The 109,542-nt window shown below is 74.6% G+C and carries 119 protein-coding genes and 1 tRNA gene (2 of these 120 running past the window's edge); 67 read left to right on the top strand and 53 right to left on the bottom strand.

Translation table 11 applies throughout. The features are described from left to right. From efeO to KPF22_RS25855, 3 genes are all read right to left on the bottom strand, one after another. Positions 1-935, bottom strand: the 5' portion of a protein-coding gene (gene efeO / locus KPF22_RS25865) for an iron uptake system protein EfeO (protein WP_224403526.1). 214 nt of this gene lie to the left of the window's left edge; 935 of the gene's 1,149 nt are visible here — the first part of the coding sequence; the start codon lies at positions 933-935; its stop codon lies beyond the left edge, outside the window. 44 nt (positions 936-979) lie between these two features. After that, positions 980-1,804, bottom strand: coding sequence for an iron uptake transporter permease EfeU (gene efeU / locus KPF22_RS25860; RefSeq protein WP_208818797.1), 825 nt, complete (start codon positions 1,802-1,804; stop codon positions 980-982). 133 nt (positions 1,805-1,937) lie between these two features. Continuing rightward, positions 1,938-2,348, bottom strand: a complete 411-nt coding sequence (locus KPF22_RS25855; RefSeq protein WP_043279643.1) for a tetratricopeptide repeat protein — start codon at positions 2,346-2,348, stop codon at positions 1,938-1,940. 153 nt (positions 2,349-2,501) lie between these two features. Between KPF22_RS25855 and eno the strand changes: the two genes are divergently transcribed. From eno to KPF22_RS25840, 3 genes are all read left to right on the top strand, one after another. Beyond that, positions 2,502-3,797, top strand: coding sequence for a phosphopyruvate hydratase (gene eno / locus KPF22_RS25850; protein WP_208818798.1), 1,296 nt, complete (start codon positions 2,502-2,504; stop codon positions 3,795-3,797). A 170-nt stretch (positions 3,798-3,967) separates the two neighbouring features. After that, positions 3,968-4,567: a septum formation initiator family protein gene (locus KPF22_RS25845; protein WP_224403525.1), complete on the top strand. Its 600-nt coding sequence runs from the start codon at positions 3,968-3,970 to the stop codon at positions 4,565-4,567. Positions 4,568-4,571: 4 nt separating this feature from the next. Continuing rightward, on the top strand, positions 4,572-5,096 hold the full coding sequence (locus KPF22_RS25840) for a DUF501 domain-containing protein (protein WP_062400304.1): 525 nt from the start codon (positions 4,572-4,574) through the stop codon (positions 5,094-5,096). Here KPF22_RS25840 and KPF22_RS25835 read toward each other — a convergent pair. Further along, the gene (locus tag KPF22_RS25835; RefSeq protein ID WP_224403524.1) at positions 5,093-6,736 is read right to left on the bottom strand and encodes an acyl-CoA dehydrogenase family protein; all 1,644 of its coding nucleotides are present in this window, start codon (positions 6,734-6,736) and stop codon (positions 5,093-5,095) included. The two genes, KPF22_RS25840 and KPF22_RS25835, sit on opposite strands and share 4 nt — an antisense overlap. Before the next feature lie 86 nt (positions 6,737-6,822). Here KPF22_RS25835 and KPF22_RS25830 point away from each other — a divergent pair, with 86 nt between their 5' ends. Further along, entirely contained in the window at positions 6,823-7,776 is a 954-nt protein-coding gene (locus KPF22_RS25830) for a Ppx/GppA phosphatase family protein (protein WP_208818800.1), read from the top strand. Continuing rightward, positions 7,773-8,489: a uracil-DNA glycosylase gene (locus tag KPF22_RS25825; protein WP_208818801.1), complete on the top strand. Its 717-nt coding sequence runs from the start codon at positions 7,773-7,775 to the stop codon at positions 8,487-8,489. Before KPF22_RS25830 ends, KPF22_RS25825 begins: the two co-directional genes overlap by 4 nt. A gap of 206 nt (positions 8,490-8,695) precedes the next feature. Here KPF22_RS25825 and KPF22_RS25820 read toward each other — a convergent pair whose 3' ends face one another. Next, on the bottom strand, positions 8,696-9,514 hold the full coding sequence (locus tag KPF22_RS25820) for a class I SAM-dependent methyltransferase (protein ID WP_224403523.1): 819 nt from the start codon (positions 9,512-9,514) through the stop codon (positions 8,696-8,698). Positions 9,515-9,547: 33 nt separating this feature from the next. Here KPF22_RS25820 and KPF22_RS25815 point away from each other — a divergent pair. Continuing rightward, positions 9,548-9,621 (top strand) — tRNA-Leu (locus KPF22_RS25815). 687 nt (positions 9,622-10,308) lie between these two features. Beyond that, the gene (locus tag KPF22_RS25805; protein WP_208818803.1) at positions 10,309-10,608 is read left to right on the top strand and encodes a DUF1905 domain-containing protein; all 300 of its coding nucleotides are present in this window, start codon (positions 10,309-10,311) and stop codon (positions 10,606-10,608) included. 223 nt (positions 10,609-10,831) lie between these two features. Here the strand turns inward: KPF22_RS25805 and KPF22_RS25800 are convergent, their stop codons facing one another. Continuing rightward, positions 10,832-12,175: a PP2C family protein-serine/threonine phosphatase gene (locus KPF22_RS25800; protein ID WP_208818804.1), complete on the bottom strand. Its 1,344-nt coding sequence runs from the start codon at positions 12,173-12,175 to the stop codon at positions 10,832-10,834. A 393-nt stretch (positions 12,176-12,568) separates the two neighbouring features. Between KPF22_RS25800 and KPF22_RS25795 the strand changes: the two genes are divergently transcribed. Together KPF22_RS25795 and KPF22_RS25790 are read left to right on the top strand one after the other, a co-directional pair. Beyond that, complete coding sequence (locus KPF22_RS25795; RefSeq protein ID WP_224403522.1) at positions 12,569-13,207, top strand: dihydrofolate reductase family protein; 639 nt, start codon at positions 12,569-12,571, stop codon at positions 13,205-13,207. Between the two features lie 5 nt (positions 13,208-13,212). Then, positions 13,213-13,767, top strand: coding sequence for a dihydrofolate reductase family protein (locus KPF22_RS25790; RefSeq protein ID WP_208818806.1), 555 nt, complete (start codon positions 13,213-13,215; stop codon positions 13,765-13,767). Positions 13,768-14,054: 287 nt separating this feature from the next. On the opposite strand, the gene KPF22_RS25785 is transcribed toward KPF22_RS25790, so the two are convergent. The 3 genes from KPF22_RS25785 to KPF22_RS25775 all read right to left on the bottom strand — a co-directional run bounded on the left by KPF22_RS25785 (position 14,055) and on the right by KPF22_RS25775 (position 15,929). Continuing rightward, entirely contained in the window at positions 14,055-14,588 is a 534-nt protein-coding gene (locus KPF22_RS25785) for a putative immunity protein (RefSeq protein ID WP_224403521.1), read from the bottom strand. Between the two features lie 238 nt (positions 14,589-14,826). Continuing rightward, a complete protein-coding gene (locus KPF22_RS25780) occupies positions 14,827-15,321 on the bottom strand; it encodes a hypothetical protein (RefSeq protein ID WP_224403520.1) in 495 nt (164 codons plus the stop codon). Between the two features lie 8 nt (positions 15,322-15,329). After that, entirely contained in the window at positions 15,330-15,929 is a 600-nt protein-coding gene (locus KPF22_RS25775; protein ID WP_224403519.1) for a TetR family transcriptional regulator, read from the bottom strand. Positions 15,930-16,014: 85 nt separating this feature from the next. Between KPF22_RS25775 and KPF22_RS25770 the strand changes: the two genes are divergently transcribed. Further along, a complete protein-coding gene (locus tag KPF22_RS25770) occupies positions 16,015-16,218 on the top strand; it encodes a hypothetical protein (protein ID WP_224403518.1) in 204 nt (67 codons plus the stop codon). Positions 16,219-16,223: 5 nt separating this feature from the next. Here KPF22_RS25770 and KPF22_RS25765 read toward each other — a convergent pair whose 3' ends face one another. Beyond that, positions 16,224-16,577: a VOC family protein gene (locus KPF22_RS25765; RefSeq protein WP_224403517.1), complete on the bottom strand. Its 354-nt coding sequence runs from the start codon at positions 16,575-16,577 to the stop codon at positions 16,224-16,226. A 29-nt stretch (positions 16,578-16,606) separates the two neighbouring features. Between KPF22_RS25765 and KPF22_RS25760 the strand changes: the two genes are divergently transcribed. Beyond that, on the top strand, positions 16,607-16,963 hold the full coding sequence (locus tag KPF22_RS25760) for a GrpB family protein (protein ID WP_224403516.1): 357 nt from the start codon (positions 16,607-16,609) through the stop codon (positions 16,961-16,963). A gap of 9 nt (positions 16,964-16,972) precedes the next feature. Here KPF22_RS25760 and prcB read toward each other — a convergent pair whose 3' ends face one another. Next, positions 16,973-17,764, bottom strand: coding sequence for a proteasome subunit beta (prcB, locus tag KPF22_RS25755; RefSeq protein ID WP_224403515.1), 792 nt, complete (start codon positions 17,762-17,764; stop codon positions 16,973-16,975). A gap of 102 nt (positions 17,765-17,866) precedes the next feature. On the opposite strand from prcB, the gene KPF22_RS25750 reads away from it, so the two are divergent. Next, the gene (locus KPF22_RS25750; protein WP_224403514.1) at positions 17,867-18,916 is read left to right on the top strand and encodes a nitronate monooxygenase family protein; all 1,050 of its coding nucleotides are present in this window, start codon (positions 17,867-17,869) and stop codon (positions 18,914-18,916) included. Positions 18,917-18,923: 7 nt separating this feature from the next. Here the strand turns inward: KPF22_RS25750 and KPF22_RS25745 are convergent, their stop codons facing one another. Next, on the bottom strand, positions 18,924-19,127 hold the full coding sequence (locus KPF22_RS25745; protein WP_373324078.1) for a DUF397 domain-containing protein: 204 nt from the start codon (positions 19,125-19,127) through the stop codon (positions 18,924-18,926). Between the two features lie 215 nt (positions 19,128-19,342). Here KPF22_RS25745 and KPF22_RS25740 point away from each other — a divergent pair, with 215 nt between their 5' ends. Further along, positions 19,343-19,639, top strand: a complete 297-nt coding sequence (locus KPF22_RS25740; RefSeq protein ID WP_224403513.1) for a hypothetical protein — start codon at positions 19,343-19,345, stop codon at positions 19,637-19,639. A 26-nt stretch (positions 19,640-19,665) separates the two neighbouring features. Here the strand turns inward: KPF22_RS25740 and KPF22_RS25735 are convergent, their stop codons facing one another. Then, positions 19,666-19,890 carry a hypothetical protein gene (locus KPF22_RS25735; protein ID WP_062400338.1) on the bottom strand — a complete coding sequence of 75 codons (225 nt, stop codon included), beginning with the start codon at positions 19,888-19,890 and terminating at the stop codon, positions 19,666-19,668. Between the two features lie 188 nt (positions 19,891-20,078). Here KPF22_RS25735 and KPF22_RS25730 point away from each other — a divergent pair, with 188 nt between their 5' ends. The 3 genes from KPF22_RS25730 to KPF22_RS25720 all read left to right on the top strand — a co-directional run bounded on the left by KPF22_RS25730 (position 20,079) and on the right by KPF22_RS25720 (position 21,935). Continuing rightward, on the top strand, positions 20,079-20,372 hold the full coding sequence (locus tag KPF22_RS25730; protein WP_224403512.1) for a hypothetical protein: 294 nt from the start codon (positions 20,079-20,081) through the stop codon (positions 20,370-20,372). Between the two features lie 156 nt (positions 20,373-20,528). Continuing rightward, positions 20,529-21,344, top strand: coding sequence for a Bax inhibitor-1/YccA family protein (locus tag KPF22_RS25725; RefSeq protein ID WP_224403511.1), 816 nt, complete (start codon positions 20,529-20,531; stop codon positions 21,342-21,344). Between the two features lie 147 nt (positions 21,345-21,491). After that, a complete protein-coding gene (locus KPF22_RS25720) occupies positions 21,492-21,935 on the top strand; it encodes a hypothetical protein (RefSeq protein WP_208818816.1) in 444 nt (147 codons plus the stop codon). A 64-nt stretch (positions 21,936-21,999) separates the two neighbouring features. Here KPF22_RS25720 and KPF22_RS25715 read toward each other — a convergent pair whose 3' ends face one another. Next, a complete protein-coding gene (locus tag KPF22_RS25715) occupies positions 22,000-23,220 on the bottom strand; it encodes an acetyl-CoA C-acetyltransferase (RefSeq protein ID WP_224403510.1) in 1,221 nt (406 codons plus the stop codon). A gap of 112 nt (positions 23,221-23,332) precedes the next feature. Here KPF22_RS25715 and KPF22_RS25710 point away from each other — a divergent pair, with 112 nt between their 5' ends. The 3 genes from KPF22_RS25710 to KPF22_RS25700 are packed head-to-tail and all read left to right on the top strand — an operon-like array spanning position 23,333 to position 26,368. After that, positions 23,333-23,794 (top strand): pyridoxamine 5'-phosphate oxidase family protein, encoded by a 462-nt coding sequence (locus KPF22_RS25710; protein ID WP_208818818.1) that lies wholly within the window; start codon positions 23,333-23,335, stop codon positions 23,792-23,794. 19 nt (positions 23,795-23,813) lie between these two features. Beyond that, complete coding sequence (locus tag KPF22_RS25705; protein WP_208818819.1) at positions 23,814-25,184, top strand: cystathionine beta-synthase; 1,371 nt, start codon at positions 23,814-23,816, stop codon at positions 25,182-25,184. A 38-nt stretch (positions 25,185-25,222) separates the two neighbouring features. Further along, entirely contained in the window at positions 25,223-26,368 is a 1,146-nt protein-coding gene (locus tag KPF22_RS25700) for a cystathionine gamma-synthase (protein ID WP_208818820.1), read from the top strand. A 14-nt stretch (positions 26,369-26,382) separates the two neighbouring features. Here KPF22_RS25700 and KPF22_RS25695 read toward each other — a convergent pair whose 3' ends face one another. After that, positions 26,383-26,610: a hypothetical protein gene (locus tag KPF22_RS25695; protein ID WP_073577681.1), complete on the bottom strand. Its 228-nt coding sequence runs from the start codon at positions 26,608-26,610 to the stop codon at positions 26,383-26,385. Between the two features lie 91 nt (positions 26,611-26,701). Here KPF22_RS25695 and ilvA point away from each other — a divergent pair, with 91 nt between their 5' ends. Continuing rightward, complete coding sequence (gene ilvA, locus KPF22_RS25690) at positions 26,702-27,925, top strand: threonine ammonia-lyase (protein WP_224403509.1); 1,224 nt, start codon at positions 26,702-26,704, stop codon at positions 27,923-27,925. Positions 27,926-28,036: 111 nt separating this feature from the next. On the opposite strand, the gene greA is transcribed toward ilvA, so the two are convergent. Continuing rightward, positions 28,037-28,525 (bottom strand): transcription elongation factor GreA, encoded by a 489-nt coding sequence (greA, locus tag KPF22_RS25685; RefSeq protein ID WP_174525543.1) that lies wholly within the window; start codon positions 28,523-28,525, stop codon positions 28,037-28,039. Positions 28,526-28,998: 473 nt separating this feature from the next. Here greA and mca point away from each other — a divergent pair, with 473 nt between their 5' ends. Both mca and KPF22_RS25675 read left to right on the top strand, forming a co-directional pair. Beyond that, complete coding sequence (gene mca, locus KPF22_RS25680) at positions 28,999-29,949, top strand: mycothiol conjugate amidase Mca (protein WP_373324079.1); 951 nt, start codon at positions 28,999-29,001, stop codon at positions 29,947-29,949. A 92-nt stretch (positions 29,950-30,041) separates the two neighbouring features. Next, a complete protein-coding gene (locus KPF22_RS25675; RefSeq protein ID WP_083658998.1) occupies positions 30,042-30,353 on the top strand; it encodes a hypothetical protein in 312 nt (103 codons plus the stop codon). A gap of 25 nt (positions 30,354-30,378) precedes the next feature. Here the strand turns inward: KPF22_RS25675 and KPF22_RS25670 are convergent, their stop codons facing one another. Further along, on the bottom strand, positions 30,379-31,041 hold the full coding sequence (locus KPF22_RS25670; protein ID WP_208818821.1) for a hemolysin III family protein: 663 nt from the start codon (positions 31,039-31,041) through the stop codon (positions 30,379-30,381). A gap of 80 nt (positions 31,042-31,121) precedes the next feature. Between KPF22_RS25670 and KPF22_RS25665 the strand changes: the two genes are divergently transcribed. Beyond that, a complete protein-coding gene (locus KPF22_RS25665) occupies positions 31,122-31,892 on the top strand; it encodes an isoprenyl transferase (RefSeq protein ID WP_208818822.1) in 771 nt (256 codons plus the stop codon). Positions 31,893-32,026: 134 nt separating this feature from the next. Here the strand turns inward: KPF22_RS25665 and KPF22_RS25660 are convergent, their stop codons facing one another. Both KPF22_RS25660 and KPF22_RS25655 read right to left on the bottom strand, forming a co-directional pair. Then, positions 32,027-32,458 (bottom strand): hypothetical protein, encoded by a 432-nt coding sequence (locus KPF22_RS25660; RefSeq protein ID WP_062400354.1) that lies wholly within the window; start codon positions 32,456-32,458, stop codon positions 32,027-32,029. A gap of 953 nt (positions 32,459-33,411) precedes the next feature. Beyond that, positions 33,412-33,801 (bottom strand): hypothetical protein, encoded by a 390-nt coding sequence (locus KPF22_RS25655; RefSeq protein ID WP_208818823.1) that lies wholly within the window; start codon positions 33,799-33,801, stop codon positions 33,412-33,414. A gap of 310 nt (positions 33,802-34,111) precedes the next feature. On the opposite strand from KPF22_RS25655, the gene KPF22_RS25650 reads away from it, so the two are divergent. Both KPF22_RS25650 and KPF22_RS25645 read left to right on the top strand, forming a co-directional pair. Continuing rightward, a complete protein-coding gene (locus KPF22_RS25650; protein WP_224403508.1) occupies positions 34,112-35,365 on the top strand; it encodes a DUF885 domain-containing protein in 1,254 nt (417 codons plus the stop codon). A gap of 454 nt (positions 35,366-35,819) precedes the next feature. Beyond that, on the top strand, positions 35,820-37,100 hold the full coding sequence (locus KPF22_RS25645; protein ID WP_062400360.1) for a PhoH family protein: 1,281 nt from the start codon (positions 35,820-35,822) through the stop codon (positions 37,098-37,100). Between the two features lie 48 nt (positions 37,101-37,148). On the opposite strand, the gene KPF22_RS25640 is transcribed toward KPF22_RS25645, so the two are convergent. Both KPF22_RS25640 and KPF22_RS25635 read right to left on the bottom strand, forming a co-directional pair. Then, a complete protein-coding gene (locus KPF22_RS25640) occupies positions 37,149-37,973 on the bottom strand; it encodes a class II aldolase/adducin family protein (RefSeq protein WP_208818825.1) in 825 nt (274 codons plus the stop codon). A 43-nt stretch (positions 37,974-38,016) separates the two neighbouring features. Then, positions 38,017-39,462, bottom strand: a complete 1,446-nt coding sequence (locus KPF22_RS25635; protein WP_208818826.1) for a GuaB1 family IMP dehydrogenase-related protein — start codon at positions 39,460-39,462, stop codon at positions 38,017-38,019. Between the two features lie 92 nt (positions 39,463-39,554). On the opposite strand from KPF22_RS25635, the gene KPF22_RS25630 reads away from it, so the two are divergent. Then, the gene (locus KPF22_RS25630; protein ID WP_224403507.1) at positions 39,555-40,331 is read left to right on the top strand and encodes a UTRA domain-containing protein; all 777 of its coding nucleotides are present in this window, start codon (positions 39,555-39,557) and stop codon (positions 40,329-40,331) included. Here the strand turns inward: KPF22_RS25630 and KPF22_RS25625 are convergent. The 4 genes from KPF22_RS25625 to glpX all read right to left on the bottom strand — a co-directional run bounded on the left by KPF22_RS25625 (position 40,262) and on the right by glpX (position 45,706). Continuing rightward, on the bottom strand, positions 40,262-41,791 hold the full coding sequence (locus tag KPF22_RS25625; RefSeq protein ID WP_208818828.1) for an ATP-dependent DNA ligase: 1,530 nt from the start codon (positions 41,789-41,791) through the stop codon (positions 40,262-40,264). The two genes, KPF22_RS25630 and KPF22_RS25625, sit on opposite strands and share 70 nt — an antisense overlap. Before the next feature lie 45 nt (positions 41,792-41,836). Further along, complete coding sequence (locus tag KPF22_RS25620; RefSeq protein WP_224403506.1) at positions 41,837-43,126, bottom strand: EAL domain-containing protein; 1,290 nt, start codon at positions 43,124-43,126, stop codon at positions 41,837-41,839. A 138-nt stretch (positions 43,127-43,264) separates the two neighbouring features. Then, positions 43,265-44,665 (bottom strand): class II fumarate hydratase, encoded by a 1,401-nt coding sequence (locus KPF22_RS25615; RefSeq protein ID WP_208818830.1) that lies wholly within the window; start codon positions 44,663-44,665, stop codon positions 43,265-43,267. A 54-nt stretch (positions 44,666-44,719) separates the two neighbouring features. After that, positions 44,720-45,706 carry a class II fructose-bisphosphatase gene (gene glpX, locus KPF22_RS25610; RefSeq protein WP_178374467.1) on the bottom strand — a complete coding sequence of 329 codons (987 nt, stop codon included), beginning with the start codon at positions 45,704-45,706 and terminating at the stop codon, positions 44,720-44,722. Between the two features lie 217 nt (positions 45,707-45,923). Here glpX and KPF22_RS25605 point away from each other — a divergent pair, with 217 nt between their 5' ends. Beyond that, positions 45,924-46,769: a DUF4245 domain-containing protein gene (locus KPF22_RS25605; protein ID WP_224403505.1), complete on the top strand. Its 846-nt coding sequence runs from the start codon at positions 45,924-45,926 to the stop codon at positions 46,767-46,769. A gap of 75 nt (positions 46,770-46,844) precedes the next feature. Here the strand turns inward: KPF22_RS25605 and KPF22_RS25600 are convergent, their stop codons facing one another. The 4 genes from KPF22_RS25600 to KPF22_RS25585 form a co-directional block, all read right to left on the bottom strand. Beyond that, complete coding sequence (locus tag KPF22_RS25600; protein WP_224403504.1) at positions 46,845-47,693, bottom strand: alpha/beta hydrolase; 849 nt, start codon at positions 47,691-47,693, stop codon at positions 46,845-46,847. A 228-nt stretch (positions 47,694-47,921) separates the two neighbouring features. Beyond that, a complete protein-coding gene (locus KPF22_RS25595) occupies positions 47,922-48,146 on the bottom strand; it encodes an exodeoxyribonuclease VII small subunit (protein ID WP_178374371.1) in 225 nt (74 codons plus the stop codon). Next, a complete protein-coding gene (gene xseA / locus KPF22_RS25590; RefSeq protein ID WP_224403503.1) occupies positions 48,146-49,381 on the bottom strand; it encodes an exodeoxyribonuclease VII large subunit in 1,236 nt (411 codons plus the stop codon). Before xseA ends, KPF22_RS25595 begins: the two co-directional genes overlap by 1 nt. Next, positions 49,378-49,992 carry a lipid droplet-associated protein gene (locus KPF22_RS25585; RefSeq protein ID WP_208818833.1) on the bottom strand — a complete coding sequence of 205 codons (615 nt, stop codon included), beginning with the start codon at positions 49,990-49,992 and terminating at the stop codon, positions 49,378-49,380. The genes xseA and KPF22_RS25585 overlap by 4 nt, the downstream gene beginning before the upstream one ends. 113 nt (positions 49,993-50,105) lie before the next feature. On the opposite strand from KPF22_RS25585, the gene KPF22_RS25580 reads away from it, so the two are divergent. After that, a complete protein-coding gene (locus KPF22_RS25580) occupies positions 50,106-51,083 on the top strand; it encodes a 4-hydroxy-3-methylbut-2-enyl diphosphate reductase (protein WP_224403502.1) in 978 nt (325 codons plus the stop codon). Between the two features lie 70 nt (positions 51,084-51,153). On the opposite strand, the gene KPF22_RS25575 is transcribed toward KPF22_RS25580, so the two are convergent. The 3 genes from KPF22_RS25575 to KPF22_RS25565 form a co-directional block, all read right to left on the bottom strand. Continuing rightward, positions 51,154-51,702 (bottom strand): L,D-transpeptidase, encoded by a 549-nt coding sequence (locus KPF22_RS25575; protein WP_208818835.1) that lies wholly within the window; start codon positions 51,700-51,702, stop codon positions 51,154-51,156. Positions 51,703-51,893: 191 nt separating this feature from the next. Next, complete coding sequence (locus KPF22_RS25570; RefSeq protein ID WP_224403501.1) at positions 51,894-52,640, bottom strand: DUF6542 domain-containing protein; 747 nt, start codon at positions 52,638-52,640, stop codon at positions 51,894-51,896. Positions 52,641-52,716: 76 nt separating this feature from the next. Beyond that, a complete protein-coding gene (locus KPF22_RS25565) occupies positions 52,717-54,312 on the bottom strand; it encodes a DNA recombination protein RmuC (RefSeq protein ID WP_224403500.1) in 1,596 nt (531 codons plus the stop codon). 253 nt (positions 54,313-54,565) lie between these two features. On the opposite strand from KPF22_RS25565, the gene KPF22_RS25560 reads away from it, so the two are divergent. After that, complete coding sequence (locus tag KPF22_RS25560; protein WP_224403499.1) at positions 54,566-55,102, top strand: hypothetical protein; 537 nt, start codon at positions 54,566-54,568, stop codon at positions 55,100-55,102. Between the two features lie 71 nt (positions 55,103-55,173). On the opposite strand, the gene KPF22_RS25555 is transcribed toward KPF22_RS25560, so the two are convergent. From KPF22_RS25555 to KPF22_RS25545, 3 genes are all read right to left on the bottom strand, one after another. Then, entirely contained in the window at positions 55,174-55,671 is a 498-nt protein-coding gene (locus tag KPF22_RS25555) for a methylated-DNA--[protein]-cysteine S-methyltransferase (RefSeq protein WP_208818839.1), read from the bottom strand. After that, a complete protein-coding gene (locus KPF22_RS25550) occupies positions 55,668-57,161 on the bottom strand; it encodes an AlkA N-terminal domain-containing protein (RefSeq protein WP_224403498.1) in 1,494 nt (497 codons plus the stop codon). Before KPF22_RS25550 ends, KPF22_RS25555 begins: the two co-directional genes overlap by 4 nt. A 69-nt stretch (positions 57,162-57,230) precedes the next feature. Continuing rightward, positions 57,231-57,662, bottom strand: coding sequence for a hypothetical protein (locus tag KPF22_RS25545; protein ID WP_224403497.1), 432 nt, complete (start codon positions 57,660-57,662; stop codon positions 57,231-57,233). Positions 57,663-57,842: 180 nt separating this feature from the next. On the opposite strand from KPF22_RS25545, the gene KPF22_RS25540 reads away from it, so the two are divergent. From KPF22_RS25540 to KPF22_RS25520, 5 genes are all read left to right on the top strand, one after another. Next, positions 57,843-59,357 (top strand): cell wall metabolism sensor histidine kinase WalK, encoded by a 1,515-nt coding sequence (locus tag KPF22_RS25540; protein WP_224403496.1) that lies wholly within the window; start codon positions 57,843-57,845, stop codon positions 59,355-59,357. Further along, positions 59,354-60,025: a response regulator transcription factor gene (locus tag KPF22_RS25535; protein ID WP_208826886.1), complete on the top strand. Its 672-nt coding sequence runs from the start codon at positions 59,354-59,356 to the stop codon at positions 60,023-60,025. The genes KPF22_RS25540 and KPF22_RS25535 overlap by 4 nt, the downstream gene beginning before the upstream one ends. Before the next feature lie 25 nt (positions 60,026-60,050). After that, entirely contained in the window at positions 60,051-61,124 is a 1,074-nt protein-coding gene (ychF, locus tag KPF22_RS25530; protein WP_208826888.1) for a redox-regulated ATPase YchF, read from the top strand. Between the two features lie 143 nt (positions 61,125-61,267). After that, on the top strand, positions 61,268-61,717 hold the full coding sequence (locus KPF22_RS25525) for a hypothetical protein (RefSeq protein ID WP_224403495.1): 450 nt from the start codon (positions 61,268-61,270) through the stop codon (positions 61,715-61,717). Between the two features lie 302 nt (positions 61,718-62,019). Beyond that, complete coding sequence (locus KPF22_RS25520; protein WP_208819359.1) at positions 62,020-62,457, top strand: BLUF domain-containing protein; 438 nt, start codon at positions 62,020-62,022, stop codon at positions 62,455-62,457. 6 nt (positions 62,458-62,463) lie between these two features. On the opposite strand, the gene KPF22_RS25515 is transcribed toward KPF22_RS25520, so the two are convergent. After that, positions 62,464-62,925 carry a nuclear transport factor 2 family protein gene (locus tag KPF22_RS25515; protein ID WP_062400406.1) on the bottom strand — a complete coding sequence of 154 codons (462 nt, stop codon included), beginning with the start codon at positions 62,923-62,925 and terminating at the stop codon, positions 62,464-62,466. A 90-nt stretch (positions 62,926-63,015) separates the two neighbouring features. Between KPF22_RS25515 and KPF22_RS25510 the strand changes: the two genes are divergently transcribed. Then, complete coding sequence (locus KPF22_RS25510; protein ID WP_062400408.1) at positions 63,016-63,576, top strand: TetR/AcrR family transcriptional regulator; 561 nt, start codon at positions 63,016-63,018, stop codon at positions 63,574-63,576. 7 nt (positions 63,577-63,583) lie between these two features. Here KPF22_RS25510 and KPF22_RS25505 read toward each other — a convergent pair whose 3' ends face one another. The 3 genes from KPF22_RS25505 to KPF22_RS25495 all read right to left on the bottom strand — a co-directional run bounded on the left by KPF22_RS25505 (position 63,584) and on the right by KPF22_RS25495 (position 66,007). Continuing rightward, entirely contained in the window at positions 63,584-64,417 is an 834-nt protein-coding gene (locus KPF22_RS25505) for a MarR family transcriptional regulator (RefSeq protein WP_224403494.1), read from the bottom strand. A 236-nt stretch (positions 64,418-64,653) separates the two neighbouring features. Then, complete coding sequence (locus tag KPF22_RS25500; RefSeq protein WP_224403493.1) at positions 64,654-65,526, bottom strand: chromosome condensation regulator; 873 nt, start codon at positions 65,524-65,526, stop codon at positions 64,654-64,656. 22 nt (positions 65,527-65,548) lie between these two features. After that, positions 65,549-66,007 carry a GNAT family N-acetyltransferase gene (locus KPF22_RS25495; RefSeq protein WP_224403492.1) on the bottom strand — a complete coding sequence of 153 codons (459 nt, stop codon included), beginning with the start codon at positions 66,005-66,007 and terminating at the stop codon, positions 65,549-65,551. Positions 66,008-66,664: 657 nt separating this feature from the next. Between KPF22_RS25495 and KPF22_RS25490 the strand changes: the two genes are divergently transcribed. After that, entirely contained in the window at positions 66,665-67,294 is a 630-nt protein-coding gene (locus KPF22_RS25490; protein WP_208819354.1) for a hypothetical protein, read from the top strand. Between the two features lie 88 nt (positions 67,295-67,382). Here KPF22_RS25490 and KPF22_RS25485 read toward each other — a convergent pair whose 3' ends face one another. The 3 genes from KPF22_RS25485 to KPF22_RS25475 all read right to left on the bottom strand — a co-directional run bounded on the left by KPF22_RS25485 (position 67,383) and on the right by KPF22_RS25475 (position 68,805). After that, positions 67,383-67,940, bottom strand: a complete 558-nt coding sequence (locus KPF22_RS25485; RefSeq protein WP_208819352.1) for a TetR/AcrR family transcriptional regulator — start codon at positions 67,938-67,940, stop codon at positions 67,383-67,385. A gap of 61 nt (positions 67,941-68,001) precedes the next feature. Beyond that, complete coding sequence (locus KPF22_RS25480; protein ID WP_224403491.1) at positions 68,002-68,601, bottom strand: thermonuclease family protein; 600 nt, start codon at positions 68,599-68,601, stop codon at positions 68,002-68,004. Between the two features lie 48 nt (positions 68,602-68,649). Next, positions 68,650-68,805 carry a hypothetical protein gene (locus KPF22_RS25475; RefSeq protein ID WP_168172178.1) on the bottom strand — a complete coding sequence of 52 codons (156 nt, stop codon included), beginning with the start codon at positions 68,803-68,805 and terminating at the stop codon, positions 68,650-68,652. A 140-nt stretch (positions 68,806-68,945) separates the two neighbouring features. Here KPF22_RS25475 and KPF22_RS25470 point away from each other — a divergent pair, with 140 nt between their 5' ends. The 3 genes from KPF22_RS25470 to KPF22_RS25460 are packed head-to-tail and all read left to right on the top strand — an operon-like array spanning position 68,946 to position 70,386. After that, on the top strand, positions 68,946-69,437 hold the full coding sequence (locus KPF22_RS25470) for a GNAT family N-acetyltransferase (RefSeq protein WP_224403490.1): 492 nt from the start codon (positions 68,946-68,948) through the stop codon (positions 69,435-69,437). Further along, a complete protein-coding gene (locus tag KPF22_RS25465; protein WP_208819346.1) occupies positions 69,431-69,919 on the top strand; it encodes a GNAT family N-acetyltransferase in 489 nt (162 codons plus the stop codon). The genes KPF22_RS25470 and KPF22_RS25465 overlap by 7 nt, the downstream gene beginning before the upstream one ends. 47 nt (positions 69,920-69,966) lie before the next feature. Continuing rightward, positions 69,967-70,386: a hypothetical protein gene (locus KPF22_RS25460; RefSeq protein ID WP_083474545.1), complete on the top strand. Its 420-nt coding sequence runs from the start codon at positions 69,967-69,969 to the stop codon at positions 70,384-70,386. An 11-nt stretch (positions 70,387-70,397) separates the two neighbouring features. On the opposite strand, the gene KPF22_RS25455 is transcribed toward KPF22_RS25460, so the two are convergent. Next, positions 70,398-71,468 carry a 3-deoxy-7-phosphoheptulonate synthase gene (locus KPF22_RS25455; RefSeq protein WP_208819342.1) on the bottom strand — a complete coding sequence of 357 codons (1,071 nt, stop codon included), beginning with the start codon at positions 71,466-71,468 and terminating at the stop codon, positions 70,398-70,400. A gap of 200 nt (positions 71,469-71,668) precedes the next feature. On the opposite strand from KPF22_RS25455, the gene KPF22_RS25450 reads away from it, so the two are divergent. Then, positions 71,669-72,466: a carbon-nitrogen hydrolase family protein gene (locus KPF22_RS25450; protein WP_224403489.1), complete on the top strand. Its 798-nt coding sequence runs from the start codon at positions 71,669-71,671 to the stop codon at positions 72,464-72,466. A 44-nt stretch (positions 72,467-72,510) separates the two neighbouring features. Here KPF22_RS25450 and KPF22_RS25445 read toward each other — a convergent pair whose 3' ends face one another. The 3 genes from KPF22_RS25445 to KPF22_RS25435 form a co-directional block, all read right to left on the bottom strand. Then, complete coding sequence (locus tag KPF22_RS25445; RefSeq protein ID WP_062400425.1) at positions 72,511-72,810, bottom strand: 4a-hydroxytetrahydrobiopterin dehydratase; 300 nt, start codon at positions 72,808-72,810, stop codon at positions 72,511-72,513. A 105-nt stretch (positions 72,811-72,915) separates the two neighbouring features. Further along, a complete protein-coding gene (locus tag KPF22_RS25440; protein WP_224403488.1) occupies positions 72,916-73,845 on the bottom strand; it encodes an ABC transporter permease in 930 nt (309 codons plus the stop codon). After that, on the bottom strand, positions 73,842-74,837 hold the full coding sequence (locus tag KPF22_RS25435; RefSeq protein WP_374107531.1) for an ABC transporter ATP-binding protein: 996 nt from the start codon (positions 74,835-74,837) through the stop codon (positions 73,842-73,844). The genes KPF22_RS25440 and KPF22_RS25435 overlap by 4 nt, the downstream gene beginning before the upstream one ends. Positions 74,838-74,932: 95 nt before the next feature. On the opposite strand from KPF22_RS25435, the gene KPF22_RS32785 reads away from it, so the two are divergent. Both KPF22_RS32785 and KPF22_RS25425 read left to right on the top strand, forming a co-directional pair. Then, the gene (locus tag KPF22_RS32785) at positions 74,933-75,760 is read left to right on the top strand and encodes an NUDIX domain-containing protein (RefSeq protein WP_307799088.1); all 828 of its coding nucleotides are present in this window, start codon (positions 74,933-74,935) and stop codon (positions 75,758-75,760) included. Between the two features lie 78 nt (positions 75,761-75,838). Then, positions 75,839-76,831, top strand: coding sequence for a hypothetical protein (locus KPF22_RS25425; RefSeq protein ID WP_224403487.1), 993 nt, complete (start codon positions 75,839-75,841; stop codon positions 76,829-76,831). A 255-nt stretch (positions 76,832-77,086) separates the two neighbouring features. Here the strand turns inward: KPF22_RS25425 and KPF22_RS25420 are convergent, their stop codons facing one another. Further along, positions 77,087-77,236 carry a hypothetical protein gene (locus tag KPF22_RS25420; RefSeq protein ID WP_208819333.1) on the bottom strand — a complete coding sequence of 50 codons (150 nt, stop codon included), beginning with the start codon at positions 77,234-77,236 and terminating at the stop codon, positions 77,087-77,089. Positions 77,237-77,360: 124 nt separating this feature from the next. Between KPF22_RS25420 and typA the strand changes: the two genes are divergently transcribed. The 10 genes from typA to KPF22_RS25365 all read left to right on the top strand — a co-directional run bounded on the left by typA (position 77,361) and on the right by KPF22_RS25365 (position 90,633). Then, on the top strand, positions 77,361-79,256 hold the full coding sequence (gene typA, locus KPF22_RS25415) for a translational GTPase TypA (RefSeq protein ID WP_208819368.1): 1,896 nt from the start codon (positions 77,361-77,363) through the stop codon (positions 79,254-79,256). Between the two features lie 152 nt (positions 79,257-79,408). Beyond that, on the top strand, positions 79,409-81,268 hold the full coding sequence (locus KPF22_RS25410) for an ABC transporter family substrate-binding protein (RefSeq protein WP_208819331.1): 1,860 nt from the start codon (positions 79,409-79,411) through the stop codon (positions 81,266-81,268). Between the two features lie 319 nt (positions 81,269-81,587). Beyond that, positions 81,588-83,291 carry an ABC transporter substrate-binding protein gene (locus tag KPF22_RS25405; protein ID WP_208819328.1) on the top strand — a complete coding sequence of 568 codons (1,704 nt, stop codon included), beginning with the start codon at positions 81,588-81,590 and terminating at the stop codon, positions 83,289-83,291. Positions 83,292-83,377: 86 nt separating this feature from the next. Further along, a complete protein-coding gene (locus tag KPF22_RS25400; RefSeq protein WP_062400435.1) occupies positions 83,378-84,310 on the top strand; it encodes an ABC transporter permease in 933 nt (310 codons plus the stop codon). Positions 84,311-84,331: 21 nt separating this feature from the next. Next, positions 84,332-85,306: an ABC transporter permease gene (locus KPF22_RS25395; protein ID WP_062400437.1), complete on the top strand. Its 975-nt coding sequence runs from the start codon at positions 84,332-84,334 to the stop codon at positions 85,304-85,306. A gap of 3 nt (positions 85,307-85,309) precedes the next feature. Further along, positions 85,310-87,388 carry an ABC transporter ATP-binding protein gene (locus tag KPF22_RS32780; RefSeq protein ID WP_308010469.1) on the top strand — a complete coding sequence of 693 codons (2,079 nt, stop codon included), beginning with the start codon at positions 85,310-85,312 and terminating at the stop codon, positions 87,386-87,388. Between the two features lie 67 nt (positions 87,389-87,455). Next, positions 87,456-88,571, top strand: coding sequence for a tRNA (adenosine(37)-N6)-threonylcarbamoyltransferase complex transferase subunit TsaD (gene tsaD / locus KPF22_RS25380; RefSeq protein WP_224403486.1), 1,116 nt, complete (start codon positions 87,456-87,458; stop codon positions 88,569-88,571). Between the two features lie 9 nt (positions 88,572-88,580). Next, positions 88,581-89,468: an N-acetyl-1-D-myo-inositol-2-amino-2-deoxy-alpha-D-glucopyranoside deacetylase gene (mshB, locus tag KPF22_RS25375; protein WP_208819323.1), complete on the top strand. Its 888-nt coding sequence runs from the start codon at positions 88,581-88,583 to the stop codon at positions 89,466-89,468. After that, positions 89,465-89,857 (top strand): hypothetical protein, encoded by a 393-nt coding sequence (locus KPF22_RS25370; RefSeq protein WP_208819322.1) that lies wholly within the window; start codon positions 89,465-89,467, stop codon positions 89,855-89,857. The genes mshB and KPF22_RS25370 overlap by 4 nt, the downstream gene beginning before the upstream one ends. Continuing rightward, the gene (locus KPF22_RS25365; protein ID WP_062400446.1) at positions 89,854-90,633 is read left to right on the top strand and encodes a hypothetical protein; all 780 of its coding nucleotides are present in this window, start codon (positions 89,854-89,856) and stop codon (positions 90,631-90,633) included. Before KPF22_RS25370 ends, KPF22_RS25365 begins: the two co-directional genes overlap by 4 nt. 16 nt (positions 90,634-90,649) lie before the next feature. On the opposite strand, the gene KPF22_RS33335 is transcribed toward KPF22_RS25365, so the two are convergent. Further along, complete coding sequence (locus KPF22_RS33335; protein ID WP_224403485.1) at positions 90,650-91,648, bottom strand: GNAT family N-acetyltransferase; 999 nt, start codon at positions 91,646-91,648, stop codon at positions 90,650-90,652. Positions 91,649-91,764: 116 nt separating this feature from the next. Between KPF22_RS33335 and fdxA the strand changes: the two genes are divergently transcribed. The 3 genes from fdxA to KPF22_RS25345 all read left to right on the top strand — a co-directional run bounded on the left by fdxA (position 91,765) and on the right by KPF22_RS25345 (position 94,565). Continuing rightward, positions 91,765-92,091, top strand: coding sequence for a ferredoxin (fdxA, locus tag KPF22_RS25355; protein WP_020626080.1), 327 nt, complete (start codon positions 91,765-91,767; stop codon positions 92,089-92,091). After that, positions 92,088-93,191: a succinyldiaminopimelate transaminase gene (gene dapC, locus KPF22_RS25350; protein WP_224403484.1), complete on the top strand. Its 1,104-nt coding sequence runs from the start codon at positions 92,088-92,090 to the stop codon at positions 93,189-93,191. Before fdxA ends, dapC begins: the two co-directional genes overlap by 4 nt. Positions 93,192-93,296: 105 nt before the next feature. Next, complete coding sequence (locus tag KPF22_RS25345; RefSeq protein WP_208819317.1) at positions 93,297-94,565, top strand: CynX/NimT family MFS transporter; 1,269 nt, start codon at positions 93,297-93,299, stop codon at positions 94,563-94,565. A gap of 12 nt (positions 94,566-94,577) precedes the next feature. Here KPF22_RS25345 and KPF22_RS25340 read toward each other — a convergent pair whose 3' ends face one another. The 3 genes from KPF22_RS25340 to KPF22_RS25330 form a co-directional block, all read right to left on the bottom strand. Then, positions 94,578-95,546 (bottom strand): CHAD domain-containing protein, encoded by a 969-nt coding sequence (locus KPF22_RS25340; protein ID WP_208819315.1) that lies wholly within the window; start codon positions 95,544-95,546, stop codon positions 94,578-94,580. A 63-nt stretch (positions 95,547-95,609) separates the two neighbouring features. Further along, positions 95,610-96,545 (bottom strand): 2,3,4,5-tetrahydropyridine-2,6-dicarboxylate N-succinyltransferase, encoded by a 936-nt coding sequence (gene dapD / locus KPF22_RS25335; RefSeq protein ID WP_208819313.1) that lies wholly within the window; start codon positions 96,543-96,545, stop codon positions 95,610-95,612. 11 nt (positions 96,546-96,556) lie between these two features. Further along, entirely contained in the window at positions 96,557-97,261 is a 705-nt protein-coding gene (locus KPF22_RS25330; protein WP_224403483.1) for a helix-turn-helix transcriptional regulator, read from the bottom strand. A 472-nt stretch (positions 97,262-97,733) separates the two neighbouring features. Here KPF22_RS25330 and dapE point away from each other — a divergent pair, with 472 nt between their 5' ends. The 8 genes from dapE (at position 97,734) to KPF22_RS25290 (ending at position 103,206) form a co-directional block, all read left to right on the top strand. Then, entirely contained in the window at positions 97,734-98,807 is a 1,074-nt protein-coding gene (gene dapE, locus KPF22_RS25325) for a succinyl-diaminopimelate desuccinylase (RefSeq protein ID WP_224403976.1), read from the top strand. 92 nt (positions 98,808-98,899) lie between these two features. Beyond that, complete coding sequence (locus tag KPF22_RS25320; RefSeq protein ID WP_224403482.1) at positions 98,900-99,682, top strand: TIGR00730 family Rossman fold protein; 783 nt, start codon at positions 98,900-98,902, stop codon at positions 99,680-99,682. Beyond that, positions 99,682-100,278: a TIGR00730 family Rossman fold protein gene (locus KPF22_RS25315; protein ID WP_208819308.1), complete on the top strand. Its 597-nt coding sequence runs from the start codon at positions 99,682-99,684 to the stop codon at positions 100,276-100,278. The genes KPF22_RS25320 and KPF22_RS25315 overlap by 1 nt, the downstream gene beginning before the upstream one ends. Positions 100,279-100,282: 4 nt before the next feature. Then, positions 100,283-101,284, top strand: coding sequence for a glucosyl-3-phosphoglycerate synthase (locus KPF22_RS25310; RefSeq protein WP_208819306.1), 1,002 nt, complete (start codon positions 100,283-100,285; stop codon positions 101,282-101,284). Between the two features lie 35 nt (positions 101,285-101,319). Then, positions 101,320-101,682, top strand: a complete 363-nt coding sequence (locus KPF22_RS25305) for a DivIVA domain-containing protein (RefSeq protein ID WP_178374339.1) — start codon at positions 101,320-101,322, stop codon at positions 101,680-101,682. Continuing rightward, positions 101,657-102,244, top strand: a complete 588-nt coding sequence (locus tag KPF22_RS25300) for an SRPBCC family protein (protein ID WP_374107440.1) — start codon at positions 101,657-101,659, stop codon at positions 102,242-102,244. The genes KPF22_RS25305 and KPF22_RS25300 overlap by 26 nt, the downstream gene beginning before the upstream one ends. Next, positions 102,241-102,867, top strand: coding sequence for a DNA-3-methyladenine glycosylase I (locus KPF22_RS25295; RefSeq protein ID WP_224400905.1), 627 nt, complete (start codon positions 102,241-102,243; stop codon positions 102,865-102,867). Before KPF22_RS25300 ends, KPF22_RS25295 begins: the two co-directional genes overlap by 4 nt. A 171-nt stretch (positions 102,868-103,038) precedes the next feature. Beyond that, the gene (locus tag KPF22_RS25290) at positions 103,039-103,206 is read left to right on the top strand and encodes a DUF3117 domain-containing protein (RefSeq protein ID WP_010241564.1); all 168 of its coding nucleotides are present in this window, start codon (positions 103,039-103,041) and stop codon (positions 103,204-103,206) included. A gap of 80 nt (positions 103,207-103,286) precedes the next feature. Here KPF22_RS25290 and glgA read toward each other — a convergent pair whose 3' ends face one another. After that, complete coding sequence (gene glgA / locus KPF22_RS25285; RefSeq protein WP_224400904.1) at positions 103,287-104,450, bottom strand: glycogen synthase; 1,164 nt, start codon at positions 104,448-104,450, stop codon at positions 103,287-103,289. Positions 104,451-104,587: 137 nt separating this feature from the next. On the opposite strand from glgA, the gene glgC reads away from it, so the two are divergent. Further along, positions 104,588-105,823, top strand: a complete 1,236-nt coding sequence (gene glgC / locus KPF22_RS25280; protein ID WP_224400903.1) for a glucose-1-phosphate adenylyltransferase — start codon at positions 104,588-104,590, stop codon at positions 105,821-105,823. Positions 105,824-105,877: 54 nt separating this feature from the next. Here the strand turns inward: glgC and KPF22_RS25275 are convergent, their stop codons facing one another. Further along, positions 105,878-106,510, bottom strand: coding sequence for an O-methyltransferase (locus KPF22_RS25275; protein WP_062400469.1), 633 nt, complete (start codon positions 106,508-106,510; stop codon positions 105,878-105,880). Between the two features lie 167 nt (positions 106,511-106,677). On the opposite strand from KPF22_RS25275, the gene sigE reads away from it, so the two are divergent. The 3 genes from sigE to KPF22_RS25260 all read left to right on the top strand — a co-directional run. After that, complete coding sequence (gene sigE, locus KPF22_RS25270) at positions 106,678-107,319, top strand: RNA polymerase sigma factor SigE (RefSeq protein WP_062400471.1); 642 nt, start codon at positions 106,678-106,680, stop codon at positions 107,317-107,319. Further along, complete coding sequence (locus KPF22_RS25265) at positions 107,316-107,966, top strand: anti-sigma factor (protein WP_208819298.1); 651 nt, start codon at positions 107,316-107,318, stop codon at positions 107,964-107,966. The genes sigE and KPF22_RS25265 overlap by 4 nt, the downstream gene beginning before the upstream one ends. A 119-nt stretch (positions 107,967-108,085) precedes the next feature. Continuing rightward, positions 108,086-109,542, top strand: the 5' portion of a protein-coding gene (locus tag KPF22_RS25260; protein WP_208819296.1) for a S1C family serine protease. Its footprint extends 121 nt past the window's final position; only the first 1,457 of its 1,578 coding nucleotides appear in the window; the start codon lies at positions 108,086-108,088; its stop codon lies beyond the right edge, outside the window.

The raw sequence follows: 109,542 nt of genomic DNA, 5'->3' as shown, positions 1-109,542 counted from the left end.
GCGGCGACCGCGGCGCGGGAGCCCTCGACGTTCGCGGCGAAGTCCCACAGGTCGGTGTGGGAGTAGCGGTCCTCCTCGCCGGTGATCTTGCCGGTGGCGACCTCGTCGAGGAGCTCCTTCGCACCGTTCGCGAGCTGGACCGGGGTCAGCTCGACGGTCCGGGTGCGCGCGGCCAGGTCGGTGATGTCGGCGGTGAGCCGGTCGGCGATCGCGGCCGAGTCGGGCTGGAGGCCGGTGACCCACAGGTCCTTCTCCAGCCGGTGGTACCCGGTGAACCCGACGCCCGGGTCACGCTCGTCGTCCTCCCGGCCGTCGATCCTCGGGTCGATGTCGCCGAAGGACTCGGCGACGGGCTCGATGCGCTCCCAGTAGGTGCGCGCGACCGGGAACAGCGCCTTGGCCTTCTCGACCTCGCCGGCCTTGACCGCGTCGGCGAACTCCTGGGTCTTCGGGACGAGCGCGCCGACCTGGGAGTCGACGTAGCGCTTGTAGCCGGCGGTGGCCGCGGCCAGCTGGGCGTTCGCGTCGGTGGCACGCTGCGCCGAGCCGGTCACGGTGAACGGGGCGCGGATGCCGTCGCCGGACATGCCGGGCTTGCAGGCAGTGGTGTAGGTGCCGCCGTCGGGGACCTCGACGATCAGGTCGCGGGACAGCCCCGGGCCGATGTTCTCGACCTCGCCCATGATCCGGTCACCGGTGGCGTAGAGGTAGAACTCGGTGACCTTGCTGCCGGCGTTGGTGATCCGGAAGGTGACGTTGCCGGCCGGGGCCTGCGCGGTCGAGATCTCGCAGGCGGTGTCGGTGGCGTTCACGGTGATCGGGCCGCCGTCGCCCGCCCCCTGCGCCGTGGGGGCGGTCGAGGTGCAGCCGGCCAGCAGCGCGGCGGCGACGGTGAGCGACGCCAGGCCGGCGGCCGTGCGCGTGACGGGGGACATCGTGCGTTCTCCTAGAGGGGTCGACACCGTGGACGGTGCGGGGTTCAGGCGTCGGTGGTGGCGGGGGCGCGCCGGCGGGCGGGGCGCAGGAACAGCGCCAGGACCACCACGACGTAGAGCGACCAGACGACGGCCTCGAGCACGGTCGTCTGCGGTGAGAAGTTGAAGATCCCCTTGAGGAGCGTGCCGTACCAGGAGTCGGCGGGGATCACGTCACTGACGTCGAAGGCCAACGTGGTCAGCCCCGGCAGGATCCCGGCCTCCTGCAGGTCGTGCACGCCGTAGGCGAGGATCCCGGCGGCGACGAAGATCAGCAGGAAGCCGGTGACGGTGAAGAACCGGCCCAGGTCGATCTTCAGTGCGCCACGGTAGATCGCGTACGCCAGCGCGACGGCGATCGCGATGCCGATCAGGAACCCGACCAGCGGCCCGGCCGTCTCGCCCGCGGCCTGCGCGGCGGCGAAGAAGAAGATCGCGGTCTCCAGGCCCTCGCGGCCGACGGCGAGCGCCGCCATCACGACGACGGCCCACGGCCCCATCGACACGGCCCGGTCCAGGGCGCCCTCCAGCTCCCGGGACAGGGTCCGGCCGTGCGAGCGCATCCAGAAGATCATCCAGGTGACGAAGCCGACCGCGATGATCGAGAGCGAGCCGCCGAGCGCCTCCTGCGCGGAGAAGGTCAGTGCCTGCTGGGTCAGGGTCAGCCCGAGCGTGACGCCGACGCTGACGGCGACGGCGAGCGCGACGCCCGCCCACACCCTGGGCAGCTCGGAGCGACGCCCGGTGCGGACCAGGAACGCGACCAGGATCGCCACGACCAGCGCGGCCTCGAGCCCTTCGCGCAGCCCGATGAGCGCGTTCCCCAGCATGCGACCTCCTGCAGCGTGACCACGACGAGCAGTCACCAGGTGAGGGTGTGCTGCCGGGCGGGAAGGCTAACCTCACCCGATCGAGCGGGGAAGTGTCGCGCGGCATTCGCCCCGGAAGATCCGTTTTCGCACGTCAGGGACGGTCGGGTGCGAGCGCGATGCGGGCCCGCACCTCGCCCAGTGCCTCCTGGTACTCCGGGCGCGGATCCATCGCCGAGGCGATCTTCAGCTGCGTCTCGGCCTCGCCGAGCCTGCCCTGGCGCTGCAGCGTCTTGCCGAGTGCGAAGCGCGCGTAGTGGTCGGCCGGATCCATCTCGACGACCCGGACGAAGGCCGCCTCGGCCTTCCGCAGCTGTGCCGAGTCGAGGTAGGCGCGGCCGGCGAGCAGGTGCACCGAGGCGTCGCCGGGTTCGTCCGGACCGTGGGCGTCGAGGACCGGGCGGAGCGCGTCGAGTGCCTCGAGCGGACGGTGCCGCGAGAGCAGCCGGTCGGCACGGCGGAACGCCGCGACCGGGTCCTGGTGGTTCGCACGGGGACTGCTCATGGTCACCCTTACGTTAGGTGCGATCCGGGCGGGATGCGAGGTCTTGACAGACCGCCGGTGCGGAGCAGGGTGACGCAAGCGTCCCCCGCCGGGGGCCGACCGGTGACTACGCTGACGCACCGGACGACACCCGCGATCAGAACAGGAGTCACGGTGGCGGTCATCGAGCAGGTCGGGGCACGCGAGATCCTCGATTCCCGGGGCAACCCCACGGTGGAGGTCGAGGTCGCGCTGGACGACGGCACGCTGGCGCGTGCCGCGGTCCCGTCGGGCGCCTCGACCGGCGAACACGAGGCCGTCGAGCTGCGGGACGGCGACAAGAACCGCTACGGCGGCAAGGGCGTCGAGAAGGCCGTCGCGGCCGTCCTCGACGAGATCGGGCCGGAGCTCGTCGGCGTCGAGGCGGTGGACCAGCGACTGGTCGACCAGCGCCTCGTCGACCTCGACGGCACCCCGGACAAGTCGAAGTTCGGCGCGAACGCCCTGCTGGGCGTGTCGCTGGCCGTCGCGAAGGCCGGGGCGGAGTCCTCGGGCCTGGAGCTGTTCCGCTACGTCGGCGGCTCCAACGCGCACGTCCTGCCGGTCCCGATGATGAACATCCTCAACGGTGGCGCGCACGCCGACACCTCCGTCGACGTGCAGGAGTTCATGGTCGCCCCGATCGGTGCGGAGACCTTCCGCGAGGCGCTGCGCTGGGGCGCGGAGGTCTACCACGCGCTGAAGTCGGAGCTGAAGGACAAGGGCCTGTCGACCGGCCTCGGCGACGAGGGTGGTTTCGCCCCCGACGTCAAGGGCGGCACCCGCGGCGCGCTCGACCTGATCGCCGCCGCCGTGCAGCGGGCCGGCTACACCCTGGGTACCGACGTCGTGCTGGCGCTCGACGTCGCGGCGACCGAGTTCCACGACGCCGGCAAGTACTCCTTCGAGGGCAAGAAGATCACCGCGGACAAGCTGTCCGAGGTGTGGGCCGAGCTGGTCGACTCCTACCCGCTGGTGTCCATCGAGGACCCGCTGGACGAGAACGACTGGGACGGCTGGGTCGGCCTCACCGAGGCCATCGGCGACAAGGTGCAGCTCGTCGGCGACGACCTGTTCGTCACCAACCCGGAGCGGCTCGAGGACGGCATCGCCCGGGGCGCCGCGAACGCGCTGCTGGTGAAGGTCAACCAGATCGGCACCCTGTCCGAGACCCTCGATGCGGTGACGATGGCGCACAACGCGGGGTACCGCTGCATGATGAGCCACCGTTCCGGGGAGACCGAGGACGTCACCATCGCGGACCTCGCCGTCGCGACCGGCTGCGGCCAGATCAAGACCGGCGCCCCGGCGCGGTCCGAGCGGGTGGCGAAGTACAACCAGCTGCTGCGCATCGAGGAGCTGCTCGGTGACGCCGCCCGCTACAACGGCGAGCTGGCGTTCCCGCGCTACCAGGTGCCCGGCCAGGGCTGACGCTCCGGTCGTTCCCCCGTCGGTGACACCGGTGCCGCCCGGATCGTCTGCGGACGGTCCGGCGCGGCACCCCCACCGGTGCCCGATCGGGCGGCATGCTGGACGGGTCGCCACGGAGGGGCACGGGCGGCACCGACGGGTGAGGGAACCCGGGACGGACGGGAGGGTGCATGGCGGACCGTCGGGGACGTGGACGGGACGCTCGTGCGCGCACGACCGGCACGGGGCGTGGCCGTGCCGCGGCCAAGCCGCGGACCACGACCGCACGCTCGGCGCGGGCCCCCGCGTCGACGGGCGGCTCCGGTGCGCGGTCGCGGCCGGCCGGACCGCAGGGCGCCCGGCCCCGTCTGACCCGCGCCCGGTCCCGCGCCGGTGAGGTCGTCGCCCGCACGACCGGGCTGCTGGGCCTGTCGTCGACGAAGCGGGCCGCCATCCTGGCCATCGTGGTCTGCGCGCTCGCGCTGACCGTCGCGGTGCCGCTGCACAACTTCGTCGCCCAGCGCCAGGAGCTGGCCGACGTCTCCGACCGGCAGCAGGCGCTGGAGGCCGACGTCGCGCGGCTGTCCTCCGACCGCGCCCGGCTCTCGGACCCGGCCGAGGTCGAGGCCCAGGCCCGGTCCCGGCTCGGGATGGTCCAGCCGGGGGAGACGCCCTACGTCGTGCAGTTCCCGGCCCCGCCGGTGCCGGTCGTCGAGGACGGCCAGGCCGAGCCCGGCGTGCCCTGGTTCCACACCCTGTGGAACGACGTCACGGGCGACCCGCGACGATGACGGTGTGAGCAGCACTCGTTCCCGTCCGCCCGGTCTGGAGCCGGGCCCGGTCGCCCAGGCCGACCTCGACGCCGTCGCCGACCAGCTCGGTCGCGCCCCGCGCGGGGTCCTCGCGGTCGCCTACCGCTGCCCGTCCGGGCACCCGGCGGTCGTGCAGACCGCGCCGCGGCTGCCCGACGGCACCCCGTTCCCGACGCTGTACTACCTGACCTGCGCCCGGCTGGCGTCGCGGATCGGGACCCTCGAGGCCGAGGGCCGGATGCGGGAGATGGAGGAGCGGCTGGCCGTCGACGACGAGCTGGCCGCCGCCTACCGTCGCGCCCACGAGACCTACCTCGCCGAGCGCGACGCCATCGAGCCGCTCGCCACGCACCCGGACGTCACGGCCGGGGGGATGCCGGACCGGGTCAAGTGCCTGCACGTGCACGTCGCGCACGCCCTCGCCGCCGGGTCCGGGGTGAACCCGTTCGGCGACGAGGCCCTCGACGAGATCGGGGAGTGGTGGCGGTCCGGACCGCCCTGCCTCTAGATCCCCGGCGTCGCCCGCTCCAGCAGCACCCCGACGCTGTCCTTGCCCGGCCGGGTCCCGGCCGTGCGCAGCGGCCCGTCGGCGTCGAGCCGGGTCGCGAGGAAGACGTCCGCGACGGCCGTCGGGGCGTGACGCACCAGTAGCGACCCCTGCAGCGCCAGCGCGGCCAGCTCCGCGAGACGGCGGGCCCGGCGCTCCTCCGGCGCGGCCAGCTCGGCGCGCAGCGCGGTGACCGTCGCGTCCAGCCGCGGGTCGGCTCCCGCGGCGAGGTCGATCTCGGCGAGCAGCGCCTCGACGGCGTGCGGCTCGCGGGCGATGGCGCGCAGCGCGTCGAGCGCGGTGACGTTGCCCGAGCCCTCCCAGATCGAGTTCAGCGGCGCCTCCCGGTAGAGCCGGGGCAGGTCGGACTCCTCGACGTAGCCGTTGCCGCCTAGGCACTCCAGCGCCTCGGCGACGACGGTCGAGGTCCGCTTGCACACCAGGTACTTCGACACCGGCAGGGCCAGGCGCAGCAGCGCCGACTCACCCCGGTCGACGGCGCCGGCCAGCCGCAGCGCCAGGACGGTCGCGGCCTCGGTCTCGGCGGCGAGCTCGGCGAGGACCTCCCGCATCAGGGGCTGGTCGGCGAGCCGCGCCCCGAACGCGGACCGGTGCGCGACGTGGTGCGCGGCCTCGGTGACCGCGGCCCGCGCGGTCGCCGCGGAGCCCAGCACACAGTCCAGCCGGGTCATCGAGACCATCTCGATGATCGTCCGGACGCCGCGGCCCTCGTCGCCGACCCGCCAGCCGACCGCACCCGCGTACTCGATCTCCGACGACGCGTTGGACCGGTTGCCGAGCTTGTCCTTGAGCCGCTGCAGCCGGATCGCGTTGCGGGTGCCGTCGGGCAGCACCCGGGGCAGGACCAGGCAGGTCAGGCCGCCGGGGGCCTGGGCGAGGGTGAGGAACAGGTCGTTCATCGGGGCGCTGGTGAACCACTTGTGCCCGGTCAGGCGGTAGCTGCCGTCGGGCTGCGGGGTGGCGACGGTGGTGCCGGCGCGGACGTCGGAGCCGCCCTGCTTCTCGGTCATCGACATGCCCGCGAGCAGGCCGTCCTTGCCGGCCGGGACGGCGAGGCCGGGCACGTAGCGGCGGGCGGTCAGACCGGGTTCGTAGGCGGCGGCGAGCTCGGGCGCGTGCCGCAGCGCGGGCACCGACGCGTAGGTCATCGAGATCGGGCACAGGTGACCCTGCTCGACCTGCGAGGTGAGGTAGAAGCCCGCCGCGCGGGTGACGTGCGCGCCGGTCCCGGGCTGCTCCGCCCACGGAGCGGCGGCGAGGCCGTGTCCGACGCTGGTGCGCATCAGCGCGTGCCAGGACGGGTGGAACGTGACCTCGTCGACGCGGTGTCCCGTGCGGTCGTGCGTGCGCAGCTCCGGCTCGCAGGCGTTCGCGGAGCGGGCGTGCTCGCGGTGCTCCGCGGTCCCGACGGCCGCGGCCACCGACTCCAGCGCCGCCGCGTCCCCGCCCTCCCGCGCGAGCGCCTCGACGACGGCCGGGTCCGCGGAGAGCAGGTCGCCGTCCGAGCGCGGCGGGACCTGGTTGAGGACCTCGTGGGTGCCGAGGTCGGACACCGGGGCCGGGGTGTGCGTCGTCGCCATTACCGGAGGGTAACCCGGACGGGCGGCTCCACCGGCCGATCCCGACTACGGTGAGGTCCGACGGTCGCCGAGAGCAGGGAGTGCCGATGTCGCGGGTCGCCGCCATCGACTGCGGAACCAATTCGATCCGGCTGCTGGTCGCCGATGTCACCGAGGCGTTCGACGGGCAGAAGGAGCTGCGCGACCTGCACCGCGAGATGCGGATCGTGCGGCTGGGCAAGGGCGTCGACGCGACCGGCCGGCTCGACCCGGAGGCGCTGGAGCGGACCCGGGTGGCGCTGGTCGACTACGCCGTCGCCGCCCGCCGCAAGGGAGCCGAGCGGATCCGGATGGTCGCGACGTCGGCGACCCGGGACGCGTCGAACCGCGAGGACTTCTTCGCGATGGTCCGCGACACCCTGGGCGTCGAGGCGGAGGTCATCTCCGGCGACGAGGAGGCGCGCCTGTCGTTCGTCGGCGCCGTCGGCGACCTCGACCCCGACGACGGCCCGTTCGTGGTGACCGACGTCGGCGGCGGGTCCACCGAGGTCGTCGTGGGGGAGCTGCGCGACGGGGTCGCCGTGGTGACCGCGGCGAAGTCGGTCGACATGGGGTCGGTGCGGCTGACGGAGCGCTGCCTACCCTCGGACCCGCCGTCGGACGCCGAGATCGACTCCGCGCGTGCGGTCGCCGCCGAGGTGCTGGCCGAGGCGTTCGCGTCGGTGCCGCTCGAGACCGCGACGACCTGGGTCGGGGTGGCCGGGACGATCACCTCGCTGTCCGGGATCGCCCAGGAGCTGCCCGCCTACGACCGCGAGCAGGTGCACGGCTCGACGCTGACCCGCGAGGACCTGCACCGGGTCGCGGACCTGCTGATCCGGTCGTCGCGGGCGGAGCGGGAGAAACACGGTTCGCTGCACCCGGGCCGCGTCGACGTCATCGGTGCCGGGGCGCTGGTCGTGCAGGCTCTGGCCGACGAGCTGCATGCGCGCGCCGGGATCGACCGGGTCGTCGTCTCCGAGCACGACATCCTCGACGGGATCGCGCGATCGATCGCATGAACCTGGCGGTCCTGGACCAGCGGATCTCCGAGTGCCGGGCCTGTCCGCGGCTGGTCGAGTGGCGCGAGCAGGTGGCCCGGGAGAAGCGGGCCGCGTTCCGCGACGAGACCTACTGGGGACGCCCGGTGCCCGGCTTCGGCCCGCCCGACGCGCGGATGCTGATCGTCGGGCTGGCTCCCGCCGCGCACGGCGCCAACCGGACCGGGCGCATGTTCACCGGCGACCGCAGCGGCGACGTGCTCTACGCCGCGCTGCACGCCGTCGGACTGGCCTCGCAGCCGACCGCCTCGCACATCGGCGACGGCCTGGAGCTCCACGGGGTCCGGATCACCGCGCCCGTGCACTGCGCGCCGCCGGCGAACAAGCCGACCCCGGCCGAGCGCGACGCCTGCCGGAACTGGCTGGAGCAGGAGCTCGACCTGCTCGCGCCGACGGTCCGCGGGGTCATGGTGCTCGGCGGCTTCGGGTGGCAGGCGCTGCTGCCGGTGCTCGCCGGGGCGGGGTGGACGGTCCCGCGGCCGGCCCCGAAGTTCGGGCACGGGGCGTCGGTGACGCTGGCCCCGGCCCGGCCCGACCGGGAGCCGCTGGAGCTGTTCGGCTGCTACCACGTGAGCCAGCAGAACACCTTCACCGGCCGGCTGACCCCGGCCATGGTCGAGCAGGTCCTGTCGGACACCGCGCGGGCCGCGGGATTGTCGCCGATCCGACGATGAACGTCGTCGCCGCTGCTCGGGGGTCCCTTCCGGCGTGGCTCTGCTCTGCTCACCTCTACGCAACACCCTCCGCCGCGACGCCCCGGCCCGCCCGGTCGTCTCGCGTCCCCCGCGCCGCTGCCGCCGCCGAGACGCAGCTCAGCGGGGTTCCGGTACGGGTCGCCGCCCGCTGAGCTGCATCTCGGCGGGCGCCCCGGTCCCGGGGCTCAGCCGGTGGTGAAGCGGTGCAGGCGCATCGCGTCCTGCATGGCGGGGAGGTGTCCGACGACCGACAACAGCGGGCGCAGCCACACCCGCGGCTCACGCAGGGACACCTCGTCGTAGATCGAGATGTCGTCGCGCTCGGTCAGCGACGGGTGCCGGTGCGCGAACTCCGCGGGATTCCACGACCACCGGAACTCGGTACCGACGGCGCGGAACGTCGGCGTCCACCGCGAGGCACGCACCGTCCACGGGGCGACGGCGTCGAACGCCAGCGTCGCCGCGGGGGTTCCGGACACGACCCGGTCGACGGTCGCGTGCACGGCCTCGGCCGGGACGTACATGAACAGCCCCTCGGCGACGACGAGCGTCGGCAGCGTCGGGTCGACGGCGGACCACCAGTCGTCGTCCGTGACGGAGCCGGAGACCTGCTCGATGCTGTCGGGGAGGTCGTAGAGCCGCCGTCGGACCTCCATCACCTCGGGCTGGTCGACGTCGACCCAGCGGCACGTCGACGGCACCCCGACCCGCAACGGCCTGCTGTCCAGCCCGCAGCCCAGGTGCAGGACCTGCCCGGCGGGCTCGGTGGAGAGGAACTCCCGTGTCCAGCCGTCGAGGATCGCGGCGCGGCACACGATGGTCGAGACGTCGCCGGTGAACTGCCAGAGGCCGTGGACGTCGTGCTCGATGCGGTCCCAGACGGGCTCCGCCCACGGGTCGCCCAGGATCGGGCGGCGGGACCGGGCGTCCAGGCGTCGCATGTAGAGGGTCATCAGCAGGGTCGCCGCGGCGCCCCGGAGGTCGACCTTCTCGGTGCTCGGCATGAGTCCTTCCCGCCCTGGCTACGCTGTCGCGGCGCCCCCGTAGCCCAACGGCAGAGGCAGGCCCCTTAAAAGGGTCACCGGTGTGGGTTCGACTCCCACCGGGGGCACCCGTTCCGACCGCGAATCTACGCCCCTGACCAGCGTTTTCGCCCGTCGAGGCCAGGAGGCGACTGTCCGGCTGTGACCGGCGGGAACCGGTGCCCCCCGGGTGGCTGTGTCGACCACGTGTCGACGTTCCGGCCACGGCCGGGCTCCCCGAGGGCCTCGGCGATGCGCTGGCGGGCCGCGTCCTCCTGGCCGCACACACACGTGGCGTAGATCTGCAGCGGGACGGCGACGCGGTGCCCGGCCCACTCGGCGACCTGCGTCGACGGCGCCGCCCGCGTCGAGCCGTGCCCTGCCCGCACCGCTCCGCCGAACACCGCCGCCAGGACCAGCGGTGGGCGGGAGTGTGTCCGACAGGTCGGAGGTGTCGCTCCACCGCTCTCCCGGTGACGCAGGCCGGCGCCTTCCCGACGCCCGGGCGGAAGTGTCACCGACCTGGACGACAACTCGGCACGACGGAGAGCGAGGAATCTGTTCCAGGCCGACCTGGCGGCGCCGGGAATCCGATGGCGGATCTGAGCCGGCGAGCCGGTCGGCCCGGCGGACCGACCGTCCGCGGCGCCGGCCGCAGGGGTGGTGCCTGCGGTGTCGCCACGGCTTCGCCGTCGATGATTCCCCGGCCCCGTGCCGGTCTCCCTCGTTGTCCAGGTCGGCAGACCCGTGGACGGCCGTCCGACAAGGAGAACCCGATGAGCGATCCCGTCGCCCCCCACGCCCTCGACCACACGTTCACCGCCACGCTCGAGAAGAGCGACGCACCGGGCGGGTGGGTCTACCTGCGCACCGACTGGTCGGCCGAGTTCTTCGGCACCCGCGGGCCGGTCAAGGTCCGGGGTACGATCGACGGCCACCCGTTCCGGAGTTCCTTCATGGCGCTCGGCGACGGGACGCACAAGCTGCCCGTGACCGCTGCGGTGCGGACGACGATCGGCAAGCAGACCGGGGACACCGTCACCGTCCATCTCGTCGAGCGCCTGGGCCGTCACTGATCTCCGTCCTCGCCACCGTCGGTGCCGTGGTGGCGGCGTTCGTGCCCAGCAGCGTCTCCGACGCCGTACCCGGTTCCCGGCCGGCGCGCCTCTGCCCGGCCCTGCCGCGCGGCGGGCGCGACCGTGGTCGTGGAGCTGGTCCGCGACCTCGTTCTCGCCGTCGTTCTCGGCGTGCTCGTCGCGATCGGCCACCGAGCGCCCGGCAGGGTCACGGGCTCCACCCTCATCCGGGCGGATCCGCGTGGAAGTGCACGGCGAAGGCGACGACGTCGTCGTGGGTGTTCTCGGGCAGCGACTCCATCGCCGCGGTGACGACGGCCTCCGGTCCGTCGTCGCGGACACCGTCGAGGAGCGTGACCAGAGCCCGGGTCGTCTCGTCGATGTCGGAACCGGGTCGCTCGACCAGTCCGTCGCTGTAGAGGAACAGCGTCGATCCCGGTTCCACGACCAGCTCGTGGTCGGTGCGCGGGAGCCCGTCGGTGATCGCGAAACCGAACAGGGCGTCGTGTTCGGCCAGGAGCTCGGTCCGGCCGTCGGGCCGCAGCAGGAGGGGGGCGGGGTGCCCCGCGTTGGTCCAGCGCACCACCCACGGGGCACCCGGCGGGCGGTGCATGTGGGCCACCACCGCGGTGCCCGCGGCGCCCGGGCCGATCCCCCGGTTGGCGGCTTCGAAGGCGCCGAAGACCGCCGTCGGAGGCCCCGCCGAGTGGTCCCACGCCGCTTGGCGCAGCATCCACCGGACCTGCCCCATGAGCGTGACCGCAGGGAGGTCGTGCCCGATCACATCACCGACCGAGACGGCCACCGCCTGACCGTCCCGGTCGCGGGCACCGCGAAGCGCGACCGCGTCGTACCAGTCGCCCCCCACGTTCAGGCGCGAGTCCGCGGGCCGGTAGCGGGCTGCCATCGACAACCCGTCGATGGTGGGCAGGACGGTCAGCATGGCCGCCTGCAGCTCGCGGACGACCTGTTGCTGCCACTGCTCGACCAGGTCGCGGCGCCCGGCCTCGATACCGGCGTCGTACCGGGCCAGCCGCAGCCGGAGCTCGGCCGAACAGGAGCGGGCGATGTCGTGCAGCGTGGCGAGGTCGTCGTCGGACCAGTCGCGCGGTCGCCCGTCGATCGCGCACAGCGAGCCGAGGACCCTGCCCCGTTCGTCGGTCAGGGGGACACCCGCATAGGCGACGACGCCGAGATCCGGGATCGCGAGGTTGTCCCACACGAGCGGATGCGCGCGGGCGTCGCGGATCACCAGCGGCTGCGCCGACGCGACGACGTGCTGGCAGAACGAATGCGTCAGCGGCGTCGCCCGCTCGGCGGCAGCAGGCTCCGGCAGGCCGACCATCCCCGGGAAGACCTGTCGGTCGACCTGGACCAGCGACACCAGCGCCGTCGGCACACCGAGCGCGCGGCGCACCCAGTCCGCGATGCGGTCCATCTCGGGGTCGGCCGCCGGACCGAGCCCGGTCCTGGCCAGTGCCAGCAGCCGCGCCCGGTCGCACACGGCCCGCTCGGCGTCCGGGTACCCGCCAGCCTGGGTCAGCCCGCCGACGACCGCCTCGCCCACAACCGCCTCCTGGCCCACGTGGTCGGCCGGTCCACGACCCGGCGGACCGACCCCCGCCCGCGAGATCGGTGCGGGGCCCTCCGATGGCACAGCGTAGGACGGCCGGATCCGTCACGCGCACGGTCTCCCGCTCCAGCCGCGACGACCGGTCCGGCGTCGACGGGGTGAGCAGCTCGTCGAGGACGCGGCGCTGCTCGGCCGGACCGGCCACGACGGTGTCCACGATGCGCTCCCTTCCGGGCGTCGGCCCGCGCCGGACCGCGCCCGGCCTCGACGACGAGCCGGTCCCGGACGACGCCGGCCGGCAGCCGGACCCAGCGTCGACCGATGAGTTCCGCCGCCCCCTGCGGTCCACCGTCGTGACGCGGTCCGCGTGTTCACCGAGGAGGCCCCATGCCCCGCACCCGGGTGCACAACCTGTTCGTCTCGCTCGACGGCTACGCCGCCGGCGACCACGTGGCCCTCGACGCCCCGATCGGCGACGCCGGACGGCTCTTCGCCGGGTTCGACGGGCGGTTCATCCACGGGATCGGCGGGGTGGACGCCCCCGTCACCCTGGACCGCGCCCTGACCAGCACGTGGGCCCAGGGCATCGGGGCCGAGATCATGGGGCGGCGCAAGTTCGGCCCGCAGACCGGCCCCTGGACCGACGACGGCTGGCAGGGCTGGTGGGACGACGAGCCCCCGTTCCACACCCCGGTGTTCGTCATGACCCACCACCCGCGGCCGCCGATCGAGTTCGCGAACGGGACGAGCTTCCACTTCGTCGACGGGTCGGCGCAGGAGGTGCTGACGGTCGCGCAGGAGGCCGCGGGCGACCTCGACGTGCGACTCGGTGGGGGACCCTCGACGATCCGGCAGTTCCTCGACGCCGACCTCGTCGACATCATGCACGTGGTGATCCTGCCGATCGTGCTGGGGCGTGGGGTGTCCCCGTGGGAGGGACTGACCGGCGTCGAGGACCGGTTCACGGTCGAGTCGGTCGCCTCGCCGAGTGGGCGCATCCACCAGTTCTGGAACCGGAAGGTCTGACACCCGTGGGTTTCCTCAGCTACTCCATGAGCATGTCCCTCGACGGCTTCGTCGAGGACCCCGCCGGCAGCATCGCCTTCGGCGACCCCGACGAGGAGGTGCACCGCCTGTCCAACGACCAGACCCGGGCGACGTCGGTGTTCCTGTTCGGCCGCAACCTCTACGACGTCATGGAGGACTTCTGGACCGCCCCCGAGCGGGCCGACGGCCACCCGGTGGAGGCGGAGTTCGCGCAGCTCTACACCGCGATCCCGCGGGTGGTGTTCTCCGACTCGCTGACCTCCGTCGCGCCCGGGTGCCGTCTCGTCCGCCGCGCCGACGCCCTGGAGGAGGTGGCCCGGCTGAAGGAGGAGACCGACGGCGAGCTGGCCGTGGGCGGGCCCGGGCTGGCCGCGTCGCTGCTGGACCTGATCGACGAGTTCCGCCCGCGGGTGGTGCCGGTCGTCCTCGGCGGCGGGAAGCGGTACCTGCCGCTCGGCGCGGACCTGCGGCTGCGGCTGGTGGAGCAGCGCGTGTTCGACGGCGGGACCGTGCACCTGCGTTACCAGCGGGTCCGCTGACCGGAGCATTGCGTGGTACGCCGACCTGCGCCGCCGCGCCGCCGCCGTCGCCCCGGACCGCACACCGGGACCGTCGACGGCGCCGGGCACCTCGTGTCCGTCGGGCGGCCGGAGGTGTTCGCCGAAGGCCGCACCCGCCGGGGGCGCCCGCGGCGCGGGGGCGTCAGGCGTCGCCGACCGAGGAGATGGCATAGCGCCGCACGTCCGCGCCCAGGATCCGGGCCGCGGTGTCCCCGTCCGGCCCGGAGCCGCGGAACGCGGGCGGAGACCGCAGCGCTGCCCCCGACTCATCGGTCGCGCAGCGCGTCGTCCAGTGCGGTGGTCAGCGCGGCGACGCGGCTGCGGCCGGCCGCCGCGCGCGGGTAGCGGCACAGGACGTCGACCAGCTCCGGTGTCGCGCGCCGCCGGGCACGGTCGAGCTGCGCGTCGCCGCTGCGGGGCGCGTCGCCGTCGGCCAGCTCGACGGCGTGCGCGGCGTGCGCGGCCGCGCGCAGGATGTGCCCGACCTGGGCGGCCTTCGCCAGTGGGTGCAGGTAGGCGGACGCGGCGGCGTCGGCGGCGGCCAGCGCGGCGTGCCTGCCGGCCGGGGTGTGGGCGTCCTTCGCCGCCCGCGCCGCGTCGACGGCGGTCACCCGCTGCAGCCGCGACCGCTCGGCGCCGTCGGCGAAGGCCCACGCCGCGGCGAGCGCCGCGCGGGGGCGGCCGTCGCCGGGCGCGTCGAACAGGGGGAGGGCCTCGGCGGCGCACTCCGCGGCGAACCGGGTCACGACCCGCAGGTCGGCCATGGTGAGGGTGACGTCCCCCGGTCCGATCCGTGCCATCGCAGCACCTTCCCGTACCGCGCGCACCTCCGCCGGGACGGGCTCGTGCCGACGACGGTGGAACCGGGCTGCGCATGACCGGCCGCCACCACGAGATCCACCTCGGCGACCCCGCCGGACGGCCCCGGAGAAGCTGCGCACGTCCTGCGCCGGCCCGTCACCGACGCGTGATCACCGGTCGTGGAGCGGCGCGTGCGCGAGGCGGTCGTCGCGCTCCACGACCGGTGATCACGGGCGCTCAGGCCGGGCGGTACCGGTAGCGCGCCAGGTAGAGGCAGTACCCGGCGATCCCGGCGACCAGCAGTGCCAGCACCACCCAGAGCGGTCCGACCGGCAGCCGCGGCGGATCGGTGCGGGTGGCGTACACCGCCGTCACCGGGACCACGGTGAGCAGGAACAGGGTCGCGCCGAAGGTCCGGCCCATGTCCTCGGCGAGCATGCGGCGCAGCCGCCCGATCCGCTGCGGCGCCGTCCAGTAGTCGCGGTGCGGCACCGACACCCGCGCCAGCGAACCGGTCGCGACCAGGCGGTAGAGCCCGGCGCCGATCCCGGCGACGAGCAGCCCGAACAGCGTGCCGAGCGTCAGGAACCAGGCGCGGCTGCCGAACGCGGTCGGCGCGCCCGTGGGGTCGAAGTGCAGCGGCACCCCGTCCTCGGGGAGCTCACCGGCCGCCCACACCAGGGCGAACGCGTAGAACACCGAACCGGCGAGGAGCGGGAACCAGGGGCGCACCGCCCGGATCATTCCGGGTCGCCGGCCGGTCCGCGCGCCGTGGCGGGGGCGAGCCGGTCGAGCATCGCGGTCAGGGTCCGCCGGGCGCGGTCGACGGGGGCGCCGTGCAGCGCGACCTCCGCGCTGAGCCCCCCGGTCAGGGCGAGCAGGGCGTGCGCGTCGGTGTCGGGGTCGGCCGATCCGGCGTCGGCGACGACCCGGACGGCGAGGGCGCGGATCTCGTCGTCGCCGTCGGTGAGGATCGCCCGCGCGCGCTCGTCGACCTCGCGGGTGGCGAAGGCGGCATGGATGCGCAGCGCGTCGCGGGTCCGCGGGTGCTCGCCGAGCAGCTCGTCGAGGATCGTCGCGAGGACGGTCCGGTCGCCGCCGCCCACAGCCCGGGCCCTGGCCTCGATGCGCTCCTCCATCTGCCGGTGCGACCGGTCCAGGGCGTGCAGCAGCAGTGCGTCCTTGCTGGCGAAGTAGTGCTGGACGCGGCCCATCGAGATGCCGGCCTCGGCCGCGACCGAGCGCAGCGAGACCGCCTCGGTGCCCGACCGTGCGACGAGCGCGAGCACGGCGTCGGCGATCTCGGAGCGTCGGGTGTCGTGGTCGACGGAGCGGGGCACGACGCCACCGTAGCAATGCGGTCGCATTGACAACTCGCGCCGCACCCTGTTGCAATGCGAGTGCATTGCAATCTGGGGAGGGCATGTGAAGGCACAGAACGTCGCCGGGTTCCTCGGGGTGGTCCTCGGCGTGATCCCGCTGCTGCAGTACCTGGTCACCGGCCGGATCGGCCTGTGGTCCTTCGTGGTCGGCGACGCGCCGCCGCTGCCGTGGGCCTACCCCGCGGTCCTGCTCGTGGTCACCGCGGTCGTGGTCGTGGTGGCCGACCGGCGGGAGAAGGCGGGCTGACCCGGTCAGTCCTGCCGCGGCGAGCCGTAGCGCAGCAGGTTGTTGTCCGGGTCGTGGTGCGCGCCCTCGCGCAGCCCGTAGGAGGTGTCGACCGGCGCCACCTCGCGCCCGCCGGGCACGGCGGACCAGCGGGTGTGGAGCGCGTCCGCGTCGTCGACGTGCAGGTAGGCGCAACCCGCGGTGCGGGCCGGGTCGTGATCGGGCAGCACCGAGACGTGCAGCTCGACGCCGCCGAGGACGGCGAAGCCGTAACCGTCGTCGTAGCGCTCGACGGTGAACCCGAGCGCCCGGTAGTGGTCCAGCCACCGGTCGAGATCGGTGGTGGCGAAGACCGGGGCGACCGAGCGCAGCGTGGACACCGAGGCAGTCTGCCCGCATGCTCGCCGCCGTGGCCAGACGCCACGACGAGCTGGACCGGGCACTCGCGCACGGGATGCGTCCGGTCGTCGTCGAGCTCGCCGAGCCCGACCCGGCCTGGCCCGCCGCCTTCGACGCGGCGGCGGCCCGGCTGCGTGCGGCGCTGGGGGAGCGGGCCCACCGGATCGAGCACATCGGATCCACCGCGGTGCCGGGGCTCGCGGCGAAGCCGGTGATCGACGTCGTCGTGGCGCTCGACGATCCCGACGACGAGGCGGCCTACCTGTCCGACCTGCTCGCCGACGGCTACGACCTGCGGGTCCGCGAGCCCGGGCACCGCCGCCTGCGCGGCGCCGTCGGCCGGGCCGGCGGCCCGCCCCGGCCCTGACCCGCCGGATCAGCCGCCGGGACGCTCCGCCCGCTCGGCGAGCATCCGCTCGGTCGCCGCCCGGACCTCGTCGACGCCGATCTCCTCGACGCCGTCGGCGGTCACCGTGATCAGGTTCGGGAAGATCGCCCGGGTGAGGTCGGGGCCCGCGGTGGCGGTGTCGTCGTCGGCGGCGTCCCACAGCGCGTTGACCGCGAGCGCGATCGCGCCGGCACGGTCGACGCCCGGATCGTGCCGCTTCTTCAGCGACGCCTCGGCGAACTGCGAGCCGGACCCGATGCCGACGTAGCCGGACCGGGCGCGCTTGATGCTGCCGGTCGGGTCGTAGGTGACGATGCGGACCGGGTCGGGGTCGGTCGGGTCGTAGCCGACGAACAGCGGGAGCGCGACGAAGCCCTGCATCGCCGCGCCCAGGTTCTCCCGCACGATGCTCGACAGCCTGCGGACCTTGCCGTCCTGGCTGATCGGCGCGCCCTCGACCTTCTCGTACTGCTCCACCTCGGCCGCGAACATCTTCAGCATCTGCAGCGCGTGCCCGACCGACCCGGCGAACCCGGCGGCGGAGGTGTCGTCGATGCCGACGACCTTCACCAGGTCCTTCTGGGCGATGAGGTTGCCGGAGGTGGCGCGCCGGTCACCGGCGAGCAGCACGCCGTCGGCCCAGGTCAGGGCGACGATCGTGGTGCCGTGCGGGACGTCCAGGTCGGCGGGGACCCGCTGGGCGGGGTCGCGCGGGAGGTGCGAGGGCAGCAGCTCCGGGGCGTGGGCACGCAGCTGCTCGAGGAACGAGGGTCCGGTCATGAGGGGGAGCGGGCTCCTTCGCACTGCGGGACGGGGACGGGGCCGATCCTTCCCGTCCGCGGCGCCCCGGTCCACCCGCGGTGCAATGGCACACTCGGGGCGGTGAGCGCACGGAGCCGGGCCGAGTCCTTCTGCACACGCCACGGGCTGCGGGTGCCCGTCCTGGAGGCCCCGATGGCCGGGGCCTGCCCACCGGAGCTGGCGGCCGCGGTGGCAGCGGCGGGCGGCATGGGTGCCGCGGGCGTCGTGAACGACACCCCGGAGGCGATCGCCGACTGGGCCGCCCGCTTCCGCGCGCTCGCCGGGACCGCGCCGTTCCAGCTCAACCTGTGGATCCCCGACCCGCCCGCCGACGACGACGTGGGCCTGCAGACCGCCTACCTCGACACCCTGGGCGGCACACCCGCACCGGCCGGCGGCCCCGGACCGTCGTTCTCCGACCAGCTCGCCGCCGTCCTGGCCGCCCGGCCCGCGGTCGTCTCGACGATCATGGGCCTGTTCACGGCCGAGCAGGCCGCCGCGGTGCACGGTGCGGGCTGCGCCTGGTTCGCGACGGTCACGACCCGCGCCGAGGCCCTCGCGGCGGAACGGGCGGGGGCGGACGCCGTCGTCGTGCAGGGCATGGAGGCCGGCGGGCACCGCGGGACCACCGACCCCGCCGACGCCGAGGCCGTCTCGGTCGGGCTGCTCGCGCTCGTCCCGTGGGTGGCCGACGCCGTCGGTGTCCCGGTGGTCGCCGCCGGCGCGATCGGCGACGGCCGGGCCCTTGCCGCCGCGCTCACCCTCGGCGCGAGCGCGGTGCAGGTGGGGACGGCGCTGCTGCGCAGCCCCGAGGCCGGGATCGACGACGGCTGGTCCGCCCGGCTCGACGGCCTCGACCCCACCGGCACGACGACCACCCGGGCCTACACCGGCCGGCTGGCCCGCGGCATCGCCACCGACTACGTCCGCGCCTGGACCGTGCCGGGCGCCCCGGCCCCGGCGCCCTACCCCCATCAGCGACGCCTGGTGGCCCGCTACCGCGCGGGCGAGCCGGGCGCGGTCGACCGGGTCAACCACTGGGCCGGGCAGGCCGCCGGACGTGCGACGACCGACCCGGCGGCCGAGGTCGTCACCCGGCTGTGGCGCGAGGCGGACCCCCTGCTGCCGTGAGCCCGGCTCAGTCGCGGAAGGGGTCGACCATGTCGTCGAACTCGCCCTTCTTGGCGCCGTCGACGAACGCGGAGATCTCGGCCGGGGTGTAGACGAGCACCGGGCCCTCGGGGTCGCGGGCGTTGCGGACCGCGACCTGGCCGTCGTCCAGGACGGCGAACTCCACGTTCTGCCCGTCGGCGGTCCCGCCGGCCGGGCGGCGCCACGTCACGGGGCCGAGATCCGCTGCGCGCGTGCCGTTCGGGTGGGACATGGGGACCTCCGGATGTGTCCGCTGCGTCCGTTTGACTGCGGAGAGTGTCGAAAGACTGTGCAAGCGATCTTGCATCCGCACGTGTCATCCGTGACGATGGAACCACCGACACGCTGAGGGGGCCCGTGAATGCGCCGGTCGACGCACGGATCTGCCGTCGGGTGGATGTCGTCGTGACCGCCGGACGGACGAACGAGGCCGGCGGACCCGATGTCCTCACGGTGACGTCCGTTCTCGACGGCCGTGCACACAAGGTGACCGACTCGGAACTCTGCGCACCGCACTCGATGCGGACCGGCCGGTACGCGGCCCTGTGCGGCCACCTGGTGTCCCCGGCCCCGCTGATCGACGTCGCCGGGACCCCGTGCGGCCGCTGCGTGCAGCTCGACCCGACGCCACCGGCGGAGGAGACGTCGCGGCGTCCCGCCCGCCGGCGCGGCTGGGGCCTGCGCCGGGTCCTGCCGGCCTGAGTCGTCCGGTACCGGAGCGGGACCCGTCAGCGGGCGAGCCGCTCCGGGTCGGTCTGCTCGTGGCGGCGCAGCGGTCCCCGGGTGCGCCGCTCCAGGTAGCGGCGGCCCGAGCGGGTCAGCTTGCTGAGGGTGTTGGGGCCGCGGCGGCGCTCGACGGCGTCGCCGATCTTGCCCAGGAGCCAGGCCAGCAGCGGTGCACCGACCGCCAGGAGCAGCCATACGCGCAGGTGCCGGGAGAGCAGGGCCCACATGTCCGGACCGTCCTTTCACTGGGGGCGACGGAGGTGTCGTCGCCGGAGGCGCCGACAGTAGTGCGGCCCGCCCGGCCGCGCCCGCTGCGAGGTGACGGCCCGTGACCGACCCGCCACGGGATCGTTGTACGAGAGGGTGGGTCCGGCTGCCCCCGGCCGGGCGCCCGCTTCTGCGAGGAGGTACGCCCGTGTTCGTCCCGGGTTCCGGCAGCGTGGTGGTCGTCGCCGTCGCGCTGCTCGTCGTCGTCGCCGCCCTGGTCAGTCCCGCGGGTCGCCGTGCCGCGGTGGCCGCGCTCGGCTCGGTCGGACGCTGGCCCGCACTGATCCGCGCCGAGATGCGCGGTGACGCGCCGCTGTCCGACGGGCGTGCCGACGCCGCCGACGACCGTCGCTTCGACACCACGCCCGAGATGCCGGCGGTGCGTGCCGAACCGCTGCCGCCGACGTCGACGTTCCCGCAGGTGAGACACCCGGGGCGGTGATCGTCGCCCGTTGTGGGAGACGGGGCTGACGCCGGACGCCCCGGACGCGGTAAATTTTCTTTTACCAGCGGGAACCCCCGGCGCTCCCTCGGCGTTGCACACGTGTGAGGGCCTGCCAGAGGTGGGCCCCGCACACGTCCGTCGAGGAGGATCCAGGTGCGCTCCACGAGCAACCCGGCGTTCCGCAACCTGCCCACACAGCAGCAGGGCGGCTACGCCACGTTCGACCGCTCGGGTGGCGGCATGATGGGCGGGGGCGCCGCCATGGCCGGCTCCCAGTCGTCCTACGTCGACCCGACCCAGGCCACCCAGGACACGGGCCGGCCGATCACGGTCGACGACGTCGTCCAGAAGACCGCCATCAGCGGCGGACTCGCGCTCGTCGCGGGCTTCCTGACCGCCATGTCGGGGCTCTACATCCTGGCGCTGCCCGCGTTCGTCGTCGGGCTCGTCGTCTCCCTGATCGTCATCTTCAAGCAGAAGCCCAGCGCCCCGCTGACGCTGACCTACTCGATCGCGATGGGTGTCGCCCTCGGCGGCATCACCGGGCCGATCAACCAGCTCTACCCGGGCATCGCCTTCCAGGCGCTCATCGGCACCGCCGGTGTGTTCTTCGGGATGCTGGTCGTCTACAAGACCGGTGCCGTCCGGGTCACCCCGCGGTTCACCAAGTGGATGATGGGCGCGCTGATCGGCGTCGTCGTCCTCATGCTGGCGAACCTGGTCGCGAGCTTCTTCATGGAGGGCGGCTTCGGCCTCCGTGACGGCGGCCCGCTGGCCATCCTGTTCTCGGTCGTCGTGATCGGTGTGGCGGCGTTCAGCCTGCTGCTCGACTTCGACGCCGCGGACAACGCGGTCAAGGCCGGCGTCCCGGCGAAGTACTCCTGGTACATCGCGTTCGGTCTGATGACCACGCTGGTCTGGCTCTACATCGAGATCCTGCGCCTGCTGAGCTACCTGCGCCAGGACTGACCGGTCACCCACGACCCGGCCCGTGAGGGCCGGGTGCGGTCGGAATCGCCCCCTCCGGTCGCGCGCGCCGCGGACACCCCCGGGTGTCCGCGGCGTCGTCGTGTCCGGGGGTGGCCGGGCGGGACCGGGGGTCGTAGCGTCGGTGTCGTGCCCGGGAACGACCCGGTCGTCACCGGGATCGCCATCCTCCTGGGGATCGCGTTCGGGCCCGCGGTGCTGGTGGGGCTGCTGGTGCGCCTGCCCCGCCTGGTGCGCTGGGTCGCCGCGCGGCACCGCCGCCCGGCTCCGCCGCGTCCGATCGGGCCGCCGCTGGAACGGCTCGTCGCCGACCTGCGCCGCCTGGACCGGCTGCGCCGCGGGCCGCAGCCGGCCACCCGGGTCCGGCGCCTGGCGCTGCTGGCCGCATACGACGACGTCCTGCTCGACGTCTGCCGGGCCGTGGGCGTCGAGGACCCGCCGCTGCGCGCCCACGTCGAGGCGGGCGGGACCCAGGGCGCGCTCGACGCCGACCGTGAGCTCGCCCGGCTGCGGACCGAGGCCGAGATCGAGGCCACCGGCGTGCGCATCGACCCGCCCGGCCACGCCGCCTGACCCCGTGACGCCGACGGGCCGGCCCGCGCGAGGCGGACCGGCCCGTTCGTGGGACGCCGTGGGGTCAGGCGAGGTTCTCGATCACCAGCGCCATACCCTGGCCGCCGCCGACGCACATCGTCTCGAGCCCGTAGCGGCCGCCGGTGCTGCGCAGGCCGTTCATCAGGGTCGTCGTGATGCGGGCGCCGGTCATGCCGAACGGGTGGCCCAGCGCGATCGCGCCGCCGTGCACGTTCAGCTTGGCCTCGTCGATGCCCAGGTCGCGGGCGCTGGGCAGCACCTGCGCGGCGAAGGCCTCGTTGATCTCGACCAGGTCGATGTCGTCGATGGTGAGCCCGGCGCGGCGCAGCGCCTGCTGGGAGGCCTCGACCGGGCCGTAGCCCATGATCTCCGGCGACAGCCCGGTCACACCGGTCGAGACGACCCGGGCCAGCGGCGTGACGCCGAGCTGCTCGGCCTTCGTGTCGGACATGATCACCAGGGCGGCGGCGCCGTCGTTGAGCGGGCACGCGTTGCCGGCGGTGATCCGGCCGTCCGGGCGGAAGACCGGCTTGAGCTGCGAGATCTTGTCGTAGGTGGTGCCGGGGCGGGGGCCGTCGTCGGTGTCGACGACCGTGCCGTCGGGCAGCGTCACCGGGGTGATCTCACGCGCGAAGAAGCCGTCGGCGATGGCCTTCTCCGCACGGTTCTGCGACTGCACCGCGAAGCGGTCCATGTCCTCGCGGGACACGTCCTTGTACCGCGCCAGGTTCTCCGCGGTCTGCCCCATGGAGATGTAGGCGTCCGGCAGGAGACTCTGGTCGCGCGGGTCGGTCCAGCTCTCGGCGCCCTTCTCCGCGGTCTCGGCGGTGCGGGCCTCGGCGTCGGCGAACAGCGGGTTGTGCGTGTCCGGCCAGGAGTCCGACGTGCCGCGGGAGAAGCGGGAGACGGTCTCGACACCGGCGGAGACGAACACGTCGCCCTCGCCGGCCTTGATCGCGTGCAGCGCCATCCGGGTGGTCTGCAGCGACGACGAGCAGTACCGGGTGATGGTGGTGCCGGGCAGCGAGTCGTGGCCGAGTTGGATCGCGACGATCCGGGCCAGGTTGTTGCCCTGCTCCCCACCGGGCAGGCCGCAGCCGAGCATCAGGTCGTCGATCTCGGCCGGGTCCAGCTGCGGGACCCGGCCCAGGGCGGCGCGGACCATCTGCACGGTCAGGTCGTCCGGGCGCATCCCGGCCAGGGAGCCCTTGTTGGCGCGGCCGATCGGGGACCGGGCCGCGGCGACGATCACGGCTTCGGGCATGGGACGTCCTCCTCCATCGCAGGTACCTCTCGATCAGACCCTACTCGTCGGTAACCGATGATCGGGAGACGGCGTGACGAAACCGTCAGGGGGCCGCGGCATGCTCCGGTCCATGACGTCGTGGGGAGACTTCCGGCGGGCCGAGCCCGCGTTCGCCGACCTGTCCGAGCGGATCCTGCGGCGGGGGATCGCGCTCGTGATCGCGACGCTGCGCGCCGACGGGGCACCGCGCGTCTCCGGGATCGAGGTGGTGCTGGACGACGCCGGCGGTGACACCGAGCTCTCCTTCGGGTCGATGCCGGGCGCCCGGAAGGGCTCCGACCTGCGGCGGGACCCGCGGTTCGCGCTGCACGCCGCACCGGCCGACCAGTCCGGCGGGGACCTCGGGGACGGCGACCTGAAGGTGTCGGGCCGGGCGGTGCTGCAGGGCCCGCTGTCCGGGCCGGTCACCGGGGACGCGTTCCGCGTCGATCTCACCGAGGTCGTCTGGACCGGGCTCAACGACGAGCGGAACCGTCTCGTGGTCCGCTGGTGGACCCCCGGTGGCGGGATGCAGGAGGTCGCGCGCGAGTGAGCGGTGCGAGGATGCGTGCATGCGCTACGTCGAGCACGTCGTCGACCTGGTCGGGAACACGCCCCTCGTCCGGCTGGGAGCGACGGCCCAGGGCATCGCCCCGCCGGTCCTGGCCAAGGTCGAGTACCTGAACCCCGGTGGATCGGTGAAGGACCGCATCGCCCTGCGGATGGTCGAGGCCGCCGAGGCCTCGGGTGAGCTGCGCCCGGGCGGCACGATCGTCGAGCCGACCTCGGGCAACACCGGGGTCGGGCTGGCGATGGTCGCGCAGCGCAAGGGCTACCAGTGCGTCTTCGTGTGCCCGGACAAGGTCGGGGAGGACAAGCGCAACGTCCTCAAGGCCTACGGCGCGGAGGTCGTGGTGTGCCCGACGGCGGTCGACCCCGAGCACCCCGACTCCTACTACCAGACCTCCGACCGGCTGGTCCGGGAGATCGAGGGCGCCTGGAAGCCCAACCAGTACGCGAACCCGGCCAACCCCGAGTCGCACTACCACTCGACCGGCCCGGAGATCTGGGAGCAGACCGAGGGCCGGATCACCCACTTCGTGGCGGGGATCGGCACCGGCGGCACCATCTCGGGCATCGGGCGGTACCTCAAGGAGAAGTCGAACGGCGCCGTGCGGATCATCGGCGCGGACCCGGAGGGCTCGGTCTACTCCGGCGGCACCGGGCGCCCCTACCTGGTCGAGGGCGTCGGCGAGGACTTCTGGCCGACCACCTACGACCGCGACATCTGCGACGAGATCGTCGCCGTCTCCGACGCCGACTCCTTCGAGATGACCCGCCGCCTCGCCCGCGAGGAGGCGCTGCTCGTCGGCGGTTCCTGCGGGATGGCGACCGTCGCCGCCCTGCGGGTGGCCGCGACGCTGCCCGCGGACGCGGTGGTCGTCGTGCTGCTGCCCGACGGTGGCCGCGGCTACCTCGGCAAGGTCTTCAACGACCGCTGGATGGCCAGCTACGGCTTCCTCCCGCCGTCGCAGGGCGCGACCATCGGCGACGTGCTGCGGCGCAAGGACGGCGCGCTGCCCGCGCTGGTGCACGCCCACCCCAACGAGACCGTCGCCGACGCCGCGCTCTACCTGCGCGAGTTCGGTGTCTCCCAGATGCCGGTGGTCAAGGCGGAGCCGCCGGTCATGGCGGCCGAGGTCGCCGGGTCGGTCAGCGAGCGCGACCTGCTCGACGCGCTGTTCACCGGGCGGGCCAAGCTCTCGGACCGGCTCGAGGACCACATGTCCGATCCGCTGCCGACCCTCGGCGCCGGAGAGTCGGTGCAGGACGCGATGGAGGCCTTCGCCAAGGCCGACGCCGCGCTGGTGCTGGAGGACGGCAAGCCCGCGGGCGTCGTCACCCGGTCCGACGTGATCGCCTTCCTCGGCGGCAACGCCTGACCCGGCCCGCACGGACGCCGGGAGTAGCCTCGGCGTCCATGCAGGGCTTCTCCACACGCGCGATCCACGCCGGCCAGGTCCCGGACCCGACGACCGGCGCGGTCACGACGTCGATCCACACCAGCTCGACCTACGCCCAGGACGGCGTCGGCGGGACCCGCGGGGGGTACGAGTACTCCCGCAGCGCCAACCCGACCCGGACCGTGCTGCAGGACCAGCTCGCCGCCCTGGAGGGCGGCCGGCACGCGCACGCGTTCGGCTCCGGGATGGGGGCGACGGACACGCTCCTGCGGATCCTGCTCAAGCCCGGTGACCACCTTGTCATCCCGCACGACGCCTACGGCGGCACGTTCCGGCTGGTGGACAAGGTGCTGTCCGGGTTCGGTGTCGAACACACCCCGGTCGACCTCGCCGACCACGACGCGCTGCGCGCGGCGCTGCGGCCCACGACCAGGGTCGTGTGGTGCGAGACCCCGACCAACCCGCTGCTCGGCATCGCCGACATCGCGGCGCTGGCCGGGATGGCGCACGAGGCGGGCGCGCAGCTCGTCGTCGACAACACCTTCGCCTCGCCGTACCTGCAGACGCCGCTGGCGCTGGGCGCCGACGTCGTCGTGCACTCCACGACCAAGTACGTCGGCGGCCACTCCGACGTCGTCGGCGGTGCACTGGTCACCGACGACGACGCACTGTCCGAGCAGATCGCGTTCGTCCAGAACTCCACCGGTTCGGTGCCCGGCCCGTTCGACGCGTGGCTGACCCTGCGCGGCGCGAAGACCCTCGCGGTGCGCATGGAGCGCCACTGCGACAACGCCGAGCGCGTCGCCGAGATGCTCTCCGCGCACCCCGCGGTGGCCTCGGTGCTCTACCCGGGCCTGCCCGGGCACCCCGGCCACGAGGTCGCGGCCAAGCAGATGCGCCGGTTCGGCGGGATGGTGTCGTTCCTCGCCGCGGGCGGGCGCGACGCGGCGCTGCGGATCTGTGCGGGCACCCGGCTGTTCACCCTCGCCGAGTCCCTCGGCGGGGTCGAGTCGCTGATCGAGCACCCGGGCGAGATGACCCACGCCTCGACCGTGGGGTCGATGCTCGAGGTGCCGGACTCGCTGGTCCGGCTGTCGGTCGGCATCGAGGACGCCGACGACCTGCTCGACGACCTGCGGGCCGCGCTCGACGCGGTCCGGTAGCGCCGCCGGCGGGCTCAGCTGCGCGACTGCTCCGGCGACGGCGCGGGGGGCTGGACCACCGGCGGCGGCGGGATGACCAGGTCACCCGGGTCCACGCAGCCGCCGACCAGCGACCACGTGCCGTCGCCGCGGGCCTCGTAGCGGCCCGGGTCGGCGCAGCCCGCGTCGTGCACGGTCGCCACCGCGAGCGCGGCCAGTCCGGCGGCCAGCAGCAGCGGTGCCGTCGTGCGCAGGCGCGTCATTCGCGAGTCCCTCCCGACACCGGGCGCGCAGGAGACGTCACGCCCGGTGAGACACCGGCGAGGTTACCCGGGGCGGTGCGAGACTGCCGGGATGGCCGCCCCCGTCATCCCCCCGGTCACCGCCGACGACGTGCTCTCCGCCCGCGAACTGCTCTCCGGCGTCGTGCGCACCACGCCCGTCGCCGGTGCCCGTGCCCTGTCCGACCTGACCGGCTCCCGGGTCGTTCTGAAGTGCGAGAACCTGCAGCGCACGGGCTCGTTCAAGATCCGCGGTGCCTACACCCGCATCGCCCGCCTCTCCGACGACGAACGTGCAGGCGGCGTCGTCGCGGCGTCGGCGGGCAACCACGCCCAGGGCGTCGCGCTCGCCGCACGGCTGCTGGGCGTGCGCGCCACCGTGTACATGCCCGAGCGGGCGGCCCTGCCCAAGGTCGACGCGACCCGCGGCTACGGCGCCGAGGTCGTGCTCACCGGCCGCACCGTCGACGAGGCCGTCACGGCCGCCACCGCGGCCGCCGAACGGTCGGGCGCGGTGTTCGTGCACCCCTTCGACCACCCCGACATCATCGCCGGCCAGGGCACCGTCGGCTGCGAGATCCTCGACCAGGTCCCCGACGCCGGCTCCGTGCTGATCTCCGCGGGCGGCGGCGGGCTGCTCGGCGGGACCGCCGCGGTCCTGCGCGCCGCGCGCCCGGACGTCCGGATCGTCGGGGTGCAGGCCGCGGGTGCCGCGGCCTGGCCGTCGTCGCTGGCGGCCGGCGAGCCGATGCCGGTCGGCGGGATGCGCACGATGGCCGACGGGATCGCCGTCGGACGCCCGGGCGACGTCACGTTCGCCCAGGTCAGCAGCCTGATCGACGAGATGGTCACGGTGTCGGAGGACGCGTTGTCCGCGGCGCTGCTGCACTGCCTGGAACGGGCGAAGATGCTCGTCGAGCCCGCCGGTGCCGCGTCCGTCGCCGCGCTGGTGGAGCAGCCCGACCGCTGGCCGGGGCCGGTCGTGTGCGTGCTGTCCGGCGGCAACGTCGACCCGCTCGTGCTGCTGCAGGTCATCCGGCACGGGCTGGTCGCCTCGTCCCGCTACCTCACGCTGCACCTGAGGATGCCCGACCGCCCCGGCGCGCTCGCCGAGCTCCTGGCCCGGGTCGGTCGGCTCGGGGCCAACGTCACCGACGTCGCGCACTCGCGGATCAGCGGCGCGCTCGCGGTGGGGGAGGTCGACGTCGAGCTCAGTGTGGAGACGCGGGGGCCCGAGCACCGCGACGCCATCGTCGCCGACCTGCGCGAGGCCGGGCACGCCGTCGCCACGCCCTGACCCGCCCCGGCCCGCTCCGACCGCCCGGACCGGCTCCGACACGCTCGACCGGCTCCGACACGCGAACGGGCCCGGCCGGTCGGCCGGGCCCGTTCCGCGGGTGGTCGTGGGTCAGCCGGTGAAGGCCTCCACCGACACCAGCGTCACCTTCATGGTTCCGCCGTCGGGCAGCTGGTACTCGCGGGTGTCACCCGGCTTCGCGCCGAGCAGCGCCGCGCCGAGCGGGGAGTTCGGGGAGATGACCTGCAGGTCGCCGTGGCTGCCCTCCTCGCGGGAGCCGAGCAGGACCTTCTCGGTCTCGTCGTCGTCCTCGTAGCGGATCTCGAGGACGGTGCCGGGGGAGGCCTCGTCGGAGCTGGACGGCGCGGTGCCGACCTGGGCGGTGCGCAGCAGCTCCTGCAGCTGACGGATCCGGGCCTCCTGCTGGCCCTGCTCCTCGCGCGCCGCGTGGTAGCCGCCGTTCTCCTTCAGGTCGCCCTCCTCGCGGCGGGCGTTGATCTCCGCGGCGATGACGGGCCGGTTCTCGATCAACCCGTCCAGCTCGGCCTTCAGCCGGTCGTAGGCGTCCTGGGTCAGCCAGGTGGCCTGGGTGTCCGTCACCGTCATCAACTCCTCCAGGAAAACAGGACGTGTCACCGCCGGGACGCCTGGCGCCCGGCGGGCACACGGGGGTGGCGGCTCCGAGCGGCACGCCCCGAGTAAGGAAAAACACGACCCGCCTGCGGGTCGTGTGGGGCTCACCTTACCACGGAGCGTGCCGCTCATCGCAGCCTTTCGGTGAACGGGCGCGTGTACCGGATAGTTCCCTGCCGAGGAATATTCGCAGGTAACGGGGTTGTCGGCGGCCGCACAGCCGCCCCGGTCGCGTCGGCGTCAACCGTCCGTCGCAGACGGGCGCCCCGGCGGGAACAGATGGTGCGGGTGACGGCGTTGCCGATGCCGGAGCCCGTGCTCGGCGCGGTTCCTGTCGGTCCCCTCTGCCAGGATCGTCCCTGAGCACGACCTCGCCGCCCGCCGCCGGCAGACCACCGGCGCGGGACCCGAGTCCGGTGACCGTGGAGGAACCCGCCCCGATGGCTACGCAGTACACCCCGTCCGCCCCGCGCCCGGTCCAGCCGCCGGCGCCCGGCGAGCGTCCCCGGTTGATGACGGTGCACGCCCACCCCGACGACGAGTCGTCGAAGGGCGCGGCGACCACCGCCCGGTACGTCGACGAGGGTCACGAGGTCATGGTCGTGACCTGCACCGGCGGTGAGCGGGGCAGCATCCTGAACCCCGCGATGGACCGGCCGGACGTCCTGGAGAACATGACCGCGGTCCGCAACGCCGAGATGGCCCGCGCCGCCGAGATCCTCGGCGTGCAGCACGTCTGGCTGGGCTTCGTCGACTCCGGCCTGCCCGAGGGCGACCCGAAGCCCCCGCTGCCCGAGGGCTGCTTCGCCCTGGGTGACGTCGAGGAGCAGACCGCGGCCCTGGTGAAGGTCATCCGCGAGTTCCGCCCGCACGTGATCGTCACCTACGACGAGAACGGCGGTTACCCGCACCCGGACCACATCCGCACCCACGTCATCTCGATGGCGGCCTGGGAGGCCGCGGGCGACCCGGCACGCTTCCCGGAGGCGGGGGCTCCGTGGCAGCCGATGAAGCTCTACTACGGCCACGGCTTCTCCAAGGCCCGGCTGGAGGCCTTCCACAACGCGATCGTCGAGTCCGGCCAGGAGTCGCCGTACGCGGAGTGGCTGGAGAACTGGAAGAGCGACCGGCCCGACCCCGGCACCCGGGTGACCACCAAGGTCCCGTGCTCGGACTGGTTCGGCCGGCGCGACGACGCGCTGCGCGCGCACGCCACCCAGATCGACCCGGACAGCAGGTTCTTCTTCACCCCGCTCGAGGTGCAGGCCCGGGTGTGGCCCACCGAGGACTACGAGCTGGTCCAGTCCCTGGTCGACACCGAGGTCCCGGAGGACGACCTGTTCGCCGGCATCCCCGTCGAGGTCGGCGGGGAGCGCCGTCGCGCCGGATGAGGGCGCGCGGGCTCCGCGGGTAGCCTGGTCACCGGCCCCTCCCGCAGCTGCGGGGTGGTGCCGGTGATCCGGGAACCGGAGTACGGAGGCGCGTGGCGGTGCAGGTCGAGAACGTGACGGCTGTGGTGAACCAGGTCGTGACGGGGCTGCTCGTCCCGATGCAGGACCGGCCCCCGCCCCCCGGGCAGCTGCCCGAGTTCGGCAACGCGGCCCCCGCCGGGCTGGCGATCGTGCTGCTCCTGCTCCTCGCGACGGTCTTCCTCATCCGCAACATGAGCAAGCGGATCACCCGCCTCCCGGAGTCCTTCGACGGCGAGGACACCGCGGAGGGCGGATCCGACCCGGCCGGCACCGCATCCGGGACCGCGACCGACCGCGGCGAGCCGGGACCGGCCCGCTCCTGAGCCGCCGACCCGCGGAGGCGCCGGGTCAGCGCAGCAGGACCAGCCAGATCGCGACGTGGTGGCAGGCCCAGGCCAGCACCGTCGCGGCGTGGAAGAACTCGTGGTAGCCGAACGTCGCGGGCCACGGGTCGGGCCGTCGTAGCGCGTACATGACCGCGCCGACGGTGTAGAGGGCCCCGCCCGCGAGCAGCAGCACGAGCGCGGCCACGCCTCCGCCGGCCAGCAGCCCGGGCAGCACGAACACCGCGACCCAGCCGAGCGCGACGTAGATCGGCACCCCGACCCAGGCCGGAGCGGTCGGCCAGGCGAGCTTGAGGGCGACCCCGGCGAGCGCGCCGCCCCAGACGACGGCGAGCACCCAGGTGGCGGTCGCCGCGGGGAGCGCCAGCACCGAGACCGGCGTGTAGGTGCCCGCGATGAACAGGAAGATCATCGAGTGGTCGAGGCGCTTCATCAGCCGTCGCCGGGCCGGGTCGACCCAGGTGTGCCGGTGGTACAACGCGCTGATCCCGAACAGGCCGAACGTGGTCAGCGTGTAGACGGCCGTGGCCGCGGCCGCGGAGGCCCCGACGAGCGCCCCCGCGACACTGATGAGCGCGGCGCACGCGAAGACGGAACCGACGAGGCTCCACAGGTGCAGCCAGCCCCGCAGACGGGGCTTGAGCGGGGCGGACGGGGCGATGCTCACGCACCCCGACGTTACGGGTCGCGACGGCGGGGGTCCCGTCCGGCGGACGAACGCCACACCCGGGACTAGGCTCCCTGTACGTGGCCCTCCGAGACCTGCTCTACACGGTGTACGAGCGCAGGATCCTGCGTCAGATCGCGGGGGCCGAGCAGCCCAGGCACGTGGCGCTCATCCTCGACGGCAACCGCCGCTGGGCGCGGGAGGCGGGTCTGGCCGACCCCGCGGAGGGGCACCGTGCCGGCGCGGCGAAGATCGCCGAGATGCTCGGCTGGTGCTCCGAGGCCGGCGTCGAGGTCGTCACGGTGTTCCTGCTGTCCACCGACAACCTGGACACCCGCTCCCCGGAGGAGCTCAAGGACCTCCTGGAGATCATCGCCGGGGTGGTCGACGACCTCTCCGGCCCGGACACCCCGTGGCGGCTGCGGGTCGTCGGCGCGATGGAGTTGCTGCCGAGCAGTCTGGCCGACCGGCTGACCGCGGCGGTCGCCCGTACCAGCGATCGCGGGGGCATCCAGCTGAACGTCGCCGTCGGCTACGGAGGCCGCCAGGAGATCGCCGACGCCGTCCGCAAGATGCTGCTGACGCAGGCGGAGGCGGGACGGACGATCGAGGAGCTCGCGGAGTCGCTCGACGTCGACCACATCGCGGAGCACCTCTACACCTCCGGACAGCCCGACCCGGACCTCGTCATCCGGACCAGCGGCGAGCAACGGCTGTCGGGGTTCCTGCTGTGGCAGTCGGCCCATTCGGAGTTCTGGTTCTGCGAGGCCTACTGGCCCGAGTTCCGCCGCGTCGATTTCCTGCGGGCACTGCGGGACTTCGGCGCACGACACCGACGTTTCGGCGGATGAATTCAGATCGACCGTAACCTCCGGCCGACTCGCTCGTTATATATGCCCCGGAAACGGGGATCGCGATCCCCGGAAACGGGAAAGACCCCGGGAGCGGACTCCCGGGGCCTTCCGCGCGTCGGTGACGCGAGGTCTTACTTGCCACCGCCGTGGTGCTTGCCACCGTCGATGTCGACCTTGTCGCCGTTGTCGGCGGCGTTGGTGCAGTCGACGCTGTTGTCCGACTTGACGCCCGACTTGTTGTACGCCTCGCTGAACAGACCGCCCAGGGCACCCTGGACCAGGCTGTTGCCGTTGAGGGCGGTCCCGCAGGCCTGCGGCGAGACGTTGATGTTGTTGTTGGACAGGTTCACCAGGCCGGCGCTGTTCTTCTGCGCGACGCCCTCGGAGTCCTCGACGGTCGAGGCCTTGGCCTTGTTGCCGCTGAAGTAGCTCTCGTGGGACTTGGTGTTACCGCTGTCCTTGATGTGGGTGTCGCCACCGTGCTCACCCGCGAACGCGAGCGGGCTCAGCGCGACGAGCGACGCGGCGCCGGCCGCGGCAACGATTCCAGCCTTCTTCAGCACAGTCCGTCTCCTGTTAGTCGGAGAGCGCGCCCGACCAAGGTGCGCGACTCTCAGTACCTGTCGACGCTCGAACCGGGGAGCCCGCGTCGACTGCGTGTCAATCTAACGGACGCTTTCGCGCTCGACAATCTGACCCTGCGTAATTCTCGGACGGAGTCGGCGAATCATTCGTGTACCTGGGGATTCCTCGCCGCAATCGCAGCGCGGTCGGTGTGGCGTGCGGGCGTGTCGGCGCTGCGGCGGACGGGGCAGTGCGGTGGGAGCCGTCCGGGGGAGACGTACGGCCGGTGTCGACGGCACCGGGATCCGGCCGTGCGGGCCGCGCGGGTGGACGCCGGCCGGCGGCAGGGCCCGGCGGGGTCCGCGCCGGCCGGGGCGGTCGAGCCGGGTGGGCCTCGGAGGGGGCCGCGCCGGGGCGGGCGACGGTCGGCGGACGGGCCCGGGGCGCCGCAGGTGCCGAACCGGTGCGGGCGACCCGGTTCGGCTTCCGGCCCGGGCGGTGGGGCTCGGACGATCACCGGTTGCGGGGTCGGGTGTCCGCGACGCGGACGTTCCGCTCCACAACCGGTGATCATGACGGCGTCCGGGGGGCCGGTATCTCGCTCGAGACGGTAAGCGCCGGACGTGTCGCGGACGGGTCGGGGCGGCGGCGGTCGGCACGAGGGTGGTCGGCCGCGAGGCCGCCGGGCGCGGGGTGTCGCCGGGCAGCAGGGCGGCCGGGGAGCGAAGGCGTCCGGGTGTGCGGGGCGAGGGCTTCGTGTACGGAGCGTGGTCACACAGCGGAGAGATCGGAGTAGTGCCGGACGGCATCGACACGACGGGGTGAACACGTCCCCGGAGATCCGGAAAAGGGTGACCCGGCGGAATCCCGGTCACCCGGGAGTGGGCGCGGGCCGGAACGCAAGAATGCCCCGGAGCAGAAGCTCCGGGGCATTCTCAGATCTGCGAGGAGATCAGCCGATCGAGTCGCCGGCGCCGGCCTCCTGGCCGCAGTTGTCCGACTGGTCGGTCGTCGAGTCGCCCGACTTGGCCTGGGCCTTGCCCAGGATGCCCAGGGCGCCGGTGACGCCGTTGAGGGCGGAGGCGTCCTCGACCGGGACCTGAACGCCCAGCACGTTGACCGGGACGTTGTTGTTGCAGGCCTGGATCGGCACGTTGACGTTGTTGCCGTTCAGGCCGGCGATGAGGCCCTTGGCGTCCTTGTCGATGACGTTCTCGGCACCGTGGTGGTGGCCGCCCTTGTGGCCGTGGTCGCCGTCCTTGTCGCCGGCGAAGGCGAGCGGGGACAGGGCGAGCAGGGACGCGGCGGAGGCCGCAACCACGATTCCAGCCTTCTTCAGCACAGTTTTCTCCTGTTGAGTCTCGAGTCCGCCCGAAGCCGGTCTCACGCGTGCCGGCACGCTGACGAGGGGGAGCCCGTACCGACTGCAAGAAAAACTACCGCTGTTATTCCTGCGAAACAAATCTCGTGACCCTATCGAGGTACACTTTCACTGACGGTTCCGATACTCCCCAAATAGGTTGTTCCGCTCCCGTGCGACCGAGTCGTCGCCGGCCCGAATCGTGCACTCTGCGTGGCCGGGTACCTCCGAACGGACGCGTCACCGGCGGCCCTCGCCGTCGTTCCGCTCCGGGCCCGCCTACGCTCCGGGGATGGACCTGCTGCACGCGACGGCGGAGCTCGCGTCGCGGGTGGACCGGCTGCGGCCGGGTGTGCTGGACGGGCCGCCGCCGTACCCGTCGATCGCCCGGCGGGTGGCCGCGGAGCCGGTCGGGGACCCGGCGGCGCTGGTCGTCACGGCCGGGCGGCTGCGTGCGGAGGTCGCGGCGGCGGGACTCCCGGACGGTCGTCACCGGTACCTGGACGCGCTCCTGGTCGCGCTGCGCTGCCGGGCCCGGCTGCTCGCCGGTGAGGACGTCGGCTACGTCGAGCAGGTCCGCGACCTGTTCGGAGTGCTCCCGCGCCGCAGTGAGCCGGACGAGCTGCACGAGGCGCACCGCAGGCTGGCGGCGGTGCTGCCCGGGCGCGGTCCGCTGGCCGCCCGGATGCGGGACCACCGGGCCGCCGACGTCGTCCCGGCGGAACGGCTGGCCGCTGCGGTCACCGCCGTCGTCGCCGAGCTGCGCCGCCGCACCCACGACACGCTGGGGCTCCCGGACGGCGAGCACGCCGACGTCGACCTCGTCGGCGCCCGGCCCTGGACGGCGTTCACCCGCTACCGCGGCGGCCTGCGCAGCCGGATCTCGGTCGCGACGACCGGTCGGGTGCGGGCCGGGTCGCTGCTGCCGCTGCTCGCCCACGAGGTCTATCCCGGTCACCACCTGCAGTACTGCCGGGCCGAGGTCGCGTCGGCGCAGTACCCGGAGCTGGCCCTGCGGCTGGTCCACAGCCCACAGGGGCTGGTCGCGGAGGGGGCGGCGGAGGCCGCCGTCGCCGTGGTGCCCGGCCCCGGCTGGGGCGCGGTCGCCGAACGCGTCCTCGCGGGCGCGGGCGTGCACCTCGACGGCGCGGCGGCCGAGCGGATCGAGCGGGAGCTGGACCTTCTGGGCCGGGTCCGGCTCGACGCCGCCCTCATGCGTCACGTCGACGGCGCCGGCCCCGACGCGGTGCTCGCCCACCTCGCACGCTGGCTGCTGGTCGACGACGACCGGGCGCGGCGCATGCTCGAGTTCCTCGACCATCCCCAGTGGCGCACCTACCCGGTCACCTACGCCGAGGGCGGCCCGCTCGTGCGCGCCCGGCTCGCCACCGCCCCGGAGGGCCCCGCCGCCGCGCTGGCGACGCTGCTCGACACCCCGGTCCTGCCGTCGGATCTGGTCACCGACGGTGGCGCCGCGGACGGTCCGGAACGCGGTGGACCGGCCTCCGCCGCGGTCGGGGTACTCCGTCCGCCGCGCCTCGGCTGAGCCGAACGGCCCGCCACCGAACGAGGTGCCGATACCCGATCCGACGTCGGACGGTACCGATCACACGATGAACGGCACGTTACGACTGTTCCATCAGGGGTCAACGTAGGGATCCGACGGAGAGTTGCTATTGACCGCACGAGGGTGACCACTAGTAGCGTCCATGACGACGGGCTGTACCCGATGCGGCCCGTTCGGGAGGCCCTGGAGTGGTGTCACACGCACCCGAGAGGGCCGGCACCCGGCCCTTGCGGGCGTGCCGGCCGGAGGACCGCCATGGTCCCTCCGCGTCGTCGCGGCCCGCACCGGGGCCGGCCGGCCCGACGCAGAGCAGGCGCGGTGCCGCGCCTGCGAGGGAGCATCCGTGACCGATCGTCGTCCCGCCCTCACCGACCCGACCTCCGCACCCCAGGGGTCCGTCGGGGACGCACCGGCAGGTACCACCCGCTGCTATGTGCTCGACACGTCCGTGCTGCTGTCCGACCCCTGGTCGCTGCAGCGCTTCGACGAGCACCAGGTCGTCCTGCCGCTCGTCGTCATCAGTGAGCTGGAGGCCAAGCGTCACCACCCCGAGCTGGGCTGGTTCGCCCGGACCGCGCTGCGCCAGCTCGACGAGCTGCGCGTCAAGCACGGCCGTCTCGACGCCCCCGTGCCGATCGGCGAGTCCGGCGGCACGTTGCACGTCGAGCTGAACCACTCCGACCCCACGGTCCTGCCGGCCGGGTTCCGCACCGACTCGAACGACTCGCGGATCCTGGCCTGTGCGCTGAACCTCAAGGCGGACCCGGCAGCGCCGGCGGACGTCACGCTGGTCACCAAGGACATGCCGTTGCGGGTCAAGGCCGCCGCGGTCGGTCTGGACGCCGACGAGTACCACGGCCAGGACGTGCTGTTCTCGGGCTGGACCGGCATGACCGACCTGGAGGTGACCCCCGAGGACGTCGACGCGTTGTTCCGTGACGGCGTCATCGACCACGACGAGGCCCGCGACCTGCCCTGCAACACGGGGTTGCGGCTCGTGGGGGCGTCGAACGCACTCGGGCGGGTCACCGCGGACAAGCGGGTCAAGCTGGTGCGCGGGGACCGGGAGGCGTTCGGGCTGCACGGCCGTTCCGCCGAGCAGCGGATCGCGCTGGACCTCCTGCTGGACAACGAGGTCGGGATCGTCTCCCTCGGCGGCCGGGCCGGGACGGGCAAGTCGGCGCTCGCGCTGTGCGCCGGCCTGGAGGCGGTGCTGGAACGACGCCAGCACCGCAAGATCGTCGTCTTCCGGCCGCTCTACGCCGTCGGCGGGCAGGACCTCGGCTACCTGCCCGGCAGCGAGGTCGAGAAGATGCAGCCCTGGGCGCAGGCCGTCTTCGACACCCTGGGCGCGATGGTCAGCCAGGACGTCATCGATGAGGTCATCGCCCGCGGGCTGCTGGAGGTCCTGCCGCTGACCCACATCCGCGGCCGGTCGCTGCACGACACCTTCGTGATCGTCGACGAGGCGCAGTCGCTGGAGCGCAACGTGCTCCTCACCGTGCTGTCCCGGCTCGGGACGGCGTCGCGCGTCGTGCTCACCCACGACGTCGCGCAGCGGGACAACCTGCGCGTCGGGCGGCACGACGGTGTCAACGCCGTCATCGAGAAGCTCAAGGGCCACCCGCTGTTCGCGCACGTCACGCTGACCCGCAGCGAGCGCTCGCCGATCGCCGCGCTGGTCACGGAGATGCTGGAGGGACCGAACTCCTGAGGTGCCGGGCCCGGCCCCCGTCCGCAGCCGCGGACGGGGGCCGTGTGCTCAGTCGAACAGGTCCGGGTCGGTACGGACGACCTCGTCCCACAGCGGCTGGTAGGAGAACCAGCCGGCGTAGGGGGTACCGGTCTGCTCGGCGGTGAACCGCGCGTTGGCGTGGTCGACGAGCGTCGGCGTCCCCGCGGCCTCGGCGAGCAGCTGCGCCTGGCAGTTGCGCTCGGTCGAGATGAACCACCAGGCGGCCTCGGCGACGGTCTCGCCGACGGAGAAGATCCCGTGGTTCTGGTGGAACACCATCTTCCGGCCGGTCAGTCCGCGGGCCAGCGCCCGGCCTGCCTCCGGGTCGAGCACGACCGCGCCCGCCCCCTCGTGGACGACGCCGTGGTTCTCGTAGAGGGCGCAGGCGTCCTGGGTGATGGGGTCCAGCGGGCGGCCCAGCGACGACCACGCCTTGCCGTACACCGAGTGGGCGTGGGCGGCCGCGACGACGTGCGGGTGCTCGGCGTGCACGGCCGAGTGGATGACGAACCCGGCCTGGTTCACCGGGCGGTTCCCGTGCCGGACCGTGCCGTGGTGGTCGACCATGATCAGGTCCGAGACCCGGATGTGCCGGAAGCTCATGCCGAACGGGTTGACCCAGAACATCTCCGGGTCCTCCGGGTCGCGCACGGTGATGTGCCCGGCGACGCCCTCCCCGAAGCCGAACCGGCCGAAGATCCGGAACGCGCCGGCGAGCTGCTGCTTGCGGTGCAGCCGCTCCTCGGCCGAGGTGGCGAACGTCGGTGGCGTGGGCAGACCGCCGGTACCACCGCCGCCGAGAGCGGCGGTACCGGAGCTGCTGGTGGTGGTGTCCTGCGTGGGGGCGGCCATGACCCGACCGTGCGCCGGATCACGCCCCGGGTCAAGCGGTGACTCAGAGGCCGTGCGGGGTGCCCTCGGTGAACCCCGCGGTGGTCTGCACCCCGACGACGGACCGCTCGTGCAGCTCGTCGACCGAGCGCGCGCCGGCGTAGGTGCACGCGGAGCGGACGCCCGAGCAGATCTCGTCGAGCACGTCCTCGACGCCCGGCCGGTCCGGGTCCAGCCGCTGGCGCGAGGACGAGATGCCCTCCTCGAACAGCGACTTGCGGGCCCGGTCGAACGCGTTGTCCCCGCGGGTACGGGCGCCGACCGCGCGCTTGGACGCCATCCCGAACGACTCCTTGTACGCGCGGCCGTGCTCGTCGCGCAGCAGGTCGCCGGGGGACTCGTAGGTGCCCGCCAGCCAGGAACCGATCATCACCGAGGCCGCGCCCGCCGCGAGGGCGAGGGCCACGTCGCGCGGGTGGCGCACCCCGCCGTCGGCCCAGACGACGGCGCCGCGCTCGCGGGCCGCGGCGGCGCACTCGGCGACCGCGGAGAACTGCGGGCGCCCGACGCCGGTCATCATCCGGGTCGTGCACATGGCGCCGGGGCCGACGCCGACCTTGACGATGTCGGCGCCCGCGTCGACCAGGTCGGCGACGCCCTCGGCGGTGACCACGTTGCCGGCGGCGACCGGGACCGCGGCCCCGGCCTGGTCGACCACACGGCGGACCGCGCCGAGCGCGTCGAGCATCTTCTCCTGGTGGCCGTGCGCGGTGTCGACGACGAGCACGTCCACACCGGCGTCGAGCAGGGCCTTCGCCTTCACCGCGACGTCGCCGTTGATACCGATCGCGGCCGCGGTGCGCAGCCGGCCCGCGCCGTCGAGGGCGGGGGAGTAGATCCCGGCCCGGATCGCACCGAGCGGGGTGAGCAGGCCCGCGAGGCGGCCGTCGCCGTCGAGGCCGAGCGCCACCGCCTTCCGGCCGGCGTCGAGCTGCTCGAACACCTCGCGCGGCTCGGTGCCCAGCGGCAGCGCCAGCGGGTCCGGATCGAGGACTTCGGCGAGCCGGGTGAAGCGGTCCACCCCCGCGCAGTGCGCCTCGGACACGGTCCCGACCGGACGGCCGCCGTCGTCGACGACCACGACGGCGTCGTGGGCCCGCTTGGGCAGCAGGTTCAGCGCGTCGGCCACCGCGTCGGAGGTACGCAGCACCAGCGGGGTGTCCCACACCGGGTGCCGGGACTTGATCCAGGACACGATCCCGGCGACGGCGTCGGTCGCCACGTCCTGCGGCAGCACCGTCAGCGCGCCGCGGCGGGCGAGGGTCTCGGCCATCCGGCGGCCGGCGACGGCGGTCATGTTCGCCGCGACGACCGGCACCGTGGCCCCGGAGCGGTCCGGGGCGGTGAGGTCCACGTCGAACCGGGACGTCACCGTGGAACGGCGCGGGACGAGGAAGACGTCGTCGTAGGTGAGGTCGTGCTCGGGCCGGCGGTCGTCGAGGAAGCGCACGGTATCGGGACTGTACGCTCCCGGCCACCTCGTCACGTGCCCGTCACGTGTCGACAACCGTCGGGCAACCACGGATGCCTACCGTCGGGTACATGCCGGTGCCGTCGCCGAACCCCCGCGTGCGTGCTGCCGACGTACGCCGGCTCCGGGACCTGCTGCGCATCGCCGTGGCCGGGCGCGGGAGCACCGGGGACCTGCTGCCCGGTGAGGACGAGCTGATGGTGCGCCACGGCGTGCCGCGCGCCGCCGTCCGGGCAGCGCTGGGGCTGCTCCGCGAGGAGGGGCTGCTGCGACCCGGACCGACCGCGCACCGGATCGTCGCCCGCCCGCACTACCCCGGGCGGGCGGCGGTCACCGGTACGGGCACACGGCTCCCGCGCTGGCTGGAACGCACCGGGATCGCCGCGCCCGACGTGCTCGCCGACTGGCTCGGCGTGCCGGTCGGGGCACCGTGCCTGCGCACCGAGTGCGTCTCGGCCACGGCCGGTGGCGGCGCGGTGCTGGAGACCCACTACGTGACGACCACGGCCGCGGCGCGGCTGCTCGCGGTGCCCGGGACCGGCCCCTTCGACCGGCAGCTGTCCGAGGCCGGGCTGCGCCCGGCGTCGGCGGGCACCCGCTCCGGGCCGGTGCCGGCCGACCCGGACTCCGCGGCGCTGCTCGGTGTCGCCGCCGGCACCCCGCTGCTGGGCGCCGAACGGACCCTGACCGGTGACGACGGCCGCGTCCTCGCGGTCAGTGTCCTGCGTGCCGACCCTGCCGGGTCGGTGCCCGCGGCCCGCGACGGCGCCGCGGCCGCTCAGCCCGACAGCAGCGCCCGCACCGCGTCGAGCGAGTCGGCCTCGGCCGGGGTCTTGTCCGGGCGGTAGCGCAGCACCCGGGCGAAGCGCAGCGCGACCCCGCCCGGGTAGCGGGTGCTGCGCTGCGCGCCGTCGAGCGCGATCTCGACGACGAGCTCGGGCCGCAGGTGCACCACGCCCGGCTCGCGCGCCGTCTCGTACTCCGGGAAGGTCGCGGTCTGCCAGGCCAGCAGCTCGTCGGTCATCCCCTTGAACGTCTTGCCGACCATCACCGGCTCCCCGCCGTCCGGGTCGCGGGCGCCGAGGTGGATGTTCGACAGCGACCCGGTCCGCCGCCCGTAGCCCCACTCGGCGCCCAGCACCACCAGGTCCAGGGTGTGCACCGGCTTCACCTTCTGCCAGGCCCTGCCGCGCCGCCCGGCCGCGTACGGCGCGGCCAGGTCCTTCACGACGACGCCCTCGTGCCCCGCCGACAGCGCCTCGGAGAGGACCGCGGCCGCCTGCTCCGGCGACGGCCGCCGCACCCCCGGCATCCGCAGCGCGGCGTGGGTGTCCGCGGCGAGCAGCCCGGCGAGCGCGTCGAGCCGGACCTCGGCGGGCTCGTCGACCAGGTCACGGCCGTCGAGGTGGAGCAGGTCGAAGAAGAACGGCGACAGCAGGACGTCCGGTACCCGCTCCTCGGTGCCGAACCGGCTCATCGTGTCCTGGAACGGGCGGGGGCGGCCGTCGTCGTCGAGGGCCAGGGTCTCGCCGTCGAGCACCGCGGTGTCGCACGGCATCCCCCGCACCAGCTCCACCAGCTCGGGCACGCGAGCGGTGATCTCGCGCAGCGTGCGCGTCCACACCCGCACCTCGTCGCCGCGGCGGTGCACCTGGATGCGGGCGCCGTCGAGCTTGTGCTCGACGGTGACGTCGGTGCCGAGCCCGGCCAGCGCGGCGTCGAGCGAGTCGCCGGGGGAGGCGAGCATCGGCCGGACCGGCCTTCCCACCTCCAGCCCGACCGCGGCGAGCGCGTCCTGTCCGCCGGTCAGCGCGGTGGCCGCCGTCTCCGGCAGCCGGCCGGACAGCATGAACGCGCGGCGCACCGCGGGCGCGGCCACCTCGGAGGCGGCGGCGACGGCGTCCACCATCAGCCCCTCCAGGGCGCCCTGGCGCAGCTCGCCGGTGAGCAGACGGTGCAGGAAGCGCTGCTCCTCGGTGGTCGCGGCGCCGTACAGCTCGGTGAGCAGCTCGCGGCGCCGGGCCGCCGAGCCGGCCCCCGCGGTGCCGGCCAGCCCGTCGAGCAGTGCGTCGACCTGCTCCACCGTCAGCGACGGCTCCGCCGCGGCCGGCACGTCGACGCCCGACAGCGTCCGCCAGCCGGTCCCGATCCGGCCCTGCCGGGGCACCCCGGACAGCCAGGCGACGACCGGCACGACCTCGGCCGGCGCGGCGGTGCGCAGCAGCCCGGCGAGCGCGGCGGTCTTCTCCTTGCGCGCACGGGTCGCCCCGACCGCGGCCGAGGTGGTGACGACGTCGGTGAACAGCACCCGGTCAGTGAAGCAGCGACCCCTGACAGTCCGCGCGTCGTCGGATCAGGCGGTGCGCGCGGCCTGCGGAACCGGGACGGGGCGCGGGCCGGACGCGGCGGGCGGCAGGATCGCGCGGCGCCACAGCTCGGCGACCGGGACGACCCCGCGGCAGGTGCCGTCCGGGGCCACGACGACCAGGTCGTCGTAGCCGCGGGCCGGGTCGCCGGACAGGCCGATCTCCATCGCGCGGTGCAGCGGGGTCCGCTCGTCGACGGTCCGCGGCGGGTCCGCCAGCTCGGCCGCCGGCTTCTCGGCCCACAGCGCGTGCCCGAACCGGCCGGCCAGCTGGAGCAGGACGCGGCTGCGGTCGAGGTAGCCGACCGGCCGGTGCGCCCGGTCGACCAGGACGATCCCGGCCGAGTCGGGACGGGCGCGCAACGCCTCGCGTGCGGTGTCGCCGACGGCGTCGTCGGGCAGGGTCACGGCCGGCACGGCGAGCCCGCGCACCGGGGGGCCGGCGGGGACGGGCACCGGGGTGGCGGCCGGCTCCGGGGTCCCGCGGCGCTCCGGCGCCGGGTGGCCGGGCCCGGGACGCCCCGGGACGGGACGGACGGCGGCGGTCCGGCCGGCGACGGGCTGTGGCATCGCGCTCAGCAGGCCGAGCAGCTCCGCGCGGGTCGCCGGGTCGGCCTCGGGCGCGGCGCGCGTCCCACCCAGCAACGGGCCCTGGGCGAACGCGATCCCGATCGCGAACAGCCCCGTCAGCCGGGCCGCGTCGCGGACCCCGGTCGCGGCGACCGGCGCCCCGACCGCGCGGGACACCTCGACCACGGCGCGGACGGCGGCGCCGGTCCCCGTGTCGAGCACCCCGTCGCAGAGGTCCGGCTCGAGCTTCACCACGTCCGGCCGGACGGCGGCCACCACCTCGGGACCGAACGCGCGCCCGGCCCCGTCGAGCCCGATCCGGAAGCCCCACCGCCGCAGCTCGGCCAGCGCCGGGACGAGGTGCTCGGCCGGCGCCGCGGCGGCGATCGGCGGTCCCACCTCCAGCAGCGGGGCGACCGGGTCGGTGGCGTCGCCGAGCATGCCGCGCAGCCGTCCGCGGGCGTGGAGGACGGTGTCCGCGGCGACGTCGACCTGCACCGGGACGGCGGCACCCCAGGACCGGGCGGACGCGACCGCGGAGACCGCGGTGCCCGCGTCGAGCTCGGCGATCCGGCGGGCGTCCCAGCCGCGGTCGCGGGCCGCGACGGCCACCGTGTCGTGGTGCTGGCGCGGCACGACCTCGACCCCGGTGCAGCGACCGGAGCGCAGATCGTGCACAGGGACGTACGCGAAGCGCTGGTCGGGCATCGGAGAGGTCCGTTCGGGTGACAGTGATCGACTGACATACACACGGTGTCACATCGATGTGGACCGAACGGGGACGCGGAGGTGAACAGCGGATGGACTGACCTGGTGCGCCCGGCCGGTGACCGGGCGCAGCCGGGATCAGGAGCGCTTCTCGCCGCGGGTCATCGCCAGCACGTCCAGGGCACGGTCCAGCTCGTCCTCGGTGAGCGTCCCGTTCGCCACGTGGCCGCGCTCGATCACGACCTCGCGGATCGTCTTCCGCTCCTTCAGTGCCTGCTTCGCGACGGCCGCCGCCTCCTCGTAGCCGATCCTCGAGTTCAGCGGGGTGACGATCGACGGGGACGACTCGGCGTACTCGCGGGTGCGCTCGAGGTCGGCCTCCATGCCGTCGACGACCTTGTCGGCGAGCAGCCGCGCGGCGTTCGCGATCAGCCGGGCGGACTCCAGGACGTTGCGCGCCATCACCGGCATCATCACGTTCAGCTCCAGGTTGCCCTGGCTGCCGGAGAACCCCACCGTCGCGTCGTTGCCCATGACCTGCGCGCAGACCATCATCGTGGCCTCGCAGATCACCGGGTTGACCTTGCCCGGCATGATCGAGCTGCCCGGCTGCAGGTCCGGCAGGTGGATCTCGGCCAGCCCGGTGCGCGGCCCGGACGACAGCCAGCGCAGATCGTTGGCGATCTTGTAGAGCGACACGGCGACGGTGCGCAGCGCGCCGGAGGCCTCGACCAGGCCGTCGCGGGAGCCCTGGGCCTCGATGTGGTCGGTGGCCTCGGTGAGCTGCTCCAGTCCGGTCGCCTCGCGCAGCTTCGCGACCACGGCGGCGCCGAACCCGTCCGGGGCGTTCAGCCCGGTGCCGACCGCGGTCCCGCCGATCGGCAGGACGGCGAGGCGGGGGAGCGCGTCGCGGACGCGGTCGGCGCCGTAGCCGGCCTGGCTGGCCCAGCCGCCGGCCTCCTGGCCGAGGGTGATCGGGACGGCGTCCATGAGGTGGGTGCGGCCGGCCTTCACGACCTGCGACCAGTCCGCCGCACGGCGGCGCAGCGCGGCCTCGAGGTGCTGCAGCGCCGGGACGACCTCGGTCGCCAGCGCCTCGGTGGCGGCGAGGTGGATGGTCGTCGGGAAGACGTCGTTCGACGACTGCGAGGCGTTGACGTGGTCGTTCGGGTGCACGTCGGTGCCGGCCCGGGCGGCCAGCGAGGCGATCACCTCGTTGGCGTTCATGTTCGACGACGTGCCCGAGCCCGTCTGGAAGACGTCGACCGGGAAGTGGTCGTCGTGCCCGCCCGCGGCCACCTCGTCGGCGGCCGCGGCGATCGCGCGGGCCCGGTCGTCGTCCAGTACGCCCAGCTCGCCGTTCACCCGGGCCGCGGCCGCCTTGACCAGGCCGAGTGCGCGGATCTGGGCGCGCTCCAGGCCGCGGCCGGAGATCGGGAAGTTCTCCACCGCGCGCTGGGTCTGGGCCCGCCACAGCGCGTCGGCGGGGACCCGGACCTCGCCCATGGTGTCGTGCTCGATGCGGAAGTCCTCGCTCATGGGCTGAGGTCTACTCCTCCGCGACCCGTCCCGCAGTGTTAAGTGAGCCTAACCTCACGGCAGCGGCGGGGCCTCGCCCTCGACGCCGTCGAAGTCGACGGAGGAGAACTCGCGCAGCTTGGTGAGACGGTGGTAGCCGTCGATCAGCCGGACGGTGCCGGACTTGGACCGCATCACGATCGACTGGGTGGTCGCCCCGCCACCCCGGTAGTGGACGCCGCGCAGCAGGGGGCCGTCGGTGATGCCGGTGGCGCAGAAGAAGACGTTCTCGCCGCGCACGAGCTCGGCGGTGGTCAGGACCTTGTCGAGGTCGTGGCCCGCGGCGAGGGCCTTCTCGCGCTCGGCGTCGTCCTTGGGCCACAGCCGGCCCTGGATCTCGCCGCCCATGCACTTCAGCGCGGCCGCGGTGATGATCCCCTCCGGGGTGCCGCCGACGCCGTAGAGCATGTCCACGCCCGAGGTGGGACGCGCGGCGGCGATGGCACCGGCGACGTCGCCGTCGGAGATGAAGGCGATGCGGGCACCGGCCGCGCGGATCTCGGTGACGATCTGCTCGTGACGGGGGCGGTCGAGCACGCAGACGGTGACGTCGGCGACGTCGATCTCCTTGGCCCGCGCGACCCGGCGGATGTTCTCCGCGACCGGTGCGGTGATGTCGATGGCGTCCGCGGCCTCCGGCCCGACCGCGATCTTCTCCATGTAGAAGACGGCGGACGGGTCGAACATGGCGTCCCGCTCGGCGACGGCGAGCACCGCGAGGGCGTTGGGCATGCCCTTGGCCATCAGCGTGGTGCCGTCGATGGGGTCGACGGCGACGTCGCAGAACGGGCCCTCGCCGTTCCCGACCTCCTCGCCGTTGAACAGCATCGGGGCCTCGTCCTTCTCACCCTCGCCGATGACGACGACGCCGCGCATCGACACCGAGGAGATGAGCTGGCGCATGGCGTCGACGGCGGCACCGTCCCCGCCGTTCTTGTCGCCCTTGCCGACCCAGCGGCCCGCGGCCATCGCGGCGGCCTCGGTGACCCGGACCAGCTCCATCGCCAGGTTGCGGTCGGGCGCCTCACGACGGCGGGGGATGGCGGGGCTGGCGGGCTGGCTCACGGATACGTCTCCATTCACGGGCGGCGTGCTCGTCGGCGACGTCCCCTCGTCCGGGTTCCCACGGGCGTACGGGGAGGCGCCCGGCGATCCTCGCACGCCCGACGTCGGGGGAGCAGCGATGAGCGACCGACGCCATGCCTGGGACGATGGACACGTGAGCGCACGACCTGACCCGGGAACGCCGTCGCCGGACTCCTCGGAGCCCGCCGGGCCCCCGGCTGTCCCGGACCCGGCCGACACCTCCGGTACCGCCGGGGCCGCCGAACGGGCCACGGCCGGTGACACCGGCCCGGACCCGGCTCCGGCTGCGGACCCGGCCGCCGCGCCCGAGGGTGCGGCCCGGTCCGGGAGGCCGCAGCCGCCGCCGGTGACCCGCCGGATCCCCGAGGCGGGTCCGCAGGCGATGCACAAGCCCGGCCGTGGCGACACGTCGGTGCGCGACCTGATCTGGGCCTGCCTGATCCTCGTCCCGGTCGCCCTGCTGATCTTCTCGGTCGGCGGGTCCTGCTCGTTCTCGCCCGGCGCCCCGGCCGAGGACGCCGCGTCGGCCCCCACCGTCGACGCCCCGGCCCGGATCGCCGAGTACGCCCGTGGCTCGGCCTTCCCGCTGCGGCTGCCGGACGTCCCGTTCCGGGTCAACTCCACCGACCGCGGCCCGGTGGAGGGCGGCGGCACCGCCGTGCGCATCGGCTTCGTCACCCCCGACGCGGACTTCCTGAGCCTGGTCCAGACCGACGGCTCGGTCGAGGGTGTCCTCGCCACCGAGTCCGGTTCCGCGGGACGCGGCGACGGCCCGCCGACGATGCGCGGCACCGTGCAGGCGGGCGGCCTGACCTGGGAGGTCTACGGCGCCGAGGGCGGCGAGCCCTTCCGGATCGCGACGCTGCCCGGACGGCCGGAGGTCCGCGTCCTGGTGACGGGCTCCGCGTCGGACGCGCAGTTCCGCACCCTCGCCGACGCCCTCGTGGCGGCACCTCCGGTCGCGCCCGCAGGATCCTGATCCGTCTCGGTGACGCTGACGCGGCACCGGCGGGACGCGCGGGGCGAACCCGGCTCCGGACGGTCGCGACCTGCCTCAGCGGCCGAGAACGGTGTCGAGCCAGTCGAACGTGCGCTGGTGGAACAGCAAGAGCGCCCCCTCGTGGCAGTGCTCCCCGCCTCCCTCGTCCTCGCGGAACACGATCAGCTCCTTGACCGAGGTGAGCTCGTCGTACACGCGTTGCGGCTGTCCCCGGAAGAAAACTGGTCGTTCTCCGCCTCCAGCACCAGCGTCGGGCACGTGATGAGCCCGGTGACCCCGTTCATCGTGTAGGGCCCGGCCGCGTCGAGGAGCTCGTCGAAGTCGCGTACGCCGAAGGTCCACAGCCCGTTGAGCACGGCCCAGCGGGCACCCGTGTCCCGGGCCATCAGGGCGTCCAGTCCGCCGGGGGTCGCGGCGGCGGGTGGAGTCGTAGCCGCCGTGGAAGAGCACGGTGGGCCGGCGGGCCCCGGAGTCGTCGACCAGGAACAGGTAGCCCGGCAGCGACACGTCCTCGTAGGGGATCTCGACGGCCCGGACCGGGGTGTCGAAGAGGGTGACCGCGTCGGCGAACGTCTGCTGCGACGAGGTGGCGAGCCGGGCGGACTCCGTGTCCTGTGCGGGGTTCTCGCGCCGGTAGAAGTCAGCGGTCCGGTAGTAGTTCGACGCACGCAGCAGGGCCTCCCGGGCGCTCACCCGGTGACCGGCCGCCTGCGCGTCGCGACCGATGAGCTCGACCCGCGCCGCGGTCGCGGCCCATCGCGTCGACCAGGCGTCGTGGTCGCCCTCCGGGATGTCCCGGCAGGTCACCAGGACCTCGCCGAGGTCGGCGCCGGCGTAGGCCGCGTAGCCGGCCGCGCGCAGCGCCTCGAAGGAGAAGGACTCGTCGTCGAAGAGGAACTTCATCGCCACCGCCGGTGTCCAATGGAACGAAACGGTAGCGTTCCGTTTTGACGGAGGCAGGGCCGGGGACGATGTCCAGGGGTGGGTGCGGGCGCGCAGCCGCCGGGGCACACGACGTGGCCCGGCGTGCCGGGTCCCGGATCGTCGCCCGGCTCGACGGACGGGGCCGCGGTCGTCGCGGCGGGTGGCCTGCCGGCGCCGGTATCCCGACCGTGTGCCGGCGGGACGGCGTCAGGAGTCGGGGTCGCGTTCCGCCTCGGCCAGCTTCTCCTCGATGCGGGTGCGGGCGCCGGCGAGCTGGGCGTCGCAGCGCTTGGCCAGGGCCTCGCCGCGCTCCCACAGTGCGACGGACTCGTCCAGGCCGAGGCCGCCGACCTCCAGCGCGCGCACGACCTCCACGAGCTCGTCGCGGGCCTTCTCGTAGCCCAGGGTCTCCACTGCCGGTCGGTCGCTCATCAGGTCTCCGGGTCGCTGGTGGTCACGGTGGCGGCGACGGCGCCGTCGGCGACCCGGATCCGCAGGCCGGTGCCGGCGGGCGCGTCGGCGACCGACCGCAGCAGCGGGGGCACGTCGTCGTCGGTGCGGTCGGCGAGCTGCACGATCGCGTAGCCGCGGGCCAGGGTCGCGGTCGGGCCGAGCGCGGCGAGCCGGGCACCCAGGTGCTCCAGCTCCGACGACGACCGGTCCAGCCGCCGCAGCACCGCGCGGTGGGCGGCGGCGCGGGCGTCGGCGATCTCGCCCTCCCGGGAGGTGACCATGCGCAGCGGGTCGGCCAGCACCGGCCGTCGCCGCAGGTCGTCGAGGCGGTGCTGCTCCCGGTCGACCCAGCCGTGCAGCGCGCGGCGGGCCCGGTCGCGCAGCCCGGAGATCCGCGCGGTCTCCTCGCCGAGGTCGGGCACCAGGCTGCGTCCGGCCTCGGTGGGGGTGGAACAGCGCACGTCGGCGACGTGGTCGACCAGCGGGGTGTCCGGCTCGTGCCCGATGGCCGACACGACCGGGGTCCGGCAGGCGGCGACGGCGCGGCACAGCGTCTCGTCGGAGAAGGGCAGCAGGTCCTCGACGCTGCCGCCACCGCGGGCGAGCACGATGACCTCGACGTCCGGGTCCCGGTCGAGGGCCCGCAGCGCGCCGACGACCTGCTCGACGGCGAGCCCGCCCTGCACCGCGACGTTCTCGATCCGGAACCGCACCGCGGGCCAGCGCGAGGTCGCGTTGCGGACGACGTCGTGCTCGGCCGCCGAGTCGCGCCCGGTGACCAGGCCGATGGTGTGCGGGAGCAGCGGCGGGCGCCGCTTGAGGGCCGGGTCGAACAACCCCTCGGCGGCGAGCAGCCTGCGCAACCGCTCGATCCGGGCCAGCAGCTCGCCGAGCCCGACCGCGCGGATCCGGTCGACGCGCAGCGACAGCGTGCCGCGCCCCAGGTAGAACGACGGCTTGCCGTGCACGATCACCCGGCTGCCCTCGGTCACGGCGCCGCCGGCGTCGCGCACCAGCGACGACGGCGCCGTCAGCTGCAGGGAGATGTCGGCGGCCGGGTCACGCAGGGTCAGGAAGGCGGTCCCGGAGCGGGCGTTGACCTGGGCGAGCTGGCCCTCGACCCACACCGCGCCGAGCCGGTCGACCCACTCGGCGATCTTGCGGGCGACCGTGCGGACCGGCCACGGGTCCTCCTCGGAGGTCGTGGCGCTCAACGGTTCTCGGACACCGTCGCGATCCGGTTCGTCAGCATCGTGACGTACGGCGGCCGGTTCTCGTGCGCGGTCTCCCAGGCGAGGAGGTCCGCGAGGTCGTCGAGGCTCAGCGTGCGGAGCTTGCCGCGCAGCTGGGGCACGGTCATCGTCGGGTACTCGGGCAGCGCGGCGGGCGCGGTCGCACTCGCCTCGGCCCGGTTCGACGCCGACGCCGGACGCGGCGACGCGGGCGACCGGTCGATCGGGATGCCGGTGCGGGCGGGCCGCAGCGACGACACGGTGCCGTTGCGCCCGGCCGGGGGAGCGGCGGGCGGCAGCGGCGGGGCGATCGGCTCCGGGTCGGGCAGCGAGAGGTCGGCGCCGTCGGCCAGGTCGTCGTCGAAGGTCGCCCAGCTCGGGATGTCGTCGGCGGGACGCAGGGTGCCCAGCGCGCGGTCGCCCTTGATGGCCAGCTCGGTGATCCGCTGCTGGAGCCGCATGGACACCTGCAGCGCCTGGCTGACCGCGGTCACCGGCAGCTCGACGGCGTGCCGCGGCAGCTCTCGGGCCTGCTCGACGGCGGTCACGACGAGGCCGGCGGCGATCCGCACGGGGAACGGCAGCGGAGACATGCACGCCATTGTCCCCTCATCCGCGGCCGCCTGTCGCGCCGGGCGCGCCGGGAGCCGGTCGGGCCGGTCACGTACGGCTGCCCGCTCCCGGGCCGGTCCGTACCCTGGGGGCCATGTCCGGTTCTGCCAAGCAGGTCCTGCTCGCCAAGCCCCGCGGCTACTGCGCGGGCGTCGACCGTGCCGTCGAGGCGGTGGAGCAGGCGCTCGACCAGTACGGCGCCCCCGTGTACGTCCGTAAGGAGATCGTGCACAACAAGCACGTGGTGGAGACGCTGCGCGAGCGCGGTGCGATCTTCGTCGACGAGGCGTCGGAGGTTCCGGAGGGCGCGCACGTGGTGTTCTCCGCGCACGGCGTCTCGCCCGCGGTCCGCGACGAGGCCGCGGGCCGGAACCTGCAGACCATCGACGCGACCTGCCCGCTGGTGACCAAGGTCCACCAGGAGGCGAAGCGGTTCGCCCGCGAGGACTACGACATCCTGCTCGTCGGGCACGCCGGGCACGAGGAGGTCGAGGGGACCTCCGGTGAGGCGCCCGAGCACATCCAGCTCGTCGAGTCCGCCGCCGACGTCGACCCCGTGACCGTCCGCGACCCGGAGCGGGTCGTGTGGCTGTCGCAGACCACGCTGAGCGTCGACGAGACGATGGACACCGTCCGTGCGCTGCGCGAGCGGTTCCCGAAGCTGCAGAACCCGCCGTCGGACGACATCTGTTACGCCACGCAGAACCGCCAGGTAGCGGTGAAGACGATGGCGCCGCGCTGCGACCTGGTGCTGGTCGTCGGGTCGCGGAACTCGTCGAACTCGGTGCGCCTGGTCGAGGTCGCGCTGGGCGCCGGGGCCGGTGCCTCGTACCTGATCGACTACGCCCGCGAGATCGACGAGTCCTGGCTCGACGGCGTGACGACGGTCGGGATCACCAGCGGTGCGTCGGTCCCGGAGATCCTGGTGCAGGGTGTCGTCGAGTACCTCGCCGAGCGCGGCTTCGGCTCGGTCGAGGAGGTCGACACCGCCGAGGAGACGCTGACCTTCTCGCTGCCCCGCGAGCTGCGCCCGCCGCGCGGCCGGTCACTGGGCCTGACCCCGGTGAACTGACCCGCGGCACACACGACGGAGGCCCCGGACCGAGCCGGTCCGGGGCCTCCCGTGTGTACGGGGCGGGGGATCAGCCCGCGGCCCGGTCCGCCTGGACCTGCTTCGCCGACACGACCTGCACCTGGTCGCCGATCTGCAGGGTGTCGAACCAGAGCTTCGCGTTCTCCGGGGTGAGCCGGACGCAGCCCGCCGACGGGGTGTCGGTGCGGCCCTCGTGGAAGGCGATGCCGCCGTCCTGGAAGAACACCGCCCACGGCATCGGGGCGGGCTCGCCGTTGGTCATCGTGTACTCGCCGCTCTTGTGCAGCTGCTCCTTGCGGTAGACCCGCAGGGAGTGGCCGACCGGGGTCTCCTTGCCCGGGCCGCCGATGGCGACCGGGACGGGCCCGTGGGTGATCTTCCCGTCGGTGAACAGCCAGGAACGCTGGGTGTCGAGGTCGACGCAGGCGCGGGCCGTGACGGTGCACGGGGTGCCCGCGACGAGCGGCTGGTCCCGGAAGGCCTGCGCGGCCGGGGTCCCGGCGATCGCGGTGCCGACGCCGATCAGCGCGACGGCCACGGCGACCAGCGCGACGACGATCGCGGGTCGCGTCCTGCGGGGGCTGCGGGTGGTCGACATGGCTCTCCAGTGGGTCCGGCGTGCGTCGGGGAGCGGCGGGGTCACGCCGTGCCCCCGATGGGAAGACGCTCGGGAGGGCAGTGGGTTGCTCCCATTGTCCGATCCGGCGTCACCGGGCGGTCTGCGGGGTACGTTCCGGCCGTCCACCTGGGCGGATGCGTCCGGACGACCGTGGGTGCGCCGGGCGGCGGTCAGCGGGTGTCGCGGCGTGTCCGGCCGGTCGCGCCGCGTGTCGACCCACGGGAGGGTTCGGAGCGGGAGGTGTCGGCGCGCGAGGAGCCGGAGCGCGCCGTCCCGGTGGAGCGCGCTGCGGAGCCGGTGCGGGAGACCCCGGTGCCGGTGGACCCGGTGCGCCCGGTGGACCCGGTGCGACCGGTGCTCCCGGTGCGGACCGATCCGGTGGTGCGGGAGCGGGCCGCGGTCGTCGTCGCGGTGCCCGCGCCGCGCGGTGCCCGGGTCCGTCCGCCGGGACCGTCGGGGTCGTACCCGCCCGGGTCGCGGCCCAGTCGCTGCCGCAACCGGCCGACGGCGTCGTCCGGGCCGAGACGCTGGCGCAGCACGCGGAGACCGGCGACGAGCAGGACGACCAGCGTGGTCATCGCCATCGCCGGGAACGCGTTGATCAGCGGGGCGCCCGCCATGAGCAGGCTCTGCGCCGTGCCGCCGCCGGACGGGGCGCCGATCAGCACCGCGACCAGCGGTACGACGACGGCGAGCAGCAGCGGCGGCTGTACGGCCGGCAGGAACAGCCCGCGCCGGCGGACCCAGGACACCGCGAGCACGCAGCCGAGCAGGTAGCAGACCTCGAACACCCGGCCGACCGTGCCGATCCGCAGCAGGTCCACCAGGACGCCGAGGGCGGTGGTGCCGACGGCCAGACCGGTGGCCGCGAGCGGCGGGACACCGAGGACCGGGGGGAGCAGGGACCGCTCACGCACCGGCCAGCCACCGCGCGCGGGGGCTGGGCCCCGGCCGGGCCGGCGGGCCGAGCTCGATCGGGCCGTGGTCACCCGGTCAGCCTAACCCCTCCCGCCACGGTGTCCCGGTCGCCTCGTCGCGTGCCGTGTCGCCGTCGCCGAACGTGCCCGGATGTGCGCCGTCGGGTCGGCCACCGCCGGATCGGGTGCCGTCCGGTCGGTGGTGGTCGGGCCGCCCGAGGTCCTCGAGGGACACCAGCGAGTCCCCGGCGGAGGCGACCAGCTCGGGCGCGGAGACGCCACGCGGGGTCCGGTCGACCGTCGCGGGCGTCCCCAGCTCGGTGTCGGACACCTGCAGCTCGGTGAACTTCCGGGCGCTCACCAGGACCCGCGCCTCCAGCGAGGAGACGGTCCGGTTGTAGCTGTCCACCACCGCGTCCAGGCTGCGGCCGAGCTTCGCGACGTGCGTGCCCATCGTCGCGAGGCGCCCGTGCAGCTCGCGCCCGAGCCGGTGCACCTGGGCGGCGTTGCGGGCCAGGGCCTCCTGCTTCCAGCCGTAGGCGACGGTGCGCAGCAGCGCGACGAGGGTGGTCGGCGTCGAGAGCACGACGTTGCGGCCGAAGGCGTACTCCAGCAGCCCCGGGTCCGAGCGCAGCGCCGCCTCCAGGAACGGGTCGCCCGGCACGAACAGCACGACGAACTCCGGTGTCGGCTCGAACGACTCCCAGTAGGCCTTGGCCGAGAGCTGGTCCACGTGCGTGCGCAGCTGCCGGGCGTGCGCCGCGAGCCGTTCGGTGTGCACGTCCGGGTCCGAGGCCTCGACCGCCTGCAGGTAGGCCGCGAACGGCACCTTCGCGTCGACGACGACCTGCTTGCCGCCCGCGAGCCGGACCAGCATGTCCGGGCGGACCCCGCCGTCCTCCCCGGCGGCGGACACCTGGGTGGAGAAGTCGCAGTGCTCGAGCATCCCGGCCATCTCCGCGACCCGCTGCAGCTGCATCTCGCCCCACCGGCCCCGCACCTGCGGCGCCCGCAGCGCGTTGACCAGCGCCTTCGTCTCGGTGCCGAGCCTGTCCGAGCTCGCCGCCATCGCCCTGACCTGCTCGCGGAGCCCGGCGTAGGCGGACTCGCGCTCCTTCTCCACCGTCCGCAGCTGCCCCTCGACCCGGCCCAGTGCCGCCGAGACCGGGTCGAGCAGCTGCTCGACGGCCTTCGCGCGGGCGGCCTGGTCGCCGTCGGCCTTCGCCGCGAGCGCGGCGGTCGCCTCCTTGAGCCTGCTCTCCGCCAGCGCCACGAACGCCTCGTTGTTGCGGGCCAGTGCGTCCTGCGACAGCGCGGCGAAGGAGTCCTTCAGCTCGGCCTCGCGGCGCACCGTCGCGGCCTCGGCCCCGGCCCGGGCCTCCCGCTCGGCGCGCAGCGCGGCGGTGGCTCCCGCCGCGTCGGACTCGGCCCGCCGGGCGCGGACCGTCGCGTCGTCGAGGGACTCGTGCAGCTCCTCGACCCGTTCGAGCAGCGCGGCGCGCTCGGCGCGCAGGCCCGCCGCATCGGCTCGGGTGGTGGCGGCGGTGTTCGCGGCGGCCCGGGCCGCCTCGGCCGCCTCGGCCCGGAACCGGGCGGCGGCCACCGACCAGACCACGGCGGCGGCGACCGCCGCACCGAGCAGCGATCCGAGGAGCAGGCTGAGGACGTCCACCCCCGCAGCGTGCACCGCACCCCCGACAGTTCCGCGCCGCCGCAGCTCAGCGGCGTGTCCGGAGCCGGGTGTCTCGCACGGGCACGCACGGGGGGACGGCCGGCGGCCGGCCGGGTTGCCCCGGCGAGGCGGATGCCACGCCGGGCGAACCGGTTCGCGATGCACACGTCTTCCCCGGTGTCGGACCTCCGGGGGGCCGACGGTCCGGGCCGGGGGGCCCGGGCGCACCGCGAGAGTGAGAGAGGTACCTGTGATGACCACCCGACTCGCCCGCACCATCGGCCGTACGGCCACCACGACCACCGCCGCCCTGGCGGTCGCCGCCGCGGCCGTGCTCGTCCCGGCCGGGGTCGCCTCGGCCGCACCCGCGACGCCGGCGGGGGACCCGGCGCCCAGTGCCTGCCGCCCGGCGAACCAGCAGGCGACCGTCCACCCGGCCCCGGGCAGCGCCGGACACCGTCACTACACGGTCGTGCTCAGCGCGGCCCCCGGCACGTCGCCGTGCCTGCTGTCCGGATCGCCGTCGGACCTGGTGTTCAGCCTGAACGGCTCGCCGCGCGCCTCCGAGGTCGCGGTGCCCTACGGCGACCAGACCCGCGCCGTCGAGTTCGGGCCGGGCGAGCCCGTGCAGTTCGACGTGCAGGTCCGCGACTCCGCCGGACCCGCCCGGGCGAACGAGCTGCAGTTCTCGCTGCACGGTCCCGGCGGTGACGTCCCGGGCGGCTTCCTGGCCCGGGGACCGATCGGCGTCGACGCCGGCATCCAGGTCGGCCCGGTCACCGAGCGCTGACCCGGGGCGCCGCCCCGGACCACCGGACACGCGGCGGCCGCGGTGCGCGATCCGCGGCCGCCGCGGCGGTCTCAGACCGCCTCGTGCTCCAGCAGCCACCGCTTCACGGCCAGGCCGTAGCGGAACCCGCCCAGGCTCCCGTCGGTGCGCAGCACCCGGTGGCACGGGACGAACAGCGCCGCCGCGTTGGACGCGCAGGCGCCCGCCGCGGCCCGCACCGCCGCGGGACGGCCGGTCTTCTCGGCGTAGCCGGTGTAGGTGACCGGTGCCCCCGCGGGGACGGTCCGCAGCACGTCCCACGCCAGCTCCCGGTAGGGGCCGGACCGCTGGCGGACGGGCACGTCGTCGATCACCGACAGGTCGCCGCCGTGGTAGCGGTCGACCGCCTCGCCGACCGCGCCGAGGTCGCCCTCGACCACGGTCGCCGGGGCCAGCGAGCGGTGCACCAGGGCGAGCAGCTCGTCGACCGAGGCGGTCCAGCCGGAGGCGAGGACGTGTCCGTCGTCGTCGACGACGGCGGTGAACGGCCCGGCCGGGGTGTCCCGTGTGGACCAGGTCGCTGTGCTCATGCGCTCCTCCGAGGAGTGGTGGTGGCGGCGGCCGTCGCGGCCCGCCAGAGATGGGTGGCGGCGTAGGACCGCCAGGGGGCCCAGGCGTGGGCGCGCGCGGTCAGCGCCACCTCGTCGCCGGGCAGTCCGAGCGCCTCGGCCCCGCGGCGCACCGCGAGGTCGGAGGCGAGCAGCTCGTCGGGGTCGCCCAGGACGCGCATGGCCAGGTAGCCGGCGCTCCACGGACCGATCCCGGGCAGCGCGCACAGCTCGGCGCGCAGCCCGTCCGGGTCGCGCCCGGGGTCGAGGGCGAGGGTGCCGTCGGCGAGCGCGGCACACAGCCCCCGCAGCGACGACGCCCGCCGCGCCGGCCCCGCGATGTCGGCGTCGGCGAGGGTCGCCGGCCCGGGGAACAGCAGGTGCGGCCCGTCGTCGTCGCGCAGCTCGGCGGGCAGCGGCGTCCCGTGCACGGCCGCGAGGCGGGCCGCGGCGGTACGGGCGGCGGCGACCGACACCTGCTGGCCCAGCACCGTGCGCACCGCCGTCTCGGCCGGGTCGACGGTGCCCGCCAGGCGGATCCCGGGCGTCGCGGCGACCAGCGGGGCGAGAGCGTCGTCGGCGCCCAGCACGGCGTCGACGGCGAGCGGGTCGGCGTCGAGGTCGAGCAGCCGGCGCAGCCGGGACACCGCGGGCCCGACGTCCCGCGGGTCGGACGCCCGCAGCGTCGCCACCACGGCCCCGGCCCGCGCGGTCAGGTCCAGCGCGACGACGGCCGGTCCGTGCGGCAGCCGCAGCGTGCGCCGGTACGTGCCGCCGGTGACGGCCTCGACGCCGTCGACGGCGCGGGCCGCGAGGTGGTCGAGCAGGCCGTGCGGGTCGAACGGGGACCGGTAGGGCAGGCGCAGGACCAGCGCCCCCGGCGGGCCGGGCTCACGGGTCCGCGACCGGCGGGCGGCCTCGGCGCGCAGCTGCGAGGGCGGGACGCCGTAGACGGTGCGGACGGTGTCGTTGAACTGGCGGACGCTGCCGAACCCGGCGGCGAACGCGACGTCGGCCAGCCCGAGCGGGGTGGTCTCGACCAGGATGCGGGCGGTGTGCGCGCGCTGCGCGCGGGCCAGGGCCAGCGGCCCGGCGCCGACCTCGGAGGTGAGGATCCGGCCGAGCTGACGGGGCGAGTAGCCCAGCCGCGACGCGAGCCCGGGGACCCCGTCGCGCTCGACGACGCCGTCGGCGATCAGGCGCATGGCCCGCCCGGCGGCGTCCGCGCGCAGGTTCCACTCCGGCGAGCCGGGGACGGCGTCGGGCAGGCACCGCCGGCAGGCGCGGTAGCCCGCGGTCTGCGCGGCGGCCGCGGTCCGCAGGAACTCGACGTTGCGCGAGCGCGGAGGCGGCACCGGGCAGGACGGGCGGCAGTAGATGCCGGTGGTACGCACGGCCGTGACGAACTGGCCGTCGAACCGCGCGTCCTTGGCGGCGACGGCGCGGTAGCAGGAGTCGTGGTCGAGCAGCACGGCACCGACGATGCCACTGGGCGGCCGTCGTCACTGGCGGGAATCGGTCACCGGTGTCCGGGGTCCGGTCTACGGGCAGAGCGCGCCCGACACCCATCCCTGCTCGCAGGCGAAGCGGACCTCCTCCTCGCGCGAGGCGTCCCGGTCGGGGACCCCCGACGGGCGCTCGCGGGTCCGCTCCGGGGTGGCGCGCGGCGGGTCGGCCGGGGCCGGGGTCGCGACGGGGGCGGGCTCGACCGGCTCGGGGGCGGCCGTCTCCCGCTCCCGGGTGGCGCCGCCGGTGTCGTCGCGCGCGACGGGTGCGCCCGCGCCCGACGGTGCCGGTGCCGGGACGAGCGGCGGGGGAGCGGGTGCCGGCGGGGCGGGTGCGGCCGGCGGTGCCGGGGGCGGTGCGGGCTCCTCCCGGCCGGCCGCGGTCAGCGACACCGCGGACACGGTCCCGGCGGTGGTCAGGACCGCGACCCCCGCGGTCAGCAGGGCGTGCATTCCGGGCAGGCGCACGACGTCCCCCTCGGTCTCGGTCGTCGAAGCTCGGCCCGGACGGAGGTGGTGCGCGGCCGCCCGGGTGATGGGAGCGGGTCGACGATGGCTGTACGTCACCTGTGCGTCGTGCGACGGAGTATGCCGTACGCCCAACGGAGCAACGTCGGCGACTGACGGTGATCTCTTGCGGTGGGTGTCGTGTCCTGGCCCCGGGGTGGGTACGGGATCATGGTCGTCGGCACGGACGAACTGGAGGCGATCATCGCGACCGAGGCCGTCGAGACCGGCCCCGGGCCCCGTCGTGCCGGGCGGGCGACCGCGGCCCGCACCCGCATCGTCGGGTGGGTCCTGCTGCTCGTGCTGGCCTCGCTGGGCGTCGTCACGCTGCTGACCTGGATGCTGCTGATCGACGAGACCGACCGCCGGATCGACGGCGCGCTGAACTCCGAGATCGCCGAGTTCGCCCGCGTCACCGAGACCGGCGTCAACCCGACGACCGGCCAGCCGTACGCCTCGGTCGACGAGATCCTGCGGTCGGTGATCGCCGCCAACGTCGCGCGGCCGAACGAGAAGTTCCTCGGCTACCTCGACGGGCGCTTCCGCTGGGAGTCCCGGCGGACCAGCCCGCGGGTGCTGCTGCGCGAGGACCCGGCGTTCGCCGCGCTGGTCGCGGACGTCCGCCGTCCCACCCGCGGCTCCTACCTCAGCTCGGCGGGCGAGGTGCGCTGGTCGGCACTGCCGGTCGGGCTCGCCGGCGACCCGCAGCGCGGCGTCATCGTGATCGGCTACTTCACCGAGCGCGAGCACGACTTCGCCCACGAGGCCGCGCGGCTGATGGGACTGGTCGGGTTCGGGACGGCGCTGCTGTCCGCGGTCGGGGCGTGGCTGGTGGCCGGGCGCATCCTGCGGCCGCTGCGCGACGTCGCCGCGACGGCCCGCACCATCACCGGGCGGGACCTGTCGCGCCGGGTGCCGCAGCGCGCACGGGCCCGCGACGAGATCGCCGATCTGGCCACCACGCTGAACGCGATGCTCGACCGGGTGCAGAGCGGGATGGTGTCCCAGCGGCGGTTCGTCGACGACGCCGGGCACGAGCTGCGCACCCCGATCACCATCGTCCGGGGGCACCTCGGGGTGCTCGACCCGCGCGACCCCGACGACGTCGCCGAGACCGTCGCCCTGGTCGACGACGAGCTGGAGCGCATGAACCGGCTGGTGTCGGAGATGCTCGCGCTGACCCGGGCCGAGCAGCCGTCGCTGCTGCGGACCGAGACCGTCGACGTCGGCGTGCTGACCCGGGAGCTGTTCGAGAAGCTGACCGGCCTCGCCGACCGGGACTGGCGGCTGGAGTCGGTGGCCGCGGTGCGGTGCCGGTTGGACCCGCAGCGGATCACCCAGGCCGTCGTCGCGCTGGCCGACAACGCGACCCGGTTCACCGGTGACGGCGACCGGATCGCGCTCGGCTCGGAGGCGGTCGACGGGCGGGTGCGGATCTGGGTGGCCGACTCCGGACCGGGCGTCGCACCGGAGGACCGGCACCGGGTGTTCCGGCGCTTCGCACGCGGCGACGACGCGCCCCGCTCCGACGGCGCCGGGCTCGGGCTGTCCATCGTCGAGGCCATCGCGACGACACACGGCGGCCGCGTGCTGCTCGAGAGCACACCCGGGCACGGGGCGACCTTCACGCTGGACCTGCCGAGGAGCGAGACGTGAGCAGCCGGATCCTGGTGGCCGAGGACGAGCCGCGCATCGCGTCCTTCGTGAAGAAGGGCCTGGTCGGGGCCGGGTTCGAGGTCACGGTCGTCGCCGACGGGGCCGGTGTGCACGACCACGCCGTGACCGGTGGGTTCGACCTGCTGGTGCTCGACATCGGGCTGCCCGGGATGGACGGCTTCGAGGTCCTGCGCCGGCTGCGGGCGGCGGGCAGCGCCGTCCCGGTGATCATCCTGACCGCGCGCGACAGCGTGCACGACACCGTCGCCGGGCTGACCGGCGGCGCCGACGACTACATGGCCAAGCCGTTCCGGTTCGAGGAGCTGGTGGCCCGGATCCGGCTGCGGCTGGAGCGCGCGCGCCCCGTCCCGGACCCGGACGTGCTGACCTTCCACGGGCTCGAGCTCGACCCCCGTACCCGGCACGTGACCGTGCACGGCCGCACCGTCGAGCTGTCGGCCCGCGAGTGCGCGCTGGCCGAGACGTTCCTGCGTCACCCGGGCCAGGTGCTGTCCCGCGACCAGCTGCTCCGGCTGGTGTGGGGGCCCGCCGAGTCGGGGGCGTCGTCCAACGTCGTGGACGTCTACGTCCGCTACCTGCGCCGCAAGCTCGGCGCCGGCTGGATCGCGACCGTGCGCGGCGCGGGCTACCGGCTCGAACCGGGCTGAGCAGGGCCGACTACCCTGGTCGTCCGTGTCCCTCACCCTCGGCATCGTCGGCCTGCCCAACGTCGGCAAGTCGACCCTGTTCAACGCGCTGACCCGCAACGACGTGCTCGCCGCGAACTACCCGTTCGCGACGATCGAGCCCAACGTCGGCGTCGTCCCGCTCCCCGACGCGCGCCTGGGGACGCTGGCCGAGATCTTCTCGTCGGAGAAGATCATCCCGGCGTCGGTGTCCTTCGTCGACATCGCCGGCATCGTCAAGGGCGCGTCCGAGGGCGCGGGCCTGGGCAACAAGTTCCTCGCGAACATCCGTGAGTCCGACGCGATCTGCCAGGTCGTGCGCGTCTTCGACGACCCGGACGTGGTGCACGTCGACGGCCGCATCGACGCCGCGAGCGACATCGAGACGATCGCGACCGAGCTGGTCCTGGCCGACCTGCAGACGCTGGAGAAGGCGATCCCGCGGCTGGAGAAGGAGGCCCGCACCCAGAAGGACCGCAAGCCGGTCCTGGACGCCGCGCACGCCGCCGTCGCGATCCTCAACGAGGGCCGGACGCTGTTCCAGGCGAAGGCCGACACCGAGCTGCTCCGCGAGCTGACCCTGCTCACCACGAAGCCGTTCCTCTACGTCTTCAACGCCGACGAGGCCGTCCTCACCGACGACGCCCGGCGCAAGGAACTCACCGAGCTCGTCGCCCCCGCCCAGGCGGTGTTCCTCGACGCCAAGGTTGAGGCCGAGCTGCTGGAGCTCGACGACTCCTCCGCCGCCGAGCTGCTGGAGTCCATCGGGCAGGACGAGCCTGGCCTGGCCCAGCTCGCCCGGGCCGGGTTCTCCACCCTCGGGCTGCAGACCTACCTGACCGCCGGGCCCAAGGAGTCGCGCGCCTGGACGATCCCGCAGGGCGCCACCGCGCCACAGGCGGCCGGGGTCATCCACACCGACTTCGAGCGGGGCTTCATCAAGGCCGAGATCGTCTCCTTCGACGACCTGGTCGCCGCGGGGTCGATGAACGCCGCGAAGGCCGCGGGCAAGGTGCGGATGGAGGGGAAGGACTACGTCATGCACGACGGCGACGTGGTCGAGTTCCGCTTCAACGTCTGACCCGCGGCGGTCCCGCCCGTCGTCGCTCATCAGAAGGGGTGACGATCCGGCGTACACGCTGACCGTCGTCGCACCACCCACGACACTGTGGGCCGGGCCCCGGGGCGGGGCCGGCGTGACCGGCTGGGGGGACGACGATGGGCATGGGCCGCTTCGCCGTGGCGGCCGTCGTCGCCGCCGTGTTCGCCACGAGCGCGTGCGCCGCCGCGTCCGGCGCCGAGCGGGCCACCACCCCGGAGCCCGCGGCCGCCCCGGTGTCCGCGTCGTTCACACCCGCCACCGGTGTGCTGCCCCGGGCCGGGACGGGCTCGTCCGTGCCGGGTGCGGCGGTGGACGGCGCGATCGTCGCGGCCCGCCGGGCGATGGACCGGGCCGCGGCCGCCGCGGCGCGGGCGGCGGAGGAGGGCCGGGCGGCGACGTCCGGCGACGACTGCGCGGCACGGGCGATGACGGCCGGCCGGTTCGACCCGTCGTGCTCGGCCTACCAGGGGTACCTCGACCCGGGCACGTCCGCGGGCCGGGCGCCGACCAGCGGCGAGACCCAGATGCAGTACCTGTGCGAGCGGGGCCTGGCGCCCCGGAGCGACTGCTGACCCGTCGCGGCGCACGGTGCGACGTCACCGGCGAGGGCGCGCCGCTGCGGGTCCGGGTCGACGGTGCGGAACGGCCGGGTCACGGTGTGGCGGTGCGGGACGGACGGCAGGTTCGGGTGGACGTCCGGTTCGACGGGACCCGCTGACGGTCGCTCTTCCGACAGGTTGTCTCATATCGCGACGCCGCAGTGTGTCCCACGCCACTACGGTCGGATCATCCGTGACGATCACCCGGGATCCGGGCTCGTGACGGTTCCGCGCCCGACCCGGTGACGCGGCCCGACCGACACGGGGGAAGCCACATGGCCGAGCAGGTCCACCGGTTGATCTACCGCAGTCACAGCACCGTGCCGCGCGAGCGCCGCGACGAGGTCCTCGCCGAGATCTTCGACGTGGCCCGGTCGAAGAACAAGAAGGCCGGTGTCACCGGTGCGCTGCTGATCTCCGACAACTGGTTCGTCCAGACCCTGGAGGGCGACGAGACGGTCGTCACCGGGCTGTTCGAGAAGATCCGGGAGGACGACCGGCACACCGATGTGTCGGTCGTCGAGTCGACGACGGCCCAGGCCCGGGTGTTCTCCCGCTGGTCGATGGCCCGCATCTCGGTGATCGGGCGCTCGGACATCCCGCTGCACGACGTCGACGGCCGCATCCGGCCCGCCGCACCGGACCAGCCCGGGCGTGAGCAGCAGGAGCTGCTCACGCGGATGCGGAACACCATCGGGGCGGACTCGGTCTGACCCGGCTCACCGCAGCGGGATGTCGACACCCCGCTCGGACTCGGGGCGCGGACCGTGGATCCGCCGCTCCGCCTCGGTGATCGGGACGTCGTTGATGCTGGCCTCGCGCCGCCGCATGAGTCCCAGCTCGTCGAACTCCCACAGCTCGTTGCCGTAGCTGCGCCACCATCGGCCGTCGGCGTCGCGGGACTCGTACTGGAACCGGACGGCGATGCGGTTGTCGTCGAACGCCCAGAGGCTCTTGCGCAGCGCGTAGTCCTGCTCGCGCTGCCACTTCGCCGTCAGCAGCTCGACGATCTCCTGCCGGCCGGTGGCGAAGGTGTCGCGGTTGCGCCACACCGAGTCCGGTGTGTACGCGCCCGCGACGCGCTCGGGGTCCCGGGTGTTCCAGGCGTCCTCGGCGGCCTGCACCTTCTGGCGTGCGGTCTCCGCGGTGAACGGCGGGTAGGGCGGACGGCCATCGGCCACGACTGTCTCCTCGGTCAGTCGAGAACGAGCGTTCTCGATCTGCTCCGGTAACGTAGGGAACGATCGTTCTCGATGTCAAGGAGGTCATCGGTGCCCGCGGCCATCACCGAGGAACAGGCACGTCTCGACCGGGACGGCCTGCTGGACGCAGCGGAGCTGCTGTTCTACGAGCGCGGCATCCGAGCAGTCGGGATGGACCGGGTCAGGTCGGCGTCGGGGCTCCCGCTCACGCGGATCTACCGGGACTTCGCGACCAAGGAGGACCTCGTCGTCGCGGTGCTCCGTCGGCGCGACGAGCGCTGGCGGGGCGACCTGGCGGCGTACGTGACCCGGGTCGGGGACCCGCGGCGGCGGCTGCTCGCCGTCTTCGACTGGCTGGGGGAGTGGTTCGCCCGGCCCGGGTTCCGCGGCTGCGCGTGGATCAACGCCTACGGCGAGCTCGGCAGCACCTCGGAGCCGGTGCTGCGCGAGGTGCGCAGCCACAAGGAGCTGTTCCACCGGCAGCTCGGGGAGTGGGCGTCGGCGGCCGGGGTGGATCCCGTCGAGCCGGTCTGCCTGCTCGCGGAGGGGGCGATGGTGACCGCGGCGATCGGCGGGAGCCCGGAGCCGGCGCGGCAGGCGCGGGCGGCGGTGGCGGCGCTGCTGCCCTGACCGGCGGTCACTGCGCCCAGGCCGCCGACATCACCGCGGACAGCGGCTCCAGCTCCGCGGCCAGCTCGTCGAGCTCCGCGTCGGACAGGGCCGCGTACGGCGGCGCGGCCAGCTCGTCGGTCAGCGCCTCCACGCGCGCCTTGACGTCCCGGCCCGCGTCGGTGAGCCGTCCGTCGTCGTCGACCAGGCCGCGTCGCCGCAGCCCGGACATGACATCGGCCAGCCGGGCCGCCGGCAGGTGGTGCACGCGCCCGAACGTCACCGGCGGGTGGATGCCCATGTCCAGCGCCGACAGCAGGTGGGCCTCGGTACCGCCGACCCGCTCGGCGAGCAGGGCGGTGACGTGCCCGTCGCCGCGGTGCTCGCGCAGCGTCGTCGCGGACTGCCACAGCCGGGTCAGCGGGTCGCCGGGGGCCTCCAGGGTGCGCATCCCCGCGTACATCACCCGGCCCTCGGTGGGGGCGCTCGTCGCGGCGGTGGTGAGCAGGTCGGCGGCCCGGGCCACACCGGGCGACCCGGACAGCTCGGCGCCGAGGATCCGGCGCAGCGCCGCGACGCTGCCCCGTCGCCACGCGGCGAAGGACTCCTCCGGCGGGACCGTCGCCCAGGCGCTCGGGATGTGCCGGGCCGCCTCGCCGTCGGCGAAGCTGTAGAACGCCGCGTGCACGACCTCGGCCGGGACCCGGCCGAGCGGCGCGGCCCGGCTCGCGAAGTAGCCGTCCCAGTAGGTGCGGTGGCCGAGCGCGGCCAGCTCCTCGTTCGGCTCGTCGGCGAGGTAGGTGGCCAGGCAGATCGGCTCGGTCAGCCCGAACATGCGGCGTGCGGTGGGTGCGAAGGACATGACCGGTACGACCGGGCGGGCGTCCGGAACTGATCGGCCACCCGGGCCGGGCGGTGGACACCGGCCGGCCGGTCCCGGTGCGCCACGCGGCGGCGTCGCCGGTGGCGCGGGGCCCGACGAGGCAGGCCACGTGCACCGGCCCGTCGACGCGCGACGCGTGCCCGGACGGGTGGGCGCCCCGGGCGGCCGACGTCGCCGGGGACCCCCGGACAGCCCGGTCCGGCTCGTCTGCGGCCTCACCCGACCCGAGAGGATGATCGCGCACCCGAGGATCCGCCCGGCGCGGTGACGGCGAGGGTCCAGCCGTCGACGTCGCAGCGGCCGTCGGAGCCCTCGCCCGCGGCGACGACGGTCCCGTCGGCCCGCAGCCCGATCGTGTGCGCCGACCCGGCGGCGACCGCGACCACGTCCCGCCAGGTCCCGACGGCGCACTGCCCGAGGTCGTCGTCCCCGGCGGCGACGGTCGTCCCGTCCGCGCGCAGCCCCACCGTGTGTCCGCTGCCCGCGGACACGGCGACGACGTCGTGCCATCCCGCGACGTCGCCGCCACCCCGCCCGGTGGTCACGACCGTGCCGTCGGCCCGCAGCCCCACGGTGTGCAGGTACCCGGCCGACACCGCGACCAGGTCGTGCCATCCGCCGACCGCGCACTGGCCGTACCGGTCGTTGCCGGTGGCGACCGCGGTGCCGTCCTCGCACAGCCCGACGGAGTGCCAGTCGCCGCAGCTCAGGCCCCGGACCCCGCGCCATCCGCCGACCGCGCACGCGCCCTCGGCGGCGCGGCCCGCGGCGAGCACGGTGCCCTCGGCGCGCAGCCCCAGCGTGCGGCGCCACCCCGCGGCGACCGCGACGACCCCGTGCCAGCCGGCGACGGCGCACTCGCCGTCGTCGTCGCGGCCGGTGGCCAGGACCGTGCCGTCGGCGCGCAGCCCGACGGTGTGCGTGCGGCCGGTGTTGCGGGCGGTGTGGACGTTCCCCACCGCGACGGCGACGACGCCGGTCCAGCCGTCGACGGCGCACTCCCCGGCGCGGCCGTCCCCGACCGCGACGACGGTCCCGTCCGCCCGCAGCCCGGCCGAGTGCCGCCGGCCCGCGGCGAGGACACCCATGTCGCCAGGATGCACGGCCGGCTCAGCCCAGCCGGCCGTGCACGGCGTCGTCGTCGACGGTCACGTCCGCGCCCAGCCCGCGCAGCACCGCGACCGCCGCGGCGTTCGCCGGGGTCGTCTCCGCGACGACCGGGCCGTCGGCGCGTGCCACGAGCATCCGGAGCACCGCCCCGCCGACCCCGCGGCCCCGCCACGGCCGGGCCAGCCAGATCCCGGCCTCCTCGCCGCCCTCGACCGGTTCCAGCCGCGCCGCCCCGGCCACCTCCCCGTCGACGACGACGGCCCAGGTCCGCTCCACCGGCACCTGCGCCGCGACCGACCGCTCCCGGTGGAACGCGACGAACGCCGCGCGCCGCGGCGTCGTCCAGCCGGGTGGGCCGGGCACCGGGGGCATCACCTCGAGCGGGTCCGCCCCGGCCGCTGCCGTGTCGCACAACATCGCCAGCAGGGACTCGTCGAGGCGCCTCAGTCCGATGTGCACCCGCCCAGGATCGCGGTCACCCGTCCGGTGCGTCACCGGGTTTCCGGCGGGCGGGCACCGTCGCGGCCCGAGCGGCGGCGGGATGACCCGGCGGAGGAGTGATCTGCACCGACAGCGTTACTCCGGACGGACCACGTCGTTGACCATCGTGAGGGACCGCGCCGACGTGCGACAGTCTGGTGCGAAAGGCTGTCCAGTCCCGTCCCGTGCCGCCGTTCGGCGATCGATACACACCCGACGGCCGTGCCCCGCGCGACGAACGGTCGAGTCCCGTCGCGCCGTACGGCCCATTCCCGCAGGTGGTCGCGGGTGTCGGAGGACTACCGGGCGGGTCCGACGGTGACTCCGGGAGCTAGAGACGCCTGTTCCGCCCTGTCGTTGCGCCGCTGTGATCCATCCCACTTCTCGGTGCCTTTCTGTAACGATCGGCGAGCTGTCGATCTTCTACGGAGAGTAGCTAAACGACACCTGACGGATAGCACTGTGTGTAGTTGTTCGGCGGCGAACGGTCGGTTCGGGCGAACGGAAGCAGGCACAACGCCGCCCGAACGAGGGGGTGCTCTCGCTTCGGTGATCGGCGTCCGTACGTTCTGCGGCACCGGCCAGTGACGGAGTGTCAGTACGACGGCCGGATCACATCGCCACAGAAGGAGTGCCATGAACGCCCCCGAGACGACCCCCGCCCGTCGTAACGCCCGGCGGATCGCCACCGCCGGCGTCCTGTCCGTCCCGCTGGTCCTGGGTTCGGCCGGAATGGCCTTCGCCGGTGACTACGGCGACGGCGGCAAGCACCACGACAAGGGCCGCGACTGCGCGCCGTCGTCCGCCTCGCAGAAGGGTGGCCTGCTCGGCCTCGACGCGGCCGTCGACCCGCAGCTGAACGTCGGAGGCATCCTGAACCAGGGTGCGGTCTCCCAGCACACCACGAAGCTCGACCGGTCCAACTCCGGCATCGTGCAGAGCGGCTGCGGCGCGGGCGACGCCGTGCAGGTCGACGACCTGGTCGGGCTGGGCCTGGACGTCAGCCCGTCGGCCAACATCGGCGGCATCCTGAACTCCGGCCCGGTGCAGCAGTCGACCACCACCGTCGACGACTCCAACAGCGGGATCCTGCAGTCCGGCGGCAAGCACGGCGGTGGCGGGCACGCCTCGCAGCGCGGCGGCCTGATCGACGTCGCGGCCACCGTCAACCCGTCGATCAACATCGGCGGCCTGCTGTCCGGCGGCCCGGTGTCGCAGTCCACCACCACGGTCGACCAGGGCAACTCCGGCATCGTCCAGGGCTGAGCTCCGCGGGACACCCGCGAGGCGCGTACCGCCCGGGCCGCTTGACCCGGCCCGGGCGGTACGGCCGACCGGTCCCTCCGAGCGGAGCTCAGAAGTCCCGGCGGACCAGCATCCGCCACGCCCACCCGGCCGCGACGTCGGGTGGGGGCAGCGGGTCGCGTTCCAGCCAGCTGGCCGCGACCCCGAGCAGTGTCCAGGTCAGGCCGGCGGCGAACACGTCCAACGGCATGCCGAACGCGTCCTCGGAGACACCCAGCCGCACCGTCGTGTCGGCGACGACCGACTGCATCCGCCGGCGCATCCCGGCTGCCGCGTCCGGCGCCGCGGCACCGCCGAGCGCCTGCCGGTACAGCGGGGCGTGCTCGGCCAGATGAATGAACCAGCGCAGCAGCGCCGCGGGCGGCTCGGGCCCGATGTCGTCCATCGACAGGTCGGACAGGTCCGCCCCGGCGTCCGCCGCCCGGTTGGCGAGCGCGTCGGCCAGCAGCATCTCCTTGTCGGTGTAGTGCTGGTAGAAGCTGCTGCGGTTCACCGACGCGTGCTCCGCGACGTCGGCGATCGTGATCGACTCGAGGGTGCGCTCCCTGGCCAGCGCGAGCAGCGCGTCCTGGAGACGTCGTCGCGTGCGCACCGCCCGGGGATCCACGCTCAGCATTCTGCCGAACGGGTGACACCCGGCTGCGACGGCCCACCGCGTCGCCGTCCGGTCAGGACGTCCGGTTGCACGGCGGCCCCCACATGCCGGCCCGCCGGTCCTGCGCGATGCGTTGCCCGGCCTCGAAGCCCGGCCGGTAGCGGCCCTGCCCCGGGCCCACCCAGCCCGCGACGAGCGCCGCGTCGGTGTAGGACTGCTGCGTCCCGACCACGAGGTACGCGGGCCAGGCCGGGGCGTCCGCCGCCGGGGCGGGCAGCGTCGGGTCCGGCACCAGGGTGACCTCCTGACCGTCGAGGAAGCCCTGGGCGAACCGCTGCGCGTCGGCCCGCGCGCACGGCGGCGTCGAGGCGGTGTCCACGCCGATCACCGACACCGTCACCGGACGGCCCCCGACGTCCACCACGACCGTCGCCGGGTCCACGACGCGCTGCACCCGCCCGTACAACGTCGGCGGGCCGGTGAGCGGGCCGAGCGCGGCCGTCCCCGGTTCGCCGGCCAGGGCCGGGCCGTCGGACATCCGGCCGATCGTCAGCCCCCCGACGATTCCGAGGGCGACCAGCGCCAGCACGGTCAGCATCGCGATCATGCGGCGTGGGCCGGTGGACCAGGCGGACCGGAGTGTCCGGGCGCGGTGGCGCGGTTCGGGCAGCATGACTGGAGTTCGTACCGAATCGGGCGTCCGGTTGCCTGTCGGGCGGGATCAGGGACATCCGGCCGCGGTCCAGGCGGCGGAACAGCCGGTGCCCGCGGAGGCTGGCCCGGCGACCCCGGTCCCGAACAGGGCGAGCGCGAGGACGGCGCCGGCCAGCAGCAGACGGGGTCCGGTGGGACGGGTGCGGCGGCGCGGCGCGGTCATGCCGGTCCTCTCGCCGGACAGCAGGCCGATGTTGCGCCGTCCGGACCAACCTCATCAGGATTGTCGATCGCCGGACACGCGGCGGGACCGCTCCGGGGCGCTGCTAGGTTCGGCGCCTCCATCCGTCCGGGAGGCCATGCGTGATCACCGTCCGGGATCTGGGACCCGACGACTGGGAGACCTGGCGCGACCTGCGCCTCGCCGCCCTGGCCGAGGCCCCCGACGCGTTCCACAGCCGGCTCACCGACTGGCTCGGCGCGGGGGAGCGGGAGTGGCGCGACCGGCTGGCCGCGCCCGGCCGGTACCTGGTGGTCGAGGTCGGCGGCCGCCCCGCCGGGCAGGTCGTGGCCGTCCCGCCGGACGGCGACGGCGTCGCCGACCTCATCGCCCTGTGGGTCGCCCCGCACGCGCGCGGGGGCGACGCCGCGACCGCGCTCGTCGACGCGGTCCTCGACCGCGCCGCCGGGTGGGGCGCCCGGACGCTGGCACTGCACGTGGTGATCGGCAACGACCGCGCCGCGGCGTTCTACCGGCGGCTCGGGTTCGTCGACCGGGGTGTCGTCGAGCGGCCCGACGGCATCAGCGAGACCCGGATGGACCGGCCCGTGGGCCGTCCGGCCCCGCGGTGCTGACCGTCCGGCCCGCGGCGCCCTCCGACGACCCCGGGCTGACCCGGATCGACGCCCTGACCTGGACCGCGGAGGTCAGCCCGGCCCCGCCGCGGCCCGAGCCGTTCCTCGACCGGACCCCGGTCGGGGACGTGCTCGTCGCCGACGACGACGGCGCCGTGGCCGGCTACGTGATCGTCGGGGCCGCTCCGCCCGCGGTCCCGGCGCACGACCACGTCCGCTGCATCGGGGGTCTGGCGGTGCACCCTGGGCACACCGGCCGCGGCGTCGGCCGCGCGCTGGTCGACGCCGCGGTGGCCCGGGCCCGCGACAGCGGCGGCCGCAAGGTCACGCTGCGGGTCCTCGGCCCGAACACCCGGGCCCGCGGGCTGTACCGCCGCTGCGGGTTCGTCGAGGAGGGCGTGCTGCGCGCCGAGTTCGTGCTCGACGGGGTCGCCGTCGACGACGTCCTGATGGCCAGGCACCTCGCTCCGCCGGTCGGCTGACCTGCGGCGACGCGGAACTGTCGGGGGTCGGTCGTAGCGTCGGAGCCATGACCAGCGCCCTGCCGTCGCCCCCGGCCTCGCCACCCGTCCCGGCCCGGGTGGCCGCCGCGCTGCGCGCCTCCTGGGGCCGCGACACCTGCGATGTCGCGGACGTCACCGGCTGGACCCCGGACCGTCCGTCGCGGGGCCAGTGCGGGGCGACGGCACTGGTCCTGCACGACCTGTTCGGCGGTGACCTGCTGCTGGCCGAGGTGTGGCAGGCCGACGGCCGGCTGCAGGGCTACCACTGGTGGAACCGGCTGCCCGGCGGCGCCGAGGTGGACCTCACCCGGGACCAGTTCGGCCCGGGGGAGACGGTCCACCCGCCCCGGGTGGTCGTGCGCCCGGAGGGCCCGCCGCGGCGCTGCCGCGCGCAGTACGAGCTGCTGCGCCGGCGGGTCCTCGACCGGCTGGACGGCCCGGGGTGAGCGGCCCGGGCTCAGCGGCGGCCGCGGCGCACGGCGTCGGCGAGCGTGCCCAGCAGCTCGTCGGTGGTGCCCCAGGACATGCAGGCGTCGGTCACCGAGCGGCCGCGGACCATGTCCGGGCCCAGTTCCTGGCGTCCCGCCTCCAGGAAGCTCTCCATCATCAGCCCGGTGACGGCCCGCTCGCCGCCCGCGATCCGCTCGGCCAGCTCCGCGACGACGCCGGCCTGCCGCACGTGGTCCTTGCCGCTGTTGCCGTGGCTGGCGTCGACGACGACCCGCTCCGGCAGACCCGCCGCACGCAGCCCGTCGGCGGTCGCGGCGACGTCGGCGGCCGAGTGGTTGGGGGTGGCCCCGCCGCGCAGGATGACGTGGGTGTCGGGGTTGCCGGTGGTGGTGACCAGGCCGGCGAGCCCGTCGGCGTTCACTCCCATGAACACGTGCGACGCCGCGGCCGCGCGCATCCCGTCGATCGCGGCGCGGATGTCGCCGTCGGTGGCGTTCTTGATCCCGACCGGCATCGACAGGCCGCTGACCAGCTGGCGGTGCACCTGGCTCTCCGCGGTGCGGGCGCCGATCGAGCCCCAGGTGACCACGTCGGCGATGTACTGCGGGGTGATCGGGTCGAGGAACTCGCAGCCGACCGGCAGCCCGAGCGCGGAGATGTCGAGCAGCAGCTTGCGCGCGGTGCGCAGCCCGCGGTTCACGTCGAAGGTGCCGTCCAGGCCCGGGTCGTTGATCAGGCCCTTCCAGCCGACGGTCGTGCGCGGCTTCTCGAAGTAGGTGCGCATGACCACGCACAGCTCGCCGGACAGCTCCTCGGCCCGGGCGGCGAGGCGGTGGGCGTAGTCCAGGGCGGCGTCCGGGTCGTGCACCGAGCACGGCCCGACGACGACGAGCAGCCGGTCGTCGTCGCCGTCGAGGACGTCGGTGACCGCGGCGCGGCCGCGGGTGACGGTCCCGGCGACCCGGGGGTCGCAGGGCAGGTCGTGCCGCAGCAGTGCGGGCGAGATCAGCGGGCTGATCCGCTCGATGCGGCGGTCGTCGGTCGGGGCGACCTGCAGGGGGGTGGTGCTCGCACTCATCGGAGACGGTGGTCCTTACCCGGCGGACCGCCCCGGATCACCTCGACCGAGCCGGTCCGGAATGCCGGCTCGAGGGGATGGAGGTCAGCGCGCTACGGCACCTGCCAGCCCATCCCGGGCCGGCCGGCGAAACCAGTAGTACGCGTTCAGCACGAGGCGACCGTACCCCACGCCGACAGCAGGCGTGGTACCACCGGCACATGCGGATCGCCCTCGCCCAGATCGTGTCCACCCCGGATCCCGAGGAGAACCTCGCCGAGGTGGAGCGCCGCACCCGCACGGCCGCCGACGCCGGCGCGCAGCTCGTGCTGTTCCCCGAGGCCACCATGTGCTGCTTCGGGGTCGCGCTCGGCCCGGTCGCGCAGCCGCTGGACGGACCGTGGGCGACGCGGGTCCGCGAGGTCGCCGCGGCGGCCGGGACCACCGTCGTCGCGGGGATGTTCACCCCGTCCGGGGACGGCCGGGTCCGCAACACGCTGCTCGCCACCGGCGGCGGCGTCGACACCCACTACGACAAGATCCACATGTTCGACGCGTTCGGCTTCGCCGAGTCCGACACCGTCGAGCCCGGCACCGAGCCGGTCGTGGTCGGGGTGGGCGGTGACGAGCCGGCCACGGTCGGCCTGTCCACCTGCTACGACGTGCGCTTCCCCGGCCTGTACCAGCGCCTCGCCGACGACGGCGCCACCGTGCTGCTGGTCCCCGCCTCCTGGGGCGCGGGCCCGGGCAAGCGCGAGCAGTGGGAGCTGCTGGTGCGGGCCCGTGCGCTGGACACCGGTTCGTTCGTCGTCGCGTGCGACCAGGCCGACCCGACGACGGTCGGCCGCGAGCACGGCAGGGCGCCGACCGGGATCGGGTACAGCCTGGTCGCCGGTCCGCGCGGCGAGGTCGTCGACGCACTCGGCGCCGAGCCCGGGCTGCTCGTGGTCGACGTGGACCCGGCGGCGGCCACGACCGTGCGCGAGCAGATCCCGGTGCTGGCCAACCGGCGGTTCTGAGCCGCGTCCGGCCGTTCGGCGGTGCGGCGGCCGCCCGGGGCGGCTCAGCCGCCCGCGGTGCTGAGGCGGTCGGAGATCTGCGCGGCGAGGTCGACGTCCTTCGCGGTCAGTCCGCCCTCGGAGTGCGTGGACAGCCGGAACGTCAGCGTGGCGTAGCGGATGTCGATGTCCGGGTGGTGGTCGGCGGCCTCGGCGTCCTCGGCGACCCGGTCCACCACCGCGATCGCGGCCTCGAAGTCGGGCAGGGTGGCGGTGCGGACGATGGAGTCGCCGTCGCGGTCCCAACCGGGCAGCTTCTGCAGGGCGTCGGCGATCTCGGCGTCGGTCAGCGTCGGGGTGGGCATCGCCCCATCGTGGCGCAGACGGCGCACCCCGTCGCGGTGGAGGGTGTCCGAATCCTCCCGGTGGAGCAGCCCGCTCCCGGTGGAGCGGCGGCCGGCCGGGAGCGCTCAGCCGTCGCGGCGGGTCAGGGCGAAGACCACGGCACCCGCCCCGGCGACGGCGAAGCCGGCCGCCCGCGCCGTGGTCGCCCACAGGGCCGACGGGTCGGCGGGCACCGCGAGGATCCCGGCCAGGACCTCGTGCCAGTGCCCGGACGGCAGGACCGGCGCGATCGGCTCCCACAGCACGGTCGCCAGGGGCGCGACGGTCAGCGCGGCCAGACCGGTCGCGACCACCCCGGCGGGGCGGCGGACCAGCGCCGACATCGCCAGCAGCAGCATCCCCAGCCCGCACAGCTGCACCGCGGCCCAGCCGGTGAGCACCAGGGCCCGGGCCACGGTGGCGCCCGCCCCGAACGGGCCGGCACCCAGGGCGAGGCCGCCGCAGACCAGGGCGGAGACGACCGTCGTCGCCGCGGCGAGCAGCGAGGTCACCGCGACCGCGGCGGCCTTGAGCCCGAGCAGCCGTCCCGGGCCGACGGGGGACAGCCGCAACGCGTCGAGGGTCCCGCGGGCCCGCTCCGCGGCGAACGCGTCGGCCGCCACGAGCACGACGGGCATCCCGAGCGCGAACGCCGCGGGTTCGGACAGGGCGACCGTCAGGGTCCCGAGTGCGAAGGACAGGCGGCCGGCGTCGGTGGCGAGCGCGATCGTCGCCAGCAGCGGCACCAGCGCGGCCGCCGCGAGGACGACCGCGGTGCGCGGACGCAGCAGGGCCAGCTCCAGCTCCGAGCGGAGCAGCCGGCCGAAGGGCGCCGAAGTGGGGCGGCGTGCCGCCCGACCGGCCGTGGGGCCGGAGCGCGAGCCCGCGGACCGCACCCGTGCCGGTGCCTCCGAGGGGGACGGCCCGGTCCGGGGGAGGGGGGCGGCGGCCCAGTCGTCGTCGGGCCGGGGAGCCGCGGTGCCCCGGGCGTGTTCGGGACGCACGCCCGCGCTCACCGTCCCGCTCCGTACCCGGCACCCGCCGGGGCCGGTTCCTCGGTGAGCCGGGCGAAGAACTCCTCCAGCCGGGCGGCGGGCCGGGTCACCCCGTGCACGGCGACACCCGCGTGCACCAGCGTCGCGACGACGTCCGGCGCGGCGGGCCCGGCCGGCACGAACACCCGGTCCCGGGCTCCCGGCTCGGCGTCGATGCCCCGGGCCAGCAGGGCCGCGACGGCGCGCTCGCCGTCCGGCGTCGTCACCACCAGCGCCGAGGGGCCGGAGTCGACGAGCTCGTCGAGCGGGCCGGCGCACAGCAGGCGCCCGGCCCGGAGCACCGCGACGTGGCTGCAGGTCGCCTCGATCTCCCCGAGCAGGTGCGAGCTGACGATCACCGTCGCGCCCGCGGCGTTCATCTCCGCGATCAGCCGGCGCACCTCGCGGGTCCCCGCCGGGTCCAGCCCGTCGGTCGGCTCGTCGAGCACGACCAGACGTCGCCGGGTCAGCAGCGGCACGGCCAGACCGAGGCGCCGCCGCATCCCCGAGGAGTACTCACCGGCGCGGCGGTCGGCCGCCTCGGCGAGCCCGACCCGGCGCAGCACGGCGTCGACGGCGGCCGGGATCCGTGCCGAGTCCAGCAGCGGTTCGGCGGCCGCGGCCCGCAGGAGGTTCTGCCGGCCGGTGCGGTGCGGGTGCAGCGCGGGCGCGTCGACCAGGGCTCCGACGTGCGGCAGCACCTCCGACGCGCGGTACGGCAGCCGCCGTCCGAGCAGCTCGACCTCGCCGTCGGTGGGGGCGAGCAGCCCGAGCAGCATCCGCATGAGCGTCGTCTTGCCCGCGCCGTTGGGGCCGAGCAGCCCGAGGACCGCGCCCATCGGCACGTCGAGGTCCACCCCGTCGACCGCGCGCACCGCGCCGAAACCGCGGGACAGGCCGATCGCGCGCACGGCCGGTGGGCGGGGCGCGGCGGTCGGCTCGGGGGAGTCGGCGGGGGCGGACGTCCGGTACACGGGACCCAGCGTGACCGTGCGGCGCCGCGAGCGGGCCGTTTCGGCGAGATCGGTCGGCCCGGCCGGGTGCGGGTCCGGCTGCGAGGATCAGCGGTGTGCCGGTGCTGAGCCTGGACCATCATGTGGACGGACCGCCCCGACTCGTCGCGGGGGTGCTGCGTGAGTCCGCCCCCTCGGCTCGCGCGGTCGCGCGGGTGGGAGCCCGGTTCACCGCGCCGTCGGCGCTGCTCGTGGCCGGGGACGAGATCCGGGTCGCGCTGCCCGGCGGGTTCCCCGCCTGCCGGACCCGGATCACCCGCGCCGGGGCCGACGGGTTGTGGTCGGAGCTGGCGGCGGGGCCCGCGGCGGTGCTGCGGCACTCGACCCGGGTCACGCCCGCGGACGGCGGCGGCAGCCACGTCCACGACGAGCTCACCTGGGAGCCGCCCCTCGGTGTGCTCGGCCGCCTCTCCGACCCGGTGCTGCGCCACTACGGGGCGCGGCTGCTCCGGGCCCGCCGTGACGTGCTCGCGGAGCGGGTCGCGGAGCTGGGCCGGGCCGGGGTGGTCGTGGGAGCGGCGATCGTCCGCGACGGCAGGCTGCTCGTCGCCCAGCGCTCCTACCCGGCCGAGCTGGCCGGACGCTGGGAGCTGCCCGGCGGTGGCGTCGAGGACGGCGAGAGCGAGCAGCAGGCGCTGGTCCGGGAGTGCGCCGAGGAGCTGGGCGCCCGGGTGGTGGTCGGGGAGCGGCTGGGCACCGACCTGCCGATCGGGCGACGCGTGCTGCGGATCCACACCGCCCGGGCGGCGGCCGGTTCCCCGGAGCCGGAGGCCCGCGAGCACCGGGCGCTGCGCTGGGTGGGGCCGCACGAGGTGGCGGCCCTGGGCTGGCTCGACGCCGACCGGGCCGTCGTCGCCGAGCTGGTGGACCTGCTGCGGACCTGACGCGCGGTCCCCGGTGCCGGAACGACGATCACCGCCGGATCGGTGGAACCGATCCGGGCCGGGCGTCGTCCAAGCCGCATGAACCGGAACACCACCGCCCCCGTCCCGTCCGCCCTCCCGACCGCCGCGCACGGGCCGGCCCGCCGCCGCACGTCGCGCGGCACCGACCCGCTCGCCCGGCTCGTCGCCGCGCAGGACGGCCTGGTCACCCGGGCGCAGGCGCTGGCCCACGGCCTGTCGACCGACCAGGTCGACCGCAGGCTCGCCGCCCGGCGCTGGATCCCCGTGCACCCCCGCGTGTACCGGCACACCGCCCACCCGCCGAGCGAACGGTCCCGGGTCCGCGCCGCCGCACTCTGGGCGGGGGAGGACGCCGTGCTGACCGGGGCCGCCGCGGCCTGGTGGTGGGGGCTGATCCCGTCGGCACCCGCGGTCGTCACGGTCACCGTGCCGCGCCGGCGGGCTCCGCGGTCGCGGGCGGGGGTCCTCGTCCGGCGCCGGGACCTGGACCCGCGCGACGTCGTCACCCACGACGGGGCGGTCGTCGCCCGTCCCGCGGCCGCGGTGCTGGAGGCCGCGGCCGATCCGTCGGTCCCCGGGGACGCGCTGCTCGACCGCGTGCTCACCACGGGCTCCGTCGGTGCGGCCGAGCTGGTCGAGGCGCACGCCCGCAACCTCGGTGCGCACGGGTCGGGTCCGGTCGGCCGGATGCTGGCGGAGGCGTCGCGCCGGGGCGCCGTCCGGGCCCGGCACGGGCTGCGGGCGCTGCTCGCCCGGAGGGGGGTGCGGGCCTGGCGCACCGACGTCACCGTGGCCGGGGTGCTGCTCGACCTCGCGTTCCCCGCGGCCCGGCTGGCGGTCGAGGTGCACGACCCGGTCGACCCCGGGACCGGCGCCGACGGCTCCGGCCCCGCGTGGCGGCGGGCGGTGCTGCGCCGGCACGGGTGGCGGACGCTCGTCGTCGAACCGGCGGAGCTCCGGTGCCCCGACGAGCTCCTGGACCGCCTCCGCGAGGCGGTGACCGGGCACCCGGCGGGGCCCGGCGGTACCGCGGGGCGGGCCGCGGGGTGAACGACCGGCGAACGCCACCACACACGGTGTCACCGGACCACTCGGACGACTGTGATTCCGGCCATGCCGGCACCGCGCAGCGGACGCGTCGTCGCAGCGTACGGGGTGATCATGAAGGCCGGTCCGGGGTCCGGGCGCACGACGACCCGGACCTGCCGGACGACGTCGACCGGCCTGCCGCCCTCCTGCCGGACAGGCGGTGCGCACGCACCCCGCAGCGCGACGTCGTCGCAGGTCAGCGGGTCATACGTCCGTTCAGTAGATGCGCGCGATCTTGATCGCGCGGGTGAGTGCCTTGCCGCTCAGATCGTCCGCACCCGCCTTGCGCAGCCGCAGTGCGACGACCGGACAGCTCTTGCACCGCTTCGGCTTGGACCGGCAGCACTTCTTCTTGACCTTGCTCATGATGAGGTCAGGCTAACCTGCGCCCGGGGCAGGGTGAAGGACTTGCAGCGGATACCGTTGAGGTGTGACCATCCCTCGTTCCGCCTCGGCCCTCGACGCTCGTTCCTCGCTCGAGAGCGACGCCGTGCCCGATCGGGCCGGTCGACCCGAGCTGCGCAACGTCGCGATCGTCGCGCACGTCGACCACGGCAAGACCACGCTCGTCGACGCGATGCTCCGCCAGTCCGGTGCCTTCGCCGAGCGCGCCGAGCTCGTCGACCGGGTCATGGACTCCAACGACCTGGAGCGCGAGAAGGGCATCACGATCCTCGCCAAGCACACGGCGGTGAACTGGCACGGCACGACGATCAACGTCGTCGACACCCCCGGCCACGCCGACTTCGGCGGCGAGGTCGAGCGCGGCCTGTCCATGGTCGACGGCGTGGTGCTGCTGGTCGACGCCTCCGAGGGCCCGCTGCCGCAGACCCGCTTCGTGCTCCGCAAGACCCTGACCGCCGGTCTGCCCGTCATGCTCGTGGTCAACAAGACCGACCGCGGCGACGCCCGGATCGCCGAGGTCGTCGACGAGTCCCTCGAGCTGCTTCTGGAACTGGCCGACGAGCTGGAGCTCGACGAGTCGGTCACCGCCCACCTGCTCGACCTCCCGGTCGTCTACGCGTCCGGCCGCGCCGGCAAGGCCTCGCGGATCCGTCCGGCCGACGGCGAGCTCCCGGACTCCGACAACCTCGAGCCGCTCATCGAGACCCTGCTCGACGTCGTCCCGCCGCCCGCCGACGACGTCGACGCCCCGCTGCAGGCGCACGTCACGAACCTCGACGCGTCCAGCTTCCTGGGCCGCATCGCGCTGTGCCGCGTCCGCGCCGGCGTGCTGCGCCGCGGCCAGCAGGTCGCCTGGTGCCGCGAGGACGGGACCACGCCGCGGGTGAAGATCACCGAGCTGCTGCGCACCGAGGCGCTGACCCGCGTCCCCGCCGACGAGGCGCGCGCCGGTGACCTGGTCGCCGTCGCGGGCATCGCCGAGGTCACCATCGGCGACACCCTCGCCGACCCGGAGTCCCCGGTCGCGCTGCCGCGCATCCACGTCGACGAGCCCGCCATCTCGATGACGATCGGCACCAACACCTCGCCGCTGGCCGGCCGCGACCCGCACCCGGGCAAGAAGCTGACCGCCCGCCTGGTGAAGGGCCGGCTCGACGCCGAGCTGGTCGGCAACGTGTCCATCCGCGTGCTGCCGACCGAGCGCCCCGACGCCTGGGAGGTCCAGGGCCGCGGCGAGCTCGCGCTGGCGATCCTGGTCGAGACCATGCGCCGCGAGGGCTTCGAGCTGACCGTCGGCCGGCCGCAGGTGGTCACCAAGACCGTCGACGGCACGCTGCACGAGCCGTTCGAGCAGCTGTCGGTGGACGTGCCCGAGGACAGCCTCGGCGCCGTCACCCAGCTGCTCGCCGCCCGCAAGGGCGAGATGGGCGACATGGTGCACGGCGACGGCCGGGTCCGGATGGAGTTCCGCGTCCCGTCCCGCGGCCTGATCGGCTTCCGCACCGAGTTCCTGACGATCACCCGCGGCGCGGGCATCGCCAGCCACGTCTTCGACGGCTACGGCCCCTGGGTCGGCGAGATCCGCACCCGGAACAAGGGCTCGCTGATCTCGGACCGTTCCGGGCCGGTCACCCCGTACGCGATCGACCAGCTCGCCGACCGCGGCACGCTGTTCGTCGGGCCGACCACGCTGGTCTACGGCGGGATGGTCGTCGGGGAGTACACCCGCAACGAGGATCTCGAGGTCAACATCACCCGCGAGAAGAAGCTGACCAACATCCGCTCGTCGACCTCCGACGTGCTGGTCAAGCTGATCCCGCCGACGATCCTGAGCCTCGAGCAGTCGCTGGAGTTCTGTGCGACCGACGAGTGCGTCGAGATCACCCCGGAGAACGTCCGGATCCGCAAGATCGAGCTGGACCCGAACCTGCGGGCCCGTGCCCGGTCCCGCGCGAAGGCCGCGGCCAACGCCACGAAGTGACCCGTACGGCCCGTGCGCTGCGGTGTTGCGTATCGGTGAGCAGAGCAAAGCCTCACCGACACCCGGCCCCGCTGCGTATCGGTGAGCAGAGCGGAGGCGCCCGCCGGACCCCGTCCGGCGGGCGTGCCCGCCCCGGTGGGGATACTGCGGACGTGAGAGCACGTCGACGCTTCCGGGCGCTCCCGGCGCTCCTGCTGGTCGCCCTGCTGGCGCTGACGGGCTGCGCGGCGGACCCGCAGCCGGCACCCCCGCCGGAGACGAACCGCCCGACCGAGCCGGTCACCGCCCCCACCCGGGTGGTGGTCGGCGTCGACGACCTCGGGCCCGGGTTCAACCCGCACCTGCGGTCGGACCAGTCGGCGGTCACCACGGCGATCGCGTCGATGACGCTGCCGTCGGTGTTCCGGCCCGACGACCGCGGCGTGCCGCAGCTCGACACGACCGTCGCCACGTCCGCGACGGTCACCTCGCAGAGCCCGTTCACCGTCAGCTACGAGCTCAACCGCGACGCCGGGTGGTCCACCGGCGCCCCGATCGCCGCCGAGGACTTCGTCTACCTCTGGCAGCAGATGCGCAGCCGGCCCAACACGATCGGCGCCGCGGGCTACCGCGAGATCACCGACGTGCGCTCGCGTGCCGCGGGCAAGGCCGTCGACGTCGTGTTCCGCGAGCCCTACCCGCACTGGCGGGAGCTGTTCGGCAACCTGCTGCCCGCGCACCTGCTCAAGGACGCGCCGGGCGGCTGGACCGCCCCGTTCGCGGGCGGGGTGCCCGCCTCGGGCGGCCCGTTCCGGCTGATGCAGGTCGACCGCCTCCGCGGCGAGGTCCTGCTCGCCCGCAACGACCCGTACTGGGCGACCGCCGCGGTCGTCGACGAGATCATCCTGCGCCGCATCCCGGCGAACACCCTGCCGACGGCGCTGGAGAGCCAGGGAGTCGACCTCGCCCTGCCCGACGCCCGGCCGGAGATCACCCAGGCCCTCGACGTCCTGGCCCGGGGCCCCAAGCCGCCGACGGTGCAGCGCGGGCCGCGCCCGGCCGTCGAACAGCTGGAGTTCCGCACCACCGACGGTCCGCTGGCCGACCCCCGGGTCCGCGAGGGCATCGCGGCGCTGCTGGACCGCGACGCGATCCGCGAGCGCGTCAACCCCGACGCCGTGGCCGTGAACGCCTTCGGCGCCGCCCCGTCGGACCCCGGCTACGCGCCGACCGCTCCCGCCGGCGCCCCCGGCCGACCCGATGCGGCGGCGGCCGCGGCCGCGTTCACCGAGGCGGGCTACGTCCGTGGTCAGGACGGCCGGTGGACCCTCGGCGGGCGCCCGCTCGGCGTGGTCATCGGCGCCGGGGCCGAGCGGACCGAGGACGTGAACGTCGCCCGCGTCGTGGCCGAGCAGCTCAAGGCCGGCGGCATCGGCGCCACGATCGTCGCCCCGTCGGCACCGGACCTGCTCACCGACCCGAGTGTCGCCCCGACGACGCCGACCCCGACCACCACCCCCGCCCCGGGTGCGGGCCCGGTCCCCGGCGGCAGCGCCGCACCGGTCACCACGCCCCCGGCGGCCCCGACCACGACGACCGCCGCCCCGACGACGTCCGGTTCCCCCGACTCCGGGACCCCGGTCGCCGTCGACGTGCTCGTCGCACCCCGTGCCGCCTACGGTGCGATCGGGCCGCGGCTGGACTCCGACTACGGCTGCCCGGCGGACGCGGTGCCCGGCGAGCTGCCGGGCGTGGCCTGCTTCCCCGCGCTGCAGCCGCTGCTCGACGAGCTGCTGGTCGCCGAGAGCCCGGACCCGGCCGTCGTCGCCGAGGCCGAGCGGGTGCTGTGGCGCCAGCTGCCCGCGCTGCCGCTGTACCAGGCGCAGGGTCTGGTCGTCAGCAACCCGCAGACCGACGCCGCCACCCGGGTCACGCCCGGCCCGATCGCGACCGGCCCGATGTCGGGCGCCCGGACCTGGGCCGAGCCGGAGGGCTCGGGCGAGCGCCCGACCGGCGACGACGACCCGAACTGACACCGTCGGACGCGTCCGTTCGGACGCACTCCGCTGCTGCACGGTGACGGCGAGTGGTACGTAAGTACCAACTATGTTTCGGCATGCATCGAGGGCTGTGCGACGCAACGGTCCCGTTGTTACTGTCCGGTTCGGCTGCGAGCCCGTTACGCCGTTCAATGGTCACCGTTTCGCCACGATCGGCGTCGGACCTCGCTGCTGGAGGGCCGCGATTCCTAGCGTGCCTCCCGACGGGCCGCGGCACACATCCGGTGGTCCGTCGCGTCCCGGACGGGTGCGACAACGGCGTGCGCCCACGACATCTCGAGAGGCACGGCAGATGAGGGGAAGAAGGGCGGCCGCCTCGGCCATCGCCCTGACCGCGGTCGTGGGGCTCGTCCTCACCGGCTGCAGCCAGCAGAGCAACACGGGGGGCAGCGGCAACACCGCCGCCGGGTTCGAGGAGACCCCTGACCAGCCGGAGGTGCCCGGCAAGCCGGGCGGCACGTTCCGGCTGGCGATCACCGAGCCGACCGCGATCGACCCGTATAACACCCAGGAGTCCGAGGGGACCCTGGTGAACCGGGCGCTGTTCACGGGCCTGATCCGGGTCAAGCCCGACGGCGACGTCTACGACGGCGTCGCGTCGAAGTGGACGCCCAACCAGAACTGCACGCAGTGGGTGTTCGACCTCAAGCCGGACCAGAAGTTCTCCAACGGCGAGGTGCTGAACTCCACCTCGTTCAAGCGGGGCTGGGAGCGCACCGCGGCCAAGGCCTCGGCGTCGGAGGTCTCGTACCACCTGGACGAGGTCCAGGGCTACGACCAGATCCAGGCCGGGACCGCCAACGCGCTGTCCGGCGTGGACGCGACCAACCCGAACCAGCTCAAGGTCACGTTGTCCAAGCCCGACTGCGAGTTCGAGCTGCGGACCTACCACCCGGCGCTGAGCCCGGTCCCGTCGACCGCGGGTGCGGCGGACAACAAGACCTACAACGACCTGCCGATCGGTAACGGCCCGTTCAAGATGGACGGCCCGTGGCAGCACGACCGCGGCATCAAGCTGGTCCGCAACGACGCCTACACCGCGGGGACCAGGGCGAACCTCGACGCCGTCGAGATCACGATCGTCCCGTCCGGCGAGGGCGGCGGCGTCACCGCCGAGTACAACGGCTTCCAGAACGGCCAGTTCGACTGGGCGCGCATGCCCACCCCGGTCCTGAACCAGGCCAAGTCGACCTACGAGCCGCAGGGCAAGTGGTTGAACAAGAAGACCAACGGCAACAACTACCTGCTGGTCTCGGTCACCACCGCGCCGCTGAACAGCGCGGACGCCCGCAAGGCCGTCTCGATGGCGATCGACCGCAACGCGATCGTGCAGGGTGTGCTGCAGAACTCGACCTCGCCGGCCGACGCGCTCATCCCGCCGAACTTCCCGGACGCCTACACCCCGGGCGTCTGCACCGCGTGCACCTACAACCCGGACGAGGCGAAGCGGCTCGCGCAGCAGGCCGGTCTCACCCCCGGCACCGAGGTGAAGCTGCAGTACAACACCGGTGCCGGTCACGAGGAGTGGACCGCGGCGGTCAAGCAGCAGCTCGAGCAGAACCTCGGGCTGAAGGTCACCTACACCGGTGTGCCGTTCCGTGACCTGCTCGACAACGAGCAGCAGCCCGAGGCCTCCGGCCTCTGGCGTGCGGCGTGGAGCGCGGACTACCCGACCCCGGGCAACTACCTGTTCCCGCTGCTGGCCACCCAGTCGATCGGTGCGGCCTCGCCGAGCGAGCCTGCCCAGGGCGACAACCGTGGCCGCTACTCCAACCCGGAGTTCGACAAGCTGCTCGCGCAGGCCGCGCAGACCCAGGACGAGGCGGCCCGCAACGACCTCTACAAGCGGGCCGAGAAGATCGCCATCGGCGACGACCTCGCGCTGATCCCGCTCTGGTTCCGCCAGCAGTCCCGCCTGGTCAACACCGAGAAGTTCGGCAACGTGAACATGGACTTCTCCGAGGACCCGACGTTCGACACGATCACCCTCAAGTGACGTCCCGCTGACGCGGCCCGCGTCCCGGTGACCCCGGGACGCGGGCCGTCGTGCGGCGTTCCCACCACACGAAAGTCCGTGCTTCCATGGGCAGATTCATCCTCCGGCGGCTGCTCCAGGGGATCCTGGTCGTCGTCGTCACCGCGTTCCTGATCTTCATCGCGACGTTCTCGCTCGGCGACCCCTTCGCCTCCACCGGGGAGAAGGTCGTCCCGCCCGAGGTCGCCGCGATCAACCGCGCCAAGTTCGGTCTCGACCAGCCGCTGCCGGTCCAGTTCGTGAACTACCTCGGCAACATGGTCACCGGCGACTTCGGTCTCGACTTCGACCAGCGGCGCCCGGTCTCCCAGCTGCTCGCCGAGACCGTCCCGAACACGATCCTGCTCGCCGTCGTGGCGCTGCTGTTCCTCGTCCTGTTCGGGGTGACGGCCGGCGTGATCGCCGCGGTGCGCCGCTACTCGTTCTGGGACGTGTTCGTCACCGTCGTCTCCACCATCGGCATCGGTGTCCCGGTGTTCGTCGTCGCGATCTTCCTGGTCGCGAACGTCTCCGGGGTCGGGCCGTTCCCGCCGGTACCGCGCAGCTTCCTCGAGGAGGTGCCCTGGTACTGGGACGTGATCCTGCCCGCGTTCACCCTCGCGATCATCGAGTCGGCGTTCGTCGCCCGGCTGATGCGGGGGTCGATGCTGGAGGTCCTGCAGGCCGACTACATCCGCACCGCACGCGCCAAGGGGCTGTCCGAGCGGACGGTCATCGGCAGGCACGCCATGCGGACGTCGCTGCTGCCCGTCGTCACGTTCGTCGGGCTCACCCTGGGCACCTACATCGGCGGCGCGATCGTCACCGAGACGGTGTTCCAGTACAACGGCGCCGGATTCCTGCTGGCCCGCGCGATCACGAACAACAACGCGCCGGTCATCATGGCGGTGGTCGTCTACAGCGTGGTGGCGTACGTGCTGCTCTCCATGCTCGTCGACATCCTCTACGCCTACCTCGACCCGCGCATCCGCCTGAGCTGACTGAGTGAGGCGATCCCTCGCATGAACCCACCACCCACCCCCGGCGCGCCGGCCACCGATCCGGCCGCCGCGCTCGGACTGCCGGGCGGCGACCCCGCCGAGGCCGTCACACCGGCGCCCGACGGTCCCCGTCGCGCGCGGTCCAACGGCCAGTTCGCCGAGATCTGGCGGCGCTACCGCCGCAACAAGCTCGCGATGGCCGGGCTGGTCATCGTCGCGTTCGAGATCGTCATGGCGATCATCTCGCCGTTCTCGACGCCCTACGACCCGTTCGAGCAGAACCTGCTCAACACGCTGCAGCCGCCGTCGTCGGCGCACTTCTTCGGCACCGACGTCCTCGGCCGCGACCTGTACTCCGGGATCATCTACGGCGTCCGGCTGGCCATGATCGTCGGCCTGTCCGTGGTCTTCTTCTCCCTCGTCCTCGGGCTGACGCTCGGTGCACTCGCCGGGTTCAAGGGCGGCGCCTGGGACGCGGTCATCGCCCGGATCATCGACATCTTCCTCGCGTTCCCGCCGCTGGTGGGCGCACTGGTGATCGTCCGCGCGGTCGGCGGCGGGACGCTGCCGGTCGTCATCGCACTCGTCGCACTGGGCTGGATGACGACCGCCCGGCTGATGCGCGGCCAGGTGCTGGCCCTGCGGGAGGCCGAGTACGTCGAGGCGGCCCGCTCGATCGGGGCGGGCACCCGGCGGATCCTGACCCGGCACATCCTGCCCAACGCCGTGGCGCCGGTGCTCGTGTACTCGTTCACCTCGATCGGCGTGGTCGTCGTCGCGATGGCGACCCTGTCCTACCTCGGCGTCGGCGTCCCGCCGGACGTCCCCGAGTGGGGCCGGTTGATCTCGCAGGCCTCCCAGTACCTGTCGGTGCCGGGCAAGAGCTTCCTGTGGATCTTCCCGTCCGCCGCCATCGCGATCACCACGCTGGGCTTCGCGTTCGTGGCCGACGGCCTGCGCGACGCCCTCGACCCCAAGCTGCGCGGGAGGAACTGACCCGTGACCGAGAACCGAAGCGAGCACATGCTCGAGGTCCGCGACCTGCGGGTGCACTTCTCCACCGACGCCGGAGTGGTCAAGGCCGTCGACGGCGTCAGCTGGCACGTCGACCGGGGCGAGACCCTGGCGATCGTCGGCGAGTCCGGCTCCGGCAAGTCGGTGTCGGCGATGAGCCTGATGGGCCTCGTGCCGACCCCGCCGGCGACGTTTCCCAGCGGCGAGGTGCTGCTGGAGGGCCGCTCGCTGCTGACGATGTCGGAGTCCGAGCAGCGCAAGCTGCGCGGCAAGGACATCGCGATGATCTTCCAGGATCCGCTGACCGCGCTGAACCCGGTCTACAAGGTGGGCGACCAGATCGCCGAGATGATCCGGGCGCACGACCGCCAGGCCGGCAAGGTCACCGCCCGCCGCCGCGCCGTCGACCTGCTCGGGGAGGTCGGCATCCCGAACCCGGCCGCGCGGGCGTCGCAGTACCCGCACGAGTTCTCCGGCGGGATGCGCCAGCGCGCGATGATCGCGATGGCGCTCGCGAACGACCCGAAGGTCCTGCTGGCCGACGAGCCGACCACCGCGCTCGACGTCACCGTGCAGGCCCAGATCATGAACCTGCTCGAGAAGCTCCAGGAGCAGCGCGAGACGGCGATCGTCCTGATCACCCACGACCTGGGCCTGGTCGCGGCGCACGCCGACCGGATCATGGTCATGTACGCGGGCAGGGTCGTCGAGACCGGGACCAACGACGAGATCTTCGCCGAGCCGCGGCACGCCTACACCTACGGGCTGCTGTCGTCGCTGGCGCGGATGGACCAGGCCCGGCCGGAGAAGTTGGAGCCGATCCCCGGGCAGCCGCCGAACCTCGCGCACGTCCCGTCGGGCTGCGCGTTCCACCCGCGCTGCCGGTTCGCCACGTCGTCCTGCGCGGAGAGGACCCCGGAGCTGGTCCAGCTCACCGACCGGCCCGGTCACCAGCATGCCTGCCTGCACTCCGACGAGGTCGGCGAGGCCGCCGCCACGCCGCGCGAGCCGGTCGTGCCGGGGTCCGAGGCACACGTCGCGGAGACGGCGACCGACGAGCCGATGCTGCGCACCGCGGGACTGACCAAGTCGTTCCCGATCCGCTCCGGCGTGCTGTTCCAGCGCACCGTCGGTGTGGTGCAGGCCGTCGACGGCATCGACCTGGAGATCCCCGAGGGGCAGACGCTGTCGCTGGTCGGCGAGTCCGGCTGCGGCAAGTCGACCGCGGCCCGGGCGATCCTGCGGCTGCACGAGCCCACCGCCGGCAGCGTGCACATCAACGGCCGCGACGTGACCGCGCTCGGGCAGTCCGAGCTGCGCTCGGCCCGGGAGGACATGCAGATCGTCTTCCAGGACCCGTACGCGTCGCTGAACCCGCGCATGACGGTCCGGTCGATCCTGTCGGAGAAGTACGAGCTGCTCGGCGGCGAGCTCACCGACTCCACGATCCCGGAGCTGCTCGAGACCGTGGGGCTCTCGGCCGAGTACGCCGAGCGCTACCCGCACGAGTTCTCCGGCGGACAGCGCCAGCGCGTCGGCATCGCCAGGGCGATCGCGCTCAACCCGAAGTTCGTGGTGCTCGACGAGCCCGTCTCGGCCCTGGACGTGTCCATCCAGGCCCAGGTGCTCAACCTGCTCGAGCAGCTGCAGCGCGACTTCGGGCTGACCTACCTGTTCATCGCCCACGACCTGTCGGTGGTGCGCCACATCTCCGACCGCGTCGCGGTGATGTACCTGGGCAACGTCGTCGAGGTCGCCGACCGCGACGACCTGTTCGACCGGCCGCAGCACCCCTACACCCAGGCCCTGATCTCGGCGGTGCCCGTCCCGGACCCGGAGGTCGAGCGGGTGCGGGAGCGGATCGTGCTGACCGGGGACGTGCCCAACCCGGCCGACCCGCCGTCGGGCTGCCGGTTCCGCACCCGGTGCTGGAAGCACCTGGAGCTGCCCGACGCCGACAAGGCGCGCTGCATCGACGAGAAGCCGGTCCTGGAGATCGCGTCCGGCCCGGGGCACCGGGTGGCCTGTCACTTCGCCGAGGAGCGCGCGCTCCTGCGGACCTGACCGAGCACGACCCGTCCGAGCAGGACCCCACGGCCACGACACGCCACCCGGTGCGAAACTGGGTGGCGTGTCGCTGGTTCTGGGGATCGAGACGTCGTGCGACGAGACCGGTGCCGGTCTCGTCCGGGACGGTGTGCTGCTCGGCGAGGGGCTGGCGTCGTCGGCGGACGAGCACGCCCGTTTCGGCGGTGTGGTCCCGGAGGTCGCGGCCCGCGCCCACGTGAGCGCGGTGACGCCGATGGTGCGCGCGGCGGTCGAGGCGGCCGGGGTGTCGCTGTCCGACGTCGACGCCGTCGCCGTCACCGCGGGGCCGGGGCTCTCGCCCGCGCTGCACGTCGGCGTCGCGGCGGCCAAGGCGTACGCGGCGGCGCTGGACGTGCCGCTGTACGGGGTGCACCACCTGGCCGGACACGCCGCCGTCGACGTCCTGGAGCACGGGCCGCTGCCCGACCGCTGCGTCTGCCTGATCGTCTCCGGCGGGCACACCTCGCTGCTGGCGCTGGGCGACCTGGCCCGCGACCCCGTCGAGCACCTCGGCGACACCGTCGACGACGCGGCGGGCGAGGCCTTCGACAAGGTCGCCCGGCTGCTGGGCCTGCCCTACCCGGGCGGCCCGTCCGTCTCGCGGGCCGCACTCGACGGCGACCCGGCCGCGATCGCGTTCCCGCGCCCGATGACCGGTCCGCGCGACGCCGCGTTCGGCTTCTCCTTCTCCGGGCTCAAGACCGCCGTGGCCCGGCACGTCGAGGCCGCCCAGGACGCGGGCCGCGCCGTCCCGGTCCCGGACGTCGCCGCGTCGTTCCAGATGGCCGTCGTCGACGTCCTGGTCCGCAAGGCCCTGCGGGCGTGTGCCGAGCGCGGCGCGGACACCCTGCTCATGGTCGGCGGGGTCGCGGCGAACCGGGTGCTGCGCACCGAGATGGAGCGCGCCTGCGCGGCCGCCGGGATCACCCTGCGGGTGCCCGTGCCCCGGCTGTGCACCGACAACGGCGCGATGATCGCGGCCCTGGGCGACCTGCTGGTCCGCGACGGCGTCGAACCGGCGGGGCTGGCCGGGACCGCGGTCCCGACCGTCCCGCTGACCGGCGCGACGATCACGTTCCCCCCGGCGACGGGGGAGGCGGCGGAGTTCCCGCTGCCCGTCGTCCCCCACGCCGCGGCGGGGTCGATCATCGCCCCGTAGGCTCCCTGCGTGCCTGCTCGTCGCCTCCTGCTCGTCCACGCCCACCCGGACGACGAGACCCTGACCACCGGCGGGACCATCGCCCGCTACACCGCCGACCCCGACTGCGAGGTCACCGTGGTGACCTGCACCCTCGGTGAGGAGGGCGAGGTGATCGGTCCGGAGCTGGCCGAGCTCGCCCCGGACCGCGGTGACCAGCTCGGCGGCTACCGCATCCGCGAGCTCGACGGCGCGCTGGCCGCCCTCGGCGGGCCCCGGCACCGCTGGCTCGGCGGCCCCGGGCGCTGGCGCGACTCCGGCATGGTGCTGGCCGGGCACGGCACCCGCGCCGCGCTCCCGCCGGAGCTGCACCCGCGGGCGTTCGCCGCCCCGGAGCCGTTCGGCACCCAGCTCGCCCAGCTGCTGGAGATCATCGACGAGGTCCGCCCGCAGGTGCTGGTCTCCTACGCCTCCGACGGCAGCTACGGCCATCCCGACCACGTCCGGGCGCACGAGCTGGTCGTCGCCGCGGCGGGGGCGCGCCCGGACGTCGTCGCCAAGCTGTACTTCGCGGTGCGGTCGAGCGCGCTGCTCGACGACGGGCTCACCGAGCTGCTCTCCGCGCTCGGCGGAGACCCGGACCGCACCGGGCTGCGCTGGCCGGAGCCCGACGAGCACCCCGGCCACGACGCCGCCGCCGTCACCACCCGGGTCGACGTCGACGCCCATGACGACGAGCGGGTCGCGGCGATGCGGGCGCACGCCACCCAGATCGACGTCCGCGGCGGCGACGGCTGGGTCGCGTTCGCGATGAGCAACGGCATCGTCCAGCCGCTGCTGGGGGTCGAGGAGTACGTGCTCGCCGGCGCGCCGCCCGGCACGACGGAGACGGATCTGTTCGAGGGGGTCGACGGGTGAGCGACGTGACGAGGCTCCCGCTCGCGCTGGTGCTGCTGGTGGTCTCGCTGCTGCTGGTGGCCTTCGAGCTGATGTTCCAGATGCTCTACATCGGGCCGGTCCCGGTGCCGCTGGGCACGGTGATCGTGGTCGTCTCGCTGCCGTGGCTGATCCACACCACGGCCACCGAGATCCTCCCGACCCCGGCGGGCGCGGCCGCCCCGCTGGTCGTGTGGTTCGCGGCGGTGCTCGTGCTCGGCTTCTTCGGCCCGGGCGGGGACCTCCTGCTCCCGGTGACCTGGGAGTCGCTGCTGCTGCTCGTCGCCGGCGCCGTGACCGGCGTCGTGTCGTTCCGCAGGGCGCTCGACCGGCTGGCGGCCGGCCGCAACGACCGGAGGGTGACCCGATGACGATCTCCGACGACGACCTGGTGCGGGTCCTGCGCCCGTTCGTGCGGGCCACCCGGCCGGTGCTCGAGGGGCTGCGCGAGTCCGACCCGTTCGGCCTGCGGGCCCGGGTGACGCCCGGCTCGGACCGTCCGGAGGACGCGACCGACGAGGAACGCTCGCTCGCCGACAAGATCCTCGACGCGCTGGCGTCGGTGAAGGTCCCCGGCACCTCGGCCTGGGCGGCGATGGACGTCCCCGCCCGCACCGACTGGTGGGTCTACCGGGTCGGCCGGTTCACCACGCTGATCGCCGCGATCCCGGGTCTGGGCGGGGCACTGGCCCGCACCCTGCCGGTGTCCGACGCCGTCGGCGCGGCGGGCGAGGGGCTGCTGCTCGTCGCGATCGCGGGCGAGCACGGCGTCCGCTCGGAGGACCGGCTCGTCGAGCTGCTGGCGTCGGTGCTGTTCCAGCGTGAGCTCGACCTCGCCGCCCGGGAGCTCACCGCGGCCGAGGACGCCGATGCCGACGCCCGCGCCGAGGAGCTCACCGGTGATCTCGCCGGCGACGGCAAGCGGGCCACGCTCAAGCGCGTCGGCAGCGCCGTGTGGCGTCTCGGGCGGGCCCTGTGGGGCGTCGAGGACGAGCTGGGCAAGCGTCCGCACGGCCGCTTCTACCACCAGTGGCTCGGGCTGCTGCCGGTCGTCGGCGTCGTCGGGAAGTACCTGGGGGAGTGGTCGGGGCTCAAGCGCGCCGCCAAGCAGGCTCGCGCCTGGCTGCTCCGCCGCGGGTTCGCCTGAGCCCCTGACCCTCCGGTCAGGCCGGATCCGGGGGGACCAGGTAGTGGTAGCGGTGGTGGCCGGTCCAGCCGGTGCCGCGGTAGAGGGCGAGCGCGGCGGTGTTGTCGTCGGCGACGTCGAGCATCCCGTGCCGCGCCCCGTGCGCCGCGCCCCAGGACAGCGCCAGCCCGGTGAGCCGGGCCGCGAGACCGCCGCGCCGCGCGGCCGGGACGACCCACAGCCGTGACACGTAGACGTGGGAGTCGACGACGGCGGCGCGCACCGATGCGACCGGCGTCCCGCCGGCGTCGGTGAGCGTGCCGAACCCGACCTCGACGCGGTCCGTGCCCGTCGCTCCGCTCTGCTCACCGGGACGCAGCACCCCGGTCAGCACCGCCCACGCGGGCGCGCCGGGCCCGGGCTCCGGCTCGCCCTGCGCGGCCCACCACTCCGGTCCGGGCGTCGCGGGCCACTGCGGCGCCGGGCCGTCGGACGCGGCGCGGGTGACCAGCACGGTGCAGGTCCCGGGGGCCTCGGCCCGTACCCAGCCCGCCTCGGCCACCCGGTTCGACCACGGCGCGTCCACCGGGGCCTGCACCGTCGGGGCGATGCCGTGCCGCCCGGCGAACTCCCGCACGCGTTCCAGGGCTCGTTCGACCGGCATCCCCGGGTCGCCGAGCGCGAGCGCGGAGTTCGCCCGCCGCGTCCAGCCGCCGGCCGCGCGCAGCAGCCAGCCGCCCAGCTCCTCGACGACCGGCGCCGGCCAGGCCGCCGCCCGTACGCGTTCCAGCCGGTCCACCGCCGCACGGGACGCCCGCCGGGCCGGGGCGGGCGGCACCTCCCGGACGGCGACGACGGCGTCGCGCCGCACCCGCACCGGGCCCGACCGGGTGTGGACGACGACGGCGTCGGGCCCGTCGGGCTCCAGCTCACCGACCGCGTCGGTCAGTCCGGGGCCCGGTGTGCCCTCCGGTGCGATGCGGTGGCGCAGGGCCACCCGCCGTCCCGCCAGCTCGTCGAGCATGAAGCCGACCACCTCACTCCTGCCCCGCCAGGGGGCGCGGGTTAACCTGCGGGCGTCCCAGTTTGACCGGGCACCCCGCCACCACATGATCTCCGGGTGCCCGCTGCTCCGAGTGGAGGACCACCGAAGTGACCTACGTGATCGCCGAACCCTGCGTCGACCTGCTCGACAAGGCGTGTATCGAGGAATGCCCGGTGGACTGCATCTACGAGGGTGGACGGATGCTCTACATCCACCCCGACGAGTGCGTCGACTGCGGGGCCTGCGAGCCGGTCTGCCCCGTCGAGGCCATCTACTACGAGGACGACGTCCCCGACCAGTGGGCCGCCTACACCAAGGCCAATGTGGACTTCTTCGACGAGCTGGGCTCGCCCGGCGGCGCCTCGAAGCTCGGCAAGGTCGACCGTGACGTGGAGCCGGCGAAGAGCCTGCCCCCGCAGGAACACGACGAGTGAGCAGGCTCGACCTCCCCGACTTCCCCTGGGACTCGCTGACCGGTGCGCGTGAGCGCGCGGCGGCGCACCCGGACGGCATCGTCGACCTGTCGGTCGGCACCCCGGTGGACCCGGTCCCCGGGGTCCTGCGCGACGCGGTGGCCGGGCCGGCCGCCGCCGAGCCCGGCTACCCGACGACCCACGGCCCGGCGTCGCTGCGCGAGGCGGTCGTCGCCTCGCTGCAGCGGCGCTTCGGCGTGTCCGGGGTCGACCCGGCCGCGGTGGTGCCCACGATCGGCTCCAAGGAGCTGGTCGCGTGGCTGCCGACGCTGCTGGGCCTCGGCGCGGGCGACACCGTCGTCATCCCGGAGCTCGCGTACCCGACCTACGAGGTCGGGGCGCGGCTGGCGGGGGCCGGGCACGTCCGTTCCGATGGCCTCACCGCCGCGGGCCCGGCCCGGGTCCGGCTGGTGTGGCTGAACTCGCCGTCGAACCCCACCGGCCGGGTCCTGCCGGTCGAGCACCTGCGCAAGGTCGTGACCTGGGCACGGGAGCGGGGCGCGGTCGTCGCCTCCGACGAGTGCTACCTCGGACTGCCCGGCGACGCCGACCCGGCCCCGCGGTCGGTGCTGCACCCCGACGTCTGCGACGGCGACACCACCGGGCTGCTGGCCGTCCACTCGCTGTCGAAGGTGTCGAACCTCGCCGGGTACCGCGCCGGGTTCGTCGCGGGGGACCCGGCGCTGGTGTCGGGGCTGCTCGAGGTGCGCAAGCACGCGGGCATGATCGTGCCGCGTCCGGTGCAGGCCGCGCTGGAGGCGGCCGTCTCCGACGACGCGCACGTCGCCGAGCAGGCCGCCCGCTACGACGCCCGTCGCACCCGCCTGCGGGCCGGGCTGGAGAAGGCCGGGCTGACGGTCGAGCACTCGCAGGCCGGGCTCTACCTGTGGGCGAGCGCGGACGAGCCGTGCCGCGAGACCGTGGACCGGCTCGCCGGCCTGGGGATCCTCGTCGCACCCGGTGAGTTCTACGGTCCCGCGGGCGCCCGGCATGTCCGGGTCGGGCTGACCGCGCCGGACGAGCGGATCGACGCCGCCGTGGAGCGTCTCGGGGCCGCCTGACCCCGGCTGTCGTTGCGATAGGCAAGGACCCGGGAGAGGATCGGCCCGGTAGCGACGACGCCGGTGCAGCGATCCGGCGGACCCGGCAGGCGAAGGAGCCGTCGAATGCAGGCACCGCGTTCCGGCGGTCCGGGTGCGCCCGGTGGCGCCGGGCCCGAGGCACCCGTGGCCCGGTCCCGGCCGGTCGTCCGGCCCGCGCTGGTCCTGCTCGGGGTGCTCGCGCTCGCGGTCAACCTGCGGGCCGGGCTCGCCGGGTACCCGCCGCTGCTGGAGACCGCGCGGGCCGACCTCGGGATCGGGGCGGGCGCGGCGGGTCTGGTGCAGGCCGGTGCGGTGCTGATGATGTCGGCGGGTTCGTTCGGTGCCGCCGCCGTCGCCGCCCGGGTCGGTCGTGAGCGGCTGCTCGGTGTCGCCGTCGCGACGATCGGGGTGGGCAGCCTGCTGCGGTCGGTCGTGGCGCTGCCCGCGCTCGTCGGCGGCTCGGTGCTGGTCGGGCTCGGCATCGGGGTGTCCGGGGTGCTGCTCACCGGGGTCGTGAAGGAGCACCTGGCCGATCGGGCGGGCGCGGTGACCGGCGCCTACGTCGTCTCGATGATGATCGGCGCGACGGTCGCCTCCGCCGTCGCGGTGCCCCTGGCCGTCGCCCTGGGAGGGTGGTCCCTCTCGCTCGCGGTGTGGGCCGTGCCCGCGGTGCTCGCCGTCGCGGTGTGGGCGCCGGTCGCGAGCCGCATCGGTCACGCCCGTCCGGAGCCCGCGGGCGCCCCGGGAGCGGCCGACGAGGGCCCGTCGGTCGCCGAGGAGGTCCGGGTCCGCCACGACCCGTTCGCGCGCCGCATCGCCTGCTACCTGGCGGGCTCGTCGACGATCTTCTACGGCTGGCTGACCTGGCTGTCCCCGTTCTACGAGTCGCAGGGCTGGTCACCGCAGGGGGCCGGGCTGCTCCTCGCGGCGTGGAGCATCGCCCAGATCCCCGCGGCCCTGCTGTTCCCGGCCGCGGCCGAGCGACGACGCCGGTGGCGGTTCTGGGCGGCGCTGACCGTGGTCAGCTCGGCCGCCGGGACGCTCGGGGTGCTGCTGGCCCCCGCACCGGGGACGCCGCTGCCGTGGCTGTGGGCGGTCCTGATCGGCATCGGCGTCGGCGCCGGGTTCCCGCTGGGGCTGACGGTGATCGCGTGGCGGACGCCGACCCCGGCCCGCAGCGCCGCCGTCAGCGGCTTCGGCCTCGGGATCGGCTACCTCTCGGCCGGGATCGGGCCGCTGGTGATGGGCGTGGTCATCGACTCCGCCGGGTTCCCGCCCGCGATCGGGCTGCTCCTGGTCGGTGCGGTGCTGCAGGGCGTCGCGGTGGTCCGGATCGGGGACCGCCCGCGCTGAGCGGGCGCCGCCTCAGAGAGCCTCGGCCTGCTCGGCCAGGTGCTCCCACGCGGCCCACCACTGGGCGCGCAGCGCCTCGGCGCGGGCCCGCTCGCGCTCGACCAGCCGGCCGCCGACGAAGACCTCGTGGGCGTCGGGGCCGGGGCCCAGCTCGTCGAGCAGGGCGCGGATGCGGTGCTCGGCGACGCAGGCGTCCTGGTGGTCGCCCAGGACCTCCTGCAGCCCGGCGGCGGCCTTGAGCATCCGGCGCACCTGGCGGGCGTCGTCGGTGCGGGACCCGTCCGCGTCGCGCATCGCCGGTGCGACGAGCTCACCGGTGTAGCGCAGCCGCTTGGTGCGGATCCGCAGGTCGTGCAAGGTCATGTCCGGCGGGTTCGGCCCGGCCCGGCGCACCGCCTTGACGAGCTTGCGGGTCTCCGCCCGGACCAGCTCGATCAGCTCGGGGCGCGCGACCTCCTCCGGCGGCTCCGGCAGCGGGGCGGAGACGGCCTCGACCAGCGAGCGACGCAGTGCCGCGTGCCGGTCGGAGTCGAGCTCGTCGAGCATCTCGGCCCGCGCACCGACCCGCTCGGCCTCCAGCACCGCGACCAGTCGCTCACCGGCGGCCAGCTCGGCCGACGGCAGCGTGGCCACCTCACCGCGGAGGCGGTCGATCATCACGTCGAGGTCGCGCACCGGGCCGAGCGCCCGGCCGAGCCGGCCGAGCTCGGCCCGCAGCAGATCCGCCCAGGTGTGGTCGAGCAGGGGGCGGGCGGCCTTGAGCGCCGCCCGCATCCGCCGCACGGAGACCCGCATCTGGTGCAGGTCCTCGATCTCGGACCCGTCGCGCACACCGGGCTCGTGCCGCAGCATCGCGCGCAGCCGCTTGTCCAGCAGCGCGCGGACGTGCGCCACCGCCGGGTCCTGCGGTCCCGCGGTCAGCGGCTCACCGAGGTCCGCGGCGCCGTAAAGGTTCCCCGGAGGCTGCGCAGCCCCGTCCATGCCCACCATGTCCCCGCCGTCCTGCTTCTGTGGGTCGTTCCGCCGCGAACCGCTGCCGGGCCGTCAGTTGGCGTGCAGCGCGGCGTTGAGGGCGATGCCGTCGCCGGTACGGGCCAGCGCCTCGACCGCGCCGGACACCGAGTTGCGGCGCAGCAGCAGCCCGTTCCGGCCGGACAGCTCGCGCGCCGCGGTGGTGCTGCCGTCGGGCAGCGTGACCTTGGTGCCCGCCGTGAGGTAGAGACCGGCCTCGACCACGCAGTCGTCGCCGAGGGAGATGCCCAGGCCCGCGTTCGCGCCGAGCAGGCAGCGGCGGCCGATCGAGATGATCTCCTTGCCGCCACCGGACAACGTCCCCATGATCGAGGCACCGCCGCCGACGTCCGAGCCGTCCCCGACGACGACACCGGCGGAGATCCGGCCCTCGACCATCGACGCGCCGAGGGTGCCGGCGTTGAAGTTGACGAAGCCCTCGTGCATGACGGTCGTGCCCTCGGCGAGGTGCGCGCCGAGCCGGACGCGGTCGGCGTCACCGATGCGGACGCCGGCGGGGATCACGTAGTCGACCATCCGCGGGAACTTGTCGACATGGGTGACGGTCACCGGGCCGCGGCCGCGCAGCTTCGCCCGGGTGAGCTCGAACCCGGGCACCGGGCACGGGCCGTGGTTGGTCCAGACGACGTTGGTGAGCAGCCCGAACTGGCCCTCGAGATTGACCTGGTGCGGCTGGACGAGGCGGTGGCTGAGCAGGTGCAGCCGCAGGTAGACGTCGGCGGCGTCGGCGGGCGCGTCGGCCAGCGAGGCGATCTCGGTGCGCACGACCTCGGTGCGGACCCCACGCAGCTCGTCGGTCCCGACGAGGGGCGCCAGGTCGACGGCGTCGTCGGACGCACCCCCGGCCAGCACCGGCGCCGGGTACCAGACGTCGAGGACGGTGCCGTCGGTCGTGACCGTGGCCAGGCCGGTTCCGGAAGCGCCTTCGCGGCGGTACTCGGTGCTCACGGGCCCCGAACCTACCGTCCCGCCGTCGCCCACGGCGCGTCGCGGTGGGTGCGCCGGGACACGTCGTCATGATCGGCTGCCCGTACCGAGAGCAGCAGGGCCGCGGCCTGCAGATAGCGGAGCACCGCGGCCGGCGCGAACGGCGGCGGTGGCGGGTCGGGCAGTCGCCCGCACCCCCGGCACCGGGCCTGCATCATCATCCAGTGCTCGATGGTCGGCGGTGGCGGCACCGTGCGGAACTGCGCGACCCGCACCTCCCACACGCTGCGCCGCCGCATCGCGTCGCGCAGCGGCCGATCCCGGTGGAACGTCTCCGGCGGTCGGGCGCAGCCGTACCGGTCGCCCCACCATTCGCCGGGCAGCGGGTCGAGGATCACGTCCAGATGCGACGGGAACCTGCGCCCCGCCCCGTCCCGCAGGTCACCCGGCGGGTCCTCCATCGGTGGCACCCGCCGGTTCTCCGCGTCGACGACGACCAGCCGCAGCCCCGCGACCGACAGGATCGCGGCCAGCGTGTCCAGCGCCGGCGCGAGCGACCGGCTCTCGATCCGGGCGATCGTCGACGGCGCCAGCCCCGTCCGCTCCGCGAGCTCCCGCTGCGACAGGTCGGCGCTGCGCCGCACCCGCCGGACCAGGCCGGACAGATCCGGGACGACGACGTCGACCGGTGCCGGCGGCGGCTCCGCGGGCAACCGGTCGCCCTCGATGATGTCCATGCACCGACCCTGCGTCCCCGAGCCCGGAACGCACCGGTGACCTGCGAACCTGTGGGCAACTCACGCACTTGTGGACAACCGGGCCGTCGCCGGTGCCGGCGATGATCGACACGGCGGGCCCGCGGCCGGATCGGTCACCCAAAGGTGGCCGTCCGTGCGTCGCTTTGCTCTGCTCACCGATACGCAGCGGGCAGGCCCGGGAACGCCTCCAGTGGGCGAACGGAGACCGTTCACGCCCCGACCCTGCCCCGATCCGGGGGCGACTGCAGGGGCGCGCGAGGCGCCCGCGGGCCCGTGCTGCGTATCGGTGAGCAGAGCAAAGCGACGACCAGCGAGCCCACCCCCGGCGACGCGGCACCGGGCCGGGACGTCGATCCGGCGCCGCGGCGGTCGGTCCGGAGTGCCCGCGCGGCCGGGTCGCGGAGGAGGGGCGCCCGGGCGGGTCGGTAGCGTCGGGCCGGTGACGACGACGCTGCCCGCGCTGGACCTCACGTCCGACCCGGTGACCCTGACCGCCGCGATGGTCGACATCGCCAGTGTGTCCGGGGACGAGCGGCGCCTCGCCGACGCGCTCGAGGCCGCGCTGCGGACCCAGGCGCCGCACCTGGAGGTGCTGCGGTCCGGTGACGCGGTGCTCGCGCGCACCGATCTGGGGCGTCCGCACCGCGTGCTGCTGGCCGGGCACATCGACACCGTGCCGATCGCGGACAACGTGCCGTCGCGCCGCGCCGACGGGATCGTGCACGGCTGCGGCACCTCGGACATGAAGTCCGGCGATGCCGTCTTCGCGCATCTCGCGGCCACGCTGGCCGAGCCGAGGCACGACCTCACCCTGGTGTTCTACGACTGCGAGGAGATCGAAGCGGAGCGCAACGGGCTCGGCCGCATCGAGCGCGAGCACCGGGACTGGCTCGACGCCGACCTCGCGATCCTCGGCGAGCCCACCGACGGCACCCTCGAGGCCGGCTGCCAGGGCACCCTCCGCGTCGAGCTGCGGACCGCGGGACGACGCTCGCACTCGGCGCGGTCGTGGCTGGGGGACAACGCGATCCACCGGGCCGGGGAGATCCTCTCGCGGCTGGCGGCGTACCGGCCGCGGTGGGTGGACATCGACGGCTGCGAGTACCGCGAGGGTCTGCAGGCCGTGCGGATCGGCGGCGGGGTCGCGGGCAACGTCGTCCCCGACGAGTGCGTCGTCACCGTGAACTTCCGGTTCGCCCCGGACCGGTCCGCCGAGCAGGCCGTCGAGCACGTCCGAGAGGTGTTCGACGGGTTCCCGCTCGTCGTCACCGACCTCTCGCCGGGTGCGCTGCCGGGCCTGTCCGCGCCGGCGGCCGCGGAGTTCGTCGCCGCGACCGGGGCCGTGCCGCGGGCGAAGTACGGCTGGACCGACGTCTCCCGCTTCGCCGCGCTGGGCATCCCGGCGGTCAACTACGGGCCCGGCGACCCGAACCTCGCCCACACCCGCGAGGAGCACGTCGCCGAGGACGCGATCACCGCCTGCACCGGGGTGCTGCGCCGCTACCTCGCGGGCCACCCCGCCTGACCGGAGCCGGCCGGCCGGGCCCGCGCCGACGACAGCGCCGACGACCCCCACCGGCGGGGGCGGGTCGTCGCCGCCCGAATACCGTGATCGCCATGGCCGACGAGAACGCCGATCCCCGGACGCTGCACGAGAAGCAGCCCGAGAAGCAGCGTGGCCCGGTGGTGCTGCGCGGCGAACGCAGCATCGAGCCGACCACCACCGATCAGCGGCTGCTCGACTCCCGGGGCCCGGCCGACTGGGTGCACACCGACCCGTGGCGGGTGCTGCGGATCCAGGCCGAGTTCGTCGAGGGGTTCGGGATGCTCGCCGAACTCCCGCGCGCGGCGACCGTGTTCGGCTCGGCCCGCACGCAGGCAGGCTCCCCGGAGTACGAGCTGGGCCGCGAGCTCGGGGCGCGGCTCGCCGGAGCCGGGTTCGCCGTCATCACCGGGGGCGGCCCGGGCGCGATGGAGGCCGCGAACCGCGGTGCCTCCGAGGCGGGCGGGCTCTCGGTCGGGCTCGGCATCGAGCTGCCGTTCGAGCAGGGCCTGAACCCGTGGGTCGACCTCGGGATCAACTTCCGCTACTTCTTCGCCCGCAAGACGATGTTCGTGAAGTATTCGCAGGCGTTCGTCTGCCTGCCCGGCGGCTTCGGCACGCTCGACGAGCTGTTCGAGGCGCTCGTCCTCGTGCAGACCAAGAAGGTCACGAAGTTCCCGGTCGTCCTGCTCGGCAGCGACTACTGGGGCGGCCTCTACGACTGGATCGCCAAGACCGTCCTCGCCGACGGCAAGATCAGCGAGAAGGACCTCGACCTGCTGCACGTCACCGACGACATCGACGACGCCGTCGACGTGGTCAACGAGGCCTACCACGCCTGGGAGGAGACGCACTGATGGCCGGTCCGGAGCCCGGGTTCGCCGTCTGCGTCTACTGCGCCAGCTCCGACGGCGTCGCCCCGCACTACCTCGACCTCGCCCGGGAGGTCGGCCGGGCCGTCGCCGCCCGCGGCTGGACGCTCGTGTCCGGCGGGGGCCGCAAGTCGATGATGGGTGCGGTCGCGGCCGGCGCCCGGGAGGCGGGCGGCCGCACCGTCGGGGTCATCCCGCGGTCCATGGTCGAGCGCGAGTGGGCCGACCACGACAGCGACGCGCTGCTCGTCGTCGAGAGCATGCGCGAGCGCAAGCAGCAGATGGAGGACCGCGCCGACGCGTTCCTCGCGCTGCCCGGCGGCATCGGGACCTGCGAGGAGCTCTTCGAGGTCTGGACGGCCGGGACGCTCGGCCTGCACGGCAAGCCGGTCGTGCTGCTCGACCCCGACGGCCACTGGGACGGCCTCGTCGACTGGGTCGCGGGCCTCGCCGACCGCGGGTTCGCCTCACGGGCCCCGATCGAGCGGCTGCGGCAGGTCCGCGGCGACGACTCCGCCCCGGCCGACCCCGCCGGGCTGGCCGGCGCGGCGCTCGACGAGTGCGCCCGTCCGCTCACCTGAGCCCGTGACCCTCTCCGCCCGGCTCGCCGCCCGCAAGGACGGCCGTCGCATCGCCGTCGTCCTGCCCGCCCTGGACGAGGAGGCGACGGTCGGTGCGCTCGTCGCCGGGCTGACCCGGCTGTGCGAGGGCCCGTCCCCGCTGGTCGACGACCTCGTCGTCCTCGACTCCGGGAGCACCGACCGCACCGCGGAGTGCGCCGCGGCGGCCGGGGCACGGGTGCTCGGCCGCGAGCGTGCGGTGCCCGGCGTCCGGGTGCTGCCGGGCAAGGGCGAGGCGATGTGGCGCGCCGTCGTCGCCCTGGGGAACGGGCCGCGCCCGGCCGACCTGGTCTGCTTCGTCGACGCCGACCTCGTCGACCCGCACCCCGAGCTCGTCGAACGGCTTCTCGCGCCGCTGCTCACCCGGCCCGGGACCGCGCTGGTCAAGGGCTACCACCGGCGCCCGCTCACCGGCCCCGGTGGTGCCTGCGGCCCCGACGACGCGAGCGGGCACGAGGGCGGCCGCGTCACCGAGCTGCTCGCCCGCCCCCTGCTCGCCGCGCTCCGCCCCGGGCTGCGGCACGTCCGTCAGCCCATCGGGGGCGAGTACGCCGCCACCCGCGAGCTGCTCGACCGGCTCCCGTTCGCGACCGGCTACGGCGTCGACATCGGCCTGCTGCTCGACACCGACGCCGACACCGTCGTCGGCGGGACCGCGGCCATCGCGCAGGCCGACCTCGGCGTGCGCCGGCACCGCAACCGCCCGCTGCACGAGCTCGGCCGTACCTCCCGCGAGGTCCTCGCCACGGCCCTGGCCCGCTGCGGGGTCGAGGACTCCGGCGCCGGACTCACCGCGTTCCTCCCCGACGACGTCCTCCCCGGCCACGTGCGCACCGGCCACGGCGCGGAGACGGGCTGGCGCACCGAGACCCGTCCGCTGCGCCAGGTGGACCGGCCCCCACCGGGCCGGGTGCGCGACGGGGGATCCGCCGAGCCGGTGGTCGCACCCGCCGCCCGCGTGGGGTGAGACCCGTCGTCGGACCGGCGTGATGAGATGGCGGCATGGGGACCGCCCTCGCGTACGTGATCGTCCTGGCCGGCGTCGCCGCGCTGGTGTTCGTGTTGGCGGCCGCGGTCTTCGGCCGCGGGGAGGAGCTCGCCCCGCTCGCCCCGGACGCGACACCCACCCGGCTGCCCGCCCGCGAGGTCTCCGGAACCGACGTCCGTGACCTGCGTTTCCAGCAGGTGCTGCGCGGATACCGGATGGCTGAGGTGGACTGGGCACTCGACCGGCTGGCCGGCGAGCTGGACCGGGTCCGGACCGACCGGCACGAGCTGGCCGACCGGGTGGCCCGGTTGGAGGCGACGATCGCGCGGATGCGCGCCGAGGAGGATCCGGGTGACGAGCAACGACGGCAGTGGTGACGGCGGTACCGCAGGCAGGAGCGGGGACGGTCGCGACGGCGGGGTCGGCGACCGCACCCCGGGCGTGCGGCCGGCCGGTGGCGGCCGGGTGGAGCTGACGGTCCCGGTCGACGTCAACGTGCCCGCCGACGTCCTGTGGGAGGTCGTCTCCGACCTCGAGGGCCAGTCGGACTGGATGCTCGGCACGACCGTCGAGATCACCGCGGGCGACGGCCGCTCGGTCGGCACCGAGCTGCGCGCGGTCACCGGGGTCGGGCCGCTCGGCGTCGCCGACACGATGCGGGTCACCGAGTGGACCGAACCGCCCGCCGGTGCGACGGGGGAGCGGCGGATCGTCGTCACCCACACCGGCACCGTGATCCGCGGCGACGGCGTGTTCGTCGTCGTGGAGCTGGGCCCGGCGCGGTCGCGCTTCCTGTGGACCGAGCTGCTCGACCTGCCGCTCGGTGCGCTCGGCCGGTTCGGCTGGCCGCTGGTGCGCCCCGCGTTCCGGGCCGGGGTCGCGCACTCGCTGCGCGGGATGGCCGAGCGGACCGAGGACCGCTACCGGGCCGGCCGGTGACATCGCCCGACCCCGCGGCCCACGACGACCGCCCCCGCTGCGACTGGGCGCTCTCGGCACCGGACTACGTCGCCTATCACGACGACGAGTGGGGCCGCCCCGTCCACGGCACCGCGGCCTGGTTCGAGCGCATGAGCCTGGAGGCGTTCCAGTCCGGGCTGTCCTGGATCGTCGTGCTGCGCAAGCGCCCGGCGTTCCGCGAGGTCTTCGCCGGCTTCGACCCGGACACGGTCGCCCGCTTCGGCGACGACCACGTGACCCGCCTCCTCGGCGACGCCCGGATCGTGCGCAACCGGATGAAGATCGAGGCCACGATCTCCAACGCCCGCGCCGTGCTCGACCTCCTCGACGCCGGCGACGACCTCGGCGCGTTCCTCGCCTCCTACGCACCCGACCCGGCCGACCACCCGCGCCCGGCACGGCTGTCCGACGTCCCCGGCTCCACACCCGCGTCGACGGCGCTGTCGAAGGCGCTCAAGAAGCGCGGCTTCCGGTTCGTCGGTCCCACCACCTGCTACGCACTCATGCAGGCGACCGGTCTGGTCGACGACCACGTCGCGTACTGCTGGCGTGCCGGGGCCGGCCCGGAGGGCCCGCGGGGGACCGGACCGGGGTCGCCGTAGCGTCGCCGGGCCGTTGCGCTGCGTGAACGCCGCGGGTATCGCTGCCGAGCCGTGATCGCCTCGGTTGCACCTCGGCGCCGGTGATGGGGGACAATGTGGTCCCACGGTCGGCGCGTGCCCCGAGCGCGCACCGGGGAACGACAGTTGTGGATGTTGACGGAGGACGGACGAATGGCCGCGATGAAGCCCCGCACCGGCGACGGGCCCATGGAAGTCACCAAGGAGGGCCGGGGCATCGTGATGCGCGTCCCGCTCGAGGGTGGCGGGCGTCTCGTCGTCGAGATGACCCCGGACGAGGCCACCGACCTCAGTGAGGCGCTGAAGTCGACCGTCGGCTGACGGCCGACGGAACGGACACGACGCGGCGGGACCGGGGAACCGGTCCCGCCGTCGTCGTACCCGGGCCTCGGTGACGGGCCTCAGGCCACCGACTCGTAGATCTCCAGCGTCCGCCGGGCCATCTCGGCCCAGGCGAACTCGGCGACCGCGCGCTCCCGGCCCCGCTCACCCATCGTCGCGGCCCGCCGCGGGTCCGCGACCAGCGCGTTGACCGCCTCGGCCAGTGCCGCCTCGAACGCGGCGGTGTCGGCCGGGTCGTAGTGCGCGAGGAGGCCGGTCACGCCGTCGTCGACGACCTCCGGGATCCCGCCGACGTCGGAGGCGACCACGGCCGTACCGCAGGCCATCGCCTCCAGGTTCACGATGCCCAGCGGCTCGTAGACCGAGGGGCACACGAACACCGTCGCCGCCGACAGCAACTGGCGGACCTCGGCGGTGGCGAGCATCCGCTGGATCCACACGACGCCGTCGCGCGAGGCGGACAGCTCCGCCACCGCCCGCTCGGTCTCGGCCGCGATCTCCTTCGTGTCCGGGGCGCCCGCGCACAGCACGACCTGCGCCGACGGGTCGAACCGGTGCGCCGCCGCGACCAGGTGCCCGAGGCCCTTCTGCCGGGTGATCCGGCCGACGAACACCACGAGCGGCCGGTCCGGGTCGACGCCGTGCGCCAGCAGCGCGTCGCGGGCCGGGTCGGGCGCGTAGAACTGCGTGTCGATGCCGTTGTGCACCACGTGCACCAGGTCCGGGTCGATCGCGGGGTAGGCGTTCAGCACGTCGCGGCGCATGCCGTGGGAGACCGCGATGACGGCGTCCGCCGCCTCGTAGGCGGTCCGCTCCACCCACGACGACAGCCGGTACCCGCCGCCGAGCTGCTCGGCCTTCCACGGCCGCAGCGGCTCCAGCGAGTGGGCCGTGACCACGTGCGGGCGCCCGTGCAGCAGGCCGCCGATGTGGCCCGCCATGTTGGCGTACCAGGTGTGGGAGTGCAGGACGTCGCAGCGCTCCAGCTCGGCGGCCATCGACAGGTCCACCCCGAGCGTGGTCAGCGCCGCGTTCGCCCCGTCCGGCAGCGGCGGCGCGGAGTGCGCGCGCGCGTCGGCCGGGGCGTCGCTGCCCGGTTCGGCGAAGCAGTGCACGTCGACGTCGACGAGCTCCCGCAGGGCGGGGACGAGATGTCCCACGTGGACTCCGGCGCCGCCGTAGACGGCTGGCGGGTATTCACGGGTGAGAAGGCCGACGCGCACGGGCCGGGACGCTACCGGGGCGGGCGGACGCGGCGCGAGGAGTCCGCCGGGCGATCGCTGCGTCCGATCCGGTCCGACCCTGCCCGGCGGGCCCGGACGTATGGCCCCGCCACCGGGCGCCCACTAGTGTTCACGCCATGCGACCGACCGCGTCCGGACGTCTTCCCGGAAGGGTTCTCGGCATCGTGCTGGCCGGTGGCGAGGGGAAGCGGCTCTGGCCGCTCACCGCGGACCGTGCCAAGCCCGCCGTCCCGTTCGGTGGCAACTACCGGCTCATCGACTTCGTGCTGTCCAACCTCGTGAACTGCGGGATGGACCGGCTGTGCGTGCTGACCCAGTACAAGTCGCACTCGCTGGACCGGCACATCTCGACGACGTGGCGGCTGTCGTCGGTGCTCGACCAGTACATCACCACCGTCCCGGCCCAGCAGCGGCTCGGCAGGCGCTGGTACACCGGCTCGGCGGACGCGATCTTCCAGAGCCTCAACCTGGTCTACGACGACCAGCCCGAGTACATCGCCGTGTTCGGCGCCGACCACGTCTACCGGATGGACCCGGCGCAGATGATCGCCCAGCACGCCGAGTCCGGCGCGGGCGTCACCGTCGCGGGGATCCGCGTGCCGCGGGCCGAGGCCAAGGCGTTCGGCTGCATCGCCTCCGACGAGACCGGCCGCATCACCGAGTTCCTCGAGAAGCCGTCCGATCCGCCGCACGTGCCGGACGACCCCGAGGTGACCTTCGCCTCGATGGGCAACTACGTGTTCACCACCGAGGCACTGCTCGACGCGCTGAAGGCCGACGCGGCGAACGCCGACTCCGACCACGACATGGGCGGGGACATCATCCCGGCGCTCGTCGCCGAGGGTGACGCGCACGTCTACGACTTCGCCGACAACGTCGTCCCCGGCGCCACCGAGCGCGACGCCGGCTACTGGCGCGACGTCGGGACCATCGACGCCTACTACGACGCGCACACCGACCTCGTCTCGGTGCACCCGATCTTCAACCTCTACAACCAGCGCTGGCCCATCCGCACCGCGGTGCCCGCGCTGCCGCCGGCGAAGTTCGTCGAGGGCGGCATCGCGCAGGACTCGATCGTCGGCGCGGGCACGATCATCTCCGGGGCGATCGTGCGCCGGTCGGTCATCAGCCCGAACGTGTCCGTGTCGGGCGGCGCGGAGGTCTCGGACTCGGTCGTGCTGCCGGGCGCCCGGATCGGCCGGGGCGCGGTCGTGCGCCGGGCGATCCTCGACAAGAACGTCGTCGTCCCCGACGGCGCGCTGATCGGCGTCGACCTGAACCTCGACCGCAGCCGCTACACCGTATCCAACGGCGGCGTCGTCGTCCTGGGCAAGGGCGTCACGGCGCAGTAGCGCCGACCCGCGGTTCCGCGCTCACCTGCGGTGTCGGTGCCGCGTTCGCTCCGCTCACCTGCGGACGGCGCAGAGCATCCCGTCCGCGACCGGGAGCAGCGCCGACAGCAGGCGCTCGTCGTCGCGGACCAGCGCGGCGGTCTCGCGCAGTGCGGCCGTACCCGGGCCGTGCGCGGCACCGGGCTCGGCGACCCGGCCGCCGTCGAGCACACCCTCCAGCACCAGCACCCCGCCGGGGCGCAGCAGCCGGATCGCCTCGGCCAGGTAGCCGGGGTACTCGGCGGGGACCGCGTCGGCGACGACGAGGTCGTAGCCGCCGTCGGTCAGCCGCGGCAGCACCTCCAGCGCCATCCCGTTGATCAGCCGCGCGCGCCCGGGCCCGTACCCGGCGGCGAGGAAGGTGCGCCGGGCCGAGCGCTGCAGCTCCGGGTCGACGTCGATGGTGGTCAGCGTCCCGTCGCCGGCCATGCCGCGCAGCAGGTACAGCCCGCTCACCCCGGCTCCGGTCCCGATCTCGACGACGGCCCGCGCGGAGACCGTCGCGGCCAGCACCGACAGCGCCGCCCCGCCCGCCGCGGAGATGGGGTGCGCGCCCGCCGCCGTGCCCAGTGCGCGGGCCTCGCCGCACGCGTCGTCCTCGGCGAGGTAGCCCTCGGCGTACGCGGCCGCCCCCGCGGGTGTGCTCATGGCGCAAGATTATCGCCGCATGATCCGTCGTCGGTTTCACAGACTTCTCTCAGACGGGTTTCACATCCTCCTCATGGGTGGCGGGCAGTCTGTGGTGCAACGAACGAAGCCTCGCGGCCGATCGACACCACGACACGGTCGCGACTCCACGGAGGTGCCCCGCCCCGATGTCCGCCCCTCGCGCAACCGACGACGCCCCGTTCCGGGACGCCGCCGCCGGTACCCGCCCCGGTGAGGGTGCCGACTGGACCCCGCCCACCTGGGACGAGGTCGTCCGGGAGCACGCCGACCGCGTCTACCGACTCGCCTACCGCCTGTCCGGCAATCAGCACGACGCCGAGGACCTCACCCAGGAGACCTTCATCCGGGTGTTCCGGTCCCTGGCGTCCTACAAGCCGGGCACCTTCGAGGGCTGGCTGCACCGCATCACCACGAACCTGTTCCTCGACATGGTCCGCCGCCGCGCCCGGCTGCGGATGGAGGGATTGCCCGAGGACACCGACCGGCTCCCGGGCGGTGGCCCCGAGCCCGAGACCGTGTTCGCGATCAACCACCTCGACCCGCACCTGCAGGCCGCCCTGGACGAGCTGCCCCCGGACTTCCGGGTCGCCGTCGTCCTGTGCGACGTCGAGGGCCTGTCCTACGAGGAGATCGGCGCCACCCTCGGGGTGAAGCTCGGCACCGTCCGCAGCCGCATCCACCGGGGCCGGACCGCGCTGCGGGCGTCGCTGGAGCGGCACCGCGCGGCCGCGGCGGAGGAGCAGGCGGTGGCATCCGACCGCGGTCCGGTGGCAGAGTTGGTCCCGTGACCGAGCGACGGCGTTTCCAGGTCGTCCCCCCGGACTGGGGGACGACCCACCTGACGCTCGAGGCGGTCGTCGCCTTCGTGGACGACGAGCTGGCCGCCGGTCCGCACGACCGCGCCACCCGCCACCTCGAGCGCTGCCCCGACTGCGCGGTGGAGGTCGCCGAGCAGCGGCGGGCCCGCACCGCGCTGCGCGGTGCCGACGCCCCCACGCTGCCGCCGTCGCTGATGTCGACGCTGCGCGCGATCCCGCAGGACACCGAGCTGCCCCCGCCGCCGGCGGGCCTGTCGCTCACCCCGGACGGCCAGCTCGTGTCGGTGCTGCGCCCGGCGCCGGTCGAGGGCGATCACGGCCGTCGCTCCGGCCGGTCGCGACGGGTGCGTCTGGGCACCGGCGCCGCCGTGTCCGGGCTGGCGCTCGGCGCGCTCGCGTTCGGTCTGCCCGCCGCCACGACCGCCACCCCGGCCGGGCCGGCCGTCCCCGGCCCGGGTGCCGCGGCCGTCGCGCGGTTCGCGGCCACCCCGGTGCCCGCCTCGTCGCGGCGGACGGCCGTCCCGGCCGCCACCACGGTGGGCTCGACCGGTGCGCCGCTGTCGCCGACGACCTCGGCCACGCCGACCGGTGACGCCGACATCTCCCCGACGCCCTGACGCGTCACCGATACACCGACTTCACCGCCCGCCGGGCAGGCTGTGCGGGTGTACTGGGTGGACGCCGTGCCGGCTGATCGATCGTCGGGAGCAGTCGCCCCGGGCTCCGGAGTGACCCGGTGAGCGACGACCGCGGCACCCGCCCGGACGGCGCAGCCGACCCGGAGGCCCACGGCTCCGCTCCGCCGCGGCTGCGACCCCGCCCGCTGGACCGTCCCGCGACCGACCCCGGCGAGCAGGCCGCCTTCGGCCGCCCGGACGGCGTCGACAGCTCGTTCGCGCCGCCGTCGTCGCACCTCGGGTCGAACGGATCGCTGCCGACGGTGCCGCCACCGACCGCCGCGGTCGCCCGCGCGTTCGGCCGCCCGGACCGCACACCCGACGGCGACCCCGCCGGTGGTCTGCAGCGTCCGCCCGGTGCGTCGGGCGACGCGCTGCGCGGGGGTGAGCAGAGCGCCGAGCAGGACCCGTTCTGGCCCGGCGGCTCGACCGGCGACCCGTGGCGCGACCCGGGCACGCCGGTCGTCGCCGCCCCTCCGCCCGGCGACGGCGACGACCCCGGTGAGGGTCCCCGGCCCGACGGCCCCCGGCTGAGCGTCCGCGAGGTCCTGTTCGGCAAGCGGGTGCAGCCGCGCGCGCTGGCGCTGCTCGGAGTGCTCGCCCTCGTCGTCGGTGCGGCGGGCGGCCTGATCGGGCACTGGACGGCCACCGCGGCGAGCGCACTGACCAGCCCCGGAGCCGTGCTGAGCGCGACCGAGCCCGCCCGGGAACGGCCGCCCGGCTCGGTGTCGGAGGTCGCCTCGCGGGTGCTGCCCGCGGTCGTCTCGCTGGAGGTGACCGTCGGCAACCAGGCGGGCAACGGCTCCGGCGTCGTGATCGACCCCGCGGGCTACGTGCTCACCAACGACCACGTCGTCGCGCCGGCGACCGGACCGGGCCAGGGCACCATCGAGGCCCTGTTCTCCGACGGCTCCCGCGTCCCGGCCACCGTGGTCGGCGCGGACCCGATGACCGACCTCGCGGTGGTCAAGGTGCCCGTCGCGAACCCGACGGTCGCCGCGATCGGCCGCTCCGGTGAGCTCGCCGTCGGCGACGCGGTGATCGCGATCGGGTCGCCGTTCGGCCTGGCGGGCACGGTGACGACGGGGATCGTGTCGGCCGTCGACCGCCCGGTGCGGCTCGACCCCGAGGGCAGTGCGGGCGACGCGGTGATCGACGCCGTGCAGACCGACGCCGCGATCAACCCCGGCAACTCCGGCGGCCCGCTGGTGGACGCGACCGGCGCCGTCGTCGGCATCAACACCGCGATCCGCAGCGCGGGCAGCGCCGAGTCCGGGGCACAGGGCGGCTCGATCGGTCTGGGCTTCGCCATCCCGATCGACGACGCCCGCGCCATCGCCGAGGAGCTCATCCGCACCGGCCGCGTGGCGCACGCCGACCTCGGTGTCAACGCCCGCTCGGTCACCGACGGCGCCACCGACGGCGCCCAGGTGCAGAACGTCGTCGCCGGGGGACCGGCGGCCGCGGCCGGGATCGCCGACGGCGACGTCGTCGTCGACGTCGCCGGGCGCCCCAT

Origin of the sequence: Pseudonocardia sp. ICBG1034, from assembly GCF_020131375.1 — a bacterium.
Classification (GTDB): Bacteria; Actinomycetota; Actinomycetes; order Mycobacteriales; family Pseudonocardiaceae; genus Pseudonocardia; species Pseudonocardia alni.
Note: the sequence above shows the minus strand (reverse complement) of the source record. Positions and strands in the feature narration are given on the sequence as shown.

What these genes read in the sequence shown, in the direction of transcription:
- efeU (WP_208818797.1), bottom strand. Translation starts at nt 1,804, where the DNA reads ATGCTGGGGAACGCGCTCATCGGGCTGCGCGAAGGGCTCGAGGCCGCG.
- KPF22_RS25855 (WP_043279643.1), bottom strand. Translation starts at nt 2,348, where the DNA reads ATGAGCAGTCCCCGTGCGAACCACCAGGACCCGGTCGCGGCGTTCCGC.
- KPF22_RS25845 (WP_224403525.1), top strand. Translation starts at nt 3,968, where the DNA reads ATGGCGGACCGTCGGGGACGTGGACGGGACGCTCGTGCGCGCACGACC.
- KPF22_RS25835 (WP_224403524.1), bottom strand. Translation starts at nt 6,736, where the DNA reads ATGGCGACGACGCACACCCCGGCCCCGGTGTCCGACCTCGGCACCCAC.
- KPF22_RS25830 (WP_208818800.1), top strand. Translation starts at nt 6,823, where the DNA reads ATGTCGCGGGTCGCCGCCATCGACTGCGGAACCAATTCGATCCGGCTG.
- KPF22_RS25825 (WP_208818801.1), top strand. Translation starts at nt 7,773, where the DNA reads ATGAACCTGGCGGTCCTGGACCAGCGGATCTCCGAGTGCCGGGCCTGT.
- KPF22_RS25820 (WP_224403523.1), bottom strand. Translation starts at nt 9,514, where the DNA reads ATGCCGAGCACCGAGAAGGTCGACCTCCGGGGCGCCGCGGCGACCCTG.
- KPF22_RS25805 (WP_208818803.1), top strand. Translation starts at nt 10,309, where the DNA reads ATGAGCGATCCCGTCGCCCCCCACGCCCTCGACCACACGTTCACCGCC.
- KPF22_RS25795 (WP_224403522.1), top strand. Translation starts at nt 12,569, where the DNA reads ATGCCCCGCACCCGGGTGCACAACCTGTTCGTCTCGCTCGACGGCTAC.
- KPF22_RS25785 (WP_224403521.1), bottom strand. Translation starts at nt 14,588, where the DNA reads ATGGCACGGATCGGACCGGGGGACGTCACCCTCACCATGGCCGACCTG.
- prcB (WP_224403515.1), bottom strand. Translation starts at nt 17,764, where the DNA reads ATGACCGGACCCTCGTTCCTCGAGCAGCTGCGTGCCCACGCCCCGGAG.
- KPF22_RS25735 (WP_062400338.1), bottom strand. Translation starts at nt 19,890, where the DNA reads ATGTGGGCCCTGCTCTCCCGGCACCTGCGCGTATGGCTGCTCCTGGCG.
- KPF22_RS25715 (WP_224403510.1), bottom strand. Translation starts at nt 23,220, where the DNA reads ATGCCCGAAGCCGTGATCGTCGCCGCGGCCCGGTCCCCGATCGGCCGC.
- KPF22_RS25710 (WP_208818818.1), top strand. Translation starts at nt 23,333, where the DNA reads ATGACGTCGTGGGGAGACTTCCGGCGGGCCGAGCCCGCGTTCGCCGAC.
- KPF22_RS25705 (WP_208818819.1), top strand. Translation starts at nt 23,814, where the DNA reads ATGCGCTACGTCGAGCACGTCGTCGACCTGGTCGGGAACACGCCCCTC.
- KPF22_RS25700 (WP_208818820.1), top strand. Translation starts at nt 25,223, where the DNA reads ATGCAGGGCTTCTCCACACGCGCGATCCACGCCGGCCAGGTCCCGGAC.
- KPF22_RS25695 (WP_073577681.1), bottom strand. Translation starts at nt 26,610, where the DNA reads ATGACGCGCCTGCGCACGACGGCACCGCTGCTGCTGGCCGCCGGACTG.
- ilvA (WP_224403509.1), top strand. Translation starts at nt 26,702, where the DNA reads ATGGCCGCCCCCGTCATCCCCCCGGTCACCGCCGACGACGTGCTCTCC.
- mca (WP_373324079.1), top strand. Translation starts at nt 28,999, where the DNA reads ATGGCTACGCAGTACACCCCGTCCGCCCCGCGCCCGGTCCAGCCGCCG.
- KPF22_RS25650 (WP_224403508.1), top strand. Translation starts at nt 34,112, where the DNA reads ATGGACCTGCTGCACGCGACGGCGGAGCTCGCGTCGCGGGTGGACCGG.
- KPF22_RS25640 (WP_208818825.1), bottom strand. Translation starts at nt 37,973, where the DNA reads ATGGCCGCCCCCACGCAGGACACCACCACCAGCAGCTCCGGTACCGCC.
- KPF22_RS25630 (WP_224403507.1), top strand. Translation starts at nt 39,555, where the DNA reads ATGCCGGTGCCGTCGCCGAACCCCCGCGTGCGTGCTGCCGACGTACGC.
- KPF22_RS25620 (WP_224403506.1), bottom strand. Translation starts at nt 43,126, where the DNA reads ATGCCCGACCAGCGCTTCGCGTACGTCCCTGTGCACGATCTGCGCTCC.
- KPF22_RS25615 (WP_208818830.1), bottom strand. Translation starts at nt 44,665, where the DNA reads ATGAGCGAGGACTTCCGCATCGAGCACGACACCATGGGCGAGGTCCGG.
- glpX (WP_178374467.1), bottom strand. Translation starts at nt 45,706, where the DNA reads ATGGAGCTGGTCCGGGTCACCGAGGCCGCCGCGATGGCCGCGGGCCGC.
- KPF22_RS25600 (WP_224403504.1), bottom strand. Translation starts at nt 47,693, where the DNA reads ATGAAGTTCCTCTTCGACGACGAGTCCTTCTCCTTCGAGGCGCTGCGC.
- KPF22_RS25595 (WP_178374371.1), bottom strand. Translation starts at nt 48,146, where the DNA reads ATGAGCGACCGACCGGCAGTGGAGACCCTGGGCTACGAGAAGGCCCGC.
- KPF22_RS25585 (WP_208818833.1), bottom strand. Translation starts at nt 49,992, where the DNA reads ATGTCTCCGCTGCCGTTCCCCGTGCGGATCGCCGCCGGCCTCGTCGTG.
- KPF22_RS25580 (WP_224403502.1), top strand. Translation starts at nt 50,106, where the DNA reads ATGTCCGGTTCTGCCAAGCAGGTCCTGCTCGCCAAGCCCCGCGGCTAC.
- KPF22_RS25575 (WP_208818835.1), bottom strand. Translation starts at nt 51,702, where the DNA reads ATGTCGACCACCCGCAGCCCCCGCAGGACGCGACCCGCGATCGTCGTC.
- KPF22_RS25560 (WP_224403499.1), top strand. Translation starts at nt 54,566, where the DNA reads ATGACCACCCGACTCGCCCGCACCATCGGCCGTACGGCCACCACGACC.
- KPF22_RS25555 (WP_208818839.1), bottom strand. Translation starts at nt 55,671, where the DNA reads ATGAGCACAGCGACCTGGTCCACACGGGACACCCCGGCCGGGCCGTTC.
- KPF22_RS25525 (WP_224403495.1), top strand. Translation starts at nt 61,268, where the DNA reads ATGGGCCGCTTCGCCGTGGCGGCCGTCGTCGCCGCCGTGTTCGCCACG.
- KPF22_RS25520 (WP_208819359.1), top strand. Translation starts at nt 62,020, where the DNA reads ATGGCCGAGCAGGTCCACCGGTTGATCTACCGCAGTCACAGCACCGTG.
- KPF22_RS25505 (WP_224403494.1), bottom strand. Translation starts at nt 64,417, where the DNA reads ATGTCCTTCGCACCCACCGCACGCCGCATGTTCGGGCTGACCGAGCCG.
- KPF22_RS25500 (WP_224403493.1), bottom strand. Translation starts at nt 65,526, where the DNA reads ATGGGTGTCCTCGCCGCGGGCCGGCGGCACTCGGCCGGGCTGCGGGCG.
- KPF22_RS25490 (WP_208819354.1), top strand. Translation starts at nt 66,665, where the DNA reads ATGAACGCCCCCGAGACGACCCCCGCCCGTCGTAACGCCCGGCGGATC.
- KPF22_RS25480 (WP_224403491.1), bottom strand. Translation starts at nt 68,601, where the DNA reads ATGCTGCCCGAACCGCGCCACCGCGCCCGGACACTCCGGTCCGCCTGG.
- KPF22_RS25475 (WP_168172178.1), bottom strand. Translation starts at nt 68,805, where the DNA reads ATGACCGCGCCGCGCCGCCGCACCCGTCCCACCGGACCCCGTCTGCTG.
- KPF22_RS25460 (WP_083474545.1), top strand. Translation starts at nt 69,967, where the DNA reads ATGACCAGCGCCCTGCCGTCGCCCCCGGCCTCGCCACCCGTCCCGGCC.
- KPF22_RS25455 (WP_208819342.1), bottom strand. Translation starts at nt 71,468, where the DNA reads ATGAGTGCGAGCACCACCCCCCTGCAGGTCGCCCCGACCGACGACCGC.
- KPF22_RS25450 (WP_224403489.1), top strand. Translation starts at nt 71,669, where the DNA reads ATGCGGATCGCCCTCGCCCAGATCGTGTCCACCCCGGATCCCGAGGAG.
- KPF22_RS25445 (WP_062400425.1), bottom strand. Translation starts at nt 72,810, where the DNA reads ATGCCCACCCCGACGCTGACCGACGCCGAGATCGCCGACGCCCTGCAG.
- KPF22_RS25425 (WP_224403487.1), top strand. Translation starts at nt 75,839, where the DNA reads ATGAACCGGAACACCACCGCCCCCGTCCCGTCCGCCCTCCCGACCGCC.
- KPF22_RS25420 (WP_208819333.1), bottom strand. Translation starts at nt 77,236, where the DNA reads ATGAGCAAGGTCAAGAAGAAGTGCTGCCGGTCCAAGCCGAAGCGGTGC.
- KPF22_RS25405 (WP_208819328.1), top strand. Translation starts at nt 81,588, where the DNA reads ATGAGGGGAAGAAGGGCGGCCGCCTCGGCCATCGCCCTGACCGCGGTC.
- KPF22_RS25400 (WP_062400435.1), top strand. Translation starts at nt 83,378, where the DNA reads ATGGGCAGATTCATCCTCCGGCGGCTGCTCCAGGGGATCCTGGTCGTC.
- KPF22_RS25395 (WP_062400437.1), top strand. Translation starts at nt 84,332, where the DNA reads ATGAACCCACCACCCACCCCCGGCGCGCCGGCCACCGATCCGGCCGCC.
- KPF22_RS25365 (WP_062400446.1), top strand. Translation starts at nt 89,854, where the DNA reads ATGACGATCTCCGACGACGACCTGGTGCGGGTCCTGCGCCCGTTCGTG.
- KPF22_RS25345 (WP_208819317.1), top strand. Translation starts at nt 93,297, where the DNA reads ATGCAGGCACCGCGTTCCGGCGGTCCGGGTGCGCCCGGTGGCGCCGGG.
- KPF22_RS25340 (WP_208819315.1), bottom strand. Translation starts at nt 95,546, where the DNA reads ATGGACGGGGCTGCGCAGCCTCCGGGGAACCTTTACGGCGCCGCGGAC.
- KPF22_RS25330 (WP_224403483.1), bottom strand. Translation starts at nt 97,261, where the DNA reads ATGGACATCATCGAGGGCGACCGGTTGCCCGCGGAGCCGCCGCCGGCA.
- KPF22_RS25320 (WP_224403482.1), top strand. Translation starts at nt 98,900, where the DNA reads ATGGCCGACGAGAACGCCGATCCCCGGACGCTGCACGAGAAGCAGCCC.
- KPF22_RS25315 (WP_208819308.1), top strand. Translation starts at nt 99,682, where the DNA reads ATGGCCGGTCCGGAGCCCGGGTTCGCCGTCTGCGTCTACTGCGCCAGC.
- KPF22_RS25305 (WP_178374339.1), top strand. Translation starts at nt 101,320, where the DNA reads ATGGGGACCGCCCTCGCGTACGTGATCGTCCTGGCCGGCGTCGCCGCG.
- KPF22_RS25290 (WP_010241564.1), top strand. Translation starts at nt 103,039, where the DNA reads ATGGCCGCGATGAAGCCCCGCACCGGCGACGGGCCCATGGAAGTCACC.
- glgC (WP_224400903.1), top strand. Translation starts at nt 104,588, where the DNA reads ATGCGACCGACCGCGTCCGGACGTCTTCCCGGAAGGGTTCTCGGCATC.
- KPF22_RS25275 (WP_062400469.1), bottom strand. Translation starts at nt 106,510, where the DNA reads ATGAGCACACCCGCGGGGGCGGCCGCGTACGCCGAGGGCTACCTCGCC.
- sigE (WP_062400471.1), top strand. Translation starts at nt 106,678, where the DNA reads ATGTCCGCCCCTCGCGCAACCGACGACGCCCCGTTCCGGGACGCCGCC.